92 protein-coding genes are annotated in these 89955 nt (G+C 71.3%); 26 read left to right on the forward strand and 66 right to left on the reverse strand.

From position 1 onward, the window contains the following. Positions 1–270 (forward strand): transposase (locus tag QSK30_RS24760; protein ID WP_502871883.1); only part of this gene is annotated, 270 nt, incomplete at its 5' end. A gap of 507 nt (positions 271–777) precedes the next feature. Here QSK30_RS24760 and QSK30_RS24765 read toward each other — a convergent pair. The 8 genes from QSK30_RS24765 to QSK30_RS24800 all read right to left on the reverse strand — a co-directional run bounded on the left by QSK30_RS24765 (position 778) and on the right by QSK30_RS24800 (position 9025). Further along, positions 778–1326, reverse strand: a complete 549-nt coding sequence (locus QSK30_RS24765) for a prepilin peptidase (protein ID WP_285506239.1) — start codon at positions 1324–1326, stop codon at positions 778–780. 348 nt (positions 1327–1674) lie between these two features. Beyond that, entirely contained in the window at positions 1675–2523 is an 849-nt protein-coding gene (locus QSK30_RS24770) for a shikimate dehydrogenase (protein ID WP_285506240.1), read from the reverse strand. Next, complete coding sequence (mltG, locus tag QSK30_RS24775; protein ID WP_285506242.1) at positions 2513–3694, reverse strand: endolytic transglycosylase MltG; 1182 nt, start codon at positions 3692–3694, stop codon at positions 2513–2515. The genes QSK30_RS24770 and mltG overlap by 11 nt, the downstream gene beginning before the upstream one ends. Beyond that, positions 3694–4185: a Holliday junction resolvase RuvX gene (gene ruvX / locus QSK30_RS24780; RefSeq protein WP_285506254.1), complete on the reverse strand. Its 492-nt coding sequence runs from the start codon at positions 4183–4185 to the stop codon at positions 3694–3696. Before ruvX ends, mltG begins: the two co-directional genes overlap by 1 nt. Beyond that, positions 4185–6845 carry an alanine--tRNA ligase gene (alaS, locus tag QSK30_RS24785; RefSeq protein WP_285506256.1) on the reverse strand — a complete coding sequence of 887 codons (2661 nt, stop codon included), beginning with the start codon at positions 6843–6845 and terminating at the stop codon, positions 4185–4187. The genes ruvX and alaS overlap by 1 nt, the downstream gene beginning before the upstream one ends. A 64-nt stretch (positions 6846–6909) precedes the next feature. Next, the gene (locus QSK30_RS24790) at positions 6910–7194 is read right to left on the reverse strand and encodes a hypothetical protein (protein WP_285506258.1); all 285 of its coding nucleotides are present in this window, start codon (positions 7192–7194) and stop codon (positions 6910–6912) included. Next, positions 7191–7610, reverse strand: coding sequence for a DUF948 domain-containing protein (locus QSK30_RS24795; protein WP_285506260.1), 420 nt, complete (start codon positions 7608–7610; stop codon positions 7191–7193). The genes QSK30_RS24790 and QSK30_RS24795 overlap by 4 nt, the downstream gene beginning before the upstream one ends. A 119-nt stretch (positions 7611–7729) precedes the next feature. Next, positions 7730–9025 (reverse strand): replication-associated recombination protein A, encoded by a 1296-nt coding sequence (locus QSK30_RS24800; RefSeq protein WP_285506373.1) that lies wholly within the window; start codon positions 9023–9025, stop codon positions 7730–7732. Between the two features lie 365 nt (positions 9026–9390). On the opposite strand from QSK30_RS24800, the gene QSK30_RS24805 reads away from it, so the two are divergent. The 7 genes from QSK30_RS24805 (at position 9391) to QSK30_RS24835 (ending at position 16159) form a co-directional block, all read left to right on the forward strand. Continuing rightward, a complete protein-coding gene (locus tag QSK30_RS24805) occupies positions 9391–9642 on the forward strand; it encodes a hypothetical protein (protein WP_285506261.1) in 252 nt (83 codons plus the stop codon). A 3-nt stretch (positions 9643–9645) separates the two neighbouring features. After that, the gene (gene tgmB / locus QSK30_RS24810; RefSeq protein WP_285506262.1) at positions 9646–10599 is read left to right on the forward strand and encodes an ATP-grasp ribosomal peptide maturase; all 954 of its coding nucleotides are present in this window, start codon (positions 9646–9648) and stop codon (positions 10597–10599) included. After that, positions 10596–11792, forward strand: a complete 1197-nt coding sequence (locus tag QSK30_RS24815; protein ID WP_285506264.1) for a methyltransferase domain-containing protein — start codon at positions 10596–10598, stop codon at positions 11790–11792. The genes tgmB and QSK30_RS24815 overlap by 4 nt, the downstream gene beginning before the upstream one ends. A 258-nt stretch (positions 11793–12050) precedes the next feature. After that, positions 12051–13175 (forward strand): dimethylsulfone monooxygenase SfnG, encoded by a 1125-nt coding sequence (gene sfnG, locus QSK30_RS24820; protein ID WP_285506265.1) that lies wholly within the window; start codon positions 12051–12053, stop codon positions 13173–13175. A 30-nt stretch (positions 13176–13205) separates the two neighbouring features. Further along, entirely contained in the window at positions 13206–14417 is a 1212-nt protein-coding gene (locus QSK30_RS24825; RefSeq protein ID WP_285506267.1) for an acyl-CoA dehydrogenase family protein, read from the forward strand. Positions 14418–14474: 57 nt separating this feature from the next. Beyond that, positions 14475–15014, forward strand: coding sequence for an NADPH-dependent FMN reductase (ssuE, locus tag QSK30_RS24830; protein WP_285506269.1), 540 nt, complete (start codon positions 14475–14477; stop codon positions 15012–15014). Then, positions 15011–16159 carry an LLM class flavin-dependent oxidoreductase gene (locus QSK30_RS24835; RefSeq protein WP_285506270.1) on the forward strand — a complete coding sequence of 383 codons (1149 nt, stop codon included), beginning with the start codon at positions 15011–15013 and terminating at the stop codon, positions 16157–16159. Before ssuE ends, QSK30_RS24835 begins: the two co-directional genes overlap by 4 nt. 732 nt (positions 16160–16891) lie before the next feature. Here the strand turns inward: QSK30_RS24835 and QSK30_RS24840 are convergent. The 6 genes from QSK30_RS24840 to aspS form a co-directional block, all read right to left on the reverse strand. Next, a complete protein-coding gene (locus tag QSK30_RS24840; RefSeq protein ID WP_285506271.1) occupies positions 16892–17938 on the reverse strand; it encodes a zinc-dependent alcohol dehydrogenase family protein in 1047 nt (348 codons plus the stop codon). 195 nt (positions 17939–18133) lie between these two features. After that, entirely contained in the window at positions 18134–19234 is a 1101-nt protein-coding gene (locus QSK30_RS24845) for a pyridoxal-phosphate-dependent aminotransferase family protein (RefSeq protein WP_285506272.1), read from the reverse strand. A 10-nt stretch (positions 19235–19244) separates the two neighbouring features. After that, positions 19245–20123 carry an SGNH/GDSL hydrolase family protein gene (locus QSK30_RS24850; RefSeq protein WP_285506273.1) on the reverse strand — a complete coding sequence of 293 codons (879 nt, stop codon included), beginning with the start codon at positions 20121–20123 and terminating at the stop codon, positions 19245–19247. A gap of 80 nt (positions 20124–20203) precedes the next feature. Next, complete coding sequence (locus QSK30_RS24855) at positions 20204–21430, reverse strand: hypothetical protein (protein ID WP_352231615.1); 1227 nt, start codon at positions 21428–21430, stop codon at positions 20204–20206. A gap of 175 nt (positions 21431–21605) precedes the next feature. Then, positions 21606–22547, reverse strand: a complete 942-nt coding sequence (locus tag QSK30_RS24860) for a DUF389 domain-containing protein (protein ID WP_285506274.1) — start codon at positions 22545–22547, stop codon at positions 21606–21608. Further along, entirely contained in the window at positions 22547–24367 is a 1821-nt protein-coding gene (aspS, locus tag QSK30_RS24865; RefSeq protein WP_285506275.1) for an aspartate--tRNA ligase, read from the reverse strand. Before aspS ends, QSK30_RS24860 begins: the two co-directional genes overlap by 1 nt. Positions 24368–24864: 497 nt before the next feature. Here aspS and QSK30_RS24870 point away from each other — a divergent pair, with 497 nt between their 5' ends. Further along, positions 24865–25710: a hypothetical protein gene (locus QSK30_RS24870; RefSeq protein ID WP_285506277.1), complete on the forward strand. Its 846-nt coding sequence runs from the start codon at positions 24865–24867 to the stop codon at positions 25708–25710. A 216-nt stretch (positions 25711–25926) separates the two neighbouring features. On the opposite strand, the gene QSK30_RS24875 is transcribed toward QSK30_RS24870, so the two are convergent. The 7 genes from QSK30_RS24875 to QSK30_RS24905 form a co-directional block, all read right to left on the reverse strand. After that, the gene (locus tag QSK30_RS24875; RefSeq protein WP_285506278.1) at positions 25927–26337 is read right to left on the reverse strand and encodes a hypothetical protein; all 411 of its coding nucleotides are present in this window, start codon (positions 26335–26337) and stop codon (positions 25927–25929) included. An 84-nt stretch (positions 26338–26421) separates the two neighbouring features. Next, positions 26422–27645, reverse strand: coding sequence for a uroporphyrinogen-III C-methyltransferase (gene cobA, locus QSK30_RS24880; protein WP_285506280.1), 1224 nt, complete (start codon positions 27643–27645; stop codon positions 26422–26424). 320 nt (positions 27646–27965) lie between these two features. Beyond that, the gene (locus QSK30_RS24885) at positions 27966–28106 is read right to left on the reverse strand and encodes a hypothetical protein (protein ID WP_285506281.1); all 141 of its coding nucleotides are present in this window, start codon (positions 28104–28106) and stop codon (positions 27966–27968) included. A 581-nt stretch (positions 28107–28687) separates the two neighbouring features. Next, on the reverse strand, positions 28688–29599 hold the full coding sequence (locus tag QSK30_RS24890) for a hypothetical protein (RefSeq protein ID WP_285506282.1): 912 nt from the start codon (positions 29597–29599) through the stop codon (positions 28688–28690). A gap of 48 nt (positions 29600–29647) precedes the next feature. Further along, the gene (locus tag QSK30_RS24895; protein ID WP_285506283.1) at positions 29648–30490 is read right to left on the reverse strand and encodes an alpha/beta hydrolase; all 843 of its coding nucleotides are present in this window, start codon (positions 30488–30490) and stop codon (positions 29648–29650) included. A gap of 662 nt (positions 30491–31152) precedes the next feature. After that, positions 31153–32355 (reverse strand): bifunctional cobalt-precorrin-7 (C(5))-methyltransferase/cobalt-precorrin-6B (C(15))-methyltransferase, encoded by a 1203-nt coding sequence (locus QSK30_RS24900; RefSeq protein WP_285506284.1) that lies wholly within the window; start codon positions 32353–32355, stop codon positions 31153–31155. 39 nt (positions 32356–32394) lie between these two features. After that, a complete protein-coding gene (locus tag QSK30_RS24905; protein WP_285506286.1) occupies positions 32395–33378 on the reverse strand; it encodes a cobalt-precorrin-4/precorrin-4 C(11)-methyltransferase in 984 nt (327 codons plus the stop codon). 75 nt (positions 33379–33453) lie between these two features. Here QSK30_RS24905 and QSK30_RS24910 point away from each other — a divergent pair, with 75 nt between their 5' ends. Both QSK30_RS24910 and QSK30_RS24915 read left to right on the forward strand, forming a co-directional pair. Next, a complete protein-coding gene (locus QSK30_RS24910) occupies positions 33454–34617 on the forward strand; it encodes an 8-amino-7-oxononanoate synthase (RefSeq protein ID WP_285506287.1) in 1164 nt (387 codons plus the stop codon). Positions 34618–34673: 56 nt separating this feature from the next. Next, a complete protein-coding gene (locus QSK30_RS24915; RefSeq protein WP_285506289.1) occupies positions 34674–35480 on the forward strand; it encodes a class I SAM-dependent methyltransferase in 807 nt (268 codons plus the stop codon). A 266-nt stretch (positions 35481–35746) separates the two neighbouring features. Here QSK30_RS24915 and QSK30_RS24920 read toward each other — a convergent pair whose 3' ends face one another. Further along, positions 35747–36178: a GNAT family N-acetyltransferase gene (locus QSK30_RS24920; protein WP_285506377.1), complete on the reverse strand. Its 432-nt coding sequence runs from the start codon at positions 36176–36178 to the stop codon at positions 35747–35749. Positions 36179–36197: 19 nt separating this feature from the next. Further along, positions 36198–36962 (reverse strand): S1 family peptidase, encoded by a 765-nt coding sequence (locus tag QSK30_RS24925; protein WP_285506290.1) that lies wholly within the window; start codon positions 36960–36962, stop codon positions 36198–36200. Positions 36963–37087: 125 nt separating this feature from the next. Here QSK30_RS24925 and QSK30_RS24930 point away from each other — a divergent pair, with 125 nt between their 5' ends. From QSK30_RS24930 to QSK30_RS24940, 3 genes are all read left to right on the forward strand, one after another. After that, positions 37088–37996 (forward strand): M15 family metallopeptidase, encoded by a 909-nt coding sequence (locus QSK30_RS24930; RefSeq protein ID WP_285506291.1) that lies wholly within the window; start codon positions 37088–37090, stop codon positions 37994–37996. Positions 37997–38003: 7 nt separating this feature from the next. Beyond that, positions 38004–38336, forward strand: coding sequence for a YnfA family protein (locus tag QSK30_RS24935; protein WP_285506293.1), 333 nt, complete (start codon positions 38004–38006; stop codon positions 38334–38336). Between the two features lie 157 nt (positions 38337–38493). After that, on the forward strand, positions 38494–38742 hold the full coding sequence (locus QSK30_RS24940) for a hypothetical protein (RefSeq protein ID WP_285506295.1): 249 nt from the start codon (positions 38494–38496) through the stop codon (positions 38740–38742). Between the two features lie 198 nt (positions 38743–38940). On the opposite strand, the gene QSK30_RS24945 is transcribed toward QSK30_RS24940, so the two are convergent. Then, positions 38941–40005: a M48 family metallopeptidase gene (locus QSK30_RS24945; RefSeq protein WP_285506297.1), complete on the reverse strand. Its 1065-nt coding sequence runs from the start codon at positions 40003–40005 to the stop codon at positions 38941–38943. A gap of 91 nt (positions 40006–40096) precedes the next feature. Here QSK30_RS24945 and QSK30_RS24950 point away from each other — a divergent pair, with 91 nt between their 5' ends. Next, positions 40097–41218, forward strand: coding sequence for a VanZ family protein (locus tag QSK30_RS24950; RefSeq protein WP_285506299.1), 1122 nt, complete (start codon positions 40097–40099; stop codon positions 41216–41218). Further along, positions 41215–41751 (forward strand): YbhB/YbcL family Raf kinase inhibitor-like protein, encoded by a 537-nt coding sequence (locus QSK30_RS24955; RefSeq protein ID WP_285506301.1) that lies wholly within the window; start codon positions 41215–41217, stop codon positions 41749–41751. Before QSK30_RS24950 ends, QSK30_RS24955 begins: the two co-directional genes overlap by 4 nt. Before the next feature lie 13 nt (positions 41752–41764). On the opposite strand, the gene QSK30_RS24960 is transcribed toward QSK30_RS24955, so the two are convergent. Then, positions 41765–42235 carry an AMIN-like domain-containing (lipo)protein gene (locus QSK30_RS24960; protein ID WP_502871884.1) on the reverse strand — a complete coding sequence of 157 codons (471 nt, stop codon included), beginning with the start codon at positions 42233–42235 and terminating at the stop codon, positions 41765–41767. Positions 42236–42251: 16 nt separating this feature from the next. On the opposite strand from QSK30_RS24960, the gene QSK30_RS24965 reads away from it, so the two are divergent. Continuing rightward, positions 42252–43646 carry a mycothione reductase gene (locus QSK30_RS24965; protein WP_285506378.1) on the forward strand — a complete coding sequence of 465 codons (1395 nt, stop codon included), beginning with the start codon at positions 42252–42254 and terminating at the stop codon, positions 43644–43646. Here the strand turns inward: QSK30_RS24965 and QSK30_RS24970 are convergent. Beyond that, a complete protein-coding gene (locus tag QSK30_RS24970) occupies positions 43643–44998 on the reverse strand; it encodes a CynX/NimT family MFS transporter (protein ID WP_285506304.1) in 1356 nt (451 codons plus the stop codon). The two genes, QSK30_RS24965 and QSK30_RS24970, sit on opposite strands and share 4 nt — an antisense overlap. 47 nt (positions 44999–45045) lie before the next feature. On the opposite strand from QSK30_RS24970, the gene QSK30_RS24975 reads away from it, so the two are divergent. Further along, positions 45046–45720 (forward strand): FadR/GntR family transcriptional regulator, encoded by a 675-nt coding sequence (locus QSK30_RS24975; RefSeq protein ID WP_285506306.1) that lies wholly within the window; start codon positions 45046–45048, stop codon positions 45718–45720. Between the two features lie 75 nt (positions 45721–45795). On the opposite strand, the gene QSK30_RS24980 is transcribed toward QSK30_RS24975, so the two are convergent. After that, the gene (locus QSK30_RS24980) at positions 45796–47316 is read right to left on the reverse strand and encodes a cobyric acid synthase (protein WP_285506307.1); all 1521 of its coding nucleotides are present in this window, start codon (positions 47314–47316) and stop codon (positions 45796–45798) included. Positions 47317–47366: 50 nt separating this feature from the next. Here QSK30_RS24980 and QSK30_RS24985 point away from each other — a divergent pair, with 50 nt between their 5' ends. Continuing rightward, positions 47367–48065, forward strand: a complete 699-nt coding sequence (locus QSK30_RS24985; RefSeq protein ID WP_285506309.1) for a hypothetical protein — start codon at positions 47367–47369, stop codon at positions 48063–48065. On the opposite strand, the gene map is transcribed toward QSK30_RS24985, so the two are convergent. The 6 genes from map to dxr are packed head-to-tail and all read right to left on the reverse strand — an operon-like array spanning position 48049 to position 55358. After that, complete coding sequence (gene map, locus QSK30_RS24990; RefSeq protein ID WP_285506310.1) at positions 48049–48909, reverse strand: type I methionyl aminopeptidase; 861 nt, start codon at positions 48907–48909, stop codon at positions 48049–48051. The genes QSK30_RS24985 and map overlap by 17 nt on opposite strands. A gap of 24 nt (positions 48910–48933) precedes the next feature. Next, positions 48934–50739, reverse strand: a complete 1806-nt coding sequence (locus QSK30_RS24995; protein WP_285506311.1) for a penicillin-binding transpeptidase domain-containing protein — start codon at positions 50737–50739, stop codon at positions 48934–48936. Positions 50740–50785: 46 nt separating this feature from the next. After that, complete coding sequence (locus QSK30_RS25000) at positions 50786–51643, reverse strand: GNAT family N-acetyltransferase (protein WP_285506312.1); 858 nt, start codon at positions 51641–51643, stop codon at positions 50786–50788. A gap of 46 nt (positions 51644–51689) precedes the next feature. Continuing rightward, on the reverse strand, positions 51690–52850 hold the full coding sequence (gene ispG / locus QSK30_RS25005) for a flavodoxin-dependent (E)-4-hydroxy-3-methylbut-2-enyl-diphosphate synthase (RefSeq protein ID WP_285506314.1): 1161 nt from the start codon (positions 52848–52850) through the stop codon (positions 51690–51692). A gap of 17 nt (positions 52851–52867) precedes the next feature. Then, positions 52868–54088, reverse strand: coding sequence for a M50 family metallopeptidase (locus QSK30_RS25010; protein ID WP_285506315.1), 1221 nt, complete (start codon positions 54086–54088; stop codon positions 52868–52870). Position 54089: 1 nt separating this feature from the next. After that, entirely contained in the window at positions 54090–55358 is a 1269-nt protein-coding gene (gene dxr, locus QSK30_RS25015; RefSeq protein ID WP_285506317.1) for a 1-deoxy-D-xylulose-5-phosphate reductoisomerase, read from the reverse strand. Positions 55359–55568: 210 nt separating this feature from the next. Between dxr and QSK30_RS25020 the strand changes: the two genes are divergently transcribed. From QSK30_RS25020 to QSK30_RS25030, 3 genes are all read left to right on the forward strand, one after another. Next, positions 55569–55838: a GlsB/YeaQ/YmgE family stress response membrane protein gene (locus tag QSK30_RS25020; RefSeq protein WP_285506319.1), complete on the forward strand. Its 270-nt coding sequence runs from the start codon at positions 55569–55571 to the stop codon at positions 55836–55838. Between the two features lie 115 nt (positions 55839–55953). Further along, positions 55954–56223: a DUF2631 domain-containing protein gene (locus QSK30_RS25025; protein WP_285506321.1), complete on the forward strand. Its 270-nt coding sequence runs from the start codon at positions 55954–55956 to the stop codon at positions 56221–56223. Between the two features lie 288 nt (positions 56224–56511). After that, on the forward strand, positions 56512–57000 hold the full coding sequence (locus QSK30_RS25030) for a beta-class carbonic anhydrase (protein ID WP_285506323.1): 489 nt from the start codon (positions 56512–56514) through the stop codon (positions 56998–57000). A 56-nt stretch (positions 57001–57056) separates the two neighbouring features. On the opposite strand, the gene QSK30_RS25035 is transcribed toward QSK30_RS25030, so the two are convergent. From QSK30_RS25035 to QSK30_RS25055, 5 genes are all read right to left on the reverse strand, one after another. Continuing rightward, a complete protein-coding gene (locus QSK30_RS25035; RefSeq protein WP_352231617.1) occupies positions 57057–57296 on the reverse strand; it encodes a type II toxin-antitoxin system Phd/YefM family antitoxin in 240 nt (79 codons plus the stop codon). Positions 57297–57547: 251 nt separating this feature from the next. Continuing rightward, a complete protein-coding gene (locus QSK30_RS25040; RefSeq protein ID WP_285506324.1) occupies positions 57548–57913 on the reverse strand; it encodes an XRE family transcriptional regulator in 366 nt (121 codons plus the stop codon). Next, positions 57910–58080: a type II toxin-antitoxin system RelE/ParE family toxin gene (locus QSK30_RS25045; protein WP_285506326.1), complete on the reverse strand. Its 171-nt coding sequence runs from the start codon at positions 58078–58080 to the stop codon at positions 57910–57912. Before QSK30_RS25045 ends, QSK30_RS25040 begins: the two co-directional genes overlap by 4 nt. Positions 58081–58100: 20 nt before the next feature. Beyond that, positions 58101–59204, reverse strand: coding sequence for a dual-specificity RNA methyltransferase RlmN (gene rlmN / locus QSK30_RS25050; RefSeq protein WP_285506329.1), 1104 nt, complete (start codon positions 59202–59204; stop codon positions 58101–58103). A gap of 35 nt (positions 59205–59239) precedes the next feature. Further along, entirely contained in the window at positions 59240–59839 is a 600-nt protein-coding gene (locus tag QSK30_RS25055) for a hypothetical protein (RefSeq protein ID WP_285506330.1), read from the reverse strand. 136 nt (positions 59840–59975) lie between these two features. On the opposite strand from QSK30_RS25055, the gene QSK30_RS25060 reads away from it, so the two are divergent. Beyond that, positions 59976–60653, forward strand: coding sequence for a PadR family transcriptional regulator (locus QSK30_RS25060; protein ID WP_285506332.1), 678 nt, complete (start codon positions 59976–59978; stop codon positions 60651–60653). Positions 60654–60656: 3 nt separating this feature from the next. On the opposite strand, the gene QSK30_RS25065 is transcribed toward QSK30_RS25060, so the two are convergent. Continuing rightward, positions 60657–62162: a S8 family serine peptidase gene (locus tag QSK30_RS25065; protein WP_285506333.1), complete on the reverse strand. Its 1506-nt coding sequence runs from the start codon at positions 62160–62162 to the stop codon at positions 60657–60659. Between the two features lie 117 nt (positions 62163–62279). Then, positions 62280–63032, reverse strand: coding sequence for a class I SAM-dependent methyltransferase (locus QSK30_RS25070; RefSeq protein ID WP_285506335.1), 753 nt, complete (start codon positions 63030–63032; stop codon positions 62280–62282). A 122-nt stretch (positions 63033–63154) separates the two neighbouring features. On the opposite strand from QSK30_RS25070, the gene QSK30_RS25075 reads away from it, so the two are divergent. Continuing rightward, the gene (locus QSK30_RS25075) at positions 63155–64015 is read left to right on the forward strand and encodes a VOC family protein (RefSeq protein ID WP_285506336.1); all 861 of its coding nucleotides are present in this window, start codon (positions 63155–63157) and stop codon (positions 64013–64015) included. Between the two features lie 11 nt (positions 64016–64026). On the opposite strand, the gene QSK30_RS25080 is transcribed toward QSK30_RS25075, so the two are convergent. The 5 genes from QSK30_RS25080 to rpsB form a co-directional block, all read right to left on the reverse strand. Continuing rightward, positions 64027–64875 (reverse strand): phosphatidate cytidylyltransferase, encoded by an 849-nt coding sequence (locus tag QSK30_RS25080; RefSeq protein ID WP_285506380.1) that lies wholly within the window; start codon positions 64873–64875, stop codon positions 64027–64029. An 84-nt stretch (positions 64876–64959) separates the two neighbouring features. Next, complete coding sequence (gene frr / locus QSK30_RS25085) at positions 64960–65517, reverse strand: ribosome recycling factor (RefSeq protein WP_285506337.1); 558 nt, start codon at positions 65515–65517, stop codon at positions 64960–64962. Positions 65518–65563: 46 nt separating this feature from the next. After that, a complete protein-coding gene (gene pyrH, locus QSK30_RS25090) occupies positions 65564–66289 on the reverse strand; it encodes a UMP kinase (protein WP_285506338.1) in 726 nt (241 codons plus the stop codon). An 84-nt stretch (positions 66290–66373) separates the two neighbouring features. Next, positions 66374–67189 carry a translation elongation factor Ts gene (gene tsf / locus QSK30_RS25095; RefSeq protein WP_285506339.1) on the reverse strand — a complete coding sequence of 272 codons (816 nt, stop codon included), beginning with the start codon at positions 67187–67189 and terminating at the stop codon, positions 66374–66376. Positions 67190–67271: 82 nt separating this feature from the next. Beyond that, positions 67272–68183, reverse strand: coding sequence for a 30S ribosomal protein S2 (rpsB, locus tag QSK30_RS25100; protein WP_285506341.1), 912 nt, complete (start codon positions 68181–68183; stop codon positions 67272–67274). A gap of 352 nt (positions 68184–68535) precedes the next feature. On the opposite strand from rpsB, the gene QSK30_RS25105 reads away from it, so the two are divergent. Next, positions 68536–69330 carry a M23 family metallopeptidase gene (locus QSK30_RS25105; protein ID WP_285506342.1) on the forward strand — a complete coding sequence of 265 codons (795 nt, stop codon included), beginning with the start codon at positions 68536–68538 and terminating at the stop codon, positions 69328–69330. Here the strand turns inward: QSK30_RS25105 and QSK30_RS25110 are convergent. The 19 genes from QSK30_RS25110 to ffh form a co-directional block, all read right to left on the reverse strand. Further along, positions 69308–70144, reverse strand: coding sequence for a FliA/WhiG family RNA polymerase sigma factor (locus QSK30_RS25110; protein ID WP_285506343.1), 837 nt, complete (start codon positions 70142–70144; stop codon positions 69308–69310). The genes QSK30_RS25105 and QSK30_RS25110 overlap by 23 nt on opposite strands. A gap of 70 nt (positions 70145–70214) precedes the next feature. Further along, the gene (locus QSK30_RS37185; RefSeq protein ID WP_502871885.1) at positions 70215–71450 is read right to left on the reverse strand and encodes a tyrosine-type recombinase/integrase; all 1236 of its coding nucleotides are present in this window, start codon (positions 71448–71450) and stop codon (positions 70215–70217) included. Between the two features lie 354 nt (positions 71451–71804). Further along, positions 71805–72935 (reverse strand): DNA-processing protein DprA, encoded by a 1131-nt coding sequence (dprA, locus tag QSK30_RS25125; RefSeq protein WP_285506345.1) that lies wholly within the window; start codon positions 72933–72935, stop codon positions 71805–71807. A gap of 606 nt (positions 72936–73541) precedes the next feature. After that, positions 73542–75071 carry a YifB family Mg chelatase-like AAA ATPase gene (locus QSK30_RS25130; RefSeq protein WP_285506347.1) on the reverse strand — a complete coding sequence of 510 codons (1530 nt, stop codon included), beginning with the start codon at positions 75069–75071 and terminating at the stop codon, positions 73542–73544. Further along, the gene (locus QSK30_RS25135; RefSeq protein ID WP_285506348.1) at positions 75071–75427 is read right to left on the reverse strand and encodes a YraN family protein; all 357 of its coding nucleotides are present in this window, start codon (positions 75425–75427) and stop codon (positions 75071–75073) included. The genes QSK30_RS25130 and QSK30_RS25135 overlap by 1 nt, the downstream gene beginning before the upstream one ends. Positions 75428–75581: 154 nt before the next feature. Then, positions 75582–75905, reverse strand: coding sequence for a DUF2469 domain-containing protein (locus QSK30_RS25140; RefSeq protein ID WP_075976606.1), 324 nt, complete (start codon positions 75903–75905; stop codon positions 75582–75584). Between the two features lie 38 nt (positions 75906–75943). Then, on the reverse strand, positions 75944–76684 hold the full coding sequence (locus QSK30_RS25145; protein WP_285506351.1) for a ribonuclease HII: 741 nt from the start codon (positions 76682–76684) through the stop codon (positions 75944–75946). Further along, positions 76681–77553: a signal peptidase I gene (lepB, locus tag QSK30_RS25150; RefSeq protein WP_285506353.1), complete on the reverse strand. Its 873-nt coding sequence runs from the start codon at positions 77551–77553 to the stop codon at positions 76681–76683. Before lepB (QSK30_RS25150) ends, QSK30_RS25145 begins: the two co-directional genes overlap by 4 nt. Before the next feature lie 9 nt (positions 77554–77562). Further along, complete coding sequence (gene lepB, locus QSK30_RS25155; RefSeq protein ID WP_285506355.1) at positions 77563–78450, reverse strand: signal peptidase I; 888 nt, start codon at positions 78448–78450, stop codon at positions 77563–77565. Between the two features lies 1 nt (position 78451). Next, complete coding sequence (gene lepB, locus QSK30_RS25160) at positions 78452–79384, reverse strand: signal peptidase I (protein ID WP_285506382.1); 933 nt, start codon at positions 79382–79384, stop codon at positions 78452–78454. Between the two features lie 993 nt (positions 79385–80377). Beyond that, positions 80378–80737, reverse strand: a complete 360-nt coding sequence (gene rplS / locus QSK30_RS25165) for a 50S ribosomal protein L19 (RefSeq protein WP_285506356.1) — start codon at positions 80735–80737, stop codon at positions 80378–80380. A gap of 126 nt (positions 80738–80863) precedes the next feature. After that, positions 80864–81637 (reverse strand): tRNA (guanosine(37)-N1)-methyltransferase TrmD, encoded by a 774-nt coding sequence (gene trmD, locus QSK30_RS25170; protein WP_285506358.1) that lies wholly within the window; start codon positions 81635–81637, stop codon positions 80864–80866. Then, a complete protein-coding gene (rimM, locus tag QSK30_RS25175; protein ID WP_285506360.1) occupies positions 81637–82161 on the reverse strand; it encodes a ribosome maturation factor RimM in 525 nt (174 codons plus the stop codon). Before rimM ends, trmD begins: the two co-directional genes overlap by 1 nt. 19 nt (positions 82162–82180) lie before the next feature. Continuing rightward, the gene (locus QSK30_RS25180; RefSeq protein WP_092776549.1) at positions 82181–82420 is read right to left on the reverse strand and encodes an RNA-binding protein; all 240 of its coding nucleotides are present in this window, start codon (positions 82418–82420) and stop codon (positions 82181–82183) included. Continuing rightward, positions 82417–82863 carry a 30S ribosomal protein S16 gene (rpsP, locus tag QSK30_RS25185; protein WP_285506361.1) on the reverse strand — a complete coding sequence of 149 codons (447 nt, stop codon included), beginning with the start codon at positions 82861–82863 and terminating at the stop codon, positions 82417–82419. The genes QSK30_RS25180 and rpsP overlap by 4 nt, the downstream gene beginning before the upstream one ends. Before the next feature lie 161 nt (positions 82864–83024). After that, a complete protein-coding gene (locus tag QSK30_RS25190) occupies positions 83025–83801 on the reverse strand; it encodes a LamB/YcsF family protein (RefSeq protein ID WP_285506362.1) in 777 nt (258 codons plus the stop codon). Then, positions 83798–84622, reverse strand: a complete 825-nt coding sequence (locus QSK30_RS25195; RefSeq protein ID WP_285506364.1) for a CPBP family intramembrane glutamic endopeptidase — start codon at positions 84620–84622, stop codon at positions 83798–83800. The genes QSK30_RS25190 and QSK30_RS25195 overlap by 4 nt, the downstream gene beginning before the upstream one ends. 82 nt (positions 84623–84704) lie before the next feature. Then, positions 84705–85778, reverse strand: a complete 1074-nt coding sequence (locus QSK30_RS25200; protein ID WP_285506365.1) for an amidohydrolase family protein — start codon at positions 85776–85778, stop codon at positions 84705–84707. After that, positions 85775–87307, reverse strand: coding sequence for a signal recognition particle protein (ffh, locus tag QSK30_RS25205; protein WP_285506367.1), 1533 nt, complete (start codon positions 87305–87307; stop codon positions 85775–85777). Before ffh ends, QSK30_RS25200 begins: the two co-directional genes overlap by 4 nt. A gap of 205 nt (positions 87308–87512) precedes the next feature. On the opposite strand from ffh, the gene QSK30_RS25210 reads away from it, so the two are divergent. Next, the gene (locus QSK30_RS25210) at positions 87513–89465 is read left to right on the forward strand and encodes a hypothetical protein (protein ID WP_285506368.1); all 1953 of its coding nucleotides are present in this window, start codon (positions 87513–87515) and stop codon (positions 89463–89465) included. On the opposite strand, the gene QSK30_RS25215 is transcribed toward QSK30_RS25210, so the two are convergent. Then, the gene (locus tag QSK30_RS25215; RefSeq protein ID WP_285506369.1) at positions 89432–89620 is read right to left on the reverse strand and encodes a hypothetical protein; all 189 of its coding nucleotides are present in this window, start codon (positions 89618–89620) and stop codon (positions 89432–89434) included. The genes QSK30_RS25210 and QSK30_RS25215 overlap by 34 nt on opposite strands. 140 nt (positions 89621–89760) lie before the next feature. Further along, positions 89761–89955 (reverse strand): hypothetical protein (locus tag QSK30_RS25220; protein ID WP_285506371.1); only part of this gene is annotated, 195 nt, incomplete at its 5' end.

An 89955-nucleotide genomic window follows, 5' to 3' on the forward strand; every position in this document is an offset into this window, starting at 1 on the left:
TCGGAGATGGCCCTGCACTCCGATGTCACCGCCACCGGGCTGCCGGTGTTCTTCGCCCACCCGCACTCACCCTGGGAACGCGGCAGCAACGAGAACCTCAACCGGATCGTCCGCGAGTACCTGCCCAAAGGCATCGAGATCACCAGCGACCCGCATTACCTGGCCGCCATCGCCGCCGAGATCAACGACCGACCCCGTAAACTCCACGACTGGCGCAAACCCGGCGAGGTATTCACCGAACTCCTCGAACTGGATGCTTCCACCGCTTGAACTCGCCCCTCACTGTCACCAGTCTCGCCCGCAGGCACGTGGCGGCGCTCGTGCGGGACGACGCCCGACCAAGGCAACGCCGTCGCCTAAGACGAGCCGGCCACGCTACTGGAGGCAGGTTCGGCGAACCCGCTCATCAGCCACTCCGGAAACGCCCCTGCGCCCGGACGCACGACGCGGACTCCACATCCCCGCTCGCCGAGTACCTCGACGGCACGCTGGTCGACCTGACCACCACACCATCCCGACCCGGCGCGCACCGCTGACCTTGCTGCGCTCGGACTGCGCGTGGTCCTGCGCACGCTGATCGGACTGGACACGAACCTGATGCTCGGGTCCGCGGCCGCTCGGCGCCTCGGCCAAGCCGTCGAGTTCGATGCGGGGCCGCAGCAGGTTGCTGTCTGTGCTCCGGACTCGACAGGTTCGGCTTGCCGAAGAGCCGGGCGGGTTCGCCGCCGGGCCGCGGATGCGTTCGACCGCAACAGATTTGCTCCCGGGTAGACCAGATCACGGGTGGTTCAAGACGGCTAAGACGATGGTCGCGGCTAAGAGGCCGGGGCCGTGCGGGATGCCAGTACGCCACTGTGGTCGGTGTAAGCGGTGCAGGGCGAGGGTCGCCATCGCGGCGATCAGCAGGGCCGTCGGCAGGGTGTGCAGGTCTGCGGCACCAAGGATGGCTCCGAGGGTGGGCGCGAGTTTCACATCGCCCATGCCGAGGGCGGCGGGGGCGGTCAGGTGAATGAGGGCGTGGAACGTGGTCAGGAGAACCGCGCCTAGCAAAGCGTTGCAGAGCACCAAAGCGCTTGGAGCGGCGAAGGCGATGAGGGCAGCGGCAACAGGGAACGCCGGAAGGGTCAGGGCGTTCGGGAGGCGTCGGTGACGGAGGTCGACGATGGTCAGGGGGACGGCCAGCCAGACGAGGAAGGTGACGACGGGGAACCACCGGTCGGGGAGCACGCCGTAGTGCCTGCCCACGGCGGCGGCCGACCACAGGAGAGCCGTCGCGGTCGCGCACGGGGTGAGGGATGTGTTGGTGCCACGAGGGATCAGCGACAACGCGCGCCACGCGCAGGTACCCGCGGCGAGACCGGCTGAGGCGCCAAGGGCAACCGATTGCCAGAGCGTGCCGACCATTGGCAGGTGTGGGTAGAGGATCGCGCTCAAGCCGAGGAGAAGCAGGCGTAGGGCTTCCGGGGCACGGATGCGGGTGGCGGCACGAGTGGCACCGCTCGCACCGGCGGCGTGGAACCGTTCCTTCCCAAGGCGGGGGGAAGCGGCAGAACGATTGTCCATAGTGGAATTACCAAGCACGGTGGGCTCCTTTGTTCTCTTCCAAGGTAGGAGAACAGGGTGGAGGTCCGCAGTCGCTCGATACGGTGGGGATGGTTGGCTTGACGGATTTCGTCAGGTGTGCATTGGGAGCGGGACGATGCCGCCGGTCGCCTCATGCAGGGCGTCGCGCATGACCATGCGGGGGGCGGGCCTGCCGGTGAAGTGCTCGACCTGGCCGAAAGCCTGGTGCAGCAGCATGTCCAGGCCCGTCGCGAGGCTGCCGCCCGCCGCCAGCACCGCCGTGGCCAACGGGGTTGGCCAGGGGTGGTAGATGACGTCCAGGACAACGGGCGCGTGGGACAGTTCGGTGGCGATTGGAGCAGTGGCGGCAGGCGGCGCGGTGTTCACCAAGACAGCGCAGGACTTGGCTGCCGCGGTGAAGTCCACTTCCGACCAGCGTTCCACCCGCAGCGCCAAGCCGAGGCGCCCCGCGCACTCCACCGCGTCTGCGGCGCGCGCGGGGTCGCGGACAACCACAGTCGCGGATGACAAGCCCAGTACAGCGAACGCGCCCAGCACAGCACACGCGGTGCCGCCCGCGCCCAAGACGACACCGGTCTCCCCCGCCGTGAAACCCGCCGTGCGAAGTGCCCCCACCACACCATCGATGTCGGTGCAGTCGGCGAGCCAGCCCTCCTCGGTGCGGACAAGGGTGTTGGCCGCTCCGACCGCCGTGGCCCGGGGAGTGGCGGTCGAGGCGACCGACAGGGCGGCCCGCTTGCCGGGCATGGTCACCGAGAGTCCGACCCATTCCGGGCCGAGATCGGCGACCAACCCCGGCAACCGGACCTCGTCGCACTCGATCCGGTCGTAGGTCCACGGCAGGCCGAGCGCCGCGTAGGCCGCCCCGTGCAGGACGGGGGACAGCGAATGGGTCACCGGCGAGCCGAGGATCCCGGCGCGGCGGAGGTCAGTAGGCATCGTTGTCTTCGGCGAGCTTCACGTTCGCCTGGTGCTCGGGAAGCGAGGTGGCGAAGCACGACGTGCCGTCCTTCTTGCACCGCACGAAGTACACCCACGGGCCCTCCGCGGGCTTGGCCGCCGCCTCCAGGGCCTCCCGGCTGACCGAGGCGATCGGCGTGGGGGGCAACCCCATGTTGGCGTAGGTGTTGTAGCCGCCCGCCTTGCCGCGGTCCTCGGACCTGGTGCGGATGGCGGGGCGGTCGAGCACGTAGTTGACCGTGGAGTCGTACTGCAGCTCCATCGGCTTGGCCAGCCGGTTGTAGGTGACCCGGGAGACCTTGGTGAAGTCGGCCGTGATCGCCTCGCGCTGCACCAGCGACCCCATGACGAGGACCTGGTACGGGGTGAACCCGGTGGCGTCGGCCAACGCGGGCATCCCGGCGCTCTGCAGCACGGCCGAGGAGTCCGAGAGCAGCTTCTTCCACAACTCCTCGGCGGAGGACCCGGGCTTGACCTCGTAGACGTCGGGCATGACCAGGCCCTCGAGCCTGCGCTTGGCCTCGGGCGCGCGCGAGGCGTCGGCGACTGCCCAGTCCGGCACCCCTAACGCGGCCAGGTCCGCCGTCTCGGCCGTCTTGCGCAGCTCCTCCGCTGGCACGCAGGTGCTCTTGCCGTTGAGGTCCGCGCACGAGGCCTTGGACAGCAGCGAGAAGATGCCCGGGGTGACGTTGGTGCCGTTGGTGATGTCGTCGAGCTGGGTGCCCGCCTTGATCTGCAGGTTGCCCACGCGAGCCTTGGGGTTGACGATCGCGGTGACCGCGTCCTTGCCGGAGACCTTGGTGCGCATGACGTAGTAGCCCGGCTGCACCGAGCGGACCTTGGCCTCCGACTCAGCGGCCGCGATGAACGCCTTCGCGCTGGCGACCACGCCCTGGTCCTTGAGCGTGGTGGCGATGGCGCCGGTCGAGTCGCCGCCCTTGACCTCGACCACGATGTCGGACTCGCCCGCGCCGGAGAAGTCGTCGTAGCCGCCGATGTCGGAGAGCATGCGCAGCCCGTACCAGACGCCGCCGCCGATCAGGGCGAGCACGACGAGGCCGAAGACAGCCAGTTTGATCCGCCTGGTGTCGCGCTTGGGCTTGCGCTCGCGTTGATCCTCGTCCTCGAACAGCCCGAGTTCGTCGGTCATCACTCCGCCTCCGCAGATCGTGCGAGCGCCGCCGACCGGGCGTCGAGCCACGACTGCAGGATCTCCACAGCCGCGGCCTGGTCCACGACAGCGCGCTGGCGCTTGCCGCGGACCCCCCGTTCACTGAGCATCCGCGAGGCGGACACCGTGGTCAGGCGCTCGTCGGCGAGCCGAACCGGCACCGGGGCGACCCGGCGGGCCAGCTCGGTGGCATAGGCCACCGCACCCTGCGCGGCCGCGCCGTGACGCGCGGCGAGGGTCCTGGGCAATCCGACCACCACTTCGACCACCTCGTGCTCGGCGACGAGCTCGGTGAGCCGGTCGAGATCGCCGCCCGACCGCTCGTCGCGGGACAGCGTAACGAGCGGAGTGGCCAGAATGGGAGAGGGATCGCTCAGCGCCACACCGACCCGGACGGAGCCGACGTCCACGGCGAGCCTGCGGCCGCGCCCCGGGTCGTCGGCTCCGGGCCGGTCTGGTCTGCTGCCCATCAGCCCGGCAGCGCCCCGCGCAGGGCGGTCACCGCCTCGCCGATGCCCGCGGGGTTGGCGCCGCCGCCCTGGGCCATGTCCGGCTTGCCGCCGCCGCGGCCGTCGATGGACTTGACGAAGGACGGCACCAGCTTGCCCGCGGCGAGCCCGTTGTCGCGGGCGGTGGCGGTGGTGGCGACGACGAAGCTGACCTTGGGGCCGTCGGCGGAGAACAGCGCGACCACGCCGGGGCGCGAGCCGAGCCGGTTGCGGACCTCGATGGCCAGCGCGCGCAGGTCGTTGGCGTTGACCCCGTCAGGGACCTGCAACGCGACAAGGGCGTTGCCGTTCACCTCTTCGGCCTTGTCGGCCAAGGTGCCCGCGGACGACAGGAGCTGTCCGGCGCGGAGCTTCTCGAGTTCCTTCTCGGCGGTGCGCAGCCGCTCGATGAGAGCCTCGACGCGGCCGGGGACCTCGACGTCGGGCACCTTGAGCATCCCCGCGAGGTTCTGCACGAGGGCGCGTTCCTTGGCCAGGTATCGCATGGCGTCCATGCCGACGTAGGCCTCGAGGCGCCTGCTGCCGGAGCCCACCGAGGACTCGCCGATCAACGTGATCGGGCCGATCTGGGAGGAGTGCTCCACGTGCGTGCCACCGCAGAGCTCGCGCGACCAGGGGCCACCGATCTCCACGACGCGGACCGTCTCGTCGTAGGTCTCCCCGAAGAGGGCTACCGCGCCGAGGTCGTGGGCGCCGCCCATGTCGGTGTAGACCACGCGCACGGGGAGGTCCTTGCGTACGGCGAGGTTGGAGACCTCTTCGATCTCGCTGCGCGTCTCCGGGGAGAGCGCACCGGACCACGCGAAGTCGAGGCGCAGGTAGCCGGGCTTGTTGTAAGAGCCGCTCTGCAACGCGGTAGGGCCGAGCACCTCGCGCAGGGCGGCGTGCACCACGTGCGTACCGGAGTGGCCTTGACGAGCGCCGATGCGCCACTCCGGGTCGACCAGGGCCTCGACCTTGAGACCCTCGGTGACCTCACCACTACGCACGCGCACCTGGTGGACCCACAGCTTGCGGGCGACCTTCTGCACGTCGAGCACCTCGAGCTCGACACCGGGACCGGTGATCGTGCCCGCGTCGCTCTCCTGGCCGCCGGACTCGGCGTAGAGCGGGGTGCGGTCGAGCACGACCTCGACGATCTCGCCCTCGCCCGCGCTGCGCACCCGCGTGCCCTCGCGGACCAGACCGCGGACGGTGGCCTCGGCGGCGAGCGACTCGTAGCCGAGGAACTCGGTGGGTCCCTGGGCGAGCAGGTCGCGGTAGACCGACTGGTCGCCGTGGCCGGTCTTGCGGGAGGCGGCGTCGGCCTTGGCGCGGGCGCGCTGCTCGGCCATCAGCTCGCGGAAGCCGGTCTCGTCGACCGTGAGCCCCTTCTCGGCGGCCATCTCCAGGGTCAGGTCGATCGGGAAGCCGTAGGTGTCGTGCAGCTGGAAGGCCTTGTCGCCGGGCAGCTGCGCGCGGCCGTCGGCCTTGAGCTGGTCGGCGGCCAGGTCGAAGATCTTGTTCCCGCTGGCCAGGGTGGCCAGGAAGGTCTCCTCCTCCTTGCGCATCACCGACTCGATGCGCGGGAAGTCCGAGGCCAGCTCGGGGTAAGAGGGCGACATGGTGTCGCGCACGACGGCGGCGAACTCGCCCAAGACCGGCTCGTTCACGCCGAGCAGGCGGACTGAACGGACGATTCGGCGCAAGAGGCGGCGGAGGACGTAACCGCGGGCCTCGTTGCCGGGGGTGACGCCGTCGCCGATGAGCATCATGCCGCTGCGGGCGTGGTCGGCGATGACGCGGAAGCGGACGTCGTCGACCGCGTTGCCGGAGCCGTAGCGGCGGCCGGACATCTCCTCGGCCTTGCCGATCACCGGGCGGACCAGGTCGGTCTCGTAGACGTTGTCGACGCCCTGGAGCAGGGTGGCGACCCGCTCGATGCCCATGCCGGTGTCGATGTTGCGCGTCGGCAGCGACCCGATCGGCTTGTGCCCCTCCTTGGGGCTGAGCTCGCCGCGCTCGTCCTGCATGAAGACGAGGTTCCAGATCTCCAGGTAGCGGTCCTCGTCGGCGACCGGGCCGCCGTCGCGGCCGTGCTCGGGGCCGCGGTCGAAGTAGATCTCCGAGCAGGGCCCGCCGGGGCCGGGCACGCCCATGTCCCAGTAGTTGTCCTTGCCGTCGCGGCGCTGGATGCGCTCCTCGGGCAGCCCGGCGATCTCGCGCCAGAGCGCGAAGGCCTCGTCGTCGTCCTGGTAGACGGTGGCCCACAGCAGCTCCGGGTCGAGGCCGTAGCCGCCGTCGGCGACACTGCTGGTGATCAGCGTCCAGGCGTGCTCGATCGCCTGGGCCTTGAAGTAGTCGCCGAAGGAGAAGTTGCCCGCCATCTGGAAGAACGTGTTGTGCCGGGTGGTCTTGCCGACCTCGTCGATGTCGCCGGTGCGCACGCACTTCTGCACGCTGGTGGCACGCGGGTACGGCGGCGGCACGTCACCGAGGAAGTACGGCTTGAACTGCACCATGCCCGCGTTGACGAACAGCAGGTTGGGGTCTTCGAAGATCAGCGAGGCGCTGGCGACCTGGGTGTGGCCGGTGCGCTTGAAGTACTCCAGGAAGCGGCTGGAGATCTCATGGGTCTGCACGGTGGTCCTTCATTCGATCACGGGGGTTCGACGGGCGCGGGCGCGGCGAACGGCGAAGGCTGGCTCAGCCGTTCGCCCTGCGCGCTCGCGCGTCGGAGCGCGCGGGCCGGTTGCCGGGGGTGACGCCGGAACGGCGCTCGACCGCGTCGGTCAGCTCCTCTTCGCGCTCGGTCATGCCCGCGCGGACGTCGGCGCCGAACGCGCCCATGGCGCCCGCGAGCTCGCGCACGGCGTCGCCGAGGTTGCCCGCGATGCCCGCGGGAGTGACGGCGTGCGCGGTGGAGCGGGCCTTGCGGTTGAGCGCGACGCCCGCGGCGATGCCGACGCCGAGCCAGAACACGCGCTTCATGACCGGTTCCCGCGGCGCTTGCGGCCCTTGGCGGGGCGGGAGTGCTTGCCCTCGATCTCACCCTTGGCGCGGCGGCGGGCGCGGATGGCCTTGCTGACGCCGTAGGACAGCGCCGCGGCCTTGACCAGGGGGCCGCCGAGCGTGGCGGTGAACACCGAGGCGAGCGCGGAGACGTTGCCGGTGACGGCCTGGGCGTTGGCGGTGATCCCGTCGACCCGCTCGAGCTGGGTGTTGACGTGGGTCAGCGTGGTGTTGGCGCCGTCGAAGAGCGGGTCGCTGTTCTCGTGCGCCTTGCGGATGGCGATGGTGGCCTCGTCCAACGTGCGGCCCAGCTTGGCCAGCACGATGCCCAGCAGCACAACCAGCAGCACGAACGCGCCTGCGGCCACCAGCGCGGCGATCTGCCCTGCTGTCACGAGCCCTCCTCTGGCATGACCCGGATTGATCCGCGCCAGGCTACCGTGCCGCTCGCGGGCGGGCCTGCCCGGTCAGGTGGCCCTGTCCCGTGTCGACAGTGTGCCCATCGCGGGCCGGTTCAGTCGCCTCGAACAACCCTGCGCAGCTTGGGCACCCGGTCGGCGAGGTGGCGTTCGGCGCCGCGCTGGGTGGGCTCGTAGTAGTCGCGGCCGCGCAGTTCGTCGGGTGGGTACTGCTGGGTGAGGACGCCCTCGGGAACGTCGTGCGGGTAGCGGTAACCCGTGGCGTTGCCGAGCTTCTTGGCGCCCGCGTAGTGGCCGTCGCGCAGGTGCGCGGGCACCAAGCCCGCGGCCCCCGCGCGAACGTCGGCGATAGCGCTGTCGATCGCGGTTATCACCGCGTTGGACTTCGGGGCGGTGGCCAGGTGCACGGTGGCTTGAGCGAGGGCGAGTCTGCCCTCCGGCATGCCGATGAGCTGCACGGCCTGGGAGGCGGCGACCGCGACCTGCAGGGCGGTGGGGTCGGCCATGCCGATGTCCTCGCTGGCGTGCACGACCAGGCGGCGGGCGATGAACCTCGGGTCCTCCCCCGCCTCGATCATCCGGGCGAGGTAGTGCAGGGCGGCGTCGACGTCGGAGCCGCGGATGGACTTGATGAAGGCGCTGGTCACGTCGTAGTGCTGGTCGCCGGAGCGGTCGTACCGGACGGCGGCCTTGTCGACGGTGGCCTCGACGGTCGCCAGGTCGATGGCGCCGTCGCGGGTCGCGAGCGCGGAGTCGGCGGCGGCCTCGAGCGCGGTGAGCGCGCGCCGCGCGTCGCCACCGGCGAGGCGGACCAGGTGCGCCTCGGCGTCATCGTCGAGGGTGACGGTGCCCGCGAGACCGCGGTCGTCGGCGACCGCGCGGCGGATGAGGGCTTGGACGTCGGTATCGGTAAGAGGCTGTAGTTGGAGCACAAGAGAGCGGGACAGCAGCGGGGAGACGACGGAGAAGAATGGGTTCTCGGTCGTCGCGGCGACGAGGAGGACGATGCGGTCTTCAACGGCTCCCAGGAGGGCATCCTGCTGAGTGCGGGAGAAGCGGTGGACCTCGTCGATGAAGAGGACGGTCGACTCACCGGAGTGTGTAAGACGTCGCCGTGCGTCGTCGATGACCGCGCGAACTTCTTTGACACCCGCGGAAAGCGCGGAGAGGGCGACGAAGCGCCTGCCGATGGCTGAGGACACAAGAGTCGCCAGGGTTGTCTTACCGGTGCCTGGCGGGCCGTAAAGCAGGATCGATGCGGGAGCGGCCCCTTCGACCAGGCGGCGAAGCGGGGCGCCGGCGCCGAGCAGGTGGTCTTGGCCGAGCACCTCGTCCAGGGTGGCCGGGCGCATCCGCACAGCCAACGGGGTGTTCGCCGCCGCCTTGCGCACGGCGGCGGAGGAGGCGGGTGCGCCGAAGAGGTCGAACTCCTGTTCCACGGTGTTCGACGCTACCCGCACGCGGTCATGGGGCGAGCGGTCCGCCCTGGGCGACAAGCGCGTTGACGTCACCTGATCGGGCGGCTTGCCAACGCCCGGCGGTCAGCCTTAAATTTTGCGTGGAGGTCGGGATGATTTCAACCTGATCAGCGTTCAGGGGGCCGGCGAGGACGCGAGCGGGAAATCGACGAACATGTGCCACCGACGAAAACCGGACCCCTTCGCATGATCGGATTCACCCGCCGGGGAACTGCCCGATCCCGGGGTGTGCCCTACCTTTGACAACACCCGCCAGGGCTGTCGACAAGAGGAAACGCATGACCACTCCAGCAGATCCGATTTTCCCGGCAGGCGCCCTCCTCCCCCTCACCGAACGCGGCGGTTACGCGCCGCCCGAGCACGTTCCGGCGGGACTGCGGCCGTATTCCGCCGCACTCGCGGTCACCCCACCGCGGGCCGGTGGCGACGAGACCACCGCGACCCAGGACACCGAGGTGAAGCAGACCCAGTTCGGCGCCGACGGCCGGGTGGAGACCGACGCGGTGCCCATCGTGGTCACCGACAGCTGAGCCGTGGGAGCGACCGGGCGCGCGGTTCTCGTGGTCAGCGCGCATGACGACCTGACCGCGAAGGCGATCACCGAGGAGCTGCACCGCAGGTCGCACCCGGTCGAGCGGTTCGACTTGGGCGACTTCCCGGCGGCGGTGGGCTTCACCGCGGAACTGCGCGGCGGCCGCTGGCACCTCGCCGGGGCGCTCGACCTGGAGCGCTTCGGCGCCATCTACTACCGGCGGCCCACCCGGTTCGCCTTCCCCGACGGGCTGTCCGCGGCCGACCGCGCGTTCGCCGCCGAGGAGGCGCGCCTCGCGGTCGGTGGGGTGCTGGCCACGTTCGACGGCACCTGGGTCAACGACCCGGCGAAGACCGCGATCGCGGAATACAAACCGCTGCAATTGTCGGTCGCCGCGCGGATCGGCCTGTCGGTTCCGCACACGCTGATCACCAATGACCACGCCGCGGTGGCGGCTTTCAGTGAGCACAACAGTCACGTTGTGTGCAAACCGCTTTCCTCGGTTGCGCACCGGGTGGACGACTCGGTGCGGATCACCTACACCACTCCGATCGACGGCGACGACATCGATCCGGCAATGGTCGGGGCGACGGCGCACCTGTTCCAAGAGCGGGTCGACAAGCAGTACGAGGTCCGGGTGACGATGGTGGGCCGCCGCCCGCTCGGGGTGGCGATCCACGCGCACAGCGCGGCGGCCCGGCGCGACTGGCGGTCGGACTACGCGTCGCTGACCTACGCCGCCGCGGCCGTGCCCGCGGCGGTGGCCGAGCGGTTGTGCGACTACCTGGACGCCTTCGGGCTCGCGTTCGGCGCCTTCGACCTCGTGGTGACCCCCGAGGACGAGTGGGTCTTCCTGGAGTGCAACCCGTCGGGCCAGTGGCTCTGGCTCGAGCGCGAGACCGGTGTTCCCATCACCTCGGCCCTGGCCGACCTGCTCACAGGCAAGGCGACATGACCACGCTGCTCCCCTGGCCGCCGCTGGCGGCCGACCTCGTCGAGACCCTGGTCCGCGACGGGGCGCTGACCACGCCCGAGCTGATCTCCGCCTACCGGGAGACACCTCGGCACGTGTTCGTGCCGAGGTTCACCGTCGGCACGACCGGCCCGGCGTTCGCCGCCGAGGACGACGAGCAGGCGTGGCTGCGGGCGGTGTACACCGATCGCTCGCTCACCACCCAGCGCCTGGCCCACCCCGACGGCTGGAGCACCGCAGCGGGCCCGCTGCTGGTGCCGACGAGTTCGTCCACCGAACCTGGCCTGATGGCGCGGATGCTGGAGAGCCTGGACGTGCGCGCGGGCCACCGGGTGCTGGAGATCGGGACCGGCACCGGCTACAACGCCGCGCTGCTGAGCCACCTGGTCGGCTCGGCGAACGTGGTCAGCGTCGACCTCGACCCCGGGTTGGTGGCGGCCGCGCGCGAGCGGCTCGCCGAGATCGGTCACCGGCCCACACTCGTGGTGGGCGACGGGGAGCTGGGTGCCGCCGAGCACGGGCCGTACGACCGGATCATCGCCACCGCGGGGGTGCCGGGCATCCCGGCGACCTGGGTTGAGCAGTTGCGCCCAGGCGGCCGGGTCGTCGCGAACGTGCGCGGTGAGCTGGCCACCGGTCCGGTCTGCGTGCTGGACGGCGACGGCGACCCGATCAGGCTCGCCGGGCGCTTCGCGGGCTTCGAGGGGCACTTCATGTGGCTGCGGCCCCAGGCGGACAACCCGTTGCGCCCGCACCAGAGCACGTCCGCGGGCGCGGTGGGCACGGTCTCCTGGACCACGACTCGGCTGGACCCGGCCGCGCTCGTCGGCGACGCGCCGTTCCGCTTCCTGCTCCAGCTCCAACTGCGCGGCGTCGACGGGCTCTACGCGGGCGAGACCGCGCACCCGGCCACCGGCGTCCGGCAGCACGCGGTCTCGGTGACCGCGTCCGACCTGTCGCGCGCGGACGTGTTCACTGAGTCGGACGGCACCCGTCTGGTGGTGCAGCGCGGCGAGCGGCGGCTGTGGGACACGGTGGAGTCGACCTGGGACCTGCTCGGCGAGCTGGGCAGGCCCGGCGTCGACCGGTTCGGTGTCACGGTCACGCGCGGGGAGCAGTTCGTCTGGCTGGACAGTCCGGATGGTCCGCACCGTTGGCCCCTGCCGCTCGTCTGAGAGCAAGCACACCGCGCGGCCGGGGGCTCCCCCTTCTCAGCCGTTGGACACCCGCGGTCACCTGTTGACCGCCACCGGTGCCGGTGTTCGGATAAGAGCGTGTCCACGGTGAAGCAGGCCCAAGCCCTTACCCGGCGCAGGCACGTCGACTTCGCCCGAGTGTGCAGCCAGGGCTGTCACCGCTGAGGGTCCACCCCGCCGACCGCCCCACGCGGGCCGGTCCCCGCAGCGTGCCCGGCCGACACCCCCGGAGTCCCGATGTCCGAGCAACTGGATCCGCTCAAGTTCGCCTACTGGGTGCCCAATGTCAGCGGCGGTCTCGTCGTCAGCGACATCGAGCAGCGCACCGACTGGTCTTACGAGTACAACCGCAAGCTGGCTGTCCTGGCCGAGGACAACGGGTTCGAGTACGCCCTGAGCCAGGTGCGCTACATGGCCAGCTACGGCGCGGCCTACCAGCAGGAGTCGACCAGCTTCAGCCTGGCGCTGCTGCTGGCCACCCAGCGGCTCAAGGTGATCGCCGCGGTCCACCCCGGGCTGTGGCACCCGGGGGTGCTGGCCAAGCTGGTCGCCACCGCGGACCACCTGTCCGACGGGCGCGCGGCGGTGAACGTCGTCTCGGGTTGGTTCAAGGGCGAGTTCACCGCTTTAGGTGAACCCTGGCTGGAACACGACGAGCGCTACCGCCGGTCGGAGGAGTTCATCCGGGTGCTGCGGGCGAGCTGGACCGAGGACGAGGCGCAGTTCGCGGGCGACTTCTACCGGCTGCGCGGCTACGACCTCAAGCCCAAGCCGCTGACCGGCCCGGGCAGGCCGCACCCGGAGATCTTCCAGGGCGGCAACTCCACCGCCGCGCGGGCGATGGCCGGGCGGGTGTCCGACTGGTACTTCAGCAACGGCAAGGACTTCGACGGCGTCACCGAGCAGATCGCCGAGGTGAACGCCTCCGCGCACGCGCACGGGCGCACTGTTCGCTTCGGGCTGAACGGTTTTCTCATCGCCCGCGACACCGAGGCGGAGGCCAAGGAGACGCTGCGCGAGATCGTCGCGAAGGCCAACCCGGACGCGGTGCGCGGCTTCCGCGACGCTGTCCAGCAAGCGGGTAGCTCTACCGGCGACGGTAAGGGGATGTGGGCGGACTCGTCGTTCGACGACCTCGTCCAGTACAACGACGGCTTCCGCAGCAAGCTGATCGGGACCCCCGAGCAGATCGCCCACCGGTTGGTGGCGTACCGGAAGCTGGGAGTCAACCTCGCCCTGCTGGGATTCCTGCATTACCACGAGGAAGTTGAGTATTTCGGGAAGCACGTGCTCCCCATCGTGCGCGCTCTTGAGCTGGAAGCCGACCGGGGTGCCGCCACGGTCGAGCCCCTTGGCGTCTGACGCCCCCTCTCACTCGCGAAAGGCACGACCATGACGACTACTGAGACTGACTGGTCCAAATCCACGCCGTCGACCGCCGAGGAGTGGCTCACCCGGGCCGCCGAGGTGTCGGCGCTGCTCGCCGTCGACGCGGTCAGCCGTGACCGCGAGGCCAAGACGCCGCACGCGGAGGTGCAGCTGCTCAAGGACTCCGGTCTGGTCACGTTGCTCGGCCCGAGCGCGCACGGTGGCGGTGGTCAGGATTGGCCTACCGCATACCGGGTGGTGCGCGAGATCTCCAAGGCTGATGGTTCTATCGGCCAGCTCTTGGGCTACCACTACCTCTGGTTCTGGGCGGCCCGGTTGGTCGGCACGCCCGAGCAGATCACGGCAGTCGAAGAGCTCGCCACGACCAACCGGTTGTTCTTCGGTGGCGCGGTCAACCCGCGCGACACCGACGTGACGATCACCGACGAGGGCGACACGATCGTCTACAACGGACGGAAGTCGTTCTCCACCGGGAGCAAGGTCTCCGATCTGACCGTGCTCGAAGGGGTCTTGGCGGGCACCGACAAGCACATCTTCGCGATCGTGCCGTCCACCATCGAGGGCCTGACCTTCCACGACGACTGGGACAACATCGGCCAGCGGCTCACCGAGTCGGGCAGCGTCAGCATCGACAACGTGCGCGTCGACTGGGCGTCGGCGGCGGGCTACGTCGACAAGGAGTTCACCCCGAAGGTCTACAACACGCTCAACGTGCCGACGATCCAACTGGTGTTCGTCAACTTCTACCTCGGCATCGCACGCGGGGCGCTGGAGACAGCGCGCACCTACACCGTTGAGAAGACCCGGTCCTGGCTGCACGGCGGTTATGAGCGCGCGGTCGACGAGCCGTACGTCCTCGACGTGTACGGGGACCTCACGTCGAAGCTCTGGGCGGTAGAGGCGCTGGCAGACCAGGTAGCACAAGAGGGTCTGGCCATCCACCAGAACCCGGACGCCGTGACCGCACGAGAGCGCGGCGAGCACGAGGTGCGAGTCGCCGCGGTGAAGGCGCGGGCGACCGAGGTGGCGCTGGAGATCACCAGCGGCGTCTTCGAGGTCACCGGTGCCCGCTCGACCGCCGCGGGCGAGGGGCTGGACCGCTTCTGGCGCAACGTGCGCACGCACACCCTGCACGACCCGGTCGCCTACAAGCGGCGTGAGGTGGGGGTTTTCGTCCTGCGCGACGAGATCCCCGAACCCACCTGGTACTCCTGACCCACCCCACGGGCGGGCCGAGCACGCTCGGCCCGCCCCGCCCCCCGGAGGTATCCCGTGTCCTCGATCGTCGTCCTCTCCGGCAGCCCGTCGGCGACCTCCCGCACCGCCGCGCTGGCCGAGCACCTGGCCGAACGCCTGCGCGGCCACGGCCACGACGTGCGGCTCGTGCGGGTGCGCGACCTGCCGCCGAAGGCCCTGCTGCACGCGGAGGTCACCGACCCGGCCATCGTCGAGGTCACGGCGGCGATCGCGGGCGCGGACGGGGTCGTGGTGGCGTCACCGGTGTACAAGGCGGCGTACACGGGACTCCTCAAGTCCCTCTTGGACCTCTTGCCGCAGTTCGCGTTGGCGGGCAAGGCAGCACTACCGGTGCTGACCGGTGGCAGCCCAGCGCACGTGCTCGCGCTCGACTACGCACTGCGGCCGGTGCTGTCCTCGCTCGGAGCACACCACATCGTGCCGGGCTGGTTCGTGCTGGACCAGCACATCGAGGTCACCCCGACCGGCGTCGTGCTGCACCCGGACGCGGAGGCGCCGCTGCTGTCCGTTGTGGACACCTTCGCCGGCGTGCTGCCCGCGGGCGCGCTGCGATGAGCCTGACCTTCCACTGGTTCCTGCCCACCTACGGCGACAGCCGCTACCTGGTCGGCGGCGGCCACGGCACGGCGACCACGGTGGCGGGCAAGGAGCGCCCCGCGACCATCGAGTACCTCGGCCAGATCGCCCGGAGCGCCGAGCAACTCGGCTTCGTCGGCGCACTGACCCCGACTGGCGCGTGGTGCGAGGACGCTTGGCTGACCACGGCAATGCTGGCGGGGGTGACCGAACGCCTGAAGTTCCTGGTGGCTTTCCGCCCGGGCCTGACCTCACCGACCCTGGCGGCCCAGATGGCCGCGACCTTCCAACGGCACTCGGGCAAACGCTTGCTGCTCAACGTGGTAACCGGCGGCGAGAGCCACGAACAGCGCGCCTACGGCGACTTCCTGGACAAGGACGCCCGCTACCGCCGCGCAGACGAGTTCCTACACGTGGTCCGCTCCCTGTGGCGCGGCGAGGAAGTGACTTTCGCGGGCGAACACCTGAGAGTGGAACGCGCGTCCCTGGCCAGGATCCCCGACCCGACACCGGAGGTCTACTTCGGCGGCTCATCCCCGTCCGCGATCACCGTGGCGGCACGACACGTCGACGTCTACCTGACCTGGGGCGAACCTCCGGCAGCGGTAGCCGACAAGATCGCCCGAGTACGCGCGGCGGCAACCCGCGAAGGCCGCACAGTGCGATTCGGGATCCGACTGCACGTCATCAGCCGCGACACAGCGGACGCGGCCTGGGCCGAGGCCAGACGATTGTTGGACGCCCTGGACCCGGACACCATCGCCAGGGTGCAGAGCGGCCTGGCCCAGAGCGAGTCCGAGGGCCAACGACGCATGCTGGAACTGCACGGCGGCCAACGGGACGGCCTGGAGATCTACCCGAACCTCTGGGCAGGCGTCGGCCTGGTACGAGGCGGAGCCGGAACAGCACTGGTGGGCAGCCACAGCGAAGTGGCCGACCGGATCGAGGAATACGCGAACCTGGGGATCGACGAGTTCGTCCTATCAGGACACCCACACTTGGAAGAGGCTTACTGGTTCGGCGAAGGTGTGCTGCCACTACTGCGGGCCAGGGGACGATGGGAACACCCGTTCGCGGAGGAAGTGGTGTCGAGCAATGGAATCCCGTTCGCTTCAGCCCGCTGAACCTCGAGCCGGGTGGGCTTTGGCATGGGTGGCCGGGGGGGTGGGACAGAAGGCAATAGGCCGTGCTCCTCACTTTCTCCCGCCCCCCAGCAAACCGCAGCGGTGAGGCCGACCCCGCTGGTACGCAAGTCCCGCTACGAATGCTCGATCTAGTGGACTCGCTTCGTGTGGGGGGAGAGCACCGCTAAACTTGCCGTGGGTGGGGATGCCCTTACCCTGCCCTTTTCTCTCCACCGCGGTGCTCTAGGGGCCCCACACGAAGCGAGTTCACTGGATCGAGCCCCTCATCTTTTCCTCGGGCAACCCAAGCGATGAGCCGCCGAAGACGGTCGACCGTAGGTCGGTGTGCGGCATACCCCACGAGCTGCCCAAGTAAAGCGGAGGCTCGATTGGCTGGACTGCCTTCGCGCGGGGCCCCTAGGCGACCGCGTGGGGAAAAAGCGTGGGGAGAAGGGCATCCCCACTACCAGGTCAAGTTTAGCGGTCGCCTCCCCCCACACGAAGGCAGTCCACCCAATCGAGCACAAACGTAACGGGTCTTGCGTACCAGCGGGCGCGGGTTCTAGTGATTTGAAGTATCAAGAGAACCGGATCTCACGAGGCTCGAGATCGAGAGGGACTGCGGCTGCGGCTGGGTGGCTGGGTGGGCGGTTGCCTGAGTGAGTGGGCGGCTGAGTGAGTGGGCGGCTGAATGGGTGGGCGGGCAGCGGGTGTGTGGTGGTGGATTGCTGGTTAGGGGCGGAGGAGGGGTTTGATGACCTTTCGCGAGTCCATGTCGGCGTAGGCGGTGGCTACGTCGGCCAAAGAGTAGCTAGCGTCGAAGACGCGGCCTGGGGTGATTTCGCCGGAGAGGACGTCGGGGAGGAGTGCGTCCAGGTAAGCGCGGACGGGGGCCACTCCGCCTGCGACGGTGATGTTGTTGGAGAACAGTTGTCGGATCGGGAGTTCGGGGCCGCCTGCCGGGACACCGACGTAGCCGACTCGGCCGCCGGGGCGGACCGCCGCCAGGGACTGGTGCATGGACTCCTTGGTGCCGACGCATTCCAGGACGGCGTCGGCGCCGACGCCCAGTAGTTCCAGGACCTCTGCGGCGCCCTCGTCGCCCCTGGTGGTGACGATGTCGGTGGCGCCGAACTCGGTGGCGAGGCGTTGGCGGTCCGCGTGTCGGGACATGGCGATGACGCGTTCGGCGCCCAGGCGGGCGGCGGCGAGTACGGCGCACAGGCCGACTGCTCCGTCGCCGACTACCACGACGGTGTCGCCCGGGCCGACCTGTGCGGACACTGCCGCGTGGTGGCCGGTGCCGAGTACGTCGGACAGGGTGAGCAGGCCTGGGATCAGGTCGTCGTCGGGGACTCCCGGGGTGGCCACGAGGGTCCCGTCGGCGAAGGGCGAGACCACGTACTCCGCCTGTCCGCCGCCGACCGGGTTGCCGTCCTGGTCTGCACCGCCCCAACCGCCGCCGCGTTCGCAGGAGGTGTGGACACCGTGGCGGCAGTGCACGCAGTCGCCGTCGCTGAACATGAAGGGGGCGATGACGAAGTCGCCCGGACGGATGGTGCGGACCTCGGTGCCCACTTCCTCGACCACACCGACGAACTCGTGGCCCATCCGGCGTGGCTGGTCGACCTTCGAGACGCCCCGGTAGCCCCACAGGTCCGACCCGCAGACGCAGGAGGCCACGATCCGGACCAGCGCGCCGGTGGGGTCGCGCAGTTCCGGGACCGGTGTGTCGGCGAGCCGGATGTCGTTGGCGCCGTGCAGAACCGTCTCACGCATGACTGGTCTCCCTCACCGTGCGATCCTGGCTGGCGCTGCCGCCAGCGTGGTGTCGTCCCCGACCTGCGTGGGAGAGCGCCTGTGGGACGCCGTCTCGCTCGTGGTGGAGCTGCCGACCGCTGTGGTCGGGCGATGGGAAGGGCCGCACCGAGGTGATCAGCTTCGTCTCGGTGTCGCCCAGCAGGTGCGTCGCGGTCATGATCGGCTGAGGATCTGGTGCAGGGCACCGAGGATGAGCTCGACGCGGTCGAGCCGGGCGTTGTGGCCCATCAGGCCGATGCGCCACACCGAACTGGCGAACGCGCCGACGCCCGGGCCGATTTCGACGCCGTACTCGGTCAGCAAGATCTGCCGGGTCTTGGCGGAGTCGACCCCCTCGGGCACGCGCACGGTGGTGAGTTCGGGGAGCCGATGACCTTCAGCGGCGAACAGGGTCAGGCCGAGGTCCGCCAATCCCTCGTGCAGCCGGGCGCCCACGGCGCGGTGGCGCTCCCACACCGTGTCCAGGCCCTCCTCCAGGATCCGGCCGAGCGCGGCGTGCAGCGAGGCGATCATCGCGGTCGGCGCGGTGTGGTGGTAGGTGCGGCCACCGCTGGACCCGTCGACGTAGGCGCCGATGAGGTTCAGGTCGAGGTACCAGGTGGGCGGCCGCTGGACCCGGCGGTCCCAGGCCCGCTCGGACACCGTGAACGGCGCCAGCCCGGGCGCGACGCCGAGGCACTTCTGCGTGCCCGAGTACGCGATGTCCACATCCCACGCGTCGACCTGGACGTCGATGCCCGCCAGTGAGGTCACGCAGTCGGCCAGGACCAGCGCGCGCTGGTCGCGCCGGTGCACGGCGAGCGACAACTCCTTGATGTCGCTGCGAACCCCGGTGGAGGTCTCCGCGTGCACCGCGGCGACCAGCGACGGCTCCGGGTGCGCCGCCAGCACCCGCTCGACGTCGACCGGCTGCCCCCAGTCGTGGTCGACGCGCACCACGTCGGCGCCGTAGCGGCCCGCCACGTCCACCATGCGTTCGCCGAAGAGCCCGTTGACCCCGACCACCACCACGTCACCGGGCCGGACGAAGTTCGCGAACGCCGCCTCCATGCCGATCGATCCGGTGCCCGACAACGGGAGCGTGCGCGCGTTCTCCGTGCCCCACACCCGGCGCAGCCGGGCGCAGGTCTCGTCGAGCACGCGCAGGAACTCCGGGTCGAGGTGGCCCAGCAGCGGCGCCGACAGCGCGGCAGTCGCCTCCGGGTACGGGTTCGACGGTCCGGGGCCGAGCAGGATCCGGTCTACCAATGCCATGCCGCGCACTCTACGGACGCGGCGCGACCTCCGCCGGAAGCTGTCCACAGCCCTCCGGGAACCGGGGATCGACGAGCCGGGGGTTGACAAGCCCGCGATCGGCGAAGCGGTCGCGCAGCATGATGCCCAGCGCGTAGGGCACCAGGTCGCGGCCGCGGCGCCACAGCCACGGGATGCCCTTGACCACCAGCCAGGCGAAGTGCGCCAGCGGACCCGCCTGCCTGCCGCCCTCGCAGACCATGCTCACCGGAACCCGCACCACGCAACCGCGCGCCGCGAGCAGGTCCGCGAAACCGTTGGCCAGCAACCGGTGCCCGAGCTCGGACGGGTGCAGCCGGTCGACGCTCCACGCGCTCGTCTCGTACGCGCCGGGCAGCTCGTCGAGGTCCAGGCACGGCGCGCCGGTGGCCGCCACCACGTGGTCGATCATCTCGTTGAGCCGCTGGATCCGGTCGCGCAGCGCGCGCCGCAGCGACGCGGGCATCCGGAACACCCTGGCGTGGTCGTGGTAGCGCACCAGCAGCACCACCGCCCCGGACTCGTGCAGCGCCCGCACGACGTGGGTGAGGTCGACGCGCATGCCCTCGGGGTCGAAGTCCGAGCGCAGCGTGTCGTTCATGCCGACGATCACCACGGCGGCCTCGGGCCGGGTGGCGAGCGCGTCGGGCAGCTGGGTGCGGCGGACGTCGGCGAGCCGGGCGCCGGTGTTGGCGAGGTTGTGCGCGCGGGCGCCGAGCGCGGCCGCGAGCAGCGGGCCGACGCCCCGCCACCCGCCGCCGGGCAGCGGGTCGCCCAGGCCCACCGAGGTCGAGTCGCCGAGGATGGCCAGGGTGCTGGCCGTCCAGGCCGGGTACGTGGACGTGCTGCGTTCGATCCCCACCGCGGTCACGGGACAACCATGGGCGCCACGGGCTCACCGGCGGTGAGATCGCGGTGTCGGGACGGGGTCGGACCGGCGAAGCTTCGGTGCTAGTCGAACGCCGGGTAGAGCGGCAGCGAACGCTCGCCGAACCGGGCGGTGAGCGCGGCCACGACGGCGTCGGCGTGGTCGGCCACCGCGGCCACCCGGGCCCGCCGCGCGGCCTTGGCCAGCGTGACCCAGCGGGCCACCAGCACGTCGGCCTGGTGCGGCCGGGGGACGGCGCCGCCGGAGCCGAGCTGCTCGACATCGGGCACGGTGAGGAACTGCCAGGTGGTCAGCCACACCCAGAACAGCTGGGCGTCGAGCAGCCGGGGCAGCAGCACCGCGTCGTCGTCGAGGTCGGGCCACATGACCCGGACCTCCGCCCGCCACGCGGCGAGCATCGCGTCGGTCATGCCGGGCGGGAGGGCGTAGGCGCACCAGCAGGACGGGAAGGGCACCGTCAGGTAGGCGGCGTCGAACATCATGTTCCGCACGCAGCCGCCCTCGAAGTCGAGGAACCGCACGCCGCGGTTGGTGATGAGGTTGTTGTCCGGGCAGGAGTCCGACGGGCTGAACGCGCGGTGCCGGGCGGTGTCGAGCAGGGCCAGGGTGTGCCGCGCGGCGGCCATCGCCGCCGCGGGCGTGTTGACGCCGAACTCGGTCTCCAGCAGCTGTGGGAGCGCTTCCACCGCGATCGGGCCGTCGACGGTGAGCGGGTCCTTAGACTTGGGCGGGCTGAGTCTGCGCAGCAGCGCGTTGAAGTCCGCCTCCCGGCCCGCGGTGCTCGCGTGCAGCTTGCCCAGGGAACGCGCCCAGGACAGCAGCGCGCCCTCGGCGGCCCGCGCGTCGTCGCCGTGCAGCTTCTCGGCCAGCGTCGGCGCGCGCCCCAGGTCTTCCATGACCAGCAGGTTGGTACCGCTGTCGTGGGCGAAGAGCTCCGGGCACATCCGGTCCTCGGCGGCCAGCGCGGTGAACAGCTGGTAGCTCACCGCCTCGCGCACCCAGCTGTCGCGCGGACTGGTGCCCGCGGGCTGGACGTACCGCTTCACGGCGAGGGTGCGGGGCAGGGAGAACGGGCTGGCGGCCACCTTCACCCGCAGCACGACCGAGCGCTCGCTGCCGCCCAGGTCCTCCGGGTCGGCGAGCCGGATCCGCGCGCCGAAGCGCTTGCTGAGCACCGACTCGGCGGCCACGACGGTGGCCAGCACCTCCGCGCTCGCGGCGTGGTCGACGTCGCCGGAGCCGTCCGGATCGCCGGTGCCCGGCGGATCGGCGGCGATCTCCACACTCATCTCCTCTGACCCTACTCCCGATCGTAGGTGGCCACGCGCGGCCCGGTCTGCGACTTCGCCCCCACGACCGTAGTGGTCATGACCGATCCGGAACGAGGCACCCGACAACAAATAACGACGTCATTCCTGTTTCGGGTGTGCGGCCCACCAAAGAGTTCCCAGTGCGTGGGAGAGCTCACCCGGCGGACAGCGGGCGACCGGCGTCGCCGGGGACCGTGCCGCGGAAGCGCAGCAGCAGCACGAGCGCGGCGGCGACCACGATGCCCACGAGGTTCACCGCGAGCTGCCCGGCGGACCCGAGGACCTTGTCCCACTGGCCGAGGATGGCGGCCACGCCGATGTAGCCCGCCGCGGGCACCGTGGTGACGGAGATGAACACGCCCACCAGCGCCGCGGACTTCGCCGAGGTCATCGAGAGCATCCCGGCGGCGCCCGCGAGCACCGCCACGACCAGGGACCAGGGGCCCACCTCGTAGACGAAGTCCACCTGGTGGTCGCCGGCGATGGCGCTGGTGTCGAACAGCCCGGCCTGGTTGCCCAGCCAGGTCCCGCCCGCGGTGACCAGGATCGCCAGCGGGAAGCCGACGGCCAGCGCCAGCGCCGCCCGGCGCACCAGGTCGCCGCGCTTGCGCACCAGGCCCACCGACATGGCCGCGAGCGGGCCGAACTCCGGTCCGACGACCATCGCGCCGACCATGGTGACCGGCGAGTCGGTGATCACCCCGACGGCGGCCAGCAGGCAGGCGATGGTGAGGAACGCCAGGAACGTGGCGTTGAGCCGGGACTCCTCGCCGGTGCGGGCGACCAGCTCCTCCCACACCACCGCGTCCGCGGCCTCGCCGGGCGCCTCCTCCTCGGCCCGGTCGGCGGCGTCGGACAGCGAGGTGTCGACCTGGTCGAGGGTGATGCCGCCGTCGTGGTCGACGCCCAGGGCGCACAGCTCCGCGACGATCTCGTCGGTGGCCTCGCGGGCGAGGTCGGCCTCGACCACGTCGCCCTTGGGCTCCAGGGCCGCCCCGGGGAAGCACACCAGGTGGGTGGCGCCCGCGTGCTCGCGCAGCACGGACAGCACCGCGTCGGTGGCCGCCTCGGGGCAGATGACCCGCAGGTGGAGCACTAGGAGGTGACGGGCGAGGTGACAGGTACGGCAGCGGGGGCGGCGTCGGCCTTGGCGGGCTTGAAGTCCACCCCGGCCTCCTTGCGCTGCTCGGCGGTGATCGGCGCGGGCGCGCTGGTCAGCGGGTCGAAGCCGCCGCCGGTCTTGGGGAAGGCGATGACCTCGCGGATGGAGGTCTCCCCCGCGATCAGCATCACGATGCGGTCCCAGCCGAAGGCGATGCCGCCGTGCGGGGGCGGGCCGAAGGCGAAGGCGTCGAGCAGGAAGCCGAACTTGTCCTGCGCCTCCGCCTGGTCCAGGCCCATCAGGGCGAAGACCCGCTCCTGGACGTCCTTGCTGTGGATACGGATCGACCCGCCGCCGATCTCGTTGCCGTTGCAGACCAGGTCGTAGGCGTAGGCCAGGGCGTTGCCCGGGTCCTGCTCGAACCGGTCGATCCACTCCGGGGTGGGCGAGGTGAAGGCGTGGTGCAGCGCGGTCCACCGACCGCCGCCGACGGCCACGTCGCCACCGCTGGTGGCCCGGGCCGCCTCCTCGAACATCGGGAAGTCCACGACCCAGACGAAGCCCCACGCGGACTCGTCGATCAGGCCGACCCGCTTGCCGATCTCCAGGCGGGCGGCGCCGAGCAGCGCGCGGGCGTCGTCGGGGTGGCCCGCGGCGAAGAACACGCAGTCGCCCGGTTCGGCGCCCGCGGCCTTGGCCAGGCCCTCGCGCTCAGCCTCGGACAGGTTCTTGGCGACCGGGCCGCCCAGGGTGCCGTCCTCGCCGACCAGGACGTAGGCCAGGCCCTTGTGACCGCGCTGCTTGGCGAACTCCTGCCAGGCGTCGAGCTGCTTGCGCGGCTGGCTCGCGCCGCCGGGCATCACGACCGCGCCGACGTAGGCCGCCTGGAACACCCGGAACGGGGTGTCGGCGAAGTACTCGGTCAGCTCGGTGAGCTCGACGCCGAAGCGCGTGTCCGGCTTGTCCGAGCCGTAGCGGGCCATCGCCTCGGCGTAGGACAGCCGCGGGATCGGGCCGGTGAGCTCGTGGCCCGCCAGCTCGCGCCACAGCGCCCCGACGACGCGCTCGCCGAGGGCGATCACGTCCTCCTGGTCGACGAAGCTCATCTCGATGTCGAGCTGGGTGAACTCCGGCTGCCGGTCGGCGCGGAAGTCCTCGTCGCGGTAGCAGCGGGCGATCTGGTAGTACCGCTCCAGGCCGCCGACCATGAGCAGCTGCTTGAACAGCTGCGGCGACTGCGGCAGGGCGTACCAGGAACCGGGGCGCAGCCGGGCGGGCACGACGAAGTCGCGGGCACCCTCGGGCGTGGACCGGGTGAGCGTGGGGGTCTCGACCTCGAGGAAGCGCTCGGCGTGCAGCACGTCGCGGGCGATCCGGTTGGCCTCGCTGCGCAGGCGCATGGCCGCGGCGGGTGCCGAGCGGCGCAGGTCGAGGTAGCGGTGCCGGAGGCGGACCTCGTCGCCCACCGAGAGGTGATCGTCGAGCGGGAAGGGCAGCGGCGCGGACTCGCTGAGCACCTCCAGCTCAGTGGCCAGCACCTCGATGGCGCCGGTCGGCAGCTCAGGGTTGTCGTTGCCCGCCGGCCGCGCGGCGACCTCGCCGACGACCTTGACGCAGAACTCCGCGCGCAGCCGGTGGGCGCGCTCGGCCATCTCGCCCTCGCGGAAGACCACCTGGGAGACGCCCGAGGCGTCGCGCAGGTCGATGAAGATGACGCCGCCGTGATCGCGCCTGCGGGCCACCCACCCGCTGAGGGTGACGGTCTGCCCGGCGTGCTCGGCGCGGAGGGTTCCGGCCTCGTGCGTGCGGATCACGGGTTGCGCGCTCCTGTCCAGATACTGGGAAGTTTCCCGAAATCGGGAACCAACCCGATTCACGGTGCTCGGGTCAGGCTAGCCAACCCCCCGGGGGGCCCGTCCAGCAGGTTTCACCCGGGTCCGGCAGCGTCCCCAACCAGCCGCGATCCAGATCGAACACCGTTCAACGCAGTGAACCCTTTGGGGGTCGATCATGACCCGATTGGCGGCATAGCAACCCGTCCGAGTGGGCTATCCGGTCACGGCAGGCAGCGAGCTGGTTACCCACGAATTAACACTGCCGCTACCCAGCGGGCCCCCCACGACGTAATGTGACCGTCAGGGCGTAAGGGGTAACCCAGGGAGTGAACATGGGTAGCGGTATCACCCGCGAGCCAGTTCGTGAGCTTCACCAGAACGGGAGTGTCCGCCATGCGATGACGGCCGACCAGCCAGACTCGCTGGCGGCCGACGCGTTCCCCACTGCGCTGAGGTCAGCGATCCAGGCGAGTGGCTTGAGCCTCGATCGCATCCAGTACCGGTTGCGCGCACGCGGTGTGTCGATCAGCGTCACGGCGCTGAGCTACTGGCAGTCGGGTAGGCGCAGGCCGGAGCGCGCGGAGTCGTTGGCCGCGCTCGGCCACCTCGAGGACGTCCTCGGGGTGCCCACCGGTTCCCTGATCGCGCTGCTCGGGCCACCGCGCCCGCGCGGCCGGGTCAACCGGGAGTCCTCGCGGCTCACCGTCGAGGCGCTCTGGGGCAACAGCGAGCCCGTCTCGCACCTGCTCAAGCGCATCGACTTCACCAGCGACACCGCGCTGACCAAGCTCAGCCAGCACGACAAGATGGAGATCGGTGTCGACCGCGGCGAGAAGTCGCTGAGCATCCGGCAGGTCTTCCGCGCCGAGCGCGACGGGGCCGACCGGACGCTGATGGTGTACGACCTCGAGGTGCCCGGCAGACCGTTCCCCGAGATCACCGCGGGCGACACCTGTCGGATCGGACGGGTCGCCCAGGACCCCGCGGCGGGCTTGGTGGCCGCGGAGATCCTGCTCGACCAGCCGCTGAGCCGCGGCGAGACGACGATCGTCGACTACGCGCTGCAGCACCCGGGCCCGCCGTACTCGCGGGGCGACGACAGCTACTGCCGCAAGTTCCCCGGACCCGTCCGGGAGTTCGTGCTGGAGCTGCGCTTCGACCCGCGGGCGCTGCCCGCGTACCTGGAGCAGTACACCGTCGACATGGAGGACCACGTGACGAACCGGCGCAAGCTGGACGTCACACTGGACGGCAAGGCGCACGCGGTGGCCCTGGACTTCGGTCCGGGCATCCTCTGCGTGCGCTGGGAGTGGCCCGACTAGCTCGGCGACCACGACGACCGGTCCAGCCAGGTCGAACACGGCCGCGCCGACGCGCTCGGGTGCCACCGTCCCGGTGACGGGTGGACACCGGGCGCGGCGGCCGGGCCGCGAGTGATACCAGTTCGAGTGTTCCGCAGGGTGCTGACGCCGCCGTCGGGAGGCCGGGCCGAAATCGGCCCGGGTACCCGGCGGCGCCCCCGCGTGGACGGGTCGTGCTTACCGGTGCCGGGGCGCGGCGGCCGGGCTCGACAGCACGATGTCGAGGCGGTCCTCGGGCTCGGGGTCCTCGACGGTGAGCGAGGCGTACGCCCGCGCCGCCAGGCCGGACTCGGTCGAGGCGAGCACGGTGACCGAGTAGGTGCCCACCCGCGCCCAGCTCGCCACGGCGAAGCTGAGCTTGGCCGACTGGCCCGCGGTGATGGCGTTCGGCTCGAACTCGACCTCCACGCCTTCGGGCAGGCCGCGGACCTCGAAGGCGAGCGGGTGCGCCTCGGCGCCCGCCCTGGTCGCGACGGCCACGATGAAGTCGCCGGGCCGCTGCACCCGCAGCACGAGCGGGTCGACCGAGACGCTGAAGTCGCCAGGGGTGACGGTGGGGCTCAGGTAGGGATCGATCGCGTAGGCCACGGTTCGGATCTCCTCTGGGTCGGGAGACCACCACCATCGCTGGGCCGTAGTACCAAGAACAATCCGTAGTGGGTACGCATTCTGTTAATGCGCGTACTCACTCTTTGGGGAGCAGAGACCCGCTACGGGTCCGAAAACAGTGACCGCGGGTGGTCGTATCCCCTCCGCGACCACGGCGGCGGCGACCTCCTCCAGCGTCGAGTGCAGCACCCGTTGAGCGTGCGTAGTGCCCTCTTGCACTACCGCCACGGGCGTCGTCTTGGGGCGCCCACCAGCGATTAGGGCCGACGCGAACTGGTCGAGCTTGTCCACGCCCATCATCAGCACGATGGTTCCGCTCAACCGCGCCAGCGCGGACCAGTCGGTCAACGACGCCGGGTGGTCCGGGCCCACGTGCCCGGACACGACGACCACCTCGTGCGCGACCCCGCGGTGGGTGACGGGTACCCCCGCGACCGCGGGCACGGCGAACGCGGAAGTGACCCCGGGCACCACGGTGACCGGCACGCCCGCCTCGGCGCACGCGATCACCTCCTCGAAGCCGCGGCCGAAGACGTACGGGTCGCCGCCCTTGAGCCGGACCACGAACTTGCCCGCCCTGGCGTGGGTGACCAACGCGTCGTTGATCGCGTCCTGGCTGGCCGCGCGGCCGTAGGGGATCTTCGCGGCGTCGATCACCAGCACGTTCGGGGCGAGCTCGTCGAGCAGGTCGCGCGGCCCCAGCCGGTCGGCGACGACGACGTCGGCCCGGGCCAGCAGCCGCCGCCCGCGCACGGTGATCAGCTCCGGGTCGCCGGGTCCGCCACCGACCAGCGCGACACCGGCGGGTTCCCGCGCCTGGTCAGCGATCCGCCCCTCGCGCAACGCGTCGAGCAGACCGTCGCGGATGGCGGCCGAACGCTGGTGCTCTCCCCCGGCGAGGACACCGACGAGCAGACCGTCGTACTCACCGCTGGCGGGAGTAACAGCACTACCTTCACTACCCGCGTCCGCGCGCACGCAGAACACGCGCACCCGCTCGGCCTCCTCGGCCACGGCGACGTTGACCTCGGTGACCGAGGTGCAGCACAGCACGTACCAGGCGCCCGCCAGATCGCCGACCCGGTACGGCCGGTGGTGCCAGGTGATCTCCCCCGCGTCGGCCATGGCCTGCACGGACGGCGTCACCTCGGGCGAGACCACCTCGATCACCGCGCCGGACCGCACCAGCCGCGGCAGCCGCCGCTGCGCCACGGTGCCGCCCCCGACGACGACGACGCGTCGGCCCGCGAGGTCCAGGCCCGCCAGGTAGTGCTGCTCACTCGCCATGCGGGACAGCATGCCTGGTCACCTCCTGGGAGGAGAAAATCGCCGCCCGTCAGTGTGACCGAGGCGGCACCGGTCAGCCGCAGAAGCGCCGGTCGACGCCGTCGGGCTTGTGCCCGGCCGCGTCCTGGCTGTCGGCCAGGTGCTCGTCGAAAGCCCGCTGCCAACCGTCGGCGCGGGCAGTGATCCGTTGACCCCCACCCGAACGGTCCCGGACAGGTAGCGGGCTGCAGGGCTGAGCAACATCCGCACGGCCGCGGTCGACCCGGCGACGACCAGCACGGCGGCGGCGAGCGGCAGGATCCTGGTGCGGCGCAGGCTGGTCATCGCTTCTCCCAGCCTGCGGCCAGCACTGCCGCGAGGTAGCCGAGGCCGCCGATCGGGAGCCCGATCAGCAGGGCGACCAAGGCGCTGTAGCCGGACTGCCAGAGGAACGTGCCGCTGGCGGCCGCACCGAGCACCACGGTGCAGATCCTCCACGGAGCCAAGAGCTTTCCGGTGAACGCGGTGAGCCGTGCCTGCTGCGGCGCCCGCGCGAGTTCATTGCGCCAGCACGTACGCCGGAGAACGTCGAAGAGCTGCTCGACGTCCCCCCCCTATCGCCTCGGGCAAGACCCGACCGCTGAAGCAGCTGTCGACGATGACGATCCGGTTGGCGGCCGGACTCTCCCGGATGATCGTGCGCACGTCAGAGTAGGTAGCGCGTCGTGCCACCAGAGGTAGTCCGAGGGATCGGTGTTCGGCAGGCAGAGGTAGAGGTCGTCCTCAGCCGGGTCCTGCGGGGTGGCGTGACCGGCCAGGTACACCAAGAGGACGTCGGTGGCCTGCAACGACACATCCCGCAACGTGCGCAAGATCTGCTTGCGGTCCACCGTGTCCACGAGACGCAGTGATCGCAGCGGAAGCCGCCAAACTCCGTGTCCGCCAAACCTCAACCAGCCCGTGCACAGTGGCCCGCACGGTTGGGAGTTGCCGGTCCACCAGCTGACCGCTGGAGGGCGTTACCGACCGGGCGCGAACCGACCCGCCAGGGGCCCCGCGAGGATCAACCCGCCTTGCGCCAGATGCCCTCGATGCCCTCGGAGCGCGCGCGGTGGTCGATGTAGAGCAGCGACTGGACCACCGCGTACGCCGGTGAGGACAGGATGCCGCCGATGACGATCGCGAGGGACTGGGCGAGCAGGCTGCCGCCGCTGATCCGGTCGAACAGGGTGCTGATGATCAGCGCCAGCAGGCCGAGGGCGATCTGGGCCAGCGCCAGGATGCCCAACACCCGCCACCAGCCCACCGCGTGCACGAGCTTGCGGGAGCGGTCCAGGGCCGCGGCGGGGCCGACGCCCTCGACCACCACGACCGACGGGGCGAAGACGAACGCGATGGCCAGGTAGACCAAGCCCGCCAGGGCGGGCAACATCAGCAGGACACCGGCGGCGCCGCCGACCAGGACCGGCATGATGGCGATCAGGATGACCAGCGTGTAGACGACCAACGTCAGCACCGTGGTCGCGAACAGCCTGGGCAGCGCGGGGGCGGCCTCGGCCAGCGCGGCGCGCGGTGGGGTGGTGTGGCCGAAGACCGCCCGCGGTACGACCACGTTGACCACCGAGGTGATCACCAGGCCGAGCACGGCGAGGATGGCCAGTTCGAGCAGCGCGTCGTAGAGGATCGGCCGCAGCAGCGCCCAGTCGGGGCGCCTGCCCGCGACGATGGTGTCCGGGTCCGGGACGGGGCCGATGAACAGCGCGGTGAGCAGCCGGTGCAGCAGTTCGCCGACCACCAGGACCACCGCGGCGATGCCCAGCAGGGCGGGGGCGTTGCGGCGCAGCGCCTGCGCGGCGCCGCCGACGATGTCGGTCAGCGTCAACGGCCGCAGCGGGACGATGCCCAGTTGCAGCGCCTCCGGCTCGCCCGAGGGGGGCATGGGGGTGAACGGTCCGTCGGGATGCTGCTCGGTCATGCCGTCCCCAGGTCGTGCGGCTGCGGCGAGTCCGCGCCCCTGGAAAGGCTACAGGTAGCCGCCGACGAACTTGAGGGCTTCGGGCAGCGCCCGCTTGAAGTACTCCGTGTCGTGGCCGCCGGGGGTGAACGACGCGGTGACCGCCTTGGTCTTGTCGGCGAGCCTGCGGGTCAGGTCGACGAACGGCCGGTCCTCGGTCCCGCACCACAGGCCCACCGGCACGTTGGACAGCTCGACGGTGTGCCGCAGCGGGTCGAACTCCTTCCACTGCGCCTCGTCGTGGTAGATCTTCGTGCCCGCGGCCTCGCCCCAGGTGTCGAACAGCGTCGGGCTGATCGCCGCGACGGCGGCGTAGCCGGGGGTGCGCGCGGCCACCAGCGCCGCCGAGCCGCCCTCGCCGAAGCCGAGCACCGAGAACGGGGTGCTGGCCAGGTCGTGGTAGTCCAGCCAGCCGGGGAGGTCCTGGTTGAGCATGCGCTGCGGGTCGTCGTCCTTGTCGCCGACCCAGCGGCCGCCGTCGACCGAGGCGATGGCGAACGGCTGGTTCCCGCTCTTCACCAGCTGCGTGAGCATGTCCGGTAACCCGAGCTCCAGGAAGCCCTTGGCGGTGCCCAGCCCGCCGTGCAGCGCGAGGCAGACCGGGATCGGCTCCGGCGGGATCCCGGCCGGGCGGATGATGACGATGTCGACCTCGCGGTAGCGCCCCGCGGACAGGCTGCGGCCGGTGACCACCGGCGGCGCCTCGGACACCGGCGCCCGGGTCTGCAGCGCGTCCGGCGTGCCCGCCGGACCGGCCTGCTGCTGGCACCCCGCGACGAGTCCCGCTCCCAGGCCCAGGCCGCCCAGCAGCACCGACCGCCGGGACACCCGAACAGTTCGCGCAGTATTCACAAGTTCTCCGCTCGTCACGGACCCCTCCGGAGATCCTATTGGTCTAGCGCGCGTTCGTGGCCATACCCGTCGAAACGGATATCCCTGGAGCGCTCCCGGTTTCGCGCCGCCGACCCCCCGGCGACCTCGACCGTTCACCACCCGTGGTCGGCTGGTGACACTGGCGGACCGGAGGACGCGCCGGGTACCCACGGTGGGTCGCTCCCGGTACACCACGTGTTTCCTCGTGCTCCACCAGCGTGTTCCGATCGACCGTAGACATCCCGGTGGGCGATTCGCGCACGGAAACGGGGGCACTCGGGCAATTACCTACGATCGGCGTGGGCCATCCGACGGACACCCCGGCGACTCTGGTCCCTACCGGACAGTCCTGTCCAGTGCCGGTGTCGCGGCCGCGCGGGTCGTAGACCAGTGCACCGACTCGGCGAGCGCCTCGACCGGGGGCGAGATGACCTTCAGACATGCCGACAGTGTGGCGCCCACCACTGTCCGAGCGGAACACCTGGGCGACTTCTGACCGCCGCCAGGCTCGGCGACGTGGCCCGACACGAGCGGCGCGGCGCTCAATTTGTCCAAAATGGACGATATACGGTGCGTGGTCGGCCGGTCGCGGCGACGGTACCCGCCGCCAAGCCGCCGCCGCGGTTCGACGTCCGTGACGCCTACTTGCGGCTGCCCCACAACAGGAAGGTCGAGCTCGCCGGGGCCACGCCCACGGTGTCACCGGGCAGCGCCACCAGGCTCGACGACGAGAGCTGGCAGCCGTCGACCGCGTAGCCCGCGTCGGCCAAGGTGGCACGGGTGTGCCCGAGCCGGTCCAGTTCAGGTACCAGCACCACGACCCGGTTCGCGCCGACCCCCGCGCAGGCCCGCACGATGTCCGGGCGGGAACTCGCGACGAACACCGAGTCCGGGCGCGGCAGGCTGGGCAGCACCTCCGGCGGGTCGCCGTCGGCCAGCCGCACGTCGACGCCGTGCGCGCCCGCGTTGGCCACGATCCGCACGCACAGCCCCGAGTCGCGCTCGACCGCGATCACCGCGGCCCCCAGCCGGGCCGCCTCGATGCCCAGCGCGCCGGAACCGGCGCAGACGTCCCAGACCAGCGCGCCCGGCCGGGGCGCGAGCCGGGCCAGCGCCAACGCGCGGACCTCGGGGGCGATGCCCACCCCGGAGCGGGTGGCGAAAGCGCTTTCGTCCAGGGCCCAGCCGTCGGCGGGCGGCACCGGCTGACCGCCCGCGATCCACTCGTCGTGGCCCACCGCGTCGATGGAGGTCAGGCACAGCACCAGGTTCGGCTCCCGCCAGCGCCGCCGTTCGGCCTCCGTGACGTCCACAATGGACAGTGTCTCGGCCGGGCCGCCGACGTCCTCTAGCACCGCGAGGTTGCGCCGCCAGCCGACCAGTTCCCGGGCGAGCTCCGCCGGTCCGGCGCTGGGCGCGGTGAGCACCGCTACCGCCTTGCGCGCGCGGCAGATGTTCACCGCGGGTCGGAAGTCCCGACCGCGCGCGCTCACCACGGTGATGTCGTCCCACGGTCGCTTGAGCATCGCGGCCATGCGCTGGAGGTCTGTCACGGACGGCAGACTGGCAACGGGTAAGCCCCGGCCGCGCAGGGCCCGCAGGCACCCGAAGTAGCCCGCGTCGCCCGGAACCAGGACGACGACGTCCTGACCCTCGGACACGGCCTTGGCGATCTCGTCCACGGTGGACTCGCCGAGCGGACCGATGACCGCGACCGTGCGGGCGTCGCCTGCGTGGACTGCCAGCAGAGACCGCGGTCCGACGACAAGTCCGGCCGTCCCCAGGGCCTGTTCGGCACCCGCGGGCACGGACTGCCCGGCCACACCCACCACGGTCACCGTCATGGCGGGTATTCGACCACGTTCAGGCGGCCCGCGGGAGGCTCAGGACTTCTTGGTCGTCCGTCGGGCGGTCGTGCGGGGAGCCCGGGGTTGCTGCTTCTTGGGGGTCGGCGCGCGCTTGACGGGCGCTACCGCCTCGACGGCGCTCTCGACCGGCTCGATGACCTCTGGTTCAGGCTCAGGTAGTGCGGGCGGTTCCTCTTCCGGTGCTTCGACAACAGCCACCGCGGAACCGTTAGTCCGCTTCGCCCAAGAGCCCTCGGTACGCGAAGACCGCCAACTGCGCGACGTCCAACGCTGTCCGACCTCGGTCTCGCGCGGGGCGTAACCGGCGCGCGGCTTGGCCTGCCGCAACGCGTCGCCGATGAGGAAGTGCACGTGTCGCCACAGGTTCGCGCGCTTGACCTCGGCGACCAGCTCCGCGAGCGTCGTGTGCAAGAGGGTCTCGTCGGGCCAAGACACCTTGTACGCCACCACGACCGGCATCTCCGGGTCCAGCCCCGCGGCGGTGAGCGCCTCGACCAGCTCCGCGGCGCGCGCGGCGGGCGCCTGCACCGCGATGGTCCGCCCGTCGGCCGCAAGTTCGCGCACCCGGTCGAAATCGGCCTCGGTGACGACCAGCGTGTCCGCGCCACCGGTCTCGACCGCGCCGGTGCCGGTCGCCGCGACCGCGGCCGAGACCGGGGAGACCCCGGGGACCACCTCGACGTCGAGCCCCAGCTTCACGCAGGTCTCGCGCTGCTCGCGCAGGTCCGCGCTCAGCGCGGGGTCGCCCGCGACCAGGCGGACCGCGCGGTGGTGCCTGCTGGCCAGCCTGCGCAGGAGCTCCACCAGCTCGTCGGCGCCGAGGCGCGCGTGGTCGACCAGTTCGGCGTCGGGCTTGGTGTGCTCGCGCAGCCAGGCCGCGTCGACCACGCTCGGGGTGTAGAGCACGAGGTCGGCCTGGGCGATCCGGCTCGCGCCGCGCAGGGTGAGGAGATCGGCCGCACCTGGTCCAGCTCCCACGAAACTCACGGCGCCACGCATGGCACGACCGTATCGCCTGTCACCTAGGGCACCCGGACCTGGGCCGGTGGTGACCGCGGTGCCAGACTCGCAGCCGTGAACCCGGACGCACCCACCCCCGCCGACCAGGTGTTCGACTGGATCGACCGGCACGCGGAGGAGCGGAAGCAGGCGGGTCTGAGCAGGCAGCTGCGGCCCCGCGCGCACGACTCGGACCTGCTCGACCTCGCGGGCAACGACTACCTCGGGCTGGCCAAGGACAAGCGGGTCGCGGGCGCGGCCGCCGCGGCGACGCTGCGCTGGGGCGCCGGTTCGACGGGCTCGCGGCTGGTCACCGGGAGCACCGAGCTGCACAGCGAGCTGGAGTTCGAGCTCGCCCGGTTCTGCGGGACGCAGTCCGCGCTGGTGTTCTCCTCCGGGTTCGCGGCGAACCTGGGCGCGGTGACGGCCCTGTCGGGCAAGAACTGCTCCATCGTCACCGACGCGCACATCCACGCCTCGCTGATCGACGGGTGCAGGCTCGCCCGCGCCGAGGTGGCCGTGGTCGGGCACCTCGACCCGGCCGCTGCGGGCCGGGCACTGGCCACCCGCCGCACCGAGCGCGCCCTGTTCGTGACCGACTCGGTGTTCAGCGTGGACGGCGACCTGGCCCCGCTGGCCGAGCTCGCGGCGGTGTGCAGGCAGCACGGCGCGGGTCTGATCGTCGACGACGCGCACGGTCTGGGCGTGCTCGGCGAGGGCGGCCGGGGCGCGGTGCACGCGGCGGGCCTGGCGAAGGACCCCGACGTGGTGACGACGGTGACGCTGTCGAAAGCCCTGGGCGCCCAGGGCGGCGCCGTGCTGGGTCCACGCCGGGTGATCAAGCACCTGGTGGACAACGCGCGCAGCTTCATCTTCGACACCGGCCTGGCCCCCGGCAGCGCCGCGGCGGCGCTGTCGGCGCTGGGCGTGCTCAAGGAGGAGCCCGAACGCGCGACCCGGGTCCTGGAGGTCGCGACCACCCTGGCGGCCCGCCTGGCCGAGGCCGGGCTCACCGTGAGCGAGCCGACCGCGGCCGTGGTCTCGGTCCGGGCGCCCTCGCCGGAGGCGGCGCTGACCTGGTCGAACGACTGCCGCGCGGCCGGGGTGTGGGTGGGCTGCTTCCGCCCCCCGTCGGTGCCCGACACCGTGTCCCGGCTGCGCCTGACCGCTCGGGCCGACCTCACCGAGGGCGACATCGACCGGGCGGTGGACGTGATCACCCGGCACGCGCCGCGCTGAATCCGGTCGACGAAGGGCGCCCCGCGCCCCATGATGCGGGGATGGACCATGCCCCGGTGGACTACGTCGCGGTGAACAAGGCGAACTGGGACGAACGCGCGCCCGCCCACGCCGCCTCCACCGACTACGGCTTCCAGCGCTACCGCGACGACCCCGAACACCTCAGCGACGTCGTGCGGTTCGACCGCCCGCGGCTGGGCGACGTGTCGGGGCTGCGCGGCGTGCACCTGCAGTGCCACATCGGCACGGACACCCTGTCCCTGGCCCGACTCGGCGCGCGGATGAGCGGACTGGACTTCTCCCCCGCGTCCCTGGCCCAAGCCCGACTGCTGGCCGAGGGCGCGGTGGACTACTACGAGGCCGAGGTCTACGACGCCGTCTCGGTGCTCGGCGCGGCCCAGTTCGACCTGGTGTACACGGGAGTCGGGGCGCTGTGCTGGCTGCCGTCGATCCGGCGGTGGGCAGGCGTGGTGGCCGGCTTGTTGCGGCCCGGAGGTCGACTGTTCCTGCGGGAAGGGCATCCGATGTTGTGGGCCCTGGACGAAAAGGCGAATCCGGCGGTGTTGCGGTATCCGTATTTCGAACAGGAAGAGCCGCTGGTGTTCGACGAGCCAAACACCTATGTGGACACGGACGTTGTGTTCACACATGGACTTGCGGCGACGTGGAACCACGGGCTGGGGGAAGTGGTGACGGCGCTGTTGGATGAGGGACTGCGCATCACGCGGCTCGAGGAGCACGACAGCGTGTCTTGGGATGCCCTGCCCGGGCAGATGACGCTTGGCCCCGACGGGGAGTGGCGACTGAAGGAAGCGCCGGAGCGACTGGCGGCCAGCTATACGTTGGAAGCTGTGCTGGATTAGGAAGACCATTTGCGGATCCAGCCACCCGCCAAGAGCACTGGAAAACAGTCTTGCCCAGCCAGCAACTGACCGCGCCCGCCCAACCAACTGCTGGATTGGGTGAACCTGCTTTGTCTGGGGAGAAAAGAGGCGCTAGCCTGGCCCAGGCGGTGGGTATCCCTTTCCCACCCGCTTTACCCACGGCGCCTCTTTTCTTAGGGGCCCCAGACAAAGCAGGTTCACCCAATCCAGCCCCCGCTGGCACAGCAAACCGGAATATGGCTGTTTCAATGGCGTCCGGGGCGGCGCATTCTGATGTGGGGGATTCCGTCGTCCAGGAACTCCTCGCCTTCCGGGTGGTAGCCGTGGCGGGCGTAGAGGTTCTGGGCCTGGACCTGGGCGTCCAGGACACTCGGGTCGGGGCCGATGTGGTCGAGGGCCGCGGCCATCAGCTTTCCGCCCAGGCCGGTGCCTCTGGCGTCCAGCGCTGTGCAGACCCTCCCGATCCGGCGTTCCGTGCCCGGCGTGCCGAGGATTCTGAGGCAGGCCAGCGGCTCCGCTGCCGGTTGCCACCACAGGTGGACGGTGTCCGGGAGCAGGTCGCGTCCGTCCAGTTCCGGGTAGGGGCACTCCTGCTCCACCACGAAGACGTTCACCCGCAAGCGGAGTAGCGCGTAGAGGTCTTCGCTGGTCAGGTCTGGGCCCAGGGCCGCGCGCATGCTCACGCGGCCCTGGATATCACAGGTGGGCGGTGATCAGGTCCGCGTACTCGGTGACGCGGGTGTAGACGCCGGGTTTGCCCGCCTCGGCGCAGCCCTCGCCCCAGGAGGCGATGCCGACGAGTCTGCCCGCCACCACCAGGGGGCCGCCGGAGTCGCCCTGGCAGGTGTCGACGCCGCCTTCGGGGACGCCCGCGCACACCATGCCGGGGGCGGTGAAGCCGTTGTAGTCGCGGGCGCATTCGGTGTCTGCGATGAGGGGGACCTCGGCCTTGAGGAGGTAGCGCGAGGGCGGCCCGCCGTCGGAGGTGCGGCCCCAGCCGAGGATGGTGGCGGGGGTGCCCGCGGGCTGATCGTCCGCGGCGGCCAGTGGGAGCGGGCGGTAGGGCAGGCGCTGGGTGAGGGTGAGGACGGCGACGTCGTCACCGCCGGTGACGTTGGAGTAACCCGGATGAATCCAGGCCTCGCTCACCGTGGTGATCAGGCCGGTGCCCGCCTGCTTGTCCTCGCGGCCCGCGACGACCCGGATCGAGGCCACCGGGACCGCCTTCGCGCAGTGCGCGGCCGTGACCACCTTGTCCCGGGTGACCAGGGTGCCGCCGCAGAACTGGAAGCCGTCCGCGGTGGCCAGGTAGACGACGTAGGGGTGGTCGGCGATGGCCGCCCGGTCACCGCCCACGATCTGCTCGCGGGCGTTGGCGCGGCCGAACTGGCCGAGCAGCACCGCCGCGATGATCGCCAGGGCGGCGAGCGCGCCGAGGATCCGGCGCACGTGTCGCCTCATGGGGGTCTCCTATCGGTGGGGAAGTGCGTGCTCGGGTGGACACGCTAGGTCAAACCAGCGGGAAATCGTGACTCTGCGCTGTCGCTCGAACGGGTGGACCTTGGTGCGTGCGGCATGCTGGGCACGTGCGCCTCCGCCTCCTCGCCGCCCTGGCCCTCACGCTCGCCGTGGTCGCCGGCTGTGTCACCCCGGAGCAACAGCGGGCCGCGAGCTCGCCCGCCACCACGTCGAGCCCGGAGGCCGCCGAGAGCTCGTCCGCGCCCGCCGAGACCACCACCGAGACCACGACGACGACGCCACCGCCCACGACGACCACCGCTACGACACAGGTGCAAGCGCCCGGGTGGGTGGTCGGTGCGACGCCGCTGCCGTTGGGCCCGGACGGGTTCGGCCAAGTGCTGCCCACGCCGCCGGTGCTGCGCAACCGCGCCCTGCCCACAAGGGACCTGTTGCCGCCACCGGCCGACGGTCGCTACGCCTCCACGGTCGCGCCGGTGCCGGACGCGGTGCTGCGGCGCAGCACGTGGCAGGCGGGCTGCCCGGTGCGGCGGGAGGACCTGCGCTACCTGACGATGTCGTTCTGGGGCTTCGACGGGAAGACCCACACCGGCGAGATGATCGTCAACGCCCGGGTGGCCGACGGCGTGACGCGGGTCTTCGGCACCCTCTACGAGATCCGCTTCCCACTGGAGGAGATGCGGGTGACCGCCCGGCCGGAACTGGACCTCGCACCGACCGGCGACGGCAACAACACCGGCGCGTTCGTCTGCCGCCCGACCGTGGGCGCCACGACCTGGTCGGCGCACGCCTACGGCCTGGCGGTGGACGTGAACCCGTTCTGCAACCCCTACCTGAAGGGGAAGCTGGTCCTGCCGGAACTGGCATCGTCCTATGTGGACCGGAAGAACCGCCGCCCGGGCATGCTCTTCGCGGGCGACCGGGTGGTCCGCGCCTTCGCCGCGATCGGCTGGTCCTGGGGTGGGGCCTGGACCTCACCGGTGGACATCCAGCACTTCTCCGCGACGGGCCGGTGAGCGGGCGGTGGCCGTGCTGAGGTCGGTCGCGCTGTTCGTGCTGGCCGCCCTCGCCGAGATCGGCGGCGCCTGGCTCGTCTGGCAGGGCATCCGCGAGTCGCGGGGCTGGCTGTGGGTGCTCGGCGGCGTGCTGGCGCTGGGCGCCTACGGGTTCGTCGCCACCTGGCAGGCCGACGCCCACTTCGGCCGGGTTCTCGCGGCGTACGGCGGGGTGTTCGTCGTCGGCTCACTGGCCTGGGCGGTCGCCCTGGACGGCTTCCGCCCCGACCGCTGGGACGTGATCGGCGCGGCCGTCTGCCTGGTGGGCGTAGGGGTCATCATGTACGCCCCGCGCACGTAGGGGTGTAACGCTCCGCACAGACCGTACGACCCTGCAATGGATTGCGCGGACGGAACCACACCGAGGTGGCGCCTCGGTTTTCCGCCGTAAGCAACGTGGCCAAGCGCCTCGTCCACTCCGGCAACGGTGACGCACTGCGATCATTTTGGAGGATTCAGTGGAGACGAGTACAACCGAACCACGAACCGGCAGGCTGTGGCTCTTCCTGGTCGTCTGGCTGTCCTGGTTCGCCATCGGCTTCCCCTACACCGACCCGACCTGGCGCTCCACCGCGGTCGACGCCCTCATCGCCACCGGCGGCGCCACCCTGATGGTCCTGGCCGTCACCACCATCGGTTGGTGGCAGCACCGCCCCAAGGCCGCCGACCAGGTGGGCCAAGAAGTGGGCCAAGAACAACACCAGTGAGCGCCCGGCCTGCCCCGTGGATGAGCCCAGCTCATCCACGGCCGGCCCCGGGGCGAGCCGAGCACTGACCACGGCGGCGCGGCCGATCCGGCACGACCGCGCCCGGCTGACCACCGGATGCCCTGGTGGACAACGTTTTCCGACCCCGCGGGGACGGCCACCACAGCACCAGCACGGCGCGCGGACGCCCCCGGGAGCTCAGTTCGCCGGCGTGTCCTCGCCCCGAGCACCACCGCCGAACCGGTTGAACACCTTTCCGGCCGCGTCCGACAACGCCCCGCCGACGTCGTTGAGCACCTTCGCCAGCGGATCGGCCGAGGAGTTGAACGACTCCTTGTACGACTTGGCCGCGGACTTCATGTCGTCGCTCAACGTGCTGGTGGGGCTGTCTTCGTCGCGGCGCGAGTAGTCGCCCGCCAGGATCGCCCGGTAGTCCTCGGACGCCGCCCACCGCTGCAGCTGCGCGGCGCGCACCACGGCGAACGGGTGGCTCATCCCCTCGACGCTGCGCAGCTTGTGGATGCTGTCGCGGATGTCGTCGACCTCCTCGTACTCCTTGGCCTGCTGGAGGAACGACGGGATGTCGATCTGGGTGAGGTCGGTGCCGCCCGCCAGGTAGACGTGCGTGCGCAGGGCGGCGGCCGGGTCCTGGCCGCAGAGCAGGCCCGCGCGGTCGCAGGTGAGCTCGGCCTTGCGGAACCACTCGCGCAGCGCGGCGATGGCCGCGCGCAGGGCGAGGGCGCCCGCCGGGATGAAGGCGACGCTCATCTGCAGGTGCAGCAGCCGCAGCAGCAGGGTGCGCAGCACCGCGTGGCCGGATAGCACGTGGCCCATCTCGTGCCCGATCACGAACCGCAGGCTCTCGGTGTCCAGCGCCTCCACCAGTCCCGTGGTGAGCACGATGAACGGCTCGTCGATGCCCACCGTCATCGCGTTCGCGACCGGGTTGCGCTCGACGAACAGGTTGGGCACCGTGTCCAGGTCGAGGGTCTCGGCGCACTCGACCCGCAGCCGGTCGATCTTCGGGTACTGCTTCTCCCCCACCCGGATCGCCGAGGCGAGCGCCAGCAGCCGCTCGCCGCGCTCGCTGAACAAGCCGGAGACCGCCTTGAGCACCTCGGTGAGCCCGGGCACCGCGCGCAGCCCCGCCATGGCCCCGCGGTCGGCCGGGTGCTCGTACGCGCGCGGGCTGATGCGCGGGAACCGCACTCGGGTCGATGACTGCGAGACCTCGTTGTCCGTCACTTCTTCCTCCCCTGGCATGGTGTGGCGCCCACAGTAGGCGGAATCCCCGAGGTGGGTGGTTGTTTGTCCACACCCTGCGCTGACCAGCGGAAACAGTTAGCTTCGGCGGGTGAGCGACCCCGAACTGTCCGCGGTCGCCGCCTTCCTCGGCGGCACCGCGCTGTCCTTCCTGCTGGTGATCCCGTACATCGCCTGGAGCTATCGCGGGCGCGGGCAGCTGGGGCTGGGGCACGCGCTGCTGGCGTTCGGCTTCCTCGTCTACGCGCTCGCGCTGTGGACGTACACACTGCTGCCGGTGCCGGACACGACGCCGCAGTGGTGCGCCGCGCACGCCGGCTCAGGCCCGCAACTGCGCCCGTTCCAGTTCGTCGCGGACTTCCGCACCGAGCACGTCGGCGACGGCCTCCGCGCGGTCTTGCGCAACCCGGCGTTGCAGCAGGTGGTGTTCAACGTGGCGCTGTTCGTGCCGTTCGGCATGTTCGGCAGGCACTTGTTCCGCCGCGGTCCGGTCACCGTCGTCCTCGCCGGGTTCCTCACGTCATTGTTCATCGAGTTCACCCAACTCACCGCGGTGTGGGGGCTCTTCGCGTGCCCGTACCGCCTCTTCGACGTCGACGACCTCTTGGCCAACACCGCAGGCGCGGCCCTGGGCCTTCTCTTGGCCCCCGTGCTCCGATTGGTCCCCGGGCAGCGGATCACCAAAGCGCCCGGTGAACCGCGTAAGGTCACCACCGCCCGCAGGCTGCTCGGCATGCTGGTCGACGTCGCGAGCGTCGTTCTCCTCGGCGTACTCCTCCAGGTCGCGGCGAACGCGGTAGCGATCTACGGATTGCACACCAACGCGGACGGCCTCAACTGGCTCTTGGCCTACGCGATCCCCGTTGGCGCGCTCCTGTTGGTCCTACCGCTCGCCGGTAATGGCGCCACGCTCGGACAACGCATCGTCTTGCTCAACCCCGTCAACCGGAACGGCGACAAACCCGCTGTCCCCCAGATGTTGCTCCGCTTCGCCGTCGGCAGCGGCGGCTACTTCACGCTCACCCAGTTCGACCTGACACTCCTGGCGTTCCTCCTCGCAGTGGTCAGCGTGGTGATGGCGTGGCGTCCGCGGGACCACCGCGGGCTCAGCGGGGTGGTCGCCGGACTGCGTGTGGTCGACACGCGAGCGGCCGCGGCCGGGACTAGATTCAACGCGGAAGATCACCGGAAACCAGTGGAGGAACGTCCATGAGCCTCGACCGCCCGGTCGCTCCGGACCCGTACGAGCTGCTGCCCGAGACCGGCGCGTTCACCGTCACCTCGACCGACGTGCGCGACGGCGAGAAGCTCGACCTCGAGTACGTGCACGACTCCGCGGGCGGGAAGAACGTGTCCCCGCAGCTGTCCTGGAGCGGCGCGCCCGAGGACACCAAGAGCTACGTGGTGACCTGCTTCGACCCGGACGCGCCGATCCCCGGCGGGTTTTGGCACTGGGTCGCGGTGAACATCCCCGCCTCGACCACTGAGCTGCCCACCGGCGCCGGGGCGGGCGACAGCTCACTGCCCGAGGGCGCCTTCCACGTCCGCCCCGACTTCGGCGACCGGCAGTACGGCGGCGCCGCCCCGCCGCCGGGCGACCAGGACCACCGGTACTACTTCGTGGTGCACGCGGTGGACGTGGCCAAGCTCGACGTCGACGAGGACTCCAGCCCGGCCGTGGTGAGCTTCAACCTGGCCTTCCACACCTTGGCGCGCGCGATCATCACGCCCACCTACGCGCACTAGGCGTACCCGGGGGTCAGTGCGCGACGTCGATCACCAGCCGGTTGGGCGAGGCGAGGTCGAACACCTTGACCGAGGTCCGCACGCGCAGCCCGAGGCCGACGCTGAGCACCCCTTCGAAGTCCCCGTCCACGACGACCGCCTGAACGTTGGCCAGCTCCCGGGTGCGGAACTTGCGCGGCCCGGGGAAGGTCGGGTTGCCCGCGTCGTCGTGGGCGGCGGCGGGTTGCAGGGTCAGCTGGATGAACTCCGAGCCGGTGAGCCACTCGATCTCGCCGCTGGGGTCGGAGATCAGCTCGTCGGTGAACTCGTGCGCCACCTGCGGCACCGGCCCGGTGAAGTCGAGCACGACACGGTCGAAGGTCTCGTGCCTACCGACGCGGATGGCCGTAAGAGCCGTAAGAGTCGTCATGCCAAGCAAGAGCGGCTGAGCGCCCGTGCGATACACCCCCGCGCGTCCCGGCCGGGAATGCGCCGCGGCCGACATGGGGTTGGATGAGGACGTGGCCCACTACGACCTCGTGATCATCGGGACCGGATCCGGCAACTCGATCCTGGACCCGCGCTTCGCCGACCTGCGGGTGGCGATCGTCGAGCGGGGGGTGTTCGGCGGGACGTGCCTCAACGTCGGGTGCATCCCGACGAAGATGTTCGTGCACGCCGCGGACGTGGCGGCGACGCCGTCGAAGTCGAGTCGGCTGGGCGTCGACGAGACCCTGGACCGGGTCCGGTGGCCCGACATCCGCGACCGGATCTTCGGGCGGATCGACCCCATCGCCGAGGGCGGCCGCAAGTACCGGCAAGAGCACCCGGACAACGTGAACGTCACCGTCTACAACGGCAACGCGAGGTTCACCGCCCCGCGCGAGCTGGAGATCACCCCGAACGACGGCTCCCCCGCCGAGACCGTCACCGCAGACCGGTTCGTCTTGGCCGCGGGTGGCCGCGCTGTGGTCCCCGACATCGAGGGCATCCACGACGTCCACTTCCACACAAGCGACACGGTCATGCGGCTCGACGAGCTCCCCGGCAGCATCACCATCCTGGGAAGCGGGTTCGTCGCCGCCGAGTTCGCGCACGTGTTCTCCTCATTCGGCGTCCAGGTAACGCTAATCGCGCGCTCAGGCGCTCTATTGCGCGGCGAAGACCGCGACGTGAGCCTCCGCTTCACGCAACTCGCGCAAGAGCGCTGGGACGTGCGCCTGGACCGCAAGGCAGTGAGGGCTGAGAGCCTCGACGCAGGCGTCCGGCTCCACCTTGAGGGCCCGCAGGGCGCCGAGACCGTGGACAGCGACCTCCTGCTCGTCGCCACCGGGCGCACGCCCAACTCCGACCAGCTCGACGTCGCGGCGGCAGGCATCGAGGTGCTGCCCAGCGGGCACGTCAAGGTCGACGAGTACCAGCGCACGACCGCCGACGGGGTGTGGGCGCTGGGCGACATCTCCTCGCCGTACGAGCTCAAGCACGTGGCCAACCACGAGGCGCGCGTCGTGCAGCACAACCTCTTGCACCCGGACGACCTCCAAGCCGCCGATCACCGGTTCGTCCCGCACGCGGTGTTCACCTCGCCGCAGATCGCGTCGGTGGGGATCACCGAGCAGGAGGCGGAGCGGAGCGGCATCAGCTGGGTCGCGTCGTCGCAGGCGTACGCGGGCATCGCCTACGGCTGGGCGATGGAGGACACCACCGGCTTCGCCAAGGTCATCGCCGACCCGGACACCGGTCTGATCCTCGGCGCGCACATCATCGGGCCGCAGGCGCCGACGGTGATCCAGCCGCTGATCCAGGCGATGAGCTTCGGCCTGGACGCCCGCGCGGTGGCCAGGGGCCAGTACTGGATCCACCCGGGCATGCCCGAGGTGGTCGAGAACGCCCTGCTCAGCCTGCCGCTGTCCTAGACCTCGACGGCGGCCGTGGAGGCCTTGGAGGCCTTGGAGGCCTTGGAGGCCTTGGAGGCCTTGGAGGCCTTGGAGGCCTTGGAGGCCTTGGACGCCACTGTCCTGGGCCGACCCGCCGAGTGGCCGACGACCGCCTGCGCGGCGATGACGACGATCACGAAGACGAGCGACACCGTCCACCCGCCGGTGAGGCCCCGGAAGAGGCCGAACAGGAACGGTCCCAGCGCGCCGATCAGGTAGCCGATGCTCTGGGCCATCGCCGAGAGCGTGGCGGTGTCGTCGGGGTCTTCGGTGCGCAGCGCGATGAGGGTGATGGCCAGCGGGAACACGCCCATGCCGAACCCGGTCAGCAGGGTCCAGGCCAGCGGCGCGGCGGCGGGGGCGACCAGCAGGCCGACCATGCCGAGACCGCCCAGCGAGGTCATCACCACGATCACGGTGGACTGCGATCGCGCGCGCACGGCGAGCGGCGGCAGCACCAGACCCATCGGGACGCCGAACAGGCTGGTGATCGCGAGGTAGATCCCGGCGAGGTTGCGGTCGACGCCCGCGTCGATGAAGACCTCGGGCAGCCAGCCCATGACGGTGTAGGCGACCAGGGCCTGCAAGCCGAAGAAGATCGTGACCGTCCACGCCAGCCGGTCGCGCAGCAGCGACCGACCGCGGCGCGGGACGGCCACCGTCGCGTCCGTCGTGTGCCGGGCCCCCAGCCCCCACACGAGCAACGCCCCCGCGGCGAGGAGCCCCCACGCGCCCAGGGCCACGCGCCAGCCACCCAGGGCGTCCGAGAGCGGCGCGGTCACCGCGGCACCAAGACCGCCGCCGGCTGCGAGTGTCGCCGTGTACACGCCGGTGACCATCCCGAGCCTGCTCGGGAACGACTGCTTGATCACCACGGGGATGAGCACGTTGCCGACCGCGATGCCCGCGCAGGCGACCAGCGTGCCGCCGAGGACGACGACCGGCCCGTCCAACACCCGCAGGACCAGCCCCGCGGTCAGCAGGGCCAGTGCCCAGCCGACCGCCCGCGCCATGCCGAAACGCCTGCTCAGCGCGGGGGCGAGTACCCCGGCGAGGCCGAAGCAGATGGCCGGGACGGCGGTGAGCGCGCTGGCCCAGGCGTGCGCGGCACCGACGGAGCCGCGCACCTCCTCGAGCACGGATGCCAGACTGGTGACCGCGGGCCGCAGGTTGGCCGCGGCCAGCGCGACCCCCACGAGCAGCAGCGGGGTGCCGATCAGGGCAGTGTTTCGGGCACTGTTTCCGGCCGGGTGCGCCGACTGTGTCCCACTCGGCGGGGTTGACGTGGCAATCTTGACGTCCTTGGCGTCCTGCCCGCGGTGGACCGTCATGGAACGAGTATCACAAACATAGGATGTTTTGCTGAAAGGATGGCGCTGTGCCGTTGGCCACTACCCGGCGTTCCGGCCTCGTCGACCAGGTGATCGAGCAGATGCGCTCGGCGATCACCAGTGCGGAGTGGAAGGTCGGCGAGCGCATCCCGACCGAACCAGAGCTGGTCACCGCCCTGGGCGTCGGGCGCAACACCGTGCGCGAGGCGGTGCGCGCGCTGGCGCACGCGGGCCTGCTGGAGGTGCGCCAGGGTGATGGCACATTCGTGCGGGCCACCAGCGAGTTCTCCGGTGCCGTGCGCAGGCTGGCGGGCACCGAGCTGCGCGACGTGCTGCAGGTCCGGCGCACCCTGGAGGTCGAGGGCGCCCGGCTGGCCGCGGCGAACCGCACCGACCAGGACCTGGCGGAGCTGACCGAGCTGCTCGACGCCCGTGACCACTCCATGGTCAGCAAGGACTACGAGATCGGCGTCGACCAGGACGCCGCGTTCCACCTCGCGGTGGTGAAGTGCTCGCACAACCCGCTGCTCGCCGAGCTCTACCAGGGCCTCACCGAGGTGGTGCGGGCCTCGGTGGCCAGCACCGTGAGCACCAAGCCCAACCTGGCCACCATCGACCACCAGCGGCTGCTGGGCGCCATCCGCGACCAGGACAGCGACCGCGCGGCGGCCGAGGCGGGCGGCTTCCTCGACGAGCTGATCGCCGACCTCGACCTCGACTAGGCACGTGCCCGGTGCGGCCGGCGTGACTGCGGCGGGTGTGCCCGTCGCCCGAACCGGTGACTCGCCGGGAGGGCGCTAGGCCCCCGGCGGCAGCGCGCGCAGGCCCGCGGGCGCGCCGTGCTCGATGAGGCGCAGTACGGCGTCGGTGTCGAGGTTCTCGGCCACCAGGTCGCCGAGCAGGTCGAGCTGGGCGGCGCGCGCGGCGGCGAAGGACACGTCCGGCGCGGGCACGAAGCCGTCCCGGCCGGAGTGCTCGGCCGCCCAGCGCAGCAGGGCGCGCCGGACGCCGTCGTTCTCCAGCAGGCCGTGCCAGTGCGTGCCGAGGACGGCGCCCGCCGCCACCCCCTCGACCGTGCCGTCGGGCAGTGTGAGCAGGCCGGGCAGGTCTCCCCGGCGGACCACTCGGCCGTGGTGGATCTCGTAGCCGGTCGCGGGCTCGCCGAAGGCGGTGCCGACCGGCCGGGTGAGCGTCTTGGCCTGGTCGAACTCGACGTCGAGGTCGAGCAGGCCGAGGCCGTCGACCAGGCCCGCGCCCGACTCCACCCGGTCGTCGATGGACGCGCCGAGCATCTGGAACCCGCCGCACACCCCGAGCACCGGCAGGCCGCGGCCCGCGTGCTCGGTCACCGCGGCGGCCAGCCCGGTGCGCCGCAGCCAGCCCAGATCGTCCACAGTGGACTTGGAGCCGGGCAGCACCACCAGGTCGGCGTCGGCCAGCCGGGACGGCTCGGTGACGAAGCGCACCGACACCCCCGGTTCGCAGGCGAGTGCCTCGACGTCGGTGGCGTTGGAGATGCGCGGCAGCCGCACCACGGCGACGCGGAGCCACTGCGCGCCGACGGGGGGCGCGGGTCGGCCCACCACGCCGTCGGCGGCGTAGGAGAGCGAGTCCTCCGCGTCGAGCCACAGTTCCTCGCGCCAGGGCAGCACACCCAGGACGTCACGCCCGGTGAGATCGCGCAGTTGGCGCAGTCCGGGCTCCAGCAGCGCCGGGTCGCCGCGGAACTTGTTGACGATGAACCCGCAGACCAGCGCTTGGTCGGCCGCGTCCAACAGGGCGAGCGTGCCGAAGAGGTGGGCGAATACCCCGCCGCGGTCGATGTCGCCGACGACGACCACCGGCAGGTCAGCCGCCCGGGCCAGGCCCATGTTCGCGATGTCTCCCGCCCGCAGGTTGATCTCCGTCGGTGAGCCCGCGCCCTCGCAGACCACGACCTCGTAGTCGGCCCGCAGGTCGGCCAACGTCGCGAGCACCGTCCGCATCAGGTCGGCCTTGAGCTCCCGGTAGGACATCGCGGTGGCCACACCGGCGGGCTTGCCCAGGACCACGACCTGCGAGCTGCGGTCGGACCCCGGCTTGAGCAGGACCGGGTTGAACCGCACGCTCGGCTCCAGCCCGCAGGCAGCCGCCTGGACCGCCTGCGCCCGACCGATCTCGCCGCCCTCGATGGTCACCATCGAGTTGTTGGACATGTTCTGCGCCTTGAACGGCGCCACCCGCACGCCCTGGCGCGCCAGCCAGCGGCACAGACCGGCGACCACGACGCTCTTGCCCGCGTCCGAGGTGGTGCCCGCCACCAGCAGCGCTCCGGCCATCCCGCGCGTCCCCTCCCCCGATACCTCGACCTGCTGACATCATCCCGGTCATGCCCGCAGCACCCGTCACCGCCGTCCTGGTGCACAGCCCCTACCTCGGCCCCGCCACCCTGCGCCCGCTCGCCGACGAGCTGGCCGCGCTGGGACACCCGTCGGTGGTGCTGGACCTGCTGCCCAGCGTCGCGGCCGCGCCGGTGCACCAGCGGCTGATCGGGGCCTTCGCCGACGCCCTCTCCGACGCCGCGCTCACCGGCCCGCTGATGCTCGTCGGCCACAGCGGCGCGGGTCCGCTGCTGCCCGCGTTCGCCGACGAACTGGAAGACGCACGCGGTTTGCTCTACCTGGACGCGGGTCTGCCGACGCCGGGTAAGAGCTGGCGCGACGTGTATCCGCCCGAGCTGTACGCAAAGCTCCGGCAGCACAGCCGAGACGGTCTGCTCCCGCACTGGCCGCAGTGGTTCGACGAAGACCCGTTGCACGACATCACAGACGACTCCCTGCGCGCGGAGATCGCCGACGAACTCCCCGAGGTAGCGCTGGCGTTCCTCAAAGAGCCGCGCCCGAGCGTCGAGTGGAGCGGGCCCGCGGGCTACGTGGCGCTGTCCGCCGCGTACGCCGAAGAGCTTGCGGCGGCGCGCGAACTCGGCTGGCCGACACGTGCGCTCGACCTGCACCACCTGGCCACCGCGACCGACCCGCGGCCGGTCGCGGTGGCAGTGCTGGAGGTCCTGCTCACGCTGGCAGGGTGAGGATCTCCGCGCCGCTGTCGGTGACCAAGAGGGTGTGCTCGAACTGCGCGGTCCACGACTTGTCCTTGGTGGTCGCCGTCCAGTTGTCGGCCCACAGGTCGTAGTCGACGCCGCCGAGGGTGATCATCGGCTCGATGGTGAAGGTCATCCCGGCCTCGATCAGCGTCGGGTCGTTGAGGTCCTCGTAGTGCAGCACCACGAGTCCACTGTGGAACGACCGGGCGATGCCGTGGCCGGTGAACGCGCGCACCACGCCGTAGTCGAACCGCTTGGCGTACTTCTCGATCACCCGGCCGATCACGTTGAACGCCCGGCCCGGCCGCACGGCGGCGATGGCGCGCATGGTGGCCTCGTGCGTGCGCTCGACCAGCAGCCGCGCCTCCTCGCTCACCTCGCCCGCGAGGAAGGTCGCGTTCGTGTCGCCGTGCACGCCGCCGAGGTAGGCGGTGACGTCGATGTTGACGATGTCGCCGTCCTCGATCACCGTCGAGTCCGGGATGCCGTGGCAGATCACCTCGTTGAGCGAGACGCAGCACGACTTGGGGAACCCGCGGTAGCCCAGCGTCGAGGGGTAGGCGCGGTGGTCGAGCAGGAACTCGTGCACGACCGCGTCGATGTCGTCGGTGGTCGCTCCCGGCTTGACGGCCTTGCCGCCCTCCTGCAGCGCCTGCGCGGCGATCCGGCCCGCCACGCGCATCGCCTCGATGATCTCCGGCGGCTGCACCCACGGGTCGGTGTTCTTCGCGGGCGCGGGGCGGTCCACGTACTCGGGGCGGACGATGGTGGACGGCACGACCCGGCGGGGCGACTGCTTGCCGGGTGTCAGGAGGGCGCGGGCGGACATGCCCTCCACCCTACGACCACCCGCTCAGGCCAGGCCCGCCAGGAACCTCCCGGTGGCCGCGACCGCCGTACCGGACTGCCCGACGTCGGTGAGCAGCACGGCGAAGGCCAGGTCACCGCGGTAGCCGACGAACCAGCCGTGCGAGTGAGTCCCGTCACCGAACTGGGCGGTGCCGGTCTTGCCGCGCACGTCGCCGTAGGGGGCGAGCGCGCCCGCGGTGCCCATGGCGACCACCTCGGCCATCATCGCCCGGACCGGGTCGAGCACCGCGACCGGGACCGCGTCGGGGGTGGTGTCGGCCTTGGTCTCCACGCCGCGCACCAGGACCGGCTTGGGCACCGCGCCCGAGGCCACCGCGGAGACCAGCACAGCCATCCCGAACGGGCTGGCCACGACCTTGCCCTGGCCGAAGCCGTCCTCGGCGCGCTCGGTCTTGCCCGCCGCGGGCGGGACCGAGCCGGTGATCGTGGTGATCCCGGGGATGACGAAGTCCACGCCCAGGCCGAGCTGCTTGGCCATCCCGGTCAGGTCCTCGGGTCCCATGGTGACCGCGAGGTCGGCGAAGGTGGTGTTGCAGGAGAACGCGAACGCGCTGTGCAGCGGGATCACGCCCTTGTCGAACCGGTTGCTGTTGGGGATCTCGCGGCCGTCGATGGTGGTCGTCCCCGGGCAGCCCAGCGCCGAGTCGGCGGTGGCCTTGCCGGAGGAGATGGCCTCGGCGGCGGTCACGATCTTGAAGGTGGAGCCCGGCGGGTAGCGCCCGGTGAGCGCGAGCGAGCCCTGCTTGTCGGCCGGGTCGTTCTGCGCGACCGCGAGCACCTCGCCGGTGGAGGGCTGGATGGCCACGACCATCGACGGTGTCGCCTCGCCCGCGATCGCCGCCTGCGCGGCGTTCTGCACCTTCTTGCTCAGCGCCAGCTGCACCGCCTTCGCGGGCTCGGCGGGCTTGGCGAAGAGCTCCTCGCCCTCGGCGCCGGTGCTGTCGACGGTGTACACCCGCCAGCCGGACTTGCCCTCGACCTGGTCCTCCACGACCTTGCGCAGGGCGGGCATCAGGGTCGGGGCCAGCTTGCGGTCGACCGGCAGCAACCGCGACTCGGCGGTGAACCGGACGCCCTGCAGCTCGTAGATCAGCGGCCGGACCTTCTGGTAGTCCGCGTCGCGCAGGACGATCACCTGGTAGGGCTGGCCGTTCGCCTTGGCCGCGCCGTCGAGGATGGCCTGCGCGGTGACCGAGGCGTCAATGCCGGCGAGCGCCTTGGCCAGCTCACCGGCGATGGCGTTCGCGTCCCCCGCCTTGGCCGGGTCGAACAGCACCGAGACCACCCGTTCGGGCTGCAGCACCGCCTCGCCGTCGCGGTCGAGCACCGGCGCCAGCTGCGGCGCGGCGTCCTCGACCGCCAGCGCCTGCTGCGCGCCGAGCTTGGGGTGCAGCACGGCGGGCTCCCAGTGCACCTTCCAGCTCTCGCCCTGCTGGCGCAGGCCGAAGGTGCTCTCGTAGGACCACAGCCGGGCCTTGCCCAGGTCCCAGGTGATCTGGAAGGTGGCCTTCGGGCTCGGCCCGTCCGGCTGGTCGACCTTGGTCACCGACCCGGTCACGGTGGCGGGCTTGAGCGCGCCGCGGACCTTGTCCATCAGGTCCTTGGCCGAACCGGCCGAGTCGGTCTGCGCGGACGCGGTGGCGGTGTCGCCGCCGGTGAACGCGGCGAGGAACTGGCGGGCGGCGTCCTCGGGTCCTGGTTCGGAGCCGAACACACCGCAGGCCGACGACGGGAGGACGACCGCCAGCGCGGCGAGCAGGGCGACTGGGCGGCGGGAGTTGGCGCGCACGGCCCGAAGTATGCCAATCCGGGCGGGACGCCGGGGCGGATCGCGGCTAGAACAGGACCGTCGCGTACTGCCCCACCTGCGCGAAGCCGATCCGGTCGTAGACCGCGCGGGCGGGCGCGTTGTAGCCGTTGACGTACAGGCTGGCCGTCCGGCTCATCCCGGTGACCAGGCGTTGGACCACCGCGGCCGTACCCGTGGCACCCAGGCCGTGGCCCCGGCGATCGGGGTGCACCCAGACGCCCTGGATCTGGCCGACCGCGGTCGAGAGCGCGCCGATCTCCGCCTTGAACACCACGTCGCCGCCCTCGAACCGGGCGAACGCGCGGCCACCGGCGATCAGCTCGGCGACCCTGGCCCGGTAGCTCGCGCCGCCGTCCCCCGCGCGCGGGTCGATGCCGACCTCCTCGATGAACATCTTCACCGCGGCGGGCAGGTAGCGGTCGAGCTCGTCCGGGCGCACCGGCCGCACCAGGGGGTCGGGCACCACCAGCGGCGCGCTGGAGATCGCCATCAGCGGCTGGTCGGCGCGCACCTCGCGGGCCGGACCCCAGTCCGGTTCCAGCTCGGCCCACAGCCCGAGCACCTGTTCGGCGGGCCCGACCATGGACGAGCACATCCGCCTGCGGCGCAGCGCGCGGTCGGCGAAGGCGCGCAGCGCGGACCGCTTGCCGCGCAGCGGGATGAGGTTGGGACCGGCGAAGCAGAGCGCGTCCAGGCGGCCCACGGTGCGCAGGCCGCGGATGTCGCAGCCCCACACCTCACCGCCCAGGCGCCACGGGTCCAGCCCGACGGACTCGACCCGTGCGGCGACCATGCACGACGCGACAGGGTCAGCGGTGAGCACAGCGCGCACCGCCTGACCATCCCGCTCATCGAGCAGCCGCGCTCCTGCTAGCCGCAACACCTCTTAAGCGTGCCAGATCGCACGTCCGTCGGAAAATGGAGCGCTCTTAACCGACCGTGACGGTCGGCGCGCCCGTCTCTCCGTCGACGGGCTCGCCCATCTCCTCGGCCAGTCGCATGGCCTCCTCGATGAGCGTCTCGACGATCTGCGCCTCCGGCACGGTCTTGATGACCTCGCCGCGGACGAAGATCTGCCCCTTGCCGTTGCCCGAGGCGACGCCCAGGTCGGCCTCGCGGGCCTCGCCGGGACCGTTGACGACGCAGCCCATGACCGCCACCCGCAGCGGCACCTCCATGCCCTCCAGGCCCGCGGTGACCTCGTCGGCGAGCTTGTAGACGTCCACCTGCGCGCGCCCGCAGGACGGGCAGGAGACGATCTCCAGCTTGCGCGGGCGCAGGTTGAGCGACTGCAGGATCTGCGAGCCGACCTTGACCTCCTCGACCGGCGGCGCGGACAGCGAGACCCGGATCGTGTCGCCGATGCCCTGGCGCAGCAGCGCGCCGAAGGCGACCGCGGACTTGATCGTGCCCTGGAACGCCGGACCGGCCTCGGTGACCCCGAGGTGCAGCGGGTAGTCGCACTGCTCGGCCAGCAGCTCGTAGGCGCGGATCATCACGACCGGGTCGTTGTGCTTGACCGAGATCTTGATGTCGTGGAAGTCGTGCTCGGCGAAGAGCGAGGCCTCCCACATCGCCGACTCGGCCAGCGCCTCCGGGGTCGCCTTGCCGTACTTGGCCATCAGCCGCGGGTCGAGCGACCCGGCGTTGACGCCGATCCGGATCGGCGTGCCGCGGTCCTTGGCCGCCTGGGCGATCTCCTTGACCTGGTCGTCGAACTTGCGGATGTTGCCCGGGTTGACCCGGACCGCCGCGCAGCCCGCCTCGATCGCGGCGAAGACGTACTTGGGCTGGAAGTGGATGTCGGCGATCACCGGGATCTGCGACTTGGCCGCGATCGCGGCCAGCGCCTCGGCGTCGTCCTGCGAGGGGCAGGCGACCCGGACGATGTCGCAGCCCGCCGCGGTCAGCTCGGCGATCTGCTGCAGCGTCGCGTTGACGTCGGCGGTGACCGTGGTGGTCATCGACTGCACGGAGATGGGGTGGTCGCTGCCCACCCCGACGGTGCCGACCTGGAGCTGGCGGGTCTTGCGTCGCTCGGCGAGCACAGGCGGCGGCATGGCGGGTATGCCGAGCATGACGTCGGACATCTAGGCCTCTCTGGGGGTCATTGCAGGCGGATCGGGTTGACGATGTCGGCGGTGACGGTGAGCAGGACCACCGCACCGCCCAGGATCACGAGCACCATGGTCACGCCCGCGAGCTTGTTGTAGTCCACGGGCCCGCCGGGCGCCTTCCCACGCAGCTTGCGCAGGGCGTCGCGGACCTTCTCGTAGAGGGTGATGGCGATGTGGCCGCCGTCGAGCGGGAGCAGCGGCAGCAGGTTGAACACGCCGACGAAGAAGTTCAGCGCGGCCAGCATGAGCACGAAGATCTCCCAGATCCCGCGCTCGGCGGCGTCCGCGCCGATGACGCTGGCGCCCACCACGCTGACCGGGCGCTCCGGGTCGTTCTGCTCGCCGCCGATGGCCCGGATGACCGCGGGGATCTTCTCCGGGAACTTCATCAGGCCTTCCCAGGTCTTGGCGAACATCTCCCCGGTGAAGGCGACCGTGCCGCCCACGGCGGTGAGCCCGCCGTAGTGCAGGACGCCGCCCGGCGCGATGCCGACGGCCCCGACCTGCTCGACCTTGTTGCCGTCGGCGCCTGCCTTGGACCCGACCGCCGTCCGCTGGACGGTGGCGATGTCGACGGTGACGGTGCGCTGGTCGCCGTCGCGCTCGACCACGAAGGTGTTCGGCCCGCTGAGCCCGCGGACCTTGTTCACCAGCTCGGTCCAGGTGGCCACGGCCTGCCCGTTGACGCTGATGATCTCGTCACCGGCGGCGATGCCCGCCGCGGCGGCCGGCGCGGGGTCGGTCGGGCCGCAGCCCGCGAGCTTGAGGGTCTTGGCGTCCTGGGTGGCCGCGGCGCAGTCGGTGCCGCCGACGATCGGGCGCTCGGAGTAGTTCGGCAGGCCCATGGTGACGGCCATCAGGTACAGGATGATGAACCCGAGGATGAAGTGCGTGATCGAGCCCGCGGACAGCACCACGACGCGCTTCCACGCCGCGAACCGCCACATCGCCCGCGGCGCCTCCTCCGGGGTGACCGGGTCGAGCGCGGTCATGCCCGCGATGTCGCAGAAGCCGCCCGCCGGGATCGCCTTGAGGCCGTACTCGGTCTCGCCCCGGGTGAAGGAGAAGATCTTCGGGCCGAAGCCGATGAAGTACCGGCGGACCTTCATGCCGAACGCCTTGGCGGTGAGCATGTGCCCGGCCTCGTGCAGCGCGACCGAGGCGCAGATGCCCAGCGCGAACAGCACGAGTCCCAGGAGCCAAACGACCACGTCAGTCCCTTCCCGGCCCGACGACGTCACGCGGGCCAGCTGTCACCGCGAGGAGTTCACGCGCTCGGGCGCGGGCCCAGTGCTCCGCGGCGAGCACCTCCTCGACCTCGCGCGGCTCGCCCTCCCAGGCGGCGGCGTCGTCGAGTACCCGACTCACAGTGTCCACGATGACTGTGAAGGTGGTGTCGCCTCGCAGGAACGCGGCGACCGCCTCCTCGTTCGCGGCGTTGAACACCGCGGGCAGGCAGCCGCCGGTCTCACCGGCGGCGCGGGCCAGCCGGACCGCGGGGAAGGTCTCGTGGTCGAGCGGCTCGAAGGTCCACTGGGTCGCCTTGCTCCAGTCGCAGGCCCTGGCCGCGCCGGGCACCCGGTCCGGCCAGGCCAGCGCCAGCGCGATCGGCAGCCGCATGTCCGGCGGGCTGGCCTGGGCCAGCGTGGAGCCGTCGGTGAAGGTGACCATGGAGTGCACGACCGACTGCGGGTGGACCACCACGTCGACCCGGTCGTAGGGCACCCCGAAGAGCAGGTGCGCCTCGATCAGCTCGAGCGCCTTGTTGACCAGGGTGGCCGAGTTGACGGTGATGACCGGGCCCATCGCCCAGGTGGGGTGGGCCAGCGCGTCGGCGGCGGTGACCCCGGCCAGGTCGGCGCGCTTGCGGCCGCGGAACGGGCCGCCGGAGGCGGTGAGCACCAGCCGGTCGACCTCGTCGGCCCGGCCGCCGCGCAGCGCCTGCGCCATGGCGGAGTGCTCGGAGTCGACCGGCACGATCTGCCCGGGCTTGGCCGCGGCCAGCACCAGCGCGCCACCGGCGATCAGCGACTCCTTGTTGGCCAGCGCCAGCGTGGCGCCGGACTCCAGCGCCTTGAGCGTGGGGGTGAGCCCGCGCGAGCCGGTGACGGCGTTGAGGACGACGTCGGCGGGCACCGCCTCGATCAGGTCGGTGACCGCGTCCGGGCCCGCGAACACCCGAGGCACCCGGAACTGGCCCTGCGCGTACCCGGCCCGCTGCGCGGCGGCGTAGAGGGCGAGTTGCAGGTCCTGGGCGGCGGTAGCCCGGGTGACGGCCACCGCGGCCACCCCGAAGCGCAGCGCCTGGTCGGCGAGCAGCGCCGGGTCGGCCCCGCCCGCAGCCAGGCCCAGGACGCTGAACCGTTCGGGGTTGGCGGCTACGACGTCGAGGGCCTGGGTGCCGACCGAACCGGTCGAACCGAGCACGAGCAGTGAGCGCGGGCCGTGGCCGAGCGCGGGGGATGCAGTCATCACCACCATTGTTCCCGATGTACGGACACGCTCGGCAACCGCCACGGGGTGACGCGCACCGCGTCGGTGACCCACGCTCGGCAGCACAAGGTTGCTCCGTTCGGACCAATCCGGAAAAAGTTCCGCTCCGAAGGAGTGAACTTCATCGAGTCGGGGCACTTCTTGCTCAGCATGAAAAGACCTCGCGAAAGGCGGAGGTCATGAGGAAGGAGCACTTCGATGGGCATTCTCGGCTGGATCGTTCTCGGTTTGGTCGCCGGTCTCATCGCCAAGGCCATCATGCCTGGTAACGACCCGGGCGGCATCATCGTCACCATCCTGATCGGCATCGTCGGCGCCATTCTCGGCGGATTCATCGGCAGCGCGATCTTCGGTGGCGGTCTCGGGAACTTCTTCGACCTGCGGACCTGGCTGCTCGCCATTCTCGGCTCGGTTGTCCTGCTCGCCATCTACCGGGCCGTCACCGGTCGCGGCAGGGCACGCGTGTAGTCGAGCGAGACCTGCACCACCCGAGGGCGCCGTGGGAGACCACGGCGCCCTCGGCGCGTGCGGGGTGTGGAAGGATCGAGCCCGCACAAGCGCGAGTCGGCCAGGAGGAGAACCAGTGGCGAACACGGAGCTGGAGAAGCGCAAGCCCACCGCGGCGGGCACCGTGAGCCCCGCCGAGGAGCCCTCGGTCGAGTGGGGCTGGCACGGGTCCTTCCCCAAGGGCACCCTCATCGCGGGCGTCTTCGTGGGCCTGGCGATGTTCGCGATGATCATCGGCAACCACACCGGGCTGACCGCCGACATCTGGCTGATCGGCATTGGCGCGGGCCTGCTGGCCGGGATCGGCTGGAAGATCCACAAGAACCGGACGTCCTGGCGCCGCTGAGCGAGCGGTTCGACGCAAACGACGTTCCGGATTGGTGGTTACGCCGTCGCCCATCTGGTGGGCGTCTGTTGCGGGTGTGCGCATGTGCGCAGTTGGCTGTGCGGCATGCGTCACAGCGATCTCGAGCCCTTCTGGCCCTCGCGCCGGCTCCGGCTCTTCGACCAGGCGTGTCCGATGGCCGCACGGGTCTGACCACTCGACCCCGTGCGGCCGTGCCGTCCGGCCAGCCATCCCGGCGCCGACGGTGAGACCGGGATGGTCCACACCCGACACACCCCCGGAGAGACCATGTCCGTCACGGACGAACTGCTCGCCAACAACGCCCGCTACGTGGAGACCTTCGAGGGTCCCCTCCCGCTCCCGCCCGCCAAGCACGTCGCGGTGCTCGCCTGCATGGACGCCCGGATCAACGTCTACGGCGTGCTCGGCCTCAACGAGGGCGAGTCGCACGTCATCCGCAACGCGGGCGGCGTGGTCACCGAGGACGAGATCCGCTCGCTGGCCATCAGCCAGCGGTTGCTGGGCACCAAGGAGATCATCCTCATCCACCACACCGACTGCGGGATGCTCACCTTCTCCGACAAGGACTTCCGCGACGGCATCCGCGAGGAGACAGGCGTCCGCCCGGCTTGGTCCTCGGAGGCCTTCGACGACCTGGAGACCGACGTCCGCCAGTCCCTGGCCCGGATCAAGTCGAGCCCGTTCATCCCGCTCAAGGACAGCGTCCGCGGCTTCATCTTCGACGTCGCCACCGGCAAGCTCAACGAGGTCGTCTAGCCGGACCCGGGGACGCGTCCCCAGACGCGTCCCCACCTCCCGGGTACAGGGCTCAGTCACGACCGCAGGGCTCGGATGGCATCGACCCCGCGGACGACCTCACCCTGGGCCACCCCGGCCCGCGCCAGCCGGATCTCGGCCATCGCGTCCGGATCGCTCAAGATCTCCAGCGTCTCCTCGAGTGCCGCCAGGTCGTCGTACCCGATCAGCACAGCGGCGGGCCGCCCGTTCCGGGTGACCACCACACGCTTGTGCTCGCGTTCAGCACGATCGACGAAATCGGACAGATGATCGATCCTCCTGGCTCTCGCGCCAGCTCCCGGCTCGCTTGATCACCACTCGTCGTCCGGCTGCGCCAGAGCCGCACGCGCGTAGAACTCGGATCGCGGAGTTTCACCAGGCATCACCGGCGGAACCAATGCGTCAGCCCTCGGCGGCGAGTTGGCCGCAGGCGGCGGCGATCTCCTGGCCCCGGGTGTCGCGCACGGTGCAGGACACGCCCTGGGCGTTGACCCGGCGGACGAACTCGCGCTACGACCGCGCAAGGTCAGCCCGTCTGAGCAACGGCGCGGTCCACCTCAGGAGTGGAAACGTTGACATCGTGGTCCTCGAAGTCGGCAACGAGCCTCAGGCGGCCACCCAGCGCGAGAACGTATCGGCTCAGGGTGTCCACCTCCATCTGCCCGATGTCGCCGGACTCGAGCCGGCTGACCCGGGGCTGGCTGATCCCCATCCGCTGGGCAACCTCGGCCTGCGAGAGGTTCACGTCCTGACGGAGCTGGGCCAGTCGAAAGCCGAGCACGTGCGCCTGGGTCCGGGTGCGCGCCTCGACACGAGCGGCCTCCAGGTCCCGGCCACCAGCGCCGTCACGCCGAGCCTTCTCAGCCTTGACATCCTTCCACGAACGAGTCATCGCCCAGTCCCTCCCCCAGAGCGCTCGAGGTCTGCCAGGTGCTGCTCGTAACGCAGGTCCGCCAACGGAACATTCCGCTGATACCAACCGGTCCAGTCACCGGACTTGTCACCCGCGGTCAAGAGGATCGCATTGCGCCTCGGATCGAATGCGAACAAGATCCTCACCTCCGTGGTGCCCGATGGAGTCAGCCCTCGGCGGCGAGTTGGCCGCAGGCGGCGGCGATCTCCTGGCCCCGGGTGTCGCGCACGGTGCAGGACACGCCCTGGGCGTTGACCCGGCGGACGAACTCGCGCTCCACCGGCTTCGGGGAGGCGTCCCACTTCGAGCCCGGGGTCGGGTTGAGCGGGATGACGTTGACGTGCGCGAGCGGACCGAGGTGCTTGCGCAGCAGCTTGCCCAGCAGGTCCGCGCGCCACGGGTGGTCGTTGATGTCGCGGATCAGCGCGTACTCGATCGACACGCGGCGGCCGGTCTTGTCCGCGTACGCGCGGGCGGCCCCGAGGACCTCGGACACCTTCCACCGCGTGTTCACCGGGACGAGGGTGTCGCGCAGCTCGTCGTCCGGCGTGTGCAGGGACACGGCCAAGCGGACGCTGAGCCCCTCCTCGGCCATCTTGTGGATCGCGGGCACCAGGCCCACCGTCGACACCGTGACCGAGCGCTGGGAGATGCCCAGGCCGTCCGGGGCGGGATCGCAGATGCGGTGCACGGCGTCGATCACCCGGCGGTAGTTCGCCAGCGGTTCACCCATGCCCATGAAGACGATGTTGGACAGCCGCCCCGGTTCGCCGAGGTCGCCGTCGCGCATGGCGGCCGCGGCGGTGCGGACCTGGTCGACGATCTCGGCCGTGGACAGGTTGCGCTGCAACCCGCCCTGACCGGTCGCGCAGAACGGGCACGCCATCCCGCAACCCGCCTGGCTCGACACGCATAGCGTTACCCGGTCCGGGTAGCGCATGAGGACGCTCTCGACCAACGTGCCGTCGTGGGCCTTCCACAGCGTCTTGCGCGTGGAGCCGTCGTCACAGGTCACGTGCCGCACGACAGTGAGCAGCGGGGGCAGCAGCTCGTCGGCCAGCCGGTCGCGGGTGGCGGCCGGGATGTCGGTCATGGCGGCCCGGTCGGCGGTGAGCCTGCCGAAGTAGTGGGTGGAGAGCTGGTTCGCCCGGAACGCCTTCTCCCCCAGCTCGGTGACCGCTTCGCGCCGCTGTTCGGCGGAGAGGTCGGCAAGGTGCCGCGGCGGCAAGCCACGACGGGGGGCATCGAAGACAAGGGGGAGTGAGGTCATAACGACCCCATTCTCCCATGCCTGACGAGCTGCTCTTACCGGGTCGTCGTGGGCGCGGGCGCGGAGTCGGAGCAGTTGCGCGCGGAGGCCCCCGCGTCCTTGAGCTCTTCGGGCAGTTCCAGCGCCTTCATGGTCTTGAGCGCGCTGTTGAACCCGCGCATCGCGGTGCTCAGCCGGTCGACGGCCGCGGTCAGCACGTCGACGGTGATCGGCTCCGAGGCCTCGACGTCGGACTTGGCCGTGGCGATCGCGTCCCGCGCCTCGGACAGGTTGTCGATCAGCTCACCGAGCACCGGGTCGATCTCGGGGGCGGGCGCGGGCCGCAGCGCCCGGAGGTCGCTGAGCACGGCGTCGAGCACGCCGGTGAGCCTGCCGGTGGTCTCGACGAACTGGCGCTTGATCACTGCCGGGTCGCTGGAGGTGATCGGCGCCTGCGCGGTGTCCCCCGCGGTGACCAGCAGCTTGGCCATGCCGCAGAAGCGGTTCATCCAGGTGACCGAGCCCTGGTCCACCTTGCCCGCGCTGGTCGTGCTGGTCAGCGACACCGCGACCGGCGAGCCCGTGGTCGGTTTCGCGCAACCGGCCACCGCCACGACCGCGACGCACCCCAGCAGTACCGCCTGCACCCGGCTCATGACCCCTCCGATGCGTACGACGCACGCTCGGTTCCGATGATGTCACAGAAAACTGACGTTGCATCGCGATAGCTTCCGATATATCGTTGACCTATCGCGAGCGTCCGCTGGCGACAACCTGACAGGGGAGAGAAGAATGCGTACCCACGAGCACCGGCGCGGACCTTGGCGCCGACACCACCAGCACAGCGGCGGACCGGGCTTCCCCGGCTTCGGCGCGGAGTTCGACCCGGAGGATGAGATGACCCCGCCCTTCCCGCCCGTGCCGCCGTTCCCCCCGGGACCGCCGTTCGGCTTCGGCGGCCGGGGGCACGGTCGGGGCCGCGGTCGCGGCTTCGGCGGCAGGCAGCGCCGCGGCGACGTGCGCGCCGCCCTGCTCAAGCTGCTCACGGAGCGGCCCATGCACGGCTACGAGATGATCCAGGAGATCGCCGAGCGCAGTGGCGGGTTCTGGAAGCCCAGCCCGGGCTCGGTCTACCCCACGCTGCAACTGCTGGCCGACGAGGGCCTCGTGCGCGGCGTCGAGGGCGAGGGCGGCAAGCGGCTCTTCGAGCTCACCGAGGACGGCACCGCCGCCGCGGCCAAGCTCGACAGCACCCCGCCGTGGGAGCAGGCCAGCGCGGGCATCGGCCGCAGCGACGTGTCGCTGCGCGACGCCATGGGCCAGCTCGCCGCCGCGTCGGTCACCGTCATGCAGGCGGGCAGCGCCGACCAGAAGGGGCGCGCGGCGGAGATCCTCAACAACGCGCGCCGCGAGCTCTACGCCCTCCTCGGTGAGGCGAACTCCGAGGAGGACCCCACCGAGGAGGACTGAGGGTCACCCGCCGAAACCGATGACCCACTTGTCGAGGAGTCCGGCGGCACCGCGCTTGCCGTCGGACAGCCGCAGCGTCCAGGTGCCGTTGACCCACCCGCTGGGGTTGGGCACGGAGTACGTGCGGCGGACGGCGCCTGAGCCGTCGTCGCCGCCCACCTGCTCCAGCGGGTAGAGCACCCCCGTGGGGCTGACCAGATCAATGCGCAGGTCGCCCACGCGGGGGTGCGCGAGGTACACGCGCACCTGACCGGGGGCACCGGTTTGCGGGCAGCTGAGCCCGATCGTCGAGGTCACCGTGGTGCCGTTGTCGGGAATCACGACATCGGTCGGATTGCCGGTCGGCCCGCAGACGGGCAGCTCGGAACTCATCGGGTAGGCGACGTTCGCCAGCTGGTTCGGCGAACCCGTGCCAGGGTCGCGCACCGCGCCCGGGACAGCCGCGCGGTACAGGGCGGACTGGACGGCGGCGGGCAGCGAGTAGGGGTTGCGCCCGAGCCAGCCCGCGACGATGCCCGCGACGTGCGCAGCCGCCATCGAGGTGCCGCTCGGCGACACCTCACCGCCCCCGAGCCGGAGCGCCGGGACACCGCTGCCCGGTGCGAAGAAGTCCACGCACCGGCCGTAGTTGGAGTACGCGGGGCGGGTGTCCGTGCGGTCGGTGGCCGCCACCGTGATCGCCTCGGCGACCCGCGCGGGGCTGGTGCCGCACGCGTCGGCACCAGCGTTGCCCGCGGCGACGACGGTGGGGAACTCGGCATCGATCAGCGCACGCACCGCCTCGTCGCCCACCCCGGTCTGGTCCATGGTCACGCTCATGGCAACCGCACCGGGGTGGGTGCCGTTGTGGGCCACCCACTCCACGGCGTCGAGGACGGCCGAGTCCGGCCCCGTGCCCGTGCAGTCCAGCACCCGCAGCCCGACGAGAGCGGCTTCCTTGGCCACGCCGTGGACCTTGCCGCCGACGACGCTCGCGACCGCCGTGCCGTGGCCCGCGCAGTCCAAGCCGTTGCCGCCGAGCAGGTCGGCGCCAACCCGGATCCGGTCGCCGAACTCCGCGGTGTCGCGGACGATCCCGGAGTCGATCAGGTAGACCGTCGCGCCCGCGCCCGTGCCGCTGTTGGCGGAGAACGGCGCCGAATCCAGCGGCAGCTGCCGCTGGTCGAGTCGGTCGAGCCCCCACGGTGTCGCCGCCGCGGCGGCGGTGCCGTCCTGGAAGACGGTCCGCACCGCGGGGTCGGCGGCGAGCCGAGTGGCCTGGGACTCGGAGAGGCCGCGGACCGAGAAGCCGCGCAGCGTCGCGGTGTACTGGGACCGAACGGTTCCGCCGTAGCGGCGGGTCAGCGTGGCCGCGGTGCCGCCGACCGATGTGGTCGCGTTGAGCAGCACGAGGTAAGAACCGGCGATCGGTCTGGCGGCGGGCACGACGGCCCCGGAAGCGGCAGTGGCCGTCGGAGCGACGGCGAGGGTGGTCAAGAGGACGGTCGAGAGCAGGAGGGGATGGCGCACCAGGACTCCACAGGGTTGACGCCCAGGGCTTCCCGGGCGATATGCCCAGAACATCCCGCACGGCACCGGCGCGCGCAATCGTGCGCACGCGAAGCAGGGGCCTGATCTTTTTCCCAGTCAGCGCACGATCAGGCGGCTCGGCTTGTGCCGGACGAGCACCCGGTAGCCCACCGGGAACTCCAGGCCGGGCACGCTCGCGATCGCCCGATCGGCGACCGGCGCGGAGAACTCGATGCGCAGCACGGCTTCCAGCGTGGCCCGGTCGGCGAACCGCCACACCGTCGGCACCCGGTGCCGCTCGAACCCCTCGATCTCGAAGAACCGGTCGACCTCGACCGCGTCGTAGGAGGGCAGGTCGGCCCGCATCCACTGGCCGTACGGCGGGCGCGCCGCGTCCAGGTCGACGATCACCAGGGCGCCGCCGGGGCGCAGCACCCGGTCCGCCTCGCGCAGACCCGGTTCGCAGCCGGGGCCGAAGAAGTAGGCCGTTCGAGCGTGCGCCACGTCGAAGCTCGCGTCCGGCACCGGCAACGCCTGCGCGGACCCGAGGACGGCCGCCACCCCCGCCAGCCCGGCCACCCGGGTACGGGCGCGCTCCACCAGCGGCGGGTGCGGCTCGACGCCGAGCACCGACGACGCCCGCTCGGCGAAGCGCGGCAGGTGGAAGCCGTCGCCGCACCCGATGTCGACGACATCCCCGGTCCAGTCGCACAAACCGGCCACGAGCCGCCACACCGCGCCGTCGACGTCCTGGGCGTGGTTCTCCGCCTCGTAGACCTGCGGCCAGTGCCAGATGTTGGGGCTGGGCAACACCTGAGCCGCCCGCAGCGACGTGCTCAGCCGCTCGCGCGCGCGTGAAACCAGTCCCATGACCCAAGGAAAGCACAGCTCGTCCCCAGCACGTCGGCGACTCAAACGCGGAGAAGATCACCCACCGCCGGCGGCTGACCTTGCCACTCGATCGGGTTAATGTCCGCAGCGAGGAGGTCGCCATGCACCCGTCGGATGCCATCAGCGCCGTGGAGGACATCCCCGAGGGGACCCCGGGCAGACCGTGCTGGGTCGAGGTAGCCACCCACGACCCCGACGCGAGCCGGGCCTTCTACCAGGGTCTGTTCGGCTGGACCTACCGGGTGGGCGAGGACGGCTACGTGATGGCCTACGTCGACGGGGTCGACGACGTGGCCGTCGCCGGGCTCTACACCCCGCAGGGCGGCCAGCCGAGCCTGTGGACGCTCTACCTGACCGTCCACGACACCGGCAACACCACCGAGCGCGTGCTCCAGCTCGGCGGTCAGGTGCTCACCGCGCCGCGCGAGATCCCCGGCCAGGGCGGCCTGCTGATCGCCGCCGACCCCAGCGGCGGCCCGATCGGGTTCTGGCGCCAGGACCGCGGCTGGGACCTGGGCACCGGCTTCCCCGGCGCGTTCACCTGGGCCGAGCTGAACACCTGGGACGGCGCGGCGGCCGACGAGTTCTACCGCGCGCTCTTCGGCTTCGAGCAGACCCAGGTCGGCGACGGCGAGAACTTCGACTACACCAGCTGGAGCCTGCACGGCGACGAGCTGCTCGGCAGGCTGCGGATGGGCCCGGAGTTCCCCGACGACCAGGCCCCGCACTGGATGGTCTTCTTCGAGGTCTCCCCCGAGATCGGCACCGACGCCACCGCCGCGGTCGCGGTCCGCCTCGGCGGCCGGATCACCGTCGCGCCGTTCGACTCCCCCTTCGGCCGGGCGGCCGTGCTGGAGGACGTGACCGGCGCGGTGTTCACCGTGCTGGACCGGTCGCTGGCGCTCACCGTGATCCCGGAGGAGGAGATCGGCGCCGAGGTCGACGACCCGTACGACGACTAGCCGCGACCGGTCTAAGCCGGGATGAACAGCCGCAGCAGCAGCCAGGACACCACCGCGGACGGCAGCAGCGAGTCCATCCGGTCCATCAGGCCGCCGTGGCCGGGCAGCAGCGTGCCCATGTCCTTGATCCCCAGGTCGCGCTTGATCACCGACTCGACCAGGTCGCCCAGGGTGGCGGTGGCGACCAGGGCCGCGCCGAACAGTACGCCCTGCCACCACTGACCGCCGAGCATGAGCGTGACCGTCAGACCGCCCGCGACGACACCGGCGACCAGCGAGCCGGAGAAGCCCTCCCAGGACTTCTTCGGGCTGATCGTCGGTGCCATCGGGTGCTTGCCGAACAGGACACCGGCGATGTAGCCGCCGGTGTCCGAGCTGACGACCAGGATCAGGAAGCAGAGCACCCGGTAGGTGCCGTCCGCGGGCAGCACGAGCATCGCGGCGAACGAGGCGAACAGCGGCACGTAGGCCGCGGTGAACACCGTCGCGGTGACATCGCGCAGGTAGCCCGCGACGCCACCGCGCAGCCGCCACAGCAGGCAGGCCAGGATCGTGACCACGAACGCGGCCAGCACGCCGTCGCGGCCGAACGGCCAGGACAGCCACACCATCGCCTGCCCACCCGCCAGCACCGGCCAGCGGGCCACGTCGATGTCCGCGCCGCGCTTGAGCGCGCCCGCCAACTCCCAGGTGGCCACCGCGATCGCGATCGCGACCACCCCGATGAAGGCGTGCCGCACGGTCAGCAGCGACACCAGGATCACCGCGCCGAGCCCGACGCCCACCCCGATCGCGGCGGGCAGGTCGCGCCCGGCGCGCGAGGTCTTGGCCGCCGGCGGGTCCGCGTCCTCGACGCTCACCGGCGGGTCACCGACAGGTTCATGCTCCAGCTCCCCAACGGGCCCGGCCACCGTGCGTCCTCGTGCGTTCGTGTGCTGCCGAGGTCAGACCTCGAGCAGCTCGGCTTCCTTGTGCTTGACCAGCTCCTCGACCTGGGCGACGTACTTGTCGGTCAGGTTCTGCAGCTCCTTCTCCGCCCGGGTGACGTCGTCCTCACCGGACTCGCCGTCCTTGACCAGGCGGTCGAGCTCCTCCTTGGCCTTGCGGCGCACGCTGCGGATGGAGATCTTGGCGTCCTCGCCCTTGGTCTTGGCGACCTTCACCATCTCCTTGCGCCGCTCCTCGGACAGCTGCGGGATGAGGATGCGGATGATCGAGCCGTCGTTCGTCGGGTTCACCCCGAGGTCGGACTCGCGGATGGCCTTCTCGATGCTGTTGAGCGAGCTGGCGTCGTAGGGCTTGACGACCGCCATCCGCGCCTCGGGGATCGCGACGCTGGCCAACTGGTTGAGCGGTGTCACGGCCCCGTAGTACTCGACATGGATCCGGGCGAACATGGAGGGCGTGGCCCGTCCGGTGCGGATGGCGGCCAGGTCGTCCTTGGCCACCGACACCGCCTTCTCCATCTTCTCCTCGGCGTCGAGGAGTGTCTCGTCGATCAAGGGTGCTCCTTGTTGTCCATCGCCCGGCGAACCTGGCGCCGCCAGGTCAAGCGGTGGGCGTACTCACCAGCGTGCCGATCCTCTCACCACGCACCGCGCGGGCGATGTTCCCCTCCGTCAGGAGGTTGAACACGATGATCGGCATGTTGTTGTCCATGCAGAGGCTGAACGCGGTCGCGTCGGCGACCTTGAGGTCGCGCTCGAGCACCTCGCGGTGGGTGATGTCGGTGAACATCTTCGCGTCCGGGTCGATCCGCGGGTCGGCGTCGTAGACCCCGTCCACGGCCTTGGCCATCAGCACGACGTCGCAGCCGATCTCCAGCGCGCGCTGCGCGGCCGCGGTGTCGGTGGAGAAGTAGGGCATGCCGACGCCGCAGCCGAAGATGACCACGCGGCCCTTCTCCAGGTGGCGCTCGGCCCGGCGCGGGATGTAGGGCTCGGCGACCTGGCCCATGGTGATCGCGGTCTGCACGCGCGTGTCGATGCCCTCCTTCTCCAGGAAGTCCTGGAGGGCGAGGCAGTTCATCACGGTGCCGAGCATGGCCATGTAGTCGGCCCGGTCCCGATCCATCCCGCGCTGGCTCAGCTCCGCGCCGCGGAAGAAGTTGCCGCCACCGATCACGATCGAGGTCTGCACACCACTGCGGACCACGTCGGCGACCTGGCGGGCCACGGTGAGGACCACGTCGGGGTCGACGCCGATCCGGCCGCCGCCGAACATCTCGCCGCCGAGCTTGAGCAGCACGCGGCGGAAACTGCCGTTCTGAGTCACGTAGACCCCTCCTCGTGACTATGCCCCGCCCTCGGGGAACCGGGGGCGGGGCATAACCCTAAACACTGTGTCGCGGCCTGCGGGTCAGGACTGGCCGACCTCGAACCGGGCGAACCGGGTCACGGTGACCCCGGCCTCGTCGAGCACGGCCTTGACCGTCTTCTTCGAGTCGAACACCGAGGACTGCTCCAGCAGGACGACGTCCTTGTAGAAGCCGTTGACCCGGCCCTCGGCGATGCGCGCGAGCGCGGCCTCCGGCTTGCCCTCCTCGCGGGCGGTCTCCTCGGCGATGCGCTGCTCGTTGGCCACGATGTCGGCGGGCACCTGGTCACGGGTGACGTAGCGCGGCTTCATCGCGGCGATCTGCTGCGCGGTCTGCTTGGCGACGTCGTCGCCACCGCCGGTGTACTCGACCAGCACGCCGACGGCCGGCGGCAGGTCGGAGGAGCGGCGGTGCAGGTAGGTGCTGACCGTGCCGGTGAAGTTGACCACCCGGCGCAGTTCCAGCTTCTCGCCGATCTTGGCCGAGAGCGCCTGCACGGCGTCGTCGACGGTGCCACCGTCGAGCGAGGCGACCTTGAGCGCGTCCAGGTCGGCCGCGCCGGAGGTCTTGGCGGCCTCGACGATCTTGTTGGCCAGCTGCTGGAACTCGTCGTTCTTGGCGACGAAGTCCGTCTCGCAGTTGAGCTCGACCAGGACGCCGCCGTCAGCGGCCACCAGGCCCTGCGCGGTGGCGCGCTCGGCGCGCTTGCCCACGTCCTTGGCGCCCTTGATGCGCAGGATCTCGACGGCCTTGTCGTAGTCGCCGTCGGTCTCGGTCAGCGCCTTCTTGCAGTCCATCATGCCTGCGCCGGTCAAGTCCCGGAGCCTCTTGACGTCGGCCGCGGTGAAGTTCGACATCGTGCGTTTTCCGTCCTTCTTCGGGTACGCGCGTTGGTGGTGATCCCGGTGGGCGCCTGGGACGGCGCCCACCGGTGTCAGATCAGGCTTCGGCGGCCGGGGTCTCGGTCGCGGGGGCGGCCTCGGTCGCCGGGGCGGCCTCGGTCGCCGGGGCGGCCTCGGTGGCGGTGGCGGTCTCGACCGCGGCGGCGGCCTGCGCGCCGTCGGCGGCGGCGGTCTCGGCGCCGACCAGCAGCTCCTGCTCCCACTCGGCCAGCGGCTCGTTCACCGCGCCCGGCTCGGGCTTGTCCGAACCGTTGCGCGCGCCGGAGCGCGCGATCAGACCGGCGGCGGCGGCCTCGGCCACCACCTTGGTCAGCAGCGCGGCGGAGCGGATCGCGTCGTCGTTGCCCGGGATCGGGTAGTCGACCTCGTCCGGGTCGCAGTTGGTGTCCAGGATCGCCACGATCGGGATGTTGAGCTTGCGCGCCTCGCCGACGGCGATGTGCTCCTTCTTGGTGTCCACGATCCAGATGGCGGAGGGGACCTTCGCCATGTCGCGGATACCGCCGAGGGTGCGGTCGAGCTTGTCCTTCTCCCGGGTGAGCATGAGGATCTCCTTCTTGGTGAGACCCTGGAAGCCACCGGTCTGCTCCATCGACTCGAGTTCCTTGAGTCGCTGCAGGCGCTTGTGGACCGTGGAGAAGTTGGTGAGCATGCCACCGAGCCACCGCTGGTTCACGAAGGGCATGCCGACGCGCAGCGCCTCGTTGGCGATGGCCTCCTGCGCCTGCTTCTTCGTGCCGACGAACAGGATCGACCCACCGTGCGCGACGGTCTCCTTGACGAACTCGTACGCGCTGTCGATGTAGGTCAGCGTCTGCCGCAGGTCGATGATGTAGATACCGTTGCGGTCGGTGAGGATGTAGCGCTTCATCTTCGGGTTCCAGCGGCGGGTCTGGTGCCCGAAGTGCACGCCGGAGTCCAACAGCTGCTTCATGGTGACGACGGCCATGGCCGGGTTCGCACCTCTTCGTTCGGGCGCGCCGGGCGGTTCAGGCCTGGCACGCGGTACCGGTTGTCGCCGCGGACCGGAGGTCCGCCGCCCTGGTGCCGTGCAGACGACCGGACCCGTTGGTGTACCTCCACACCATCGAGACCGCCGGGCGTCGGTGGCCGCGGTCGATGACCACGGACGCGCACTGGCACGCGAAGTCGCCCCGTGGAGCCCACAGGACGCGGGGAAAGTGTACGCCCGGGTGGCCGCCGGGCCCGAATCGGAGTGGCAGTTGTCAACAACGACCTGATCCATCCACAGTCCCGGCGATCCCCTGGCGGTCACCCAAGCCCGTGGGCACGCTCAACACATGCCCGTTGACCAGCACAGACACCACGCCACGCGCCTCCGGGTCACGCCCGTGGTGATCGCGCTCCTGCTCCTCGCCAGCACCACCCACGCAGCCCTCTCAACCGCAACCGCGGCACGGCTTCCCCCGTCCGGTGTCTCGCCACGGTCCCCCGTCCAGCATTCCCCCATCCACCTGCGCACCTCAGGGCCGCCATCGGCCCCGCCGCTCACCGCCCCTGCGGCTCCGTTCTCCTGGCCGGTGGCACCGCCCCGTCCAGTGGCGCGCCCGTTCGAGGCTCCCCTGACCCCGTACGGTCCGGGCCACCGCGGTGTGGACATCCCAGGCACACCGGGTGAACCCGTCTACGCGGCGGCCGACGGCGTCGTGGCGTTCGCGGGCCAAGTCGTGGACCGAGCGGTCGTGTCGGTGGCGCACAGCCCAGCGCTGCGGACCACCTACGAACCGCTGGTGCCCTCAGTCCCCGCTGGGCGACCGGTACGTCGCGGCGACCAGATCGGCGTCTTGGCGGCGGGGCACAAGGGTTGCCCAGCCGCCCCCGCCTGCCTGCACTGGGGGCTCCGCCGCGATCACGAGTACCTGGACCCCTTGGTCCTGCTACGAGCCGTGCGCGTACGGCTCCTGCCCGCACTCCACACGCCGTCCCGTGCCGATGCGCGTTCCGACCACCAATCCCAGACCCTGGTTGAAGATCCCCGCCGATTCCAGTGGCCCCACTTCGCCACCCGAGTTCCCGTCACTGGGCGCCGGCCCACTGGGCGGTCTCCGCCGATCAGGCGTCGGCGGTCTCCATGAGCTTGGCGCGCAGCCGCAGCACGGCGCGCGTGTGCAGTTGGCACACCCGCGACTCGGTCACGCCGAGGACGCGGCCGATCTCCGCGAGAGTGAGGTTCTCGAAGTAGTAGAGGGTGACGACCACGCGGTCGCGCTCGACCAGCAGGCCGATGGCCTCGGCGAGTTGGCGGCGGTTGTCCTGGTCGACCAGCAGCGCCACCGGGTCCTCGGCGGTCTCGTCCTCGAGCACGTCGGCCAGCGAGGTCACACCGCGTCCGGCGGCGGCGAGCTCGTCGAGGGCGACGACGCTGGTCAGCTGCAGCTGGGCGTAGACGTCGCGCAGCTCGGTGACGGTCAGGCCGAGCTCGCCCGCCAGCTCGGCGTCGTTCGGGGTGCGTTGCAGCTTCGCGCCGAGCCGCTCGATGCCGCGCTCGACCTCGCGGGCCCGGCCGCGCACGGTGCGCGGCACCCAGTCCTGGGCGCGCAGGTCGTCGAGGATGGCGCCGCGGATGCGCTGCATGGCGTAGGTCTCGAACTTGAGCCCGCGCTCGGGTTCGAACTTCTCGATGGCGTCGACCAGGCCGAAGATGCCCGACTGGATCAGGTCGGACACGTCGACGTGCGCGGGCAGGCCGGTGCCGACCCGACCCGCCACGTACTTGACCAGCGGCGCGTAGTGCAGGACGAGGCGGTCGCGGAGCACCTGGGCGCGCTGCTGGCCGAATCTTCGCCAGAGCGCGACGATGCCCGCCTCGACGTCGTCGGCGGTGCGATGGTCACCGGGCAGCACGCCGGACGTCTGGCCCTCGCCATAGGGGGCGGCGTGGCCATTCACCTGGTTCGCCGGACCTCCCGGCGCGGATGCCTGGGACGGCTCCGCCGGTGCCCGAGAACCGTCCCCGGTGTCATCGGGAACGGGGGTGGGTTCGGTCATGGATCGCCTTCAGCCGTTCGACGGTCACGTGTGTGTAGAGCTGCGTAGTTGCGAGCGTAGCGTGACCAAGTAACTCCTGGACGCTACGAAGGTCCGCACCTCCTTCGAGCAGGTGTGTCGCCGCTGAGTGACGAAGGCCGTGCGGCCCCAGGTCCGGAGTCCCGGGAACGGCGACCACCGCCGAATGCACGATACGCCGTACGGCAGTGCTGTGGAGCCTTCCGCCACGAGCTCCCAGCAACAGTGCCGGCGGGGAATCCGGCTGGACAAGTGACGGACGGCCCTGGCGCAACCACACCTCGACCGCGCGCGCCGCGGGCGCGCCGAACGGGACGGTGCGTTCCTTGCCGCCCTTGCCCAGGACGCGCACGAGGTTGCTGTGCCGGTCGACGTCGTCGACGTCGAGTCCGCACAGCTCCGAGACCCGCACCCCGGTCGCGTAGAGCAGCTCGACGATGAGGTGATCACGCAACGCGATGGGATCTTGCTCGCGCGCCCCCGCCTGGGAGGCCGACATCACCTCCGCTGCCTGGTCCTGCCGCAATACCGAGGGCAGCACCCGATGCCGCCGCGGGGCCACCAACCGGGTCCCCACGTCCGCCCCGAGGTGCCCCCGGCGGTGTGCCCAGGCGGTGAATGCGCGAGCCGCGGCGGCCCGCCGGGACAGTGACGCCCGCCCCGCACCGGCCGCCAACTGCGCCGCCAACCAGGCCCGCATCGCGGCCAGGTCGAGCCCCACACCGTCCAATTGGCCGGCTCGGAACACGTCTTGATCGCCGCCGACACCAGCACGCGAATCTCGTCCGACACGGCTGTCTTGCTGATCGGCCGCCGCTGGGTCTACACCTGGGCTGACCGCGGCTGGCTCTTCCGGCGCGTCCGGTCGTGCCGCTCCAGATCCGATCCGGGACTCGGCTGCCCCGACCCGTGGGTGCCCGTCAACGACCGCAGTGGTTCCACCGCTCCCCCGATCAGGTTCACCCGAAGGTGTGGGTGGTGCCCCGCCGATCGCCCCGGGAATCCCGGTGAGGTGCGCGAGCAGGGACACGGCGTCACCCAGATATCCACGCACGGTGTGCTCGGACAGACCACGTTCGAGGGCGAGGTGGCGTTCGTATTCGGCCAGCACCAGTTGAACGTGGTCGGGCAGGGCTTCGCGAACACGTCGAAGCCCACCGCGGCGGGTTCGTGCGGAGGCATGCGACACCTCCGCCACGCTGGGCCACGCGGCGCTCCCGGTCAAGCATCGCCACGCCCGAAATGACCACGGACGACGATCTTCGACCCTGAGCGCTCCGCCCGGCACCACGCCGGGCGACCGGAGCGGGGCGACGACTTGATCTCACGGCACCGGTTGGCGACCGGAGACTGGCGCCTGGGTGCGGCGGGTGTGGTCGGTCTGAGCAGGAACAGAGCCAGCGTCAGCGGGTGCAGTTCGCCCTGGCTCATGACGCCGATGGCCTCGGCTCCGATGCCGTCCGTCCACGACGACCCCGTCGCGATCGGTCATGTGCGAGCAGCGTGGCGGCAAGCCGTCCGTCACGGGCTGGTCCGGGTTCCATCAAGTGCGAGGCCGCCGCCATCCTTCCTCCGTGTGGTGGGCCAGGCCGGTCAACTCCAGTTCTGGGAGCAGGGCGCGGACCCGGTCCAACGGGACGCCGGACTCGGTGGCGATCTGGTCGGGACCGCGGGCCGTCCGCACGCTCAGGGCGTCGTGGACGCGGATGGCCTGGTCGCCCAGACCGTCAGTGGGGCGCTTGGGGCTGGTGGTGGTGGGAGCCAGGTCGCCGACTTGGCCGACGGCCTCCAAGACCTCCGGCACGGTGGAGACGAGGGTGGCGGCGCCGGTGCGCAGGAGTTCGTGGCAGCCCCTGGACATGGCGGACTCCACCGGACCCGGCACCGCCAGCACGACCTTGCCGAGGGCGGCGGCCGACGCGGCCGTGTTGCGGGCACCGCTGCGGACACCGGCTTCGACCACGACGGTGCCTGCTCCCATCGCGGCGATCAGGCGGTTCCTCACCAGGAACCGGTACTTGGCGGGGGTGGCGCTCGGCGGGTACTCACTGACGATCGCGCCGTCCCTCGCGATCCGCGCCAGCAGGGCCGAGTGCGATGCCGGGTAGGGGACATCGACTCCGCACGCCATGACGGCGATGGTGTTGCCCCCGGCCGCCAAGGCGCCGCGGTGTGCCGCGCCGTCGATGCCGTGGGCGGCACCGGAGACCACGGTGAACGACTGCTCGGCCAACCCGTAGCCGAACTCGGTGGCGACGTGCTCGCCGTAGGACGTGGCGGACCGTGCACCGACTACGGCGACTGATCGCGTGAGGACGTCGTCCAGCGACGCCGAACCACGTACCCAGAGCGCGAGCGGCGGTGTGGCCCACCGCAGGCCACGGCCAGAGGCGTTGGCCAGGCAGAGGAGCGGCCAGCCCGGCCACTCCGGGTCCTCCGGCACCACGAGCCGAGCACCGACGGCGTCGGCCCGGGCGAGGTCACCTTCCGCCAGGTCGTGCTCGCAGCGAGCCGAGGTCTCGTCGCGCACGGCCGCGGGCACATCGCCGGCACGAACCCGGGCGGCCGCCACTACCGGGCCCGCCCGCTCGACGAACGCGAACAACGCGGGCGCGGGCGGCTCGGCCACGCGGAGCAGGTAGGCCCGGGCCAACCGGACCTCGTCGGCGCTCATCGCCGATCCCGCGGCGCGTTCGGTGGACGGATCGGCGGGACCGATGGCGGGCCCGCTCGTTTTCCTGTTCTACAACGGGAATCGGCCTGCGGGCTGGTCGAGGGCTGGTCGGGGGATGCTGCGGAACTCTGCGCGGCGTGGGACATCAACGGAACTCCTTCGTGTTGCGGCAAACAGGCGGCGGTGACGGTCGGATTGACCGAGGGGCAAGTGAATGGAGATGTGGCGCAGAGGTCGACGGACTAGCCGGACCAGTTGCGATGACAGGGAGAAATGGGATGGCAGGGAGAAACAAGGCAGGTAAGCGGATGAGCAGTGCGCCGGTCGGGAGTTGCTGGGGCGAGCCTGACGGAGCGGTACCCGGGCGGCGGAGAAGGACGATCGCCGGTGTGGCGGGAATTGGGCTAGGGAAGGCGAACCAGAGCGCGAGTGTGGTGGAGGGTTGCTGAGTAAGGAGAAGCGGGCGAACGCGGAGACAGGTGGTGTCGGGATGCCGGGAGGGCACGGGCAATGGGTGCGGAGTTGGGAGCGGGAGTCATGGATGAGGGCGCACGGAAGAAGAGTCAGACGCGGAGACGCGGACGGCCCAAGACCGGGATGGGGGGGTCAGGGCGGGATGGAACGGCGGGGGCGGTAGTCGCGGAAGGTGAGGGCGGTGGCGACGTGGTCGGGGGTTGGGTGCGCGGCGGCGGCGAGGTCGGCGAGGGTCCAGGCGACGCGGAGGCAGCGGTCGGCGCCGCGGGCGGTCATGGTGCCGGTGGTGAGGGCTCGGTCCAGGAGGGCGGTGGTGGTGCGGGGGAGGGCGAAGTCGCGGCGGAGGACGGGGCCGGGGGCCTCGCCGTTGGTGTGCCAGCCGTGGGGTGACCAGCGGTGGGCGGCGCGGGCTCGGGCCTCGGCGACGCGGGCGCGGACGGTGGCGGTGTCCTCCGGGGGCACTTCGCTCGCGAGGGACATGGCGGTGATCGGGCGCATGCGGATGTGGATGTCGACGCGGTCCAGGAGTGGGCCGGAGAGTCGGGACAGGTAGCGGCGGCGGGCCTGTGGGGCGCACACGCAGTCGGCGTCGCGGGGTGGGGCGCACGGGCAGGCGTTGGACGCGAGCACCAACTGGAAGCGCGCTGGGTAGGCGACGACGCCGTCGCGGCGGGCGAGGCGGATCTCGCCCTCCTCCAACGCCGTGCGCAGGGCCTCCAGGCGGTTGGCGGCGAACTCGGCGGCCTCGTCCAGCATGAGGACGCCGCGGTGGGCCTTGCTGATGGCGCCGGGTTTGGCCATGCCGACTCCCCCGCCCACCAGGGCCGCGACCGAGGTGGTGTGGTGCGGCGCGATGAACGGCGGTGCGGTTACCAGTGGGGAGTCGGGGGCCAGGTCACCGGCCACCGAGTGGATGGCGGTGACCTCGAGGGCCTGTTCGGGGGACAACAGCGGGAGCAAGCCGGGAAGTCGTTTGGCCAGCATGGTCTTCCCGGTGCCCGGTGGGCCGATCATCAGGACGTGGTGCGCTCCCGCGGCGGCGACCTCCAGGGCCCAGCGGGCCTCGGGTTGACCGACGACGTCGAGCAGGTCCGGTTGGCCGGTCGGCTCCGCCGGTTCGGCGGGCTCGGGGGTGATCAGGGTGTCTTCCTCGCCGCGGGCCCAGGACAGCACGTGGGACAGGGTCGCCGCGCCCAGGACCTCCATGCCGCCCACCAGCGCTGCCTCGGCCAAGGCGCGTTCGGGCACGACGGCGCGCCGCAGACCCGCGCGGCGGGCGGCCAAGAGGCAGGGCAGCACGCCCTTGACGGTGCGGAGTCTGCCGTCGAGGGCGAGTTCGCCCAGCAGCACCGTGTCGGCGAAGACCTCGGGCGGCACCTTGCCGTCGGCGACCAGGACCGAGACCGCGAGGGCGAGGTCGTAGCCGGAGCCGCCCTTGGGCAGGGCCGCCGGGGACAGCGCGAAGGTGACCAACTGGTCGGGCCAGGCCAGCCCGCTGTTGCGCACCGCGGCGCGCACGCGGTCCTTGGCCTCGTTGAGGGCCGCGTCGGGCAGGCCGACGATCTGCGTCTTGGGCTTGCCGCCGCCGATGTCGGCCTCGATCTCCACCGGGATGCCGTCGACGCCGAACAGGGCGACCGACCAGGCGCGGGCGAGGACCATCAGAACGCCCCGCGCAGGTGCCGGACGGTGGGCTCGGCGTCCTCGGGCAGCAGGACCGAGACGATGTCGAACCGGACGGCGCGGTGGCCGATCCCGTGGTCGAGCCGCCAGCGACCGGCCAGGCGCCGGATCCGGCGCGCCTTGTCGTCGGTGACCGCCTCGGCCGGGCTGCCGAAGTCGGTGCCGGTGCGGGTCTTGACCTCGCAGAAGACCAGGTCCGCGCGCTCGGCGCAGACCAGGTCGAGCTCGCCCAGCTCGCACCGCCAGTTGCGGTCGAGCACCACGAGACCGGTGCGTTCCAGGTGCCGCGCGGCGATGTCCTCGCCGCGTCGGCCCAGGCGCAGGTGTGCCGCCATGGCTGTTCCCCTCGGGTCGGCACGGCGGTGTGCCGTGGCTGATTCCCAAGGTGCCGGGTGGCGGGTGGCTGGACCAGATGGCCCACGAAACGGTGGACCGTTGAGCCGATTGTGGACAACTCGGGCCCGCGGCGGTCAGCGCGGGCCCGAGTCGCTAACCGCCGAAGGGACCGTCCTCGGGCAGCCGCAGGTCCGGCTTGTCGAGCTCCTCGACGTTGACGTCCTTGAACGTGATCACCCGGACGTTCTTGACGAACCGGGCGGGCCGGTACATGTCCCACACCCAGGCGTCGGACATCCGCACCTCGAAGTAGACCTCGCCATCGGCGTCGCGCACCTGCACGTCGACACCGTTGGCCAGGTAGAACCGCCGCTCGGTCTCCACCACGTAGGCGAACTGCCCCACGATGTCGCGGTACTCCCGGTAGAGCTGCAGCTCCATCTCGGTCTCGTACTTCTCGAGATCCTCCGCGCTCATCAGCCGCGCGCCCTCCTGGTCGTGACCTGTACCGCCCGCTACTGCGGGGGTCCACCATTCTGGACCACAGCCGCCGCGGCCACACTCAGCGCCACCCGGTGTGGCGCGCGCAGCCCGTGCGCGAGCCCGGCGGCGGTGACGTTGGCGTAGGACCAGCGGTGCTCGTGGCTCGGGCCGTGCTCGCTCAACGCGCGGGTGTGTAGGCCGGTGCAGTACCCCTTGTGCACGTCGAAGCGGTAGCGCGGCAACGACTCGTGCAGCTCGGCCATGATCCGGTCGCGGGTGACCTTGGCCAGCACCGAGGCCGCCGCCACGCAGGCCGCCACCTGGTCGCCCTTGAGGACCGGCATGCTCGGCGCGGTCAGCCCGGGCACCCGGAACCCGTCGACGAGCACGTACCCCGGGTGCGTGGCCAGCCGGGCCACCGCGCGGCGCATGCCCTCGATGTTGGCCACGTGCACGCCCATCAGGTCGACCTCGGCGGTGGGCACGACCACGACGGCGTGGTCGAGCGCGCGGTCCACGACCAGGTCGTACATCCGGTCGCGGGCCGCCGCGGTCATCAGCTTGGAGTCGGTGAGGCCGTCGAGCCGGTTCGCGTCGCCGGGGCGCAGCACGCACGAGGCGATCACCAGCGGACCGGCGCAGGCACCGCGGCCAGCCTCGTCGACCCCGGCCACCGGACCGAGGCCGCGCCGGTGCAGCGCGGTCTGCAGGCTCCAGTTGCCGGTGTCCCGGCGCACGACCGCGCGCGGCGGTCGCAGCGCTTCCACGCTCACGCCTTCCCCCTCCGGTCGCTGACGTCCCTGCCGCCGACGAGCGAACGCGCCCGCCTGCCCAGCCAGAGCGCGGGCCACGCCGCCGCCAGCCCGACCCCCAGCGGGATGCCCTGCTGCCACGCCGGGGCCGAGAGCGCCTGCGGGTCGTGGTCGCCGATCCCCTGCCACCGGGAGAACGGCAGGATGACCACCCTGGCCTTGCCGATCACGTTGTCCACCGGCACCAGACCGTTCTGGCCACCGCCGCCCTGGGTTCGGGAGTCGTTGGAGTTGTTGCGGTTGTCCCCCAGCACGAACAGCGACCCCTGGGGGACGGTGACCTCGTCGAACTCGCCCTGCTGCTGGTCGGTCTGGGCCGGGTAGTGCACGTAGGGCTCGTCGAGCGGTTTCCCGTCGACCAGCACCCGGTTCTGGTCGTCGCAGCAGCGGACGGTCTGCCCGCCGACGGCGATGACCCGCTTGACGACGTCGTCCTCGTCCGGCGCGGCGAGGCCGAACTGCGCACCGACCCCTTGCAGCCACCGCACGAACTGGTTGTCCGACCGGGAGGAGGTGAACTCCGCGCGGTTCCAGGTGGCCGGTCGGTGGAACACCACGACCTCGCCCGGCTCCGGCTCGCCGAAGGTGTAGACCAGCTTGTCGACCACGATCCGGTCGCCATAGCACCCGGGGCAGCCGTGCAGGGTCTGCTCCATCGACTCCGACGGGATCACGAACACCCGCGCGAAGAACGTCTGGATCAGGAAGGTCAGCACCAGCGCGACGACGATCAGGATCGGGACCTCGACCCAGAACGGCCGCTTCTTCTTCCGGGGTTCACGCCCGTCGGGCTGGCCCTGCTCATCGGGGGCGGCTGGACCGTCGGACACCGGCGCAGCCTACTCCGAGCGCCCGCGGCCACCGACCGCGCCGCGCAGCCGCCTGCCCAGCCACAGCACCGGCCACGCCGCCGCGACCCCGACGCCCACCGGGATCCCGGCCTGCCAGACCGGGGCGGAGAGCGCCTGCGGGTTGTGGTCGCCGATCCCCTGCCACCGCGACGGCGGCAGGATGATCGTCCGGGCCTTGCCGATCACGTTGTCCACCGGGACGAAGCCGTTGACACCACCGCCGCCCTGCACCCGCGAGTCCGCGGAGGCGTTGCGGTTGTCGCCCATGACCCAGAGCATCCCGGGCGGCACGGTGATCTTGTCGAACTTGCGCTGCTCGTCGTTGGGGAACAGGTGGTTGATGTAGGGCTCGTCGAGCGGTTTGCCGTCCACCAGCACGCGTTGCTGGTCGTCGCAGCACTCGACGGTCTGCCCGCCGACGGCGATCACCCGCTTGACCACGTCCTCCTCGCTCGGCTCGGCGAGGCCGAACTGCGCGCCGAAGTCCTGCAGCCAGGCCACCAGCGCGTTGTCCGAGCGGTTGCTCGGGCCGTGCTGGTCCCAGGTGGTTGGCCGCTCGAAGACCACCACGTCGCCGGGCGCCGGGTCGCGGAAGTAGTACACGACCCGGTCGACCAGGATCCGGTCGCCGTTGCACCCCTCGCACCCGTGCAGCGTCTGCTCCATCGACTCCGACGGGATCACGAACACCCGCGCGATGAACGACTGGATGATGATCGTCAGCACCAGCGCGACCCCGATCAGGATCGGCAGCTCCACCCAGAACGGGCGCTTCTTCTTCGCCTTCTTGGTGTCCCGGGTGGCTTCCGGTGCGGTGGCGTCGAGATCCTCGGCACCGCGTCCATCCCCTGGCACGGCACCGTCTGCGTCGGACAAGCTAGTCAGCCTTCCTGGGTTTGAGGACGTTCTTGGCCCGCCTGCCCAGCCACAGCACCGGCCAGGCCGCGGCGAGTCCGATGCCCACCGGGATCCCCTCCTGCCAGCCCGTCGCCGAGAGGTCCGGGCCCGCCTGCGGGTTGTGGTCGCCGACGCCGCGCCAGCGCGACGGCGGCAGCACGATGTAGCGGGCCTTGCCGATCACCTTGCCGAGCGGGACGACACCGCGGACCCCGCCGTTGCCCTGGAAGCGCGAGTCGCTGGAGTTGTTGCGGTTGTCCCCCATCACCCACAGTGTGCCCTCGGGCACGGTAACGGGCGAGAACTTCTGCTGCGAGTTGGGGCCGCCGCCCTCCCAGTAGATGTAGGGCTCGTCGAGGGGCTTGCCGTTGACCATGACCCGGCCCTGGTCGTCGCAGCACTCGACGGTCTGCCCGCCGACGGCGATCACGCGCTTGACGAAGTCGCGCTCGTCCGGCGGGGCGATGCCGATGAACGAGCCGACGTAGCGCAGCCCCTTGGTGAAGACCGAGCTGTCGTCCTCGGACTTCACGTCGTGCTCGGTCCAGGTGTTCGGCCCCTCGAAGACGATCACGTCGCCGGGCTCGGGGTCGCGGAAGTTGTAGACCATCTTGTCGACGAACACGCGGTCGCCGGTGCAGCCGGGACAGCCGTGCAGGGTCTGCTCCATCGACCCGGACGGGATGGAGTAGACCCGGCCGATGAAGTGCTGGATCAGGAAGGTCAGCAGCAGGGCGACCCCGACCAGGACCAGGATCTCCTTCCACAGCGGCTGGCGGCGCGGTGGCCTGCGGTGCCTGCCGTGCCGGGGCCGGTCCTGGTCGTCCTCGTCCTGCTCCTGGACGACGCGCTCGGGTTCCGGTTCCGGGGTGACCTCGGGCGCGGGCGCCGGGGCGGCCGGGGGCTCGACCACCGTGGGGCGACTGCGCACCCGGGGGATGAGCGCGGTGAGGTCGGCCTCGGGAACAGCGGGCTCGTCGGCGGGCGCGCCGACAGTCGGCAGGTCTTGGCGCGACGGCTGGCGCACGGGCGGCAGGTCAGTGCGCGACGCCTGCGGCTTGAGGGGCGCGACGGGCGGCAGGTCCGTGCGAGACGTGGACGGCCCAGGCGGCCGTACCGCGGGCAGGTCTGTCCGCGACGCGGGTGGCCTTACCGCAGGCAGGTCGTTGCGAGAGGTTGACGGCCCCGGCGGCCTCACTGCGGGCAGGTCTGTCCGGGACGGCTGACGTACCGGCGGGAGGTTGGTGCGCGACGGCGCGTCTGCCCGCGGCCCGGCGGTGGGCAGATCGGTGCGTGAGGGCTGGCGCACTGGCCCCTGGGCGACCGGGGGCAGCGTGGGGTCGGTGTCGTCCTCGACCGGGGGGCGGCGCGTTGTGAACTCGCCCACAGCCGGGCCGTCAACCGGGGTGATCCCGAGTCGGGTGTAGGTGTCCTCGCCCTGCCGGGCGGACGCCGAGGGGAACCAGTCGGACGGCTCCTGCTGAGTTCGCGCGGGTCGCTGCGGGGGTGCCCAGTCCTCAGGCGGCAGCGACTCCTCCGGCAGCGGGGCGCCGAACCAGAACTCCGGGTCGACCGGGGCCAGCTTGGGCAGGCTCGGGACCTCGGGGAGCGGCTTGCGCCGGATCGGCTCGGTGTAGGCGACCTGGCCGTTGGTGCCGTTGACACCGCTGACGCCGTTGAGCGGGGTGCCGTTGACCCGGGACCCGTTGACCGGGTGCCCGTTGGTCCGGTGGCCGTTCACCCGCTTGCTGATCGGCTCCGTGTGCTTGACCTCGGCGGGATCACGCGCAGGGTCGACCGCCTCCCGACGGGAGTGCTCCGGATCTGCCACGGCGTCCGGTGGCACACGGTGAGGAGGGCGGTCGACCACGCAGTCGAGGGTACGTGAGCCGGTGTGCTGACCGCGTCAGGAAGCGGTCTGCGGCTCGCGCTTCTCCTTGATCTTCGCGGCCTTGCCGCGGAGCTCGCGGAGGTAGTACAGCTTGGCCCGGCGGACGTCACCGCGGCGCGCGACCTCGATCTCGGCGATGTTCGGGGTGTGCACCGGGAAGGTGCGCTCCACGCCGACGCCGAAGGAGACCTTGCGGACGGTGAAGGTCTCGCGGATGCCACCACCCTGGCGGCGGATCACGACGCCCTGGAACACCTGGACGCGCGAGCGCGAGCCCTCGATGACGCGGACGTGGACCTTCAGCGTGTCACCCGGGCGAAAGGCCGGGATGTCGGAACGCAGCGACTTGGCGTCCAGGGCATCCAGGGTGTTCATCGGTAGTCCGTCCTCGTCTTCGAAAGAGTGGTCTCACGTCCCGGCCGCGGACGGCGTTTCACCGAGCACTCAGCCTGGGGTGGTCATGTGGTCGAGCGCACTGGGCGCTTCAACCCGGAAAGTATGTCAGACCGACCCTGGGGATCTGAAATCGCCCCCTGCGGACAACCTGTCCAGGGTCGCGCGGTCGTGCTTGTCCAGCTGCTCGCGCGGGAGCTGGGCGAGCAGGTCGGGCCTGCGCTCGAAGGTGCGTTCCAGCGACCGGTCGCGGCGCCAGCGGGCGATCGCGGCGTGGTTGCCCGAGCGCAGCACGTCGGGCACCGGGCGCTCGCGCCAGACCTCCGGGCGGGTGTAGCTCGGCCCCTCGAGGAGGCCGTCGGAGAAGGAGTCCTGCTGTGCGGAGACCGGGTTGCCGAGCACCCCGGGCAGCAAGCGGGCGACGGCCTCGACCATCACCATCACCGCTACTTCGCCGCCGACCAGCACGTAGTCGCCGATGGAGACCTCGTCGACCGGCATCCGGGTCGCGGCGTCGTCGACGACCCGCTGGTCGATGCCCTCGTAACGGCCGCAGGCGAACACCAGGTGCTCCTCGGCGGCGTACTCGTGCGCCACGGCCTGGGTGAACGGCCTGCCCGCGGGGGTAGGGACCACGAGGCGGGAGGGGCGCCCACCGGCGCACACCGCGTCCAGCGCCTCGCCCCAGACCTGCGGCTTCATCACCATGCCGGGACCGCCGCCGTACGGGCTGTCGTCCACGGCCTTGTGCACGTCGTGGGTCCACCCGCGCAGGTCGTGCACCCCGAGGCTGAGCAGGCCGCGCTCGATCGCGCGGCCCAGCAGCGCCGCGCGCAGCGGCTCCAGGTACTCGGGGAAGATCGTGACGACGTCGATGCGCACTACTCGATCAGGCCTTCCGGCGGGTCGAGCACGACCCGGCCGCCGGGCACGTCCACCACCGGCACCAGGGCCTGGACGAACGGGACGAGCAGCTCGCCGCCATCGGCGCGGTCGATGACGAGCATCTCCCCCGCCGCGCCGTGCGAGACCTCGCGCACCGTGCCGACCCGGGTCCCGTCACCGAGCTCGGCGGCCAGGCCCTCGAGCTCGTGGTCGTAGAACTCGTCCGGGTCGTCGATCGGCGGCAGGTCCGCGGTGTCGCCGAGCAGCAGCGCGCCGCGCAACCCCTCGGCGGCGGTGCGGTCGGGCACCTCGCCGAACCGCAGGAGCAGCCGCCCGGAGTGTTCCCGGGCGGCTGCCACCGTCAGCGTGCGTTCCGTCTTGTCGCGGAGCCGGGCCAGCACGGTCGCGCCGAGGGCGAAGCGCCGCTCGGGCGAGTCCGTGCGCACGTCGACGGCGAGTTCGCCGGTGATGCCGTGCGCCTTGGCGATCCGGCCGACGACCACGAGGTTCGCGGCTTCCATGGGCTTCGCGTTCCGCCGATCAGTGATCGGTGTCCACCACGTCCACCCGGATCCCGCGACCGCCGACCCCGGCCATCACGGTCCGCAGGGCGGTCGCGGTGCGGCCACCCCGGCCGATCACCTTGCCGAGGTCCTCGGGGTTGACGTGCACCTCGAGCGTGCGGCCACGACGCGTCGTGACCAGCTCGACCTGCACGTCGTCCGGGTTGTCGACGATGCCGCGCACCAGGTGCTCGAGGGCGTCCGCGAGGGCACTCACTCGGCCGCGGCCTCGGTCTCGGCGGCCTCGGCGGGCTTGTCCTCGGCCTTGCGCGGCGCGGACTTCTTCTTCGGGGTGGTCGCCTCGGTGCCGGGCTCCTCGCCCGCCGCCCGCAGCGCCGCCTCGAACAGCTCCTGCTTGCTCGGCTTGGGCTCCTTGACCCGCAGGGTGCCCTCGGTGCCCGGCAGGCCCTTGAACTTCTGCCAGTCGCCGGTGACCGTGAACAGGTGCTTGACCGAGTCGGTCGGCAGCGCGCCGACACCCAACCAGTACTGGGCCCGCTCGGAGTCGACCTCGATGAGGCTCGGCTCCTCCTTCGGGCTGTAACGGCCGATCGTCTCGATCGCCTTGCCGTCCCGACGGGTGCGGGCGTCGGCGACGATGATGCGGTAGTACGGCGCGCGGATCTTTCCGAGGCGCTGCAGCTTGATCTTGACAGCCACGGGTTGCGGTGCTCCTCAAAGCTCTCGGTAGGGCGGTGTAGAGCGGAGCGGACCCGTGTGGGGACAGGTCGTCACGCCCGAAGGTTTCGGCGTCTTGGCGCGGTGAGAGGGTCCGGCCACGACGGACAGCGGGTAATTGTGCCAGACGCGGCGCCCGGTAGTTAACCCGCGGGTCGGGAGGCGAACGGCGCGAGCTCGATCCCGGCCGATTCGAGCGCCGCGCGGACGGCCCGCGCGTGCGCGACCGCGCCCGGGGTGTCGCCGTGCAGGCACAGCGAGCGGGCGGACATCGCCAGCACAGAGCCGTCGACGGCGACGAGTTCCCCGCGCTCGGCGAGGCGGAGTGCCCGGGCGACGACGGCGTCGGTGTCGGTGAGCAACGCCTCAGGCTCCCCGCGCGGGACGAGGGTGCCGTCCGGGGTGTAGCCGCGGTCGGCGAAAGCCTCTTGCACGCCCGGCAACCCGGCTGCCTCAGCGGCGGCGAGCAAGCGTGATCCGGGCAGGCCGAGGACCGGGAGGGCGCCGAACGCGCGTACGCCGTCGACGACCGCCTTGGCCTGCGCGTCGTTGTGCACGGTGGCGTTGTAGAGGGCGCCGTGCGGCTTGACGTACGCCACGCGGGTGCCCGCGGCCCGGGCGAACGCCTCCAGCGCGCCGACCTGGTAGAGCACCTCGTCGGCGAGGCGGGCCGGTTCGACGTCGATGAACCGCCGCCCGAACCCAGCGAGATCGCGATAAGACACCTGGGCGCCTACTGCGACACCTCTTGCTGCCGCGGCCGTGCAGACCGAGCGCATGGTGACCGCGTCCCCCGCGTGAAACCCGCAGGCGACATTGGCGGAGGTGACCACGTCCAGCAAGGCGTCGTCGTCGCCGAGGCGCCAGATGCCGAAGCCCTCGCCGAGGTCGCTGTTGAGGTCCAGGGTCGCCGCGCTCACGGCTGCATGACGCCGAGGCTGATCAACAGCACCGCCAGCGCGGGGAGGAAGTTGTTGACCTGGTGGGCCACCACGCTCGCGCCGAGCCTGCCGGTGTAGAGCCGGGCCAGGCCGATCGGGATGCCGATCACGAGCAGCAGCGAGGTGCGCAGCGGTTCCAGGTGGCTGACCGCGAAGATCACCGTGGTCAGGCCGAAAACCGCCCACCGGCCCCACTTCAGCCGCTCTAGCGCGCCCCAGAGCAGGCCGCGGTACATGATCTCCTCGAACAGCGGCCCGACCAGCCACACGTAGACGAAGATGGTGACCGCGGCGGCGGTGGGCATGGCCTGGTTGTCGACCAGCTGACCGAGGGCCGAGGTGGCGTTGCTCTCGCCGACGATCCGGGTCCAGATGCCCGCGGCGACCGTGGTGCAGACCAGGCCGATGAGCCCGAACTTCAGGCCCACCCGCAGGTCGTCGCGGTTGTAGGACAGCTTCAGGTCGATCTTGGGACCGTTGCCGCGGACCACCGTGACCAGCAGGGTGGCGGCCGTGGCGAGCGCGGTCGGCACGATCGTGCCGATCAGGATGACCGCCACCGAGTCGGTCGAGTCCGGACCGGCCAACCCCATGACCGCGCCGATCACCACCGCCGAGAGCACGAAGACGGCGAAGACGAACAGGAAGGCGCCGAAGCCCCACTTGTGGTCGCGAGCCGCCGGTGCCGGCGGGCTCATCGGCGCCACCGGGACCTCGGGCACGCTCGGCGGTGGCGCGCTGGTCTGCGGCGCGCTCGTCTGTGGTGCGGCGGCGGGCTGCTCGCCGGGTGGCGGGGCCATCGCACGCCTCCCCCCGTGGTCCGGTTTCCGGATGTCGGATTCTTGCCGTTCACGTCGAGACTATCCGGACTGACGGACCGGATCAGCCCACGACCCTGCCCCTAAGGATGATCCTCTTCGGTGACCGCAGCACCTCGAGGTCCTTGCGCGGATCGGCGTCGAAGGCGAGCAGGTCCGCCGCCGAACCCTCCGCCAGCCCGGACCAGCCGAGCCAGCCCCGGGCCGACCAGGACGCCGCCCCGATCGCGTCCTCGGCGGTCATCCCCGCGTGGTGCAGGGCGATCACCTCGTCGACGAGCCTGCCGTGCGCGATGCCGCCACCCGCGTCGGTCCCCGCGTAGACGGGCACGCCCGCCTCGACCGCCTCGACGACCATGGCCCCCGCGCGGGCGTGCAGCTCGACCATGTGCCGGGCGTACGCGGGGTACTTGGTCGCCTTCTCGGCGATCCCTGGGAAATTCTCGATGTTGATCAGCGTCGGCACCAGTGCGGTGCCCCGCCTGGCCATCTCGGCGATCACCTCGGTGGTGAGGCCGGTTCCGTGCTCGAGGCAGTCGATCCCCGCGTTGACCAGCCCCGGCAGGGCGTCCTCGCCGAAGACGTGCGCGGTCACCCGCGCGCCCGCGGCGTGCGCCACCGCGATCGCCTCGGCGAGCACGTCGTCCGGCCACAGCGGGGCCAGGTCGCCGGTGTCGCGGTCGATCCAGTCGCCGACCAGCTTGACCCAGCCGTCGCCGTTCTCGACCTGCTCGGCGACCGCGGCGGGCAGCTGCTCCGGGTCGCCGACGTCGCGGCCCAGGTGCGGGAGGTAGCGCTTGGGCCGGGACAGGTGCCTACCGGCGCGGATGATGCGCGGCAGGTCGAGGCGCTCTTGCAGCGGCCGGGTGTCGACCGGCGAGCCGCAGTCGCGGATGAGCAGCGTGCCCGCGTCGCGGTCGGTCTCGGCCTGCGCGGCGGCGGTCTCCAGGTCGACCGGGCCGCTCGGCCCGATGCCGATGTGGCAGTGCGCGTCGACCAGGCCGGGCAGCAGGTAGCCGCCGTCGACGACGGTCTCCGCGCCCGGCACCGGCCGGGTGCGGACCCGGCCGTTGACCACCCACAGGTCGCGTTCGTCGTGCCCGGGCAGGACCACCCCGCGCACGTGCAGCGCGGTCACGGCTTCTTGGGGAACTTGAGCTTGGACGGGTCGAAGCCCGGCGGCACCCCGTCCAGGCCCGCCAGTCCGGGCGGGAGCTGGTCGAGACCGGGCGGCATCCCGGACAGGTCGGGGAAGCCCGCGGGCATCCCGCCGCGCACCCGCGGCTGGGTCGGGCCGCGGCCCTTGCCCTTCTTCCCCTTCTTGCCCTTCTGCTTGCGCTGGTTGGCCCGGCCGCCCGGCATGCCGAAGCGGCCCGCCATCTGCTGCATCATCTTGCGGGCCTCGTAGAACCGGTTGACCAGGTCGTTGACCTCGCGGACCTGCACGCCCGAGCCGTTGGCGATGCGCAGCCTGCGCGAGGCGTTGATGATCTTGGGATCGTGCCGCTCGGCCGGGGTCATGCCGCGGATGATCGCCTGCAGCCGGTCGATGTGCTTCTCGTCGACCTGGGCCAGCGCGTCCTTCATCTGGCCCGCGCCGGGCAGCATGCCCAGCAGGTTGGCGATCGGGCCCATCTTGCGCACCGCGAGCATCTGCTCGAGGAAGTCCTCCAGGGTGAGCTCGCCGGTGCCGATCTTGGCCGCGGCCTTCTCCGCCTGCGCCTGGTCGAAGTGCTGCTCGGCCTGCTCGATCAGGGTGAGCACGTCGCCCATGCCCAGGATCCGCGAGGCCATCCGGTCGGGGTGGAAGGCGTCGAAGTCGCCCAGGCCCTCGCCGTTGGAGGCGAACATGATCGGCGCGCCGGTGACCTCGCGCACCGAGAGCGCCGCGCCACCGCGGGCGTCGCCGTCGAGCTTGGTCAGCACCACGCCGGTGAAGCCGACGCCGTCGCGGAAGGCCTCGGCGGTGGAGACCGCGTCCTGGCCGATCATGGCGTCGACGACGAAGAAGACCTCGTCGGCCCCGACGGCGGCCTTGATGTCGGCGGCCTGGCGCATCAGCTCCTCGTCGACGCCGAGGCGGCCCGCGGTGTCGACGATGACGATGTCGTGCTGGCTGCGGCGGGCCTCGTCGATGCTGCGCCGGGCCACGTCCACCGGGTCGCCGACGCCGTTGCCCGGCTCCGGCGCGTAGACCGTGACCCCGGCGCGCTCGCCGACGACCTGCAGCTGGGTGACCGCGTTGGGCCGCTGCAGGTCGCAGGCGACCAGCATCGGCGCGTGGCCCTGGCCCTTGAGCCACTTGGCGAGCTTGCCCGCCAGGGTGGTCTTACCGGCGCCCTGCAGACCGGCGAGCATGATCACCGACGGCGGGGTCTTGGCGAGGTTGAGCCTGCGCGTCTCGCCGCCGAGGATGGCGACGAGCTCCTCGTTGACGATCTTGACGACCTGTTGGGCCGGGTTGAGCGCGCCGGAGACCTCCGCGCCCTTGGCCCGTTCCTTGACGCTGCCGATGAACGTGCGCACGACGGGCAGCGCGACGTCGGCCTCCAGCAGCGCGATGCGGATCTCGCGCGCGGTGTTGTCGATGTCGGTCTCGCTCAGCCGACCCTTGCCCCGCAGGTTCTGCAGGACCGAGGTGAGCCGATCGGAAAGGGTGTCGAACACGGGTGCGGCACTCCAGCCTGGCGGGGTTGGGTCGGTCGGCCGCACGCCGTGCGGCTAGGAGGTCGAGGGTAGTCGCCCGGCGCGTTGGGCCGCTCGGATGTCCTTTTCCTGGCCTCCGGGTGGGGTGTGGACAACTCCGCCCGCGGCCCGGCGACCCGGTGCTAGCTTCGCCGCACTCGATCACCGATCCAGGGGGGTTTCAACCGTGGAGAGCACCTTCGAGCCCGGGACCAGCCCGGTCGCGGCCCGACTAGCCGTCAGTTCCGCGGTGCTGCTGGGCGTGGCCGCGGTGCTGGTCTACGCCGCGCTGCCGAACACGATCACCCGCGTCGTGCTGCTGCTGTTCGTCCTCGTCCTGGCGGGCGGGGTGCTCGGCTCGGACAAGGTCGCCGACGCGGTGGGCCAGCCGGTCGCGCGCGGCATCGGCGTCGGCGGGGTGCTGCTGGGCACCTATCTGACCGGTCCGGTCCTGCTCTCGATGGCGATGCCCTCGCGCTACGGCGACAAGCCGCCCTCGGCGGTCGTGCTGGTGGTCCTGGCCTTCTTGGCGCTGACGGTGGCGCTGCTGACCTTCGCGGCGAAGGGGTTCGGCGCGGGGGCGATCGGGCTGGGTTTCGCGCTCCCGTCATTGGTGGTGGCGCTGCTGGGCAATGCCAAGCTCGCCCCGCTGGCGCTGGCGGTGACCATGCTGGTGGCGGCGGTCGGCGGGCTCGTGCTGGGGTTGCGGGCCGAACCGGGCGGGGCGTTGAGCCGGTTCGGGTTGGCGGCCGGTGCGATCGCGGCTGCGGCCGCGGCCGGGATCGGGTTCGCGCCGCTGAACGCGCTCTCGGGCGGCAGCCTGGCCGGGGCCGTGCCGGACTCGACCGCGGCGATGGCGCCGCAGCCGGGGGCGCGGATCGCCTTCCTGGTCCTGGGACTCCTGGTCGCCGTGCTGGTCGGGCTGGTCGCGGTGCTGCGCCGCGACGGTGCGGTCGGCCTGCTCGTGCTGGGTTCGCTGGTGCTGCCGCCCGTGGCGCTGTACCGGTTCGACCCCACGCCGGAGAGCCAACCGTCGCTGCTGGTCGTCCCCGGGCTGGTGTTCGTGGCGGCGCTGATCGCCGCGGCGGTGGCACCGGTGCGCGAGCTGGCGGGGCGGTTGGCGGGCGGGCTGCGGCCAGGCGGCGCCACCACGGTCAACGCACTGCTGGCGGTCGCGGGGCTGGCGGTCGCGGGACTCGCCACCCAGGCGCTGCCGCTGCTGTACTGGGACATCTACCCGAACGGCGCGGTCTCGTTGGTGGTCGTGGTCGCCCTGGTGGTGCTGGCGCTGCGGTTGTCCGGCGCACCGGGCGCGCTGGCCGCCGGGGCGGCGCTGCTCGTGCTCGCCCTGCGCGTGCCGATGCTGCTGTTGGTCGACGGCACCGACTTGGCCATGGTGGGTCCGAGCGCGCTGAGCACCGCGTTGGCGCTGGTCCTCGCCTTGGTGGCGTCCTGGCTGCTGCTCCGCAGACACCCGTACCCAGGGGTCGCCGCGGCGGCGGCCTACCTGGTGCTGCACCAGGTGGCCATGCTGCTGTGGGTGCTGTTCCGGCCCGCGACCACGAGCAACTTCGGCGACGACCACGACGACTTCTCGGTCATCGTGCTGCTGGTGCCGGTGCTGCTCGTGGGGGCGGCCGGGGCTGTGGTGGCGCTGCGGGCGCGGGCCGAGCACGTGGTGGCGAGCGCTCAGGCGGCCGCGGCGATGGCGGCGGGGGCGGGTGGCTTCGCGCTGTTCGGCCTTCAGGTGGCGGGGCTCACGAAGGACAGTGAGGTGCGCGGCATCGGCCGGAGCCTCATGCCGATGACGCCCACCAACGTGTTCGGCGTGAGTTCGGCGGCGAACGACCTGGGCAATCCGCTGATCTTCGCGTGCTTCGGCGTGGTCGCGCTGGCGGTGCTGGTGGCGCTGACCACCGCGCGGCGGCCCAGCGGTGTGGTGGCGGCGGCGGTGCTGCTGCTGGGACTCGGTGGTGGGCTGGCGCTGGTGGTGGCGACGTTGAAGGTCGGCAGCGGGACGTTCTACGGGATCATGTGGATCGCGGTCATGGTGGCTGTGGTGCTGGGGGTGGTCGCTCGGATCGCGGTTCGGCGGGCGCCTACGTTCTACGAGGAGTACGTGTCTAACGCTGCGCGCTGAGTCTCGCCGCGCTGGGTCTCGCCGCGCTGGGTCTCGCCGCGCTGGGTCTCGCCGCGCTGGGTCTCGCCGCGCTGGGTCTCGCCGCGCTGGGTCTCGCCGCGCTGGGTCTCGCCGCGCTGGGTCTCGCCGCGTTGGGTCTTGCCGCGTTGGGGCATGAGTGTTGCGGCGTTGGGGTTGGTGGACCTGCTTCCAACGCACCAGTGTGACTACGGGCTGGTCTTGGTTGTCAAGGCGGGAAGGATGCCTTGACAACCAAGACCAGCCCGTGTTTTTGGCTGCGTATGGGACAATACCGCTAAGTTAAGCGCGGCGCGTGCAGTCGTATGATGGGCGGTCCGTTGTGGTGAGTTCCGTGGTGGTGGGGTTTTTTGACGATGTAGGAGTTGTGTCGTCCGCGTTTGATGACGCGGGGGTTTGTTCGTTCTCTGCGTTTCTTGCGGCGTCGGTTGATGTCGGTGATCGCGTCGGCGGTTGATCGTTTTCTGTGGTC

This window comes from Actinokineospora sp. NBRC 105648, from assembly GCF_030269645.1.
GTDB lineage: Bacteria > Actinomycetota > Actinomycetes > Mycobacteriales > Pseudonocardiaceae > Actinokineospora.

Coding starts and splice junctions, on each gene's coding strand:
- QSK30_RS24900 (WP_285506284.1), bottom strand. CDS start 32,355: ATGACGGTGACCGTGGTGGGTGTGGCCGGGCAGTCCGTGCCCGCGGGT.
- QSK30_RS24855 (WP_352231615.1), bottom strand. CDS start 21,430: ATGAGTGTGGAGATCGCCGCCGATCCGCCGGGCACCGGCGATCCGGAC.
- QSK30_RS25195 (WP_285506364.1), bottom strand. CDS start 84,622: ATGGCCCCGCCACCCGGCGAGCAGCCCGCCGCCGCACCACAGACGAGC.
- tsf (WP_285506339.1), bottom strand. CDS start 67,189: ATGTCGAACTTCACCGCGGCCGACGTCAAGAGGCTCCGGGACTTGACC.
- QSK30_RS24985 (WP_285506309.1), top strand. CDS start 47,367: ATGCCCGCAGCACCCGTCACCGCCGTCCTGGTGCACAGCCCCTACCTC.
- cobA (WP_285506280.1), bottom strand. CDS start 27,645: ATGGCGAGTGAGCAGCACTACCTGGCGGGCCTGGACCTCGCGGGCCGA.
- ruvX (WP_285506254.1), bottom strand. CDS start 4,185: ATGGGCAGCAGACCAGACCGGCCCGGAGCCGACGACCCGGGGCGCGGC.
- QSK30_RS25070 (WP_285506335.1), bottom strand. CDS start 63,032: ATGGGACTGGTTTCACGCGCGCGCGAGCGGCTGAGCACGTCGCTGCGG.
- QSK30_RS25135 (WP_285506348.1), bottom strand. CDS start 75,427: ATGGCGGCACACCTGCGCCTGGGCCGACGCGGCGAGGACATCGCCGCG.
- QSK30_RS25030 (WP_285506323.1), top strand. CDS start 56,512: ATGTCCGTCACGGACGAACTGCTCGCCAACAACGCCCGCTACGTGGAG.
- rlmN (WP_285506329.1), bottom strand. CDS start 59,204: ATGACCTCACTCCCCCTTGTCTTCGATGCCCCCCGTCGTGGCTTGCCG.
- map (WP_285506310.1), bottom strand. CDS start 48,909: ATGTCCGCCCGCGCCCTCCTGACACCCGGCAAGCAGTCGCCCCGCCGG.
- QSK30_RS24840 (WP_285506271.1), bottom strand. CDS start 17,938: ATGCGTGAGACGGTTCTGCACGGCGCCAACGACATCCGGCTCGCCGAC.
- rplS (WP_285506356.1), bottom strand. CDS start 80,737: ATGAACACCCTGGATGCCCTGGACGCCAAGTCGCTGCGTTCCGACATC.
- QSK30_RS24825 (WP_285506267.1), top strand. CDS start 13,206: ATGACGACTACTGAGACTGACTGGTCCAAATCCACGCCGTCGACCGCC.
- QSK30_RS25130 (WP_285506347.1), bottom strand. CDS start 75,071: ATGGTCCTCGCCCGCGCCTGGTCGGTCGCCCTGTTCGGCGTCGACGGC.
- ispG (WP_285506314.1), bottom strand. CDS start 52,850: ATGTCCGACGTCATGCTCGGCATACCCGCCATGCCGCCGCCTGTGCTC.
- QSK30_RS25040 (WP_285506324.1), bottom strand. CDS start 57,913: ATGACTCGTTCGTGGAAGGATGTCAAGGCTGAGAAGGCTCGGCGTGAC.
- rimM (WP_285506360.1), bottom strand. CDS start 82,161: ATGGAAGCCGCGAACCTCGTGGTCGTCGGCCGGATCGCCAAGGCGCAC.
- QSK30_RS24815 (WP_285506264.1), top strand. CDS start 10,596: ATGACCACGCTGCTCCCCTGGCCGCCGCTGGCGGCCGACCTCGTCGAG.
- QSK30_RS25020 (WP_285506319.1), top strand. CDS start 55,569: ATGGGCATTCTCGGCTGGATCGTTCTCGGTTTGGTCGCCGGTCTCATC.
- QSK30_RS25060 (WP_285506332.1), top strand. CDS start 59,976: ATGCGTACCCACGAGCACCGGCGCGGACCTTGGCGCCGACACCACCAG.
- QSK30_RS25055 (WP_285506330.1), bottom strand. CDS start 59,839: ATGAGCCGGGTGCAGGCGGTACTGCTGGGGTGCGTCGCGGTCGTGGCG.
- dxr (WP_285506317.1), bottom strand. CDS start 55,358: ATGGTGGTGATGACTGCATCCCCCGCGCTCGGCCACGGCCCGCGCTCA.
- QSK30_RS24955 (WP_285506301.1), top strand. CDS start 41,215: ATGAGCCTCGACCGCCCGGTCGCTCCGGACCCGTACGAGCTGCTGCCC.
- QSK30_RS25105 (WP_285506342.1), top strand. CDS start 68,536: ATGCCCGTTGACCAGCACAGACACCACGCCACGCGCCTCCGGGTCACG.
- QSK30_RS24770 (WP_285506240.1), bottom strand. CDS start 2,523: ATGCCTACTGACCTCCGCCGCGCCGGGATCCTCGGCTCGCCGGTGACC.
- sfnG (WP_285506265.1), top strand. CDS start 12,051: ATGTCCGAGCAACTGGATCCGCTCAAGTTCGCCTACTGGGTGCCCAAT.
- QSK30_RS24905 (WP_285506286.1), bottom strand. CDS start 33,378: ATGCGTGGCGCCGTGAGTTTCGTGGGAGCTGGACCAGGTGCGGCCGAT.
- QSK30_RS24845 (WP_285506272.1), bottom strand. CDS start 19,234: ATGGCATTGGTAGACCGGATCCTGCTCGGCCCCGGACCGTCGAACCCG.
- QSK30_RS24970 (WP_285506304.1), bottom strand. CDS start 44,998: ATGACGGTCCACCGCGGGCAGGACGCCAAGGACGTCAAGATTGCCACG.
- mltG (WP_285506242.1), bottom strand. CDS start 3,694: ATGACCGACGAACTCGGGCTGTTCGAGGACGAGGATCAACGCGAGCGC.
- QSK30_RS24945 (WP_285506297.1), bottom strand. CDS start 40,005: ATGCCAGGGGAGGAAGAAGTGACGGACAACGAGGTCTCGCAGTCATCG.
- QSK30_RS24890 (WP_285506282.1), bottom strand. CDS start 29,599: ATGACCGAGCAGCATCCCGACGGACCGTTCACCCCCATGCCCCCCTCG.
- QSK30_RS24790 (WP_285506258.1), bottom strand. CDS start 7,194: ATGAAGCGCGTGTTCTGGCTCGGCGTCGGCATCGCCGCGGGCGTCGCG.
- QSK30_RS25075 (WP_285506336.1), top strand. CDS start 63,155: ATGCACCCGTCGGATGCCATCAGCGCCGTGGAGGACATCCCCGAGGGG.
- QSK30_RS25140 (WP_075976606.1), bottom strand. CDS start 75,905: ATGAGCGCGGAGGATCTCGAGAAGTACGAGACCGAGATGGAGCTGCAG.
- dprA (WP_285506345.1), bottom strand. CDS start 72,935: ATGAGCGCCGACGAGGTCCGGTTGGCCCGGGCCTACCTGCTCCGCGTG.
- QSK30_RS25215 (WP_285506369.1), bottom strand. CDS start 89,620: ATGCCCCAACGCGGCAAGACCCAACGCGGCGAGACCCAGCGCGGCGAG.
- QSK30_RS24920 (WP_285506377.1), bottom strand. CDS start 36,178: ATGCGCGCGGCCCTGGGCCCAGACCTGACCAGCGAAGACCTCTACGCG.
- rpsB (WP_285506341.1), bottom strand. CDS start 68,183: ATGGCCGTCGTCACCATGAAGCAGCTGTTGGACTCCGGCGTGCACTTC.
- QSK30_RS24960 (WP_502871884.1), bottom strand. CDS start 42,235: ATGTCGGCCGCGGCGCATTCCCGGCCGGGACGCGCGGGGGTGTATCGC.
- QSK30_RS24805 (WP_285506261.1), top strand. CDS start 9,391: ATGACCACTCCAGCAGATCCGATTTTCCCGGCAGGCGCCCTCCTCCCC.
- QSK30_RS24835 (WP_285506270.1), top strand. CDS start 15,011: ATGAGCCTGACCTTCCACTGGTTCCTGCCCACCTACGGCGACAGCCGC.
- QSK30_RS24980 (WP_285506307.1), bottom strand. CDS start 47,316: ATGGCCGGAGCGCTGCTGGTGGCGGGCACCACCTCGGACGCGGGCAAG.
- QSK30_RS24925 (WP_285506290.1), bottom strand. CDS start 36,962: ATGAGGCGACACGTGCGCCGGATCCTCGGCGCGCTCGCCGCCCTGGCG.